The 112,431-nt window shown below is 71.0% G+C and carries 104 protein-coding genes and 1 riboswitch (2 of these 105 running past the window's edge); of the genes, 51 read left to right on the top strand and 53 right to left on the bottom strand.

The genetic code is table 11. From position 1 onward, the window contains the following. The 6 genes in view from folP to ACFQRJ_RS11415 are tightly spaced (at most 41 nt apart) and all read right to left on the bottom strand, a layout consistent with a single transcriptional unit that may run on beyond the window. On the bottom strand, positions 1–759 hold the 5' portion of the coding sequence (folP, locus tag ACFQRJ_RS11440; protein ID WP_377019221.1) for a dihydropteroate synthase. The gene continues 117 nt to the left of window position 1, outside the view; only the first 759 of its 876 coding nucleotides appear in the window; the start codon lies at positions 757–759; its stop codon lies off the left edge, out of view. A gap of 3 nt (positions 760–762) precedes the next feature. Continuing rightward, positions 763–1,329, bottom strand: a complete 567-nt coding sequence (gene folE, locus ACFQRJ_RS11435; protein WP_377019220.1) for a GTP cyclohydrolase I FolE — start codon at positions 1,327–1,329, stop codon at positions 763–765. A gap of 1 nt (position 1,330) precedes the next feature. Then, entirely contained in the window at positions 1,331–3,466 is a 2,136-nt protein-coding gene (ftsH, locus tag ACFQRJ_RS11430) for an ATP-dependent zinc metalloprotease FtsH (protein WP_377019219.1), read from the bottom strand. A 1-nt stretch (position 3,467) separates the two neighbouring features. Further along, complete coding sequence (gene hpt / locus ACFQRJ_RS11425; RefSeq protein WP_377019218.1) at positions 3,468–4,022, bottom strand: hypoxanthine phosphoribosyltransferase; 555 nt, start codon at positions 4,020–4,022, stop codon at positions 3,468–3,470. A gap of 41 nt (positions 4,023–4,063) precedes the next feature. Next, a complete protein-coding gene (gene tilS, locus ACFQRJ_RS11420; RefSeq protein ID WP_377019217.1) occupies positions 4,064–5,158 on the bottom strand; it encodes a tRNA lysidine(34) synthetase TilS in 1,095 nt (364 codons plus the stop codon). Next, positions 5,158–6,567: a D-alanyl-D-alanine carboxypeptidase/D-alanyl-D-alanine-endopeptidase gene (locus tag ACFQRJ_RS11415; protein WP_377019216.1), complete on the bottom strand. Its 1,410-nt coding sequence runs from the start codon at positions 6,565–6,567 to the stop codon at positions 5,158–5,160. Before ACFQRJ_RS11415 ends, tilS begins: the two co-directional genes overlap by 1 nt. A 67-nt stretch (positions 6,568–6,634) precedes the next feature. Between ACFQRJ_RS11415 and ACFQRJ_RS11410 the strand changes: the two genes are divergently transcribed. Further along, on the top strand, positions 6,635–7,147 hold the full coding sequence (locus tag ACFQRJ_RS11410) for an inorganic diphosphatase (RefSeq protein ID WP_377019215.1): 513 nt from the start codon (positions 6,635–6,637) through the stop codon (positions 7,145–7,147). Between the two features lie 54 nt (positions 7,148–7,201). Here the strand turns inward: ACFQRJ_RS11410 and ACFQRJ_RS11405 are convergent, their stop codons facing one another. Continuing rightward, positions 7,202–7,939, bottom strand: coding sequence for a hypothetical protein (locus ACFQRJ_RS11405; RefSeq protein ID WP_377019214.1), 738 nt, complete (start codon positions 7,937–7,939; stop codon positions 7,202–7,204). A 155-nt stretch (positions 7,940–8,094) separates the two neighbouring features. Further along, positions 8,095–8,841, bottom strand: coding sequence for a peptide deformylase (locus ACFQRJ_RS11400; protein WP_377019213.1), 747 nt, complete (start codon positions 8,839–8,841; stop codon positions 8,095–8,097). Between the two features lie 277 nt (positions 8,842–9,118). On the opposite strand from ACFQRJ_RS11400, the gene ACFQRJ_RS11395 reads away from it, so the two are divergent. From ACFQRJ_RS11395 to ACFQRJ_RS11385, 3 genes are all read left to right on the top strand, one after another. After that, positions 9,119–10,204 (top strand): ABC transporter ATP-binding protein, encoded by a 1,086-nt coding sequence (locus ACFQRJ_RS11395; RefSeq protein WP_377019212.1) that lies wholly within the window; start codon positions 9,119–9,121, stop codon positions 10,202–10,204. 218 nt (positions 10,205–10,422) lie between these two features. Further along, the gene (locus ACFQRJ_RS11390; RefSeq protein WP_377019211.1) at positions 10,423–11,664 is read left to right on the top strand and encodes a DUF4032 domain-containing protein; all 1,242 of its coding nucleotides are present in this window, start codon (positions 10,423–10,425) and stop codon (positions 11,662–11,664) included. 16 nt (positions 11,665–11,680) lie between these two features. Next, positions 11,681–12,397 (top strand): YitT family protein, encoded by a 717-nt coding sequence (locus ACFQRJ_RS11385; protein WP_377019210.1) that lies wholly within the window; start codon positions 11,681–11,683, stop codon positions 12,395–12,397. 10 nt (positions 12,398–12,407) lie between these two features. On the opposite strand, the gene rlmB is transcribed toward ACFQRJ_RS11385, so the two are convergent. The 4 genes from rlmB to ACFQRJ_RS11365 all read right to left on the bottom strand — a co-directional run bounded on the left by rlmB (position 12,408) and on the right by ACFQRJ_RS11365 (position 16,697). Continuing rightward, entirely contained in the window at positions 12,408–13,382 is a 975-nt protein-coding gene (rlmB, locus tag ACFQRJ_RS11380; protein WP_377019209.1) for a 23S rRNA (guanosine(2251)-2'-O)-methyltransferase RlmB, read from the bottom strand. Positions 13,383–13,392: 10 nt separating this feature from the next. Continuing rightward, complete coding sequence (gene cysS / locus ACFQRJ_RS11375; RefSeq protein WP_377019208.1) at positions 13,393–14,832, bottom strand: cysteine--tRNA ligase; 1,440 nt, start codon at positions 14,830–14,832, stop codon at positions 13,393–13,395. 128 nt (positions 14,833–14,960) lie between these two features. After that, positions 14,961–15,443, bottom strand: coding sequence for a phage holin family protein (locus ACFQRJ_RS11370; protein ID WP_377019207.1), 483 nt, complete (start codon positions 15,441–15,443; stop codon positions 14,961–14,963). Between the two features lie 63 nt (positions 15,444–15,506). Further along, positions 15,507–16,697: a LacI family DNA-binding transcriptional regulator gene (locus ACFQRJ_RS11365; protein ID WP_377019206.1), complete on the bottom strand. Its 1,191-nt coding sequence runs from the start codon at positions 16,695–16,697 to the stop codon at positions 15,507–15,509. Positions 16,698–16,847: 150 nt separating this feature from the next. Between ACFQRJ_RS11365 and ACFQRJ_RS11360 the strand changes: the two genes are divergently transcribed. From ACFQRJ_RS11360 to ACFQRJ_RS11350, 3 genes are read left to right on the top strand one after another with little or no spacing between them, the layout of a single operon-like run. Continuing rightward, positions 16,848–18,167, top strand: coding sequence for a sensor histidine kinase (locus ACFQRJ_RS11360; protein ID WP_377019205.1), 1,320 nt, complete (start codon positions 16,848–16,850; stop codon positions 18,165–18,167). Continuing rightward, positions 18,164–18,817 (top strand): response regulator, encoded by a 654-nt coding sequence (locus tag ACFQRJ_RS11355; RefSeq protein WP_377019204.1) that lies wholly within the window; start codon positions 18,164–18,166, stop codon positions 18,815–18,817. Before ACFQRJ_RS11360 ends, ACFQRJ_RS11355 begins: the two co-directional genes overlap by 4 nt. Beyond that, entirely contained in the window at positions 18,817–19,803 is a 987-nt protein-coding gene (locus ACFQRJ_RS11350; protein ID WP_377019203.1) for a hypothetical protein, read from the top strand. The genes ACFQRJ_RS11355 and ACFQRJ_RS11350 overlap by 1 nt, the downstream gene beginning before the upstream one ends. Before the next feature lie 86 nt (positions 19,804–19,889). Here ACFQRJ_RS11350 and acs read toward each other — a convergent pair whose 3' ends face one another. The 3 genes from acs to ACFQRJ_RS11335 all read right to left on the bottom strand — a co-directional run bounded on the left by acs (position 19,890) and on the right by ACFQRJ_RS11335 (position 24,906). Next, complete coding sequence (acs, locus tag ACFQRJ_RS11345) at positions 19,890–21,869, bottom strand: acetate--CoA ligase (protein WP_377019202.1); 1,980 nt, start codon at positions 21,867–21,869, stop codon at positions 19,890–19,892. Positions 21,870–21,985: 116 nt separating this feature from the next. Then, the gene (locus ACFQRJ_RS11340) at positions 21,986–23,380 is read right to left on the bottom strand and encodes an L-serine ammonia-lyase (RefSeq protein WP_377019201.1); all 1,395 of its coding nucleotides are present in this window, start codon (positions 23,378–23,380) and stop codon (positions 21,986–21,988) included. Further along, positions 23,377–24,906, bottom strand: coding sequence for a DEAD/DEAH box helicase (locus ACFQRJ_RS11335; protein WP_377019200.1), 1,530 nt, complete (start codon positions 24,904–24,906; stop codon positions 23,377–23,379). The genes ACFQRJ_RS11340 and ACFQRJ_RS11335 overlap by 4 nt, the downstream gene beginning before the upstream one ends. Before the next feature lie 69 nt (positions 24,907–24,975). Here ACFQRJ_RS11335 and panD point away from each other — a divergent pair, with 69 nt between their 5' ends. Both panD and ACFQRJ_RS11325 read left to right on the top strand, forming a co-directional pair. Further along, on the top strand, positions 24,976–25,401 hold the full coding sequence (panD, locus tag ACFQRJ_RS11330; RefSeq protein ID WP_377019199.1) for an aspartate 1-decarboxylase: 426 nt from the start codon (positions 24,976–24,978) through the stop codon (positions 25,399–25,401). A 192-nt stretch (positions 25,402–25,593) separates the two neighbouring features. Further along, positions 25,594–26,520, top strand: coding sequence for an AEC family transporter (locus ACFQRJ_RS11325; protein ID WP_377019198.1), 927 nt, complete (start codon positions 25,594–25,596; stop codon positions 26,518–26,520). Between the two features lie 55 nt (positions 26,521–26,575). Here ACFQRJ_RS11325 and ACFQRJ_RS11320 read toward each other — a convergent pair whose 3' ends face one another. Then, entirely contained in the window at positions 26,576–27,838 is a 1,263-nt protein-coding gene (locus tag ACFQRJ_RS11320) for an ROK family protein (protein WP_377019197.1), read from the bottom strand. Between the two features lie 121 nt (positions 27,839–27,959). On the opposite strand from ACFQRJ_RS11320, the gene ACFQRJ_RS11315 reads away from it, so the two are divergent. The 5 genes from ACFQRJ_RS11315 (at position 27,960) to ACFQRJ_RS11295 (ending at position 36,036) form a co-directional block, all read left to right on the top strand. Beyond that, positions 27,960–29,120 carry a carbohydrate ABC transporter permease gene (locus ACFQRJ_RS11315; RefSeq protein ID WP_377019196.1) on the top strand — a complete coding sequence of 387 codons (1,161 nt, stop codon included), beginning with the start codon at positions 27,960–27,962 and terminating at the stop codon, positions 29,118–29,120. Between the two features lie 16 nt (positions 29,121–29,136). After that, complete coding sequence (locus ACFQRJ_RS11310) at positions 29,137–30,060, top strand: carbohydrate ABC transporter permease (RefSeq protein WP_377019195.1); 924 nt, start codon at positions 29,137–29,139, stop codon at positions 30,058–30,060. Beyond that, positions 30,057–31,460, top strand: a complete 1,404-nt coding sequence (locus ACFQRJ_RS11305) for an extracellular solute-binding protein (protein WP_377019194.1) — start codon at positions 30,057–30,059, stop codon at positions 31,458–31,460. The genes ACFQRJ_RS11310 and ACFQRJ_RS11305 overlap by 4 nt, the downstream gene beginning before the upstream one ends. 252 nt (positions 31,461–31,712) lie before the next feature. Further along, positions 31,713–34,664 (top strand): leucine--tRNA ligase, encoded by a 2,952-nt coding sequence (gene leuS / locus ACFQRJ_RS11300; RefSeq protein WP_377019192.1) that lies wholly within the window; start codon positions 31,713–31,715, stop codon positions 34,662–34,664. Positions 34,665–34,782: 118 nt separating this feature from the next. Next, positions 34,783–36,036: a hypothetical protein gene (locus ACFQRJ_RS11295; protein WP_377019191.1), complete on the top strand. Its 1,254-nt coding sequence runs from the start codon at positions 34,783–34,785 to the stop codon at positions 36,034–36,036. Positions 36,037–36,119: 83 nt separating this feature from the next. On the opposite strand, the gene ACFQRJ_RS11290 is transcribed toward ACFQRJ_RS11295, so the two are convergent. Then, the gene (locus ACFQRJ_RS11290; RefSeq protein ID WP_377019190.1) at positions 36,120–38,777 is read right to left on the bottom strand and encodes an ATP-dependent Clp protease ATP-binding subunit; all 2,658 of its coding nucleotides are present in this window, start codon (positions 38,775–38,777) and stop codon (positions 36,120–36,122) included. A 381-nt stretch (positions 38,778–39,158) separates the two neighbouring features. On the opposite strand from ACFQRJ_RS11290, the gene ACFQRJ_RS11285 reads away from it, so the two are divergent. Continuing rightward, positions 39,159–40,568, top strand: coding sequence for a PrsW family intramembrane metalloprotease (locus tag ACFQRJ_RS11285; RefSeq protein ID WP_377019189.1), 1,410 nt, complete (start codon positions 39,159–39,161; stop codon positions 40,566–40,568). Positions 40,569–40,605: 37 nt separating this feature from the next. Here ACFQRJ_RS11285 and ACFQRJ_RS11280 read toward each other — a convergent pair whose 3' ends face one another. From ACFQRJ_RS11280 to ACFQRJ_RS11265, 4 genes are read right to left on the bottom strand one after another with little or no spacing between them, the layout of a single operon-like run. Further along, positions 40,606–41,010: an RNA-binding S4 domain-containing protein gene (locus tag ACFQRJ_RS11280; protein WP_377019188.1), complete on the bottom strand. Its 405-nt coding sequence runs from the start codon at positions 41,008–41,010 to the stop codon at positions 40,606–40,608. Continuing rightward, a complete protein-coding gene (locus tag ACFQRJ_RS11275) occupies positions 41,007–42,467 on the bottom strand; it encodes an amidase (protein ID WP_377019186.1) in 1,461 nt (486 codons plus the stop codon). The genes ACFQRJ_RS11280 and ACFQRJ_RS11275 overlap by 4 nt, the downstream gene beginning before the upstream one ends. Next, positions 42,464–42,979 carry a low molecular weight protein-tyrosine-phosphatase gene (locus ACFQRJ_RS11270; protein WP_377019184.1) on the bottom strand — a complete coding sequence of 172 codons (516 nt, stop codon included), beginning with the start codon at positions 42,977–42,979 and terminating at the stop codon, positions 42,464–42,466. Before ACFQRJ_RS11270 ends, ACFQRJ_RS11275 begins: the two co-directional genes overlap by 4 nt. Beyond that, positions 42,976–43,386, bottom strand: coding sequence for a GNAT family N-acetyltransferase (locus tag ACFQRJ_RS11265; RefSeq protein WP_377019182.1), 411 nt, complete (start codon positions 43,384–43,386; stop codon positions 42,976–42,978). The genes ACFQRJ_RS11270 and ACFQRJ_RS11265 overlap by 4 nt, the downstream gene beginning before the upstream one ends. A gap of 24 nt (positions 43,387–43,410) precedes the next feature. Between ACFQRJ_RS11265 and ACFQRJ_RS11260 the strand changes: the two genes are divergently transcribed. After that, positions 43,411–43,776 (top strand): DUF952 domain-containing protein, encoded by a 366-nt coding sequence (locus ACFQRJ_RS11260; protein ID WP_377019180.1) that lies wholly within the window; start codon positions 43,411–43,413, stop codon positions 43,774–43,776. A 64-nt stretch (positions 43,777–43,840) separates the two neighbouring features. Further along, positions 43,841–44,476 (top strand): L-threonylcarbamoyladenylate synthase, encoded by a 636-nt coding sequence (locus ACFQRJ_RS11255; RefSeq protein WP_377019179.1) that lies wholly within the window; start codon positions 43,841–43,843, stop codon positions 44,474–44,476. Between the two features lie 50 nt (positions 44,477–44,526). Here ACFQRJ_RS11255 and ACFQRJ_RS11250 read toward each other — a convergent pair whose 3' ends face one another. The 8 genes from ACFQRJ_RS11250 to gcvT all read right to left on the bottom strand — a co-directional run bounded on the left by ACFQRJ_RS11250 (position 44,527) and on the right by gcvT (position 54,566). Continuing rightward, positions 44,527–45,819 carry an MFS transporter gene (locus ACFQRJ_RS11250; RefSeq protein WP_377019178.1) on the bottom strand — a complete coding sequence of 431 codons (1,293 nt, stop codon included), beginning with the start codon at positions 45,817–45,819 and terminating at the stop codon, positions 44,527–44,529. A 205-nt stretch (positions 45,820–46,024) separates the two neighbouring features. Continuing rightward, on the bottom strand, positions 46,025–46,264 hold the full coding sequence (locus ACFQRJ_RS11245; RefSeq protein WP_377019177.1) for a hypothetical protein: 240 nt from the start codon (positions 46,262–46,264) through the stop codon (positions 46,025–46,027). A 68-nt stretch (positions 46,265–46,332) separates the two neighbouring features. Next, positions 46,333–47,082: a gamma-glutamyl-gamma-aminobutyrate hydrolase family protein gene (locus tag ACFQRJ_RS11240; RefSeq protein ID WP_377019176.1), complete on the bottom strand. Its 750-nt coding sequence runs from the start codon at positions 47,080–47,082 to the stop codon at positions 46,333–46,335. A 186-nt stretch (positions 47,083–47,268) separates the two neighbouring features. Further along, on the bottom strand, positions 47,269–48,414 hold the full coding sequence (locus ACFQRJ_RS11235) for a glycosyltransferase family 4 protein (RefSeq protein WP_377019175.1): 1,146 nt from the start codon (positions 48,412–48,414) through the stop codon (positions 47,269–47,271). A gap of 93 nt (positions 48,415–48,507) precedes the next feature. After that, on the bottom strand, positions 48,508–49,725 hold the full coding sequence (locus tag ACFQRJ_RS11230; RefSeq protein WP_377019174.1) for a cobalamin-independent methionine synthase II family protein: 1,218 nt from the start codon (positions 49,723–49,725) through the stop codon (positions 48,508–48,510). Between the two features lie 100 nt (positions 49,726–49,825). Then, positions 49,826–52,897, bottom strand: a complete 3,072-nt coding sequence (gene gcvPB, locus ACFQRJ_RS11225; RefSeq protein WP_377019173.1) for an aminomethyl-transferring glycine dehydrogenase subunit GcvPB — start codon at positions 52,895–52,897, stop codon at positions 49,826–49,828. 98 nt (positions 52,898–52,995) lie between these two features. Further along, the gene (gene gcvH / locus ACFQRJ_RS11220; RefSeq protein WP_377019171.1) at positions 52,996–53,367 is read right to left on the bottom strand and encodes a glycine cleavage system protein GcvH; all 372 of its coding nucleotides are present in this window, start codon (positions 53,365–53,367) and stop codon (positions 52,996–52,998) included. 65 nt (positions 53,368–53,432) lie between these two features. Further along, positions 53,433–54,566, bottom strand: a complete 1,134-nt coding sequence (gene gcvT, locus ACFQRJ_RS11215) for a glycine cleavage system aminomethyltransferase GcvT (RefSeq protein ID WP_377019170.1) — start codon at positions 54,564–54,566, stop codon at positions 53,433–53,435. A 265-nt stretch (positions 54,567–54,831) separates the two neighbouring features. Here gcvT and ACFQRJ_RS11210 point away from each other — a divergent pair, with 265 nt between their 5' ends. Beyond that, on the top strand, positions 54,832–55,404 hold the full coding sequence (locus ACFQRJ_RS11210) for a GNAT family N-acetyltransferase (protein ID WP_377019169.1): 573 nt from the start codon (positions 54,832–54,834) through the stop codon (positions 55,402–55,404). 27 nt (positions 55,405–55,431) lie between these two features. Here the strand turns inward: ACFQRJ_RS11210 and ACFQRJ_RS11205 are convergent, their stop codons facing one another. After that, positions 55,432–56,679: an arginine deiminase gene (locus tag ACFQRJ_RS11205; RefSeq protein WP_377019167.1), complete on the bottom strand. Its 1,248-nt coding sequence runs from the start codon at positions 56,677–56,679 to the stop codon at positions 55,432–55,434. 138 nt (positions 56,680–56,817) lie between these two features. On the opposite strand from ACFQRJ_RS11205, the gene ACFQRJ_RS11200 reads away from it, so the two are divergent. Both ACFQRJ_RS11200 and ACFQRJ_RS11195 read left to right on the top strand, forming a co-directional pair. Further along, entirely contained in the window at positions 56,818–57,657 is an 840-nt protein-coding gene (locus ACFQRJ_RS11200) for an aldo/keto reductase (RefSeq protein WP_377019166.1), read from the top strand. After that, positions 57,654–58,433 (top strand): NAD-dependent deacetylase, encoded by a 780-nt coding sequence (locus ACFQRJ_RS11195; protein ID WP_377019165.1) that lies wholly within the window; start codon positions 57,654–57,656, stop codon positions 58,431–58,433. The genes ACFQRJ_RS11200 and ACFQRJ_RS11195 overlap by 4 nt, the downstream gene beginning before the upstream one ends. A 64-nt stretch (positions 58,434–58,497) precedes the next feature. Here ACFQRJ_RS11195 and epsC read toward each other — a convergent pair whose 3' ends face one another. Together epsC and cysK are read right to left on the bottom strand one after the other, a co-directional pair. After that, positions 58,498–59,058, bottom strand: a complete 561-nt coding sequence (epsC, locus tag ACFQRJ_RS11190) for a serine O-acetyltransferase EpsC (protein ID WP_377019271.1) — start codon at positions 59,056–59,058, stop codon at positions 58,498–58,500. 37 nt (positions 59,059–59,095) lie between these two features. Then, positions 59,096–60,025, bottom strand: coding sequence for a cysteine synthase A (cysK, locus tag ACFQRJ_RS11185; RefSeq protein WP_377019163.1), 930 nt, complete (start codon positions 60,023–60,025; stop codon positions 59,096–59,098). Positions 60,026–60,213: 188 nt separating this feature from the next. Between cysK and ACFQRJ_RS11180 the strand changes: the two genes are divergently transcribed. Continuing rightward, the gene (locus tag ACFQRJ_RS11180) at positions 60,214–60,690 is read left to right on the top strand and encodes an SRPBCC family protein (protein ID WP_377019162.1); all 477 of its coding nucleotides are present in this window, start codon (positions 60,214–60,216) and stop codon (positions 60,688–60,690) included. A gap of 30 nt (positions 60,691–60,720) precedes the next feature. Here ACFQRJ_RS11180 and trpS read toward each other — a convergent pair whose 3' ends face one another. Then, positions 60,721–61,797, bottom strand: coding sequence for a tryptophan--tRNA ligase (trpS, locus tag ACFQRJ_RS11175; protein WP_377019161.1), 1,077 nt, complete (start codon positions 61,795–61,797; stop codon positions 60,721–60,723). 125 nt (positions 61,798–61,922) lie between these two features. Here trpS and ACFQRJ_RS11170 point away from each other — a divergent pair, with 125 nt between their 5' ends. The 6 genes from ACFQRJ_RS11170 (at position 61,923) to ACFQRJ_RS11145 (ending at position 68,626) form a co-directional block, all read left to right on the top strand. After that, positions 61,923–63,179, top strand: coding sequence for a carboxylate--amine ligase (locus ACFQRJ_RS11170; protein WP_377019160.1), 1,257 nt, complete (start codon positions 61,923–61,925; stop codon positions 63,177–63,179). Between the two features lie 22 nt (positions 63,180–63,201). Next, a complete protein-coding gene (locus ACFQRJ_RS11165; RefSeq protein WP_377019159.1) occupies positions 63,202–64,476 on the top strand; it encodes a carboxylate--amine ligase in 1,275 nt (424 codons plus the stop codon). A 118-nt stretch (positions 64,477–64,594) separates the two neighbouring features. Beyond that, the gene (locus ACFQRJ_RS11160; RefSeq protein ID WP_377019158.1) at positions 64,595–65,077 is read left to right on the top strand and encodes a YbhB/YbcL family Raf kinase inhibitor-like protein; all 483 of its coding nucleotides are present in this window, start codon (positions 64,595–64,597) and stop codon (positions 65,075–65,077) included. Positions 65,078–65,269: 192 nt separating this feature from the next. Beyond that, positions 65,270–66,595 (top strand): glycosyltransferase, encoded by a 1,326-nt coding sequence (locus tag ACFQRJ_RS11155; RefSeq protein ID WP_377019156.1) that lies wholly within the window; start codon positions 65,270–65,272, stop codon positions 66,593–66,595. Beyond that, positions 66,592–67,356, top strand: coding sequence for a TVP38/TMEM64 family protein (locus ACFQRJ_RS11150; RefSeq protein ID WP_377019155.1), 765 nt, complete (start codon positions 66,592–66,594; stop codon positions 67,354–67,356). The genes ACFQRJ_RS11155 and ACFQRJ_RS11150 overlap by 4 nt, the downstream gene beginning before the upstream one ends. A 19-nt stretch (positions 67,357–67,375) precedes the next feature. After that, positions 67,376–68,626: a glycosyltransferase gene (locus tag ACFQRJ_RS11145; RefSeq protein WP_377019154.1), complete on the top strand. Its 1,251-nt coding sequence runs from the start codon at positions 67,376–67,378 to the stop codon at positions 68,624–68,626. On the opposite strand, the gene ACFQRJ_RS11140 is transcribed toward ACFQRJ_RS11145, so the two are convergent. The 4 genes from ACFQRJ_RS11140 to dnaK form a co-directional block, all read right to left on the bottom strand. Then, on the bottom strand, positions 68,544–68,981 hold the full coding sequence (locus ACFQRJ_RS11140) for a heat shock protein transcriptional repressor HspR (RefSeq protein WP_377019153.1): 438 nt from the start codon (positions 68,979–68,981) through the stop codon (positions 68,544–68,546). The two genes, ACFQRJ_RS11145 and ACFQRJ_RS11140, sit on opposite strands and share 83 nt — an antisense overlap. A gap of 179 nt (positions 68,982–69,160) precedes the next feature. Next, positions 69,161–70,207: a DnaJ C-terminal domain-containing protein gene (locus ACFQRJ_RS11135; protein ID WP_377019152.1), complete on the bottom strand. Its 1,047-nt coding sequence runs from the start codon at positions 70,205–70,207 to the stop codon at positions 69,161–69,163. A gap of 168 nt (positions 70,208–70,375) precedes the next feature. After that, positions 70,376–71,074 carry a nucleotide exchange factor GrpE gene (locus tag ACFQRJ_RS11130; protein ID WP_377019151.1) on the bottom strand — a complete coding sequence of 233 codons (699 nt, stop codon included), beginning with the start codon at positions 71,072–71,074 and terminating at the stop codon, positions 70,376–70,378. Beyond that, positions 71,074–72,948: a molecular chaperone DnaK gene (dnaK, locus tag ACFQRJ_RS11125; RefSeq protein ID WP_377019150.1), complete on the bottom strand. Its 1,875-nt coding sequence runs from the start codon at positions 72,946–72,948 to the stop codon at positions 71,074–71,076. Before dnaK ends, ACFQRJ_RS11130 begins: the two co-directional genes overlap by 1 nt. A 308-nt stretch (positions 72,949–73,256) precedes the next feature. Here dnaK and ACFQRJ_RS11120 point away from each other — a divergent pair, with 308 nt between their 5' ends. Then, on the top strand, positions 73,257–73,613 hold the full coding sequence (locus ACFQRJ_RS11120) for a VOC family protein (RefSeq protein WP_377019149.1): 357 nt from the start codon (positions 73,257–73,259) through the stop codon (positions 73,611–73,613). Between the two features lie 3 nt (positions 73,614–73,616). On the opposite strand, the gene ACFQRJ_RS11115 is transcribed toward ACFQRJ_RS11120, so the two are convergent. Next, complete coding sequence (locus ACFQRJ_RS11115) at positions 73,617–74,318, bottom strand: DNA alkylation repair protein (protein WP_377019148.1); 702 nt, start codon at positions 74,316–74,318, stop codon at positions 73,617–73,619. A gap of 115 nt (positions 74,319–74,433) precedes the next feature. Between ACFQRJ_RS11115 and ACFQRJ_RS11110 the strand changes: the two genes are divergently transcribed. From ACFQRJ_RS11110 to ACFQRJ_RS11090, 5 genes are all read left to right on the top strand, one after another. After that, positions 74,434–75,249 carry a spermidine synthase gene (locus ACFQRJ_RS11110; protein WP_377019147.1) on the top strand — a complete coding sequence of 272 codons (816 nt, stop codon included), beginning with the start codon at positions 74,434–74,436 and terminating at the stop codon, positions 75,247–75,249. Positions 75,250–75,342: 93 nt separating this feature from the next. Then, complete coding sequence (locus ACFQRJ_RS11105; RefSeq protein ID WP_377019146.1) at positions 75,343–76,038, top strand: DUF6318 family protein; 696 nt, start codon at positions 75,343–75,345, stop codon at positions 76,036–76,038. Next, on the top strand, positions 76,025–77,080 hold the full coding sequence (locus ACFQRJ_RS11100; protein WP_377019145.1) for a PKD domain-containing protein: 1,056 nt from the start codon (positions 76,025–76,027) through the stop codon (positions 77,078–77,080). The genes ACFQRJ_RS11105 and ACFQRJ_RS11100 overlap by 14 nt, the downstream gene beginning before the upstream one ends. Positions 77,081–77,156: 76 nt before the next feature. Continuing rightward, the gene (ilvD, locus tag ACFQRJ_RS11095; RefSeq protein WP_377019144.1) at positions 77,157–78,869 is read left to right on the top strand and encodes a dihydroxy-acid dehydratase; all 1,713 of its coding nucleotides are present in this window, start codon (positions 77,157–77,159) and stop codon (positions 78,867–78,869) included. 6 nt (positions 78,870–78,875) lie between these two features. After that, positions 78,876–79,559: an alpha/beta fold hydrolase gene (locus tag ACFQRJ_RS11090; protein ID WP_377019143.1), complete on the top strand. Its 684-nt coding sequence runs from the start codon at positions 78,876–78,878 to the stop codon at positions 79,557–79,559. Here ACFQRJ_RS11090 and ACFQRJ_RS11085 read toward each other — a convergent pair. From ACFQRJ_RS11085 to ACFQRJ_RS11065, 5 genes are all read right to left on the bottom strand, one after another. Beyond that, on the bottom strand, positions 79,552–80,115 hold the full coding sequence (locus tag ACFQRJ_RS11085; protein ID WP_377019142.1) for an AAA family ATPase: 564 nt from the start codon (positions 80,113–80,115) through the stop codon (positions 79,552–79,554). The two genes, ACFQRJ_RS11090 and ACFQRJ_RS11085, sit on opposite strands and share 8 nt — an antisense overlap. Next, a complete protein-coding gene (locus tag ACFQRJ_RS11080) occupies positions 80,112–80,714 on the bottom strand; it encodes a class I SAM-dependent methyltransferase (protein WP_377019141.1) in 603 nt (200 codons plus the stop codon). The genes ACFQRJ_RS11085 and ACFQRJ_RS11080 overlap by 4 nt, the downstream gene beginning before the upstream one ends. Continuing rightward, positions 80,711–81,238: a hypothetical protein gene (locus ACFQRJ_RS11075; protein WP_377019140.1), complete on the bottom strand. Its 528-nt coding sequence runs from the start codon at positions 81,236–81,238 to the stop codon at positions 80,711–80,713. Before ACFQRJ_RS11075 ends, ACFQRJ_RS11080 begins: the two co-directional genes overlap by 4 nt. Before the next feature lie 55 nt (positions 81,239–81,293). Further along, the gene (gene fmdA / locus ACFQRJ_RS11070; protein WP_377019138.1) at positions 81,294–82,550 is read right to left on the bottom strand and encodes a formamidase; all 1,257 of its coding nucleotides are present in this window, start codon (positions 82,548–82,550) and stop codon (positions 81,294–81,296) included. Between the two features lie 61 nt (positions 82,551–82,611). Further along, on the bottom strand, positions 82,612–82,899 hold the full coding sequence (locus ACFQRJ_RS11065; RefSeq protein WP_377019137.1) for an FmdB family zinc ribbon protein: 288 nt from the start codon (positions 82,897–82,899) through the stop codon (positions 82,612–82,614). A 219-nt stretch (positions 82,900–83,118) separates the two neighbouring features. Between ACFQRJ_RS11065 and ACFQRJ_RS11060 the strand changes: the two genes are divergently transcribed. After that, the gene (locus tag ACFQRJ_RS11060; RefSeq protein WP_377019136.1) at positions 83,119–83,433 is read left to right on the top strand and encodes a hypothetical protein; all 315 of its coding nucleotides are present in this window, start codon (positions 83,119–83,121) and stop codon (positions 83,431–83,433) included. On the opposite strand, the gene ACFQRJ_RS11055 is transcribed toward ACFQRJ_RS11060, so the two are convergent. Beyond that, positions 83,417–84,151: a TetR/AcrR family transcriptional regulator gene (locus tag ACFQRJ_RS11055; protein WP_377019135.1), complete on the bottom strand. Its 735-nt coding sequence runs from the start codon at positions 84,149–84,151 to the stop codon at positions 83,417–83,419. The two genes, ACFQRJ_RS11060 and ACFQRJ_RS11055, sit on opposite strands and share 17 nt — an antisense overlap. A gap of 105 nt (positions 84,152–84,256) precedes the next feature. Between ACFQRJ_RS11055 and ACFQRJ_RS11050 the strand changes: the two genes are divergently transcribed. The 6 genes from ACFQRJ_RS11050 to ACFQRJ_RS11025 all read left to right on the top strand — a co-directional run bounded on the left by ACFQRJ_RS11050 (position 84,257) and on the right by ACFQRJ_RS11025 (position 91,248). After that, complete coding sequence (locus ACFQRJ_RS11050) at positions 84,257–85,324, top strand: NAD-dependent epimerase/dehydratase family protein (protein ID WP_377019134.1); 1,068 nt, start codon at positions 84,257–84,259, stop codon at positions 85,322–85,324. 32 nt (positions 85,325–85,356) lie between these two features. Then, a complete protein-coding gene (locus tag ACFQRJ_RS11045) occupies positions 85,357–85,848 on the top strand; it encodes an SRPBCC family protein (RefSeq protein WP_377019133.1) in 492 nt (163 codons plus the stop codon). 108 nt (positions 85,849–85,956) lie between these two features. Next, complete coding sequence (locus ACFQRJ_RS11040) at positions 85,957–87,324, top strand: sensor histidine kinase (RefSeq protein WP_377019132.1); 1,368 nt, start codon at positions 85,957–85,959, stop codon at positions 87,322–87,324. Next, positions 87,312–87,953: a response regulator gene (locus ACFQRJ_RS11035; RefSeq protein WP_377019131.1), complete on the top strand. Its 642-nt coding sequence runs from the start codon at positions 87,312–87,314 to the stop codon at positions 87,951–87,953. The genes ACFQRJ_RS11040 and ACFQRJ_RS11035 overlap by 13 nt, the downstream gene beginning before the upstream one ends. Before the next feature lie 394 nt (positions 87,954–88,347). Continuing rightward, entirely contained in the window at positions 88,348–90,120 is a 1,773-nt protein-coding gene (locus ACFQRJ_RS11030) for a DUF222 domain-containing protein (RefSeq protein ID WP_377019130.1), read from the top strand. A 33-nt stretch (positions 90,121–90,153) separates the two neighbouring features. Further along, on the top strand, positions 90,154–91,248 hold the full coding sequence (locus tag ACFQRJ_RS11025; protein WP_377019129.1) for an FAD-dependent monooxygenase: 1,095 nt from the start codon (positions 90,154–90,156) through the stop codon (positions 91,246–91,248). A gap of 18 nt (positions 91,249–91,266) precedes the next feature. Here ACFQRJ_RS11025 and ACFQRJ_RS11020 read toward each other — a convergent pair whose 3' ends face one another. Beyond that, on the bottom strand, positions 91,267–91,866 hold the full coding sequence (locus tag ACFQRJ_RS11020) for a class I SAM-dependent methyltransferase (RefSeq protein ID WP_377019128.1): 600 nt from the start codon (positions 91,864–91,866) through the stop codon (positions 91,267–91,269). Between the two features lie 115 nt (positions 91,867–91,981). Here ACFQRJ_RS11020 and ACFQRJ_RS11015 point away from each other — a divergent pair, with 115 nt between their 5' ends. Beyond that, positions 91,982–93,223 (top strand): glycosyltransferase, encoded by a 1,242-nt coding sequence (locus ACFQRJ_RS11015; RefSeq protein WP_377019127.1) that lies wholly within the window; start codon positions 91,982–91,984, stop codon positions 93,221–93,223. Beyond that, positions 93,220–94,026 carry a PIG-L family deacetylase gene (locus ACFQRJ_RS11010; protein WP_377019125.1) on the top strand — a complete coding sequence of 269 codons (807 nt, stop codon included), beginning with the start codon at positions 93,220–93,222 and terminating at the stop codon, positions 94,024–94,026. The genes ACFQRJ_RS11015 and ACFQRJ_RS11010 overlap by 4 nt, the downstream gene beginning before the upstream one ends. Positions 94,027–94,055: 29 nt before the next feature. Here the strand turns inward: ACFQRJ_RS11010 and ACFQRJ_RS11005 are convergent, their stop codons facing one another. Beyond that, the gene (locus ACFQRJ_RS11005) at positions 94,056–94,778 is read right to left on the bottom strand and encodes an endonuclease/exonuclease/phosphatase family protein (protein WP_377019124.1); all 723 of its coding nucleotides are present in this window, start codon (positions 94,776–94,778) and stop codon (positions 94,056–94,058) included. A 2-nt stretch (positions 94,779–94,780) separates the two neighbouring features. Next, complete coding sequence (locus ACFQRJ_RS11000; RefSeq protein WP_377019123.1) at positions 94,781–95,839, bottom strand: ADP-ribosylglycohydrolase family protein; 1,059 nt, start codon at positions 95,837–95,839, stop codon at positions 94,781–94,783. Between the two features lie 73 nt (positions 95,840–95,912). Here ACFQRJ_RS11000 and ACFQRJ_RS10995 point away from each other — a divergent pair, with 73 nt between their 5' ends. The 6 genes from ACFQRJ_RS10995 to ACFQRJ_RS10970 all read left to right on the top strand — a co-directional run bounded on the left by ACFQRJ_RS10995 (position 95,913) and on the right by ACFQRJ_RS10970 (position 102,748). Continuing rightward, entirely contained in the window at positions 95,913–96,728 is an 816-nt protein-coding gene (locus ACFQRJ_RS10995; protein WP_377019122.1) for a hypothetical protein, read from the top strand. Between the two features lie 49 nt (positions 96,729–96,777). Further along, positions 96,778–98,823: a M13 family metallopeptidase gene (locus tag ACFQRJ_RS10990; protein WP_377019121.1), complete on the top strand. Its 2,046-nt coding sequence runs from the start codon at positions 96,778–96,780 to the stop codon at positions 98,821–98,823. A 19-nt stretch (positions 98,824–98,842) separates the two neighbouring features. Further along, positions 98,843–99,409: a glycosyltransferase gene (locus ACFQRJ_RS10985; protein WP_377019120.1), complete on the top strand. Its 567-nt coding sequence runs from the start codon at positions 98,843–98,845 to the stop codon at positions 99,407–99,409. A 34-nt stretch (positions 99,410–99,443) separates the two neighbouring features. Continuing rightward, a riboswitch (TPP riboswitch) is annotated at positions 99,444–99,551 on the top strand. 46 nt (positions 99,552–99,597) lie between these two features. Next, entirely contained in the window at positions 99,598–100,179 is a 582-nt protein-coding gene (locus ACFQRJ_RS10980) for an ECF transporter S component (protein ID WP_377019119.1), read from the top strand. Between the two features lie 10 nt (positions 100,180–100,189). Beyond that, positions 100,190–102,286: an ATP-binding cassette domain-containing protein gene (locus ACFQRJ_RS10975; protein ID WP_377019118.1), complete on the top strand. Its 2,097-nt coding sequence runs from the start codon at positions 100,190–100,192 to the stop codon at positions 102,284–102,286. A 9-nt stretch (positions 102,287–102,295) separates the two neighbouring features. After that, positions 102,296–102,748: an ankyrin repeat domain-containing protein gene (locus tag ACFQRJ_RS10970; RefSeq protein WP_377019117.1), complete on the top strand. Its 453-nt coding sequence runs from the start codon at positions 102,296–102,298 to the stop codon at positions 102,746–102,748. Here ACFQRJ_RS10970 and ACFQRJ_RS10965 read toward each other — a convergent pair whose 3' ends face one another. The 5 genes from ACFQRJ_RS10965 to ACFQRJ_RS10945 are packed head-to-tail and all read right to left on the bottom strand — an operon-like array spanning position 102,749 to position 106,559. Next, on the bottom strand, positions 102,749–103,285 hold the full coding sequence (locus tag ACFQRJ_RS10965; RefSeq protein WP_377019116.1) for a GNAT family N-acetyltransferase: 537 nt from the start codon (positions 103,283–103,285) through the stop codon (positions 102,749–102,751). A 10-nt stretch (positions 103,286–103,295) separates the two neighbouring features. Further along, entirely contained in the window at positions 103,296–104,360 is a 1,065-nt protein-coding gene (locus tag ACFQRJ_RS10960) for an alpha/beta fold hydrolase (RefSeq protein WP_377019115.1), read from the bottom strand. Next, positions 104,357–105,397, bottom strand: coding sequence for an Fpg/Nei family DNA glycosylase (locus tag ACFQRJ_RS10955; protein ID WP_377019114.1), 1,041 nt, complete (start codon positions 105,395–105,397; stop codon positions 104,357–104,359). Before ACFQRJ_RS10955 ends, ACFQRJ_RS10960 begins: the two co-directional genes overlap by 4 nt. Further along, positions 105,397–105,888, bottom strand: a complete 492-nt coding sequence (locus ACFQRJ_RS10950; RefSeq protein ID WP_377019113.1) for a ribose-5-phosphate isomerase — start codon at positions 105,886–105,888, stop codon at positions 105,397–105,399. The genes ACFQRJ_RS10955 and ACFQRJ_RS10950 overlap by 1 nt, the downstream gene beginning before the upstream one ends. A 53-nt stretch (positions 105,889–105,941) precedes the next feature. Continuing rightward, positions 105,942–106,559, bottom strand: coding sequence for a disulfide bond formation protein DsbA (locus ACFQRJ_RS10945; RefSeq protein WP_377019112.1), 618 nt, complete (start codon positions 106,557–106,559; stop codon positions 105,942–105,944). Between the two features lie 124 nt (positions 106,560–106,683). On the opposite strand from ACFQRJ_RS10945, the gene ACFQRJ_RS10940 reads away from it, so the two are divergent. Further along, positions 106,684–108,507, top strand: a complete 1,824-nt coding sequence (locus ACFQRJ_RS10940) for an ABC transporter transmembrane domain-containing protein (protein WP_377019111.1) — start codon at positions 106,684–106,686, stop codon at positions 108,505–108,507. Next, complete coding sequence (locus ACFQRJ_RS10935) at positions 108,504–110,366, top strand: ABC transporter ATP-binding protein (RefSeq protein ID WP_377019110.1); 1,863 nt, start codon at positions 108,504–108,506, stop codon at positions 110,364–110,366. The genes ACFQRJ_RS10940 and ACFQRJ_RS10935 overlap by 4 nt, the downstream gene beginning before the upstream one ends. A gap of 38 nt (positions 110,367–110,404) precedes the next feature. Here ACFQRJ_RS10935 and ACFQRJ_RS10930 read toward each other — a convergent pair whose 3' ends face one another. Continuing rightward, on the bottom strand, positions 110,405–111,718 hold the full coding sequence (locus tag ACFQRJ_RS10930) for a hypothetical protein (RefSeq protein ID WP_377019108.1): 1,314 nt from the start codon (positions 111,716–111,718) through the stop codon (positions 110,405–110,407). Between ACFQRJ_RS10930 and ACFQRJ_RS10925 the strand changes: the two genes are divergently transcribed. Next, positions 111,717–112,431, top strand: partial view of a protein kinase gene (locus ACFQRJ_RS10925; protein ID WP_377019107.1) — the 5' portion only. Its footprint extends 536 nt past the window's final position; 715 of the gene's 1,251 nt are visible here — the first part of the coding sequence; its start codon is at positions 111,717–111,719; its stop codon lies off the right edge, out of view. The genes ACFQRJ_RS10930 and ACFQRJ_RS10925 overlap by 2 nt on opposite strands.

Here is a 112,431-nt window from a genome sequence, read left to right as displayed (position 1 = left end):
GGCGGTGGCGGCGTCACGGTCGACGCCGAGGGAGCTGACGAATCGTTTGCGCGAGGCACCGATGAGCAGCGGCAGCCGGTGGGAGGCGATGTGCTCCCACCTCGCCAGCACCTCCCAGTTCTGCTCGCCCGTCTTGGCGAAGCCGAGGCCGGGATCGGCCACCAGGAACCGGTCCTCGACCCCCGCGGCCCGCAGTGCGTCCAGTCGGTCCTCGAGCTCCGCGGCGCTGTCACGGGCCACATCCTCGTACTCGGTCAGCTCGGTCATCACGTCGCTGTGCCCTCGCCAGTGCATGGCCACGAACACCGGCGGAGTGCCGAGCCGGGTCCGCAGCCGGGCCGCCTCCGCGCCCATGTCGACGTCGGCGCGGCCGGCGGAGACGTCGTTGACGATCAGGGCGCCGGCCTCGATGCTCGCGGCCGCCACGGAGGCGCGCATGGTGTCCACGCTGACGACGATGCCCTCGCGGGCCAGCTCGCTCACCACGGGCAGCACGCGCCGCAGCTCCTCGTCCTCCTCGACCCGGGGCGCCCCCGGGCGGGTGGATTCACCGCCGACGTCGATGATGGAGGCTCCCTGCGCTGCGAGCAGCCGCCCGTGGGCGATCGCGTCGGGAGCGCTGTCGTGCTCGCCCCCGTCGGAGAAGGAGTCCGGAGTGACATTCAGAACGCCCATCACCAGGGTGTCGTCACCCGTGAGGCGCTCAGGAAGGCCGTCGGGCCGCAGTCGGCCGCTGCGCGGTCGGGTCCGGGTGCTCATGAGTCAGCTCCGGTTGATGAGGCTCATGGCCTCGGCGCGGGTGCTGGGGCTGTCACGGAGCATGCCGCGCACGGCGCTGGTCACGGTACGGGCACCCTCGGCGCGCACACCGCGCATGGACATGCACATGTGCTCCGCCTCGATCACCACGATCGCGCCGCCCGCGCCGAGCTCGTCCATCAGCGCGTCGGCGATCTGGAAGGTGAGCCGCTCCTGGACCTGGGGGCGACGGGCATACACGTCCACCAGCCGGGCGAGCTTGCTCAGTCCGGTGACCACGGCCCCGTCCGGGATGTAGCCGACGTGGGCGACGCCGACGAACGGCAGCAGATGGTGCTCGCACATCGAGTGGAAGCCGATGTCGCGCACCAGCACCAGCTCCTGGTGCTGGATGTCGAACGTGGTCGCCAGCGGCTCGTGGGGGTCGCGGTCGAGGCCGTCGAAGACCTCCTCGTACATGCGCGCGACCCGGGCGGGGGTGTCCTGCAGACCGGCCCGGTCGGGATCCTCGCCGATGGCCGCGAGGATCTCGCGGACCGCCGCCTGGAGGCGGGCATGGTCGACCGCCATCTCAGCCCCTCGTCTCGTTCCCGTCACCGTAGCCGTGGCCCTCGCCGTAGCGGTAGCCCTCGCCGGTCCCGCCGGTCCCGCCGGGGGCCTCACGATGCGGTGCGCCGGGGATCTCCGGGCCGTCGCCGCCGGGGTGCGGCAGTTCGGGCGGATTGGGCTGGAGCGGCTCGCCGGCGTCGGAGTCCTCCGCGCCCGTGGCGGTGGTGCTCGCCCCGACCCGGGGCGCCTCGAGGGACGGCCGGTCGTCGCTGGACTGCCAGACCTCGCGCAGCGGCCGCTTCTTGACCTGGGCGAAAATCTCGGCCAGCTCCTGCTCGCCCAGGGTCTCCTTCTCGAGCAGCTCGGCCACCAGCCGGTCGAGGACGTGCCGGTTGTCGACGATCACCGCCCAGGCCTCGTCCAGGGCGTTGTCCAGCAGCGCTCGGACCTCCTGATCGATGAGGCGCGCGGTGTCGGCGCTGAAGCGCGGAGCCTGACCCTGCTGCATGCCGACGAAGACCTCGTCCTGCTCGCCGGCCAGGGCCACCTGCCCCACCGACCGGCTCATGCCGAGCTGCATGACCATGGTCCGCGCGATCTTGGTGGCGTTGTCGAGGTCCGAGCCGGGTCCGGTGGTGACGTCGTGGAAGATGCTCTCCTCGACGGCGTATCCGCCCATCGCATAGGCGAGGCGGTCCAGCAGCTCGTTGCGGGACTGGTAGTTGCGGTCCTGGGTGGGCACGACCATGGTGTAGCCGCCGGCCCGGCCACGCGGCAGGATGGTCACCTTGGTGACCGGCGCCGAGTTGTTCATCGCCGCGGCGACCAGGGCGTGGCCGCCCTCGTGATACGCGGTCATCTGCCGCTCACGGTCGTTCATGACCTTCGAGTAGCGCTGCGGGCCCATCGAGACGCGATCGACCGCCTCGTCCAGGGCTCGGTTGTCGATGATCTGGTTGCCCGACCGGGCAGTCAGCAGCGCGGCCTCGTTGAGCACGTTGGCCAGGTCCGCGCCGGACATGCCGATGGTGCGCTTGGCGATGGCCTCGAGGTCGACGTCGTGCGCCAACGGCTTCCCCTTGGCGTGCACACCGAGGATGTGCAGGCGGCCCTTCATGTCGGGCGCCTCCACAGCGATCTGACGATCGAAGCGGCCCGGACGCAGCAGGGCCGGATCCAGGATGTCCACACGGTTGGTGGCGGCGATGAGAATGACGTTCTGGTTCTCGTCGAACCCGTCCATCTCCACCAGCATCTGGTTCAGGGTCTGCTCGCGCTCGTCGTGGCCGCCGCCCATGCCGGCGCCACGATGGCGCCCCACGGCATCGATCTCGTCGACGAAGATGATCGCGGGGGCGTTCTCCTTCGCCGTCGAGAACAGGTCGCGCACACGGCTGGCGCCGACGCCGACGAACATCTCCACGAAGTCCGAGCCGGAGATCGAGTAGAACGGGACGCTGGCCTCGCCGGCCACGGCCCGGGCCAGCAGGGTCTTGCCGGTGCCGGGCGGGCCGTACAGCAGCACGCCCTTGGGGATCTTGGCTCCCACCGCCTGGTACTTGTCGGGTTCGACGAGGAACTGCTTGATCTCGTCGAGCTCCTCGACCGCCTCCTCGGCGCCGGCGACGTCCGCGAAGGTGACCTTGGGGGATTCCTTCGAGAACAGCTTGGCCTTGGACTTGCCGAACTGCATGGCCCGGCCGCCGCCGCCCTGGGCGTTCATGATCAGGAACCAGAACAGCCCGATGAAGATCAGCAGCGGGAGGAAGGACAGCAGCAGCGTCGACCACCAGGAGCTGCTGGCGATCTCGTCGGTGTAGCCCTGCTCGGGTGCGGCGTCCTCGACCGCCTGCACGACGGCGTCGCCGCGGGCGTCGACGTAGCTGAACCGGACCTGGGTGCCCTTGTTCTCCTCGCCGTCGACGAAGTCCTCGGTCAGCACCAGGTCGACCCGCTGCTGGTTGCCGTCGATGATCTTGGCCTGCTCGACGGTGCCTCCCTCGAGCAGCTCGAGCCCCTGCTCGGTGTCGATCTGCTGATAGCCGTCGCGCCCGAAGAGCGAGAACAGCACCATGCCCAGCAGCAGCGCGACGATGATCCAGATCGCGACCCCGGTGAAGGGCCTGCGCTTCTTGTTCTTGGTGGCCGAATCCGCCATGTCAGTCCTCGTAGACCGAGCGCTTGAGCACGCCCACGTAAGGGAGGTTCCGGTAGACCTCCGCGTAATCGAGTCCGTAGCCGACGACGAACTCGTTGGGGATCTCGAACCCGACGTACCGGACGTCGATCTCCACCCGCGCGGCGTCCGGCTTGCGCAGCAGGGTGCAGATCTCGACGCTCCGGGGGCCGCGCGAACGCAGGTTGGACAGCAGCCACTTCAGCGTCAGGCCCGAATCGATGATGTCCTCGACGATGAGCACGTTGCGACCGGAGATGTCGGCGGAGAGGTCCTTGAGGATCCGCACGACGCCGGAGGACTTGGTGCCCGAGCCGTAGGAGGAGACCGCCATCCAGTCCATCTCCACGGTGAGATCGATCGAGCGCGCGAGATCTGCCATGACCATCACCGCGCCTTTGAGCACGCCCACGAGGATCGGTGGTTCCTCCGCGTAGTCCGCGGCGATCTGCTCTCCGATCTCGGCGAGCCGGTCGCGGATCTGCTGCTCGTCCAGCAGCACCCGGTCGACATCAGGGTGGTGGTGCGTCAAGGGCACGCGGGTCTCCTCCGTGGATGTGGTAGGTCGCCCGTCGGGGCTCACGGATCCGAACGGCGCCACACCAGCAGGCCGTCGCGACGAGCGACTTCGATCCTACCCGGTACGGGTACAGCCGCCTGACCGTGCCATGAGACCACCAGGGCGTCGATGGCGAGCACCTGGCGCCGCAGCAGGGACTTCGTCGGCCCGGGAGCTCCGGGCGGGCGCGCTGCGCTCTGGGCGGAAAGTGACCCATCGCGCAGGACGCGGGTCCGCAGCGGGGCCGCGGTCGCAGCCAGGGCGTGGACGTCGAGCAGGAGCAGGTCACCCTCCTCGCGGGCCGGGGAGCCGTCCCGGCGCAGCGAGTCGAGCAGTTCCGCGGCCTCGGCGTCGAGATGGTCGGCGTCGGGGCGCACGAGGTCGGCGCTGCGGGCGAGGTTCTCGTCGATCTGCTCGCCGAGGATCTCCCGCAGCAGGGGCAGCGCCCGATGGCGGACCCGTGCGCGCAGCATCGACTCGTCCGCATTCATCGGGTCCTGCCACCACTGGAGATCGTGGAGACGGCAGATCTCCTCGGTGTCCGCGCGGCGCAGCGCGGTGGTCTCGTCGCGGCCGGTGCCGAGGAAAGGCCGCAGCAGGCCGTCGCGGGAGCGCGGGATGCCGGCCAGCGCTCTCGGACCGGCGCCGCGCGCCAGGGCCATCAGCACCTGCTCCGCCTGGTCGTCGAGCGTGTGTCCGAGCAGGAGCGCGAGACCTCCGCGATCCTCGAGGAGGGTCTCCAGGGCGGCGCGGCGAGCGTCCCGTGCGGCGTTCTCGAGACCTCCGGCAGCGTCGGTGGGCACCTGGGCCTGGAGCACGTGGGCGGTGGCGCCGAGTCGCTCGGCCTGGGTGCGGGCGCGCTCGGCGACGCGGCCGGATTCCGCCTGGAGGCCGTGGTCGACGATCGCCGCCTCCGTCTCCAGACCCATCCGCGAGCCCACCCACACCGTGGTGGCCAGCAGCGCGAGGGAGTCGGCTCCGCCGCTGAGGCCCACCACCAGACGAGGAGAGAGGCGGCCGGCCGCGGTGTCGTCGGCGAGCTGCTCGAGCCGGGAGGTCAGGGCCGCCCGCACGGCGGTGCGGGCGCGGGCGACGACGGGCGGGGGTCCCGGCATCAGTCGGCCCGAACCATCTCGGCGGCGATGTCGTCGACCGCCGCCCGGGCCGCAGCGGCATCGGCGCCGTCGAAGCCGTGCACGACGATGGAGTAGCCGGCGGCGCGCCCGTCCGGCAGCGCGACCACGCCGGCGAGCGTCGCCGCTCCCCCGAGATAGCCGGTCTTGCCGCGCACGAGGCCGTCGGCGTCGCGTGCCGAGTCCGCGTCGAACCGGTCGGCGAGGGTGCCGCTGAGCCCGGCGATCGGCACGTCGAACAGCAGCTGCTCCAGGGTCGGGACGTCCCCGGAGGCGGTCTCGCCGAGCACCGCCGCGAGCAGGGCGGGCGGGACCCGGTTCTGCCGCGAGAGCCCCGATCCGTCGCGGATGTCCAGCGCATCCAGGTCCTCGTCGGGCACGCCGAGCTCGGCGGCGAGATCACGGATCTCCGCCTCCACGGCGGCGGCGGCGCCCTCGGGGGTGGTCTCCTCGCCGCGCGCGTCCGCGACCAGGTGGGCCAGCAGCTCAGCAGTGGTGTTGTCGGAGATCTGCAGCGTGTGACGGACGATCTGCGACAACGGCTCGGAGTGGACCTCGACCGACGGGGCGTCCGCGGGAGCGTCGGCCGCGGTGATCTCGCCGTCCACCTCGATGCCCTCCTCGCCCAACAGCTCCGAGAACCGCAGCGCGGCGTCGCCCGCCGGGTCGGTGGACTTGGGACCGTACTGCTCCCCGTCGAGCCACCCCTCGTCCAGGGCGAGGGTGGCCGTCGGCGTCACCCAGCCGCCGGAGGGGCCGTTGTTTCCCCAGGCCGGGTTCCGACCGCCGGTGAGGTAGTTGTCGTCGAGGTTCACGGTGACCTGCTCGGTGCCCTGCTCGCGGGCGAGCGCCGCGGCCTGACCGGCCAGGTCGCGCAGGTCCGCGTCCGTGAGAGTCATGTCACCGCCGCCCTGGAGGGTGATCGTCCCCTCGGTCACGACCGCCCGAGTGGTCAGCACCTCGTCGCCGTCATACACGCGCAGCACCGCGGCCGCGGTGAGGAGCTTCAGGGTGGACGCGGGGATCCGGGCCGTGTCGGCGTCGCGCGCGGCGATGGTCTCGCCGGTCTCCGCGTCGGTCACGCTGAAGGCCAGCCCGCCTGCCACGACGGGGTCCTCGGCATGGGCGGACATGCGCTGTTCCAGGTCGGCCGCCGCTTCCGGGTCGGGAGAGGGGGCGACGGCAGGGCTCGGCGCGTCCGCGGAGACGCGCTCCCAGTCCTCCGCCTGCGCGGCAGGCCCGGTCCCGGGGCCCTCCTGCGACGTCTCGAGGGTCAGCACGCCCGGGAAGGCGTCGGTCAGATCACCGAGAAGGTAGAAGCTCCCGGGGACGGCGGCGCACAGCACCATCGCCGTCGCGCGCCAGACTCGCTCCGATACTCTCGCCACCATGGTCACCACGATATGGTGTCCAGGTCAGAACCAGTGCCCCCAGGGCCGGAGCAACGGAGCGGCTGTCGTGGAATTCGACGTGACCATCGAGATCCCTCGCGGGAACCGGAACAAGTACGAAGTGGACCACCACAATGGGCGTATCCGTCTGGATCGGATGCTGTTCACCGCCACCCGGTATCCCGACGATTACGGCTTCATCGAGGGAACCCTCGGTGAGGACGGCGACCCGCTGGACTGTCTGGTCCTGCTCGAGGAGCCGACCTTTCCCGGGTGCCTGATCCGCTGCCGCGCGCTGGGCATGTTCCGCATGCGCGACGAGGCCGGCGGCGATGACAAGATCATCGCGGTGCCCGTCGGCGACCGCCGTCAGGTGCGGCGCCAGGAGCTGACCGACGTCTCGGAGTTCCACCGGCTGGAGATCCAGCACTTCTTCGAGGTCTACAAGGACCTCGAGCCCGGCAAGAGCGTCGAGGGCGCCCACTGGGAGGGGCGCAGCGACGCCGAGGCGGAGATCCGCCAGTCCTACCAGCGGGCCGCCGGCACCGAGCACGCCAACGAGTTCACCCGCGAGGTCTGAGCCCGCGCGGGGCCGCGGCCCCGCCGGAGGCACCCCGCCGAGCGGGGGCTCCGCTCAGCGGTCGAGCTCGGGCCGGTCGCCGGCGAGCTCGCCATCGATGGTGGGTGCCTGGGAGAAGATCTCGAGCATCGCCTCGACGACGGAGCGGGAGACCGCGTTGGCCCCGAAGCCGCCGATGATCGCGCCGACGCCGAACGGGAGCAGACGACCCAGCCACAGGCCGCCGGCCCGGGCCATCACGCGCCGGCGCACGTAGCGGGAGAGCTGGCGGCTGATCAGGCCCGGCAGGAACCCGCCGCCCCCGCCGAGGACCGCATTCCACTGCAGGCCCTGCTTGCCCATGGCCTTCGCGATGATCTCCGTGCCCCGCTCGCCGCTGAGCACGCCCATCAGCACCAGGCGGCGGGTGTGCTTGTCGGACATGTCCACGTCGTAGATGTCGGCGGCGGCCAGGGTCAGGAACGCGCAGCTCTCCGCGAAGGAGACCCCCTCGCCGACGGTCAGCCCGACGGCGGCGGCGGTCCCGAGGCCGGGCAGCGCCGCGATGCCGCCGATGCCGGCACCGGTGGCCGTCGTCAGCCCGGTGAAGCGCCGGGTGACCATCTCCATCAGCTGGCGGCGCGTCGCCTCGGGGTGCTTGGCGCGCAGACGCTCGACGTAGCTGTGGGCGAACGGCGACTGGACCTTCAGGGCGGCATCGATCAGCGAGAGCCAGCGCTCGTCGAGCTGCTCGACGAACTCACCGCTGTCGTCCTGCTCGGGATTCGGGGTGGTCGGGTCGCTGCCGGGCATCATCGGCTCCGTTCCTGGGGGTCCTGGACAGCAATAAGCTACCGTCCTCAGCCGGACGGCGCCCACACCCCGCGCGGGCTCCGAGGCGACCCGGGCTCCGAGTGCGCCGCGCCGCAGCGCCTCGACGACTCGGCGATCAGGCCGGGCCCGGGTCGTCAGGCCCGGTCCGCGATGACCTCGCCCTCGCCGAGCTGAGTGATCTCCCCGCTCAGCCCGAGCCGACGGACAGCGTCGGGCATGTCGGTGTAGTGGGCGGTGTAGCGGGCCGAGATGAACGAGCGCGGGACCATCTTGTCGTGGCACAGAATCCCGGCCAGATGGTCGGTCTCGTGCTGCAGGATCCGGGCGGGCCAGCCCCCGTGCTCCTCGTCGATCTCACGCAGATCTCCTCCGGGCAGCAGCTCGGTGGCTCGTAGTCGGACCCGCCGCGCCCGGGGGACGATCGACTGCCAACCGTCCACCGAGAGGCATCCCTCCCAGGCGTAGACGCGCTGGGTGCCCAGCAGCTCCACCTGGGGGTCCAGCAGCGCGCGCAGCGGGAACGGACGTCGTTCGAGGGGATCCTCCCCGGCGGACGCCTCGCCGGGGGCTGCGTCCTCCGCGTCCGCTCCTGCGTCCACGTCGGCGGCCGTTCCCGCTCCGGCCCCGGCGTACCGGTCCTCGACCACGACGAGCGCCAGAGGCAGTCCGATCTGCGGGGCGGCCAGCCCGACGCCCGGGGCGCGGCGCATCGTGATCGTCATGGCCTCCGCGAGCTCCAGCAGCAGCCCGGCGGGGATCCGGTCGCCGGCGGCGACGGCGCGCCGGCGCAGGGCGGGGTGGCCGGACTGCACGATCCGCAGCGGGTCCTCCTCCGAGGGGCGACGCTCCAGGATCTTCCGGCTCAGCTCAGTGATATCCACGCATCCAGTATCGCCTGACCACAACCGGCCCCTCCCATCCCCGCCCATCCCCGCCGATCTCCGCCCAGCCCCGGCCGCCACTGCTCATCACCGCCTCGCCGCGCGCAGGAGACACCGCGGGAGACACACCGCACAGCTCGATGCACCACGAGGATGAGACGTGGGATACACTCTCGGAGCCGGTGCAAGGGAGCACCTCTCGCGAGAGCGACCAGGACCGGTGACAACACTTCACAACGGACCGTCCGGCACGTACCTGCCGGTGAAGGGATACACCATGGCAACTGTCACATTCGACAATGCGTCGCGCATCTACCCCGGGCAGGAGCGCGCAGCCGTCGACAACCTCGATATCCAGATCGGCGACGGCGAATTCCTCGTCCTCGTCGGCCCCTCGGGCTGCGGCAAGTCGACGTCGCTGCGCATGCTCGCCGGGCTCGAGGAGATCGACGCCGGCCGCATCCTGATCGGTGATCGCGACGTCACCGACGTGCCGCCGAAGGACCGCGACATCGCGATGGTGTTCCAGAACTACGCGCTGTACCCGCACATGTCGGTCGCCGACAACATGGGCTTCGCCCTGAAGATCGCCGGCAAGCCCAAGGCCGAGATCCGCCAGCGTGTGGAGGAGGCGGCCCAGCTCCTGGACCTCTCCGAGTACCTCGATCGCAAGCCGAAGGCGCTCTCCGGTGGTCAGCGTCAGCGTGTGGCCATGGGCCGCGCGATCGTCCGTCAGCCGCAGGTGTTCCTCATGGACGAGCCGCTGTCGAACCTCGACGCCAAGCTGCGCGTCTCCACCCGTACGCAGATCGCCTCGCTGCAGCGCCGCCTGGGCGTCACCACCGTCTACGTGACCCACGACCAGATCGAGGCCATGACGATGGGTGACCGCGTGGCCGTGCTCGACCGCGGCGTGCTCCAGCAGGTCGACTCCCCGCGCCGCATGTACGACCACCCCAACAACGTGTTCGTCGCGGGCTTCATCGGCTCCCCGGCCATGAACCTGATGGACGTCCCGCTCACCGACCAGGGTGTCCAGTTCGGCGGCACGGTGCTGCCGGTGGATCGCCAGACGCTCTCGGACACCGACGAGAAGTCGGTCACCGTCGGCGTCCGTCCCGAGGACGTCGAGCTGGTCCCGACGGACGAGGGCATCGCCATCGAGGTCGACGTGGTCGAGGAGCTCGGCGCCGACGCCTTCATCTACGGGCGCCGCGCCGGCAGCGAGGACACCTCGAAGCCGTTCATCGCACGCGTCGACGGGCGCCGCCCCCCGGCCAAGGGCGAGACGATCTTCTTCCGTCCCAAGCCCGATCACCTGCACCTCTTCGACGTGTCGAACGGTCAGCGACTGGGCGACTGATCCTCGCCAGCACGGCACATCGCGCGACGGGCGTCCGGCATCTGCCGGGCGCCCGTCGCCGTCCTATCGGCCGGGCGGCGCTCGCCGTGCCCGGATCGGTACGATTCCCTTCCGGCCGGGGGCGACCTGCACAGACAGTTCGCCGGCACGGTGCGCGCGAGGTGTGACGAAGTGCGCCCGGCTGGGCAGACGGTCCGCGATCGGGAGAGAATGGAGCCATGGCACCTCTGGAGATCACCGCATCGCGCGCAGATCCGGCCCTGCTGGACCTGCCGTGGGAGCAGCCGCTGGAGGACTGGCCCGAGGACATCCTCGCCGCTCTCCCCCGCGGTCTCTCCCGGCATGTCGTGCGATTCGTCCGGGTCTCCGGGCGGGTCCTCGCGCTCAAGGAGATCACCCACGACCTCGCCTCCCGCGAGTACGACATGCTGCGCGTCCTGGGCCGCATCGGAGTGCCCTCCGTCGTCCCCTTCGCCGTGATCTCGGGGCGCACCACGCCCACCGGGGAGCCGCTGGACGCGGTGCTGATCACCCGCCACCTCCAGTTCTCCCTGCCCTACCGCGCGGTGTTCAGCCAGGTCTCGCGCGAGGACACCACCGATCGGCTGCTCGACGCGCTCGCCGTGCTGCTGGTGCGCCTGCATCTGGAGGGCTTCTACTGGGGCGACGTCTCCTTGTCCAACACGCTGTTCCGCCGCGATGCAGGGGCCTTCGCCGCCTACATCGTCGACGTCGAGACGGGGTCGCTCCACGAGACCCTCTCCGACGGGCAGCGCAGCTACGACCTCGATCTGGCACGCACCAACATCATCGGCGAGCTGATGGACCTCCAGGCGGGCGAGATGTTCGATGCCGAGGCCGATCCGATCGCCATCGGCGATGAGCTCCTGCGGCGATACGACAGCCTGTGGTCGGCGCTGACGGCCCGGGAACGGTTCTCGGCCGACGAACGCTGGCGCGTCTCGGCCCGCATCGAGAAGCTCAACCAGCTGGGTTTCGACGTGGGAGAGCTCGAGATCACCACGGACCTGGACGGGACCACCCTGTCGATCCAGCCGAAGGTCGTCGACGCCGGCCACCACTCGCGCCGGCTGATGCGACTGACCGGCATCGACGCCCAGGAGAACCAGGCCCGGCGCCTGCTCAACGACCTGGACCAGTACCGGGCGGCCACCGAGCAGCAGGCCGAGGAGGAGGAGTTCGTCGCGCACGAGTGGCTGCAGCAGCAGTACGAGCCCGTCGTCCGCGCGATCCCGCGTTCCATGCGCTCCAAGCTCGAGCCCCCGGAGTTCTTCCACGAGGTGCTCGAGCACAAGTGGTTCCTGTCGGAGAAGGCCGGCACGGACGTCAGTCTCGACGAGACCGTGCGGGACTACATCCTCACCGTGCTCATCCACCGTCCCGATGAGAAGTCGCTGGTGACGACCGAGACCTCGGCCCTGCCGATCTTCGACAGCTGAGAGGCCGAGCAGCAGCATGGCAGGCCCTTCCCCGCTGGCGAACCTCTCGCTGCGCGCTCAGCTGCGCGTGGACCGACTTCCGCTCCGCCTCGCCCAGATGATGCTGGGACTGACGGGCTTCGGCCTCTCCCTCGCCATGCTGCTGCGCTCGGGACTCGGCGGGGCGCCATGGGACGTGCTGCACACCGCGCTCGCCGAGCGGGCCGGACTCAGCGTCGGCACGGTGAGCATCACGGTGAGCTTCCTGCTGCTGCTGGCATGGATCCCGCTGCGCGAGCAGCCGGGGATCGGCACCATCGCCAACTCCATCTGGGTGGGCGTGAGCCTCGACCTCGGGATGGCGATCCTGCCCCCGGCCTCCACCCTGCCCATCGCTGTGCTGATGATGGTCGCCGGCGTGGTGATCAACGGCGTCAGCGGCGCCGTCTACATCGGCGCGCAGCTGGGCCCGGGCCCGCGCGACGGAGTGATGACGGGACTGGGCCGGCGTCTGCGCCGCCCCGTCGGCCCCGTCCGGATCGCGCTGGAGGCGTCCGTGCTGGCCGCCGGCTGGGCGCTCGGCGGTCCCGTGGGCGTCGGAACCCTCGCCTACGCGATCGGGCTCGGCCCGGTCATCCAGCTGGTCCTTCCCCGCGTGATCATGCCCGTACGCACCGCGGGACCGGCGTCCCCGTCCGCGGCGCCGGAGACGGGAGAGCCCGTCGGCCCGACGCCGCCGGCCGGCCTTGCCTGACCGTCTCAGCTCACGCGCGGCCCTGTGCCTCCCGGACTCCGGAGATCTCGTACAGCGCGATCGCTGCGGCGACCGACGCGTTCAGCGACTCCGTGCCCCCGCCCATGGGGATCGAGACCACCTGATCGCTGGTCTCCCGGGCGAGACGGGAGAGCCCCTTGCCCTCGGCCCCGACGACCAGCGCCGCCGGCTGCGTGCCGAGCTCGAGCTGCCGCGTGGTGACGTCCCCGCCGGCATCGAGGCCGAGCACGAACACGCCCTGCTCCTTGAGCGAGGAGAGGGTGCGGTTGAGGTTGGTGACCTGGGCGACGCGCACGCGCCCGGCGGCGCCGGCGGCCACCTTCCACACGCTCGCGGTCATGGAGGCGCTGCGCCGCTCGGGCAGGATCACGCCGTGGACGCCGAAGGCATCCGCGGAGCGGAGGATCGCGCCGAGGTTGCGGGGGTCGGTGATGCCGTCCAGCGCCACCAGCAGCGGCGGTTCGAACGCCTCGGCGGCGATCTGCAGCAGCTCCTCCACGTCGGCGTACTCGTACGGCGGGATCGTCAGGGCGACGCCCTGGTGCACGGCGTTGTCACTCATCCGATCCAGATCGGTCCGGGACGCCTCGGCGACCGGAAGGCCCTGGGCCGCGGCCAGGCGCATGATCTCGCGCACCCGCTCATCCGTCTCGAGACGCACCATCACGGTCAGCTGCGTCGCGGGCACGTTCTCCTGCAGCGCCTCCAGCACGGCATTGCGGCCCACCACCTGGTCGCTGCCGGGGCGGTTCTTCGCGCCCTTGCCTCCTGCACCGCCGCGCCGGCTCGAGGATCCCGAGGCGGGCTTGGAGGAGCCGGCGAACGCCTTGTGAGCGGGGCGGTCCTTGGCCTTCGGGGTGGGTCCCTTGCCTTCCAGCGCGCGGCGGCGCACGCCGCCGGAACCGACGGTCGGGCCCTTCTTGCCCTTGCGCACCGCGCCGCGGCGCGAGCTGTTGCCTGCCATGTGTGTCTCCTCAGTCCGTGGTCTCGAGCGTCCAGCGCGCGCCGTCGGGGCCGTCCTCGACGCGGATCCCGGCGGCGCTCAGCGCGTCCCGCAGGGCGTCCGCCCGGGCCCAGTCCTTCTCGGCGCGGGCCGCCTCCCGGGCTGCCAGCTGGGTGGTGATCAAGGCGTCCAGTGCCTCGTGCTCGGCGGTCGAGCCGGCATGGCTGCCGGCCCATTGCGCCGAGAGCGGATCCAGGCCCAGCACATCGAGCATCGCGCGCAGCCGCCCGAGGCCCGCAGCGATCTCTCCCGCCGCACCTCCGCCGGCCAGAAGCGTGTTCAGGGCCGCCTGCTCACGGTGGATGACGGCGAGGGCCTCCGGCACGGCCAGGTCGTCGTCCATCGCCGCGATGAACTCGGCGGGCAGCTCGACGGCAGCGAGATCGGCATCGGCGCCTGCCGGCTCCTCCTGGCCGAGCTGCTCGGCGGCGCGGCGGGCCGTCGCGGAGAAGCGGTCCCAGACCACTTCTGCTTCCTGCATCGCGGTGGCGTTGTACTCGACGGTCGCGCGGTAGTGGCCGCTGACCAGGGCCAGGCGCACAGCAGGAGTGGGGTGGTCCGCCAGGGCACGGGCCGCGGTGACGAAGTTGTCCAGGCTCTTGCCCATCTTCATCCCGTCCACGGTCAGCACCCCGGAATGCATCCAGCGCCGGGCGAAGCCGTAGCCGGCGGCGTGGGACTGCGCCTGCTCGTTCTCGTGGTGCGGGAAACGCAGGTCCAGCCCTCCGGCGTGGATGTCGAACGTCTCGCCGAGGTACTTGCGGCTCATGGCGGAGCACTCGAGGTGCCAGCCGGGGCGGCCGCGGCCGAAAGGTGTGTCCCAGGAGGCGGTGGCCGGTTCCGTCGGCTTCGCCGCCTTCCACAGGGCGAAGTCGCGGGGGTCGCGCTTGCCGGGCTCCATCTCCTCCCCCGCGTCCTGCATGTCCTCGAGGGACTGACGGGTCAGGGAGCCGTAGCCGGCGTGGGAGGCGACATCGAAGTACACCGATCCCTCGCCGTCGGCGTAGGCGTGGCCGCGCTCGATGAGCCGCTGCATCAGCTCGATCATCTCGGGCACGTGGCCGGTGGCGCGCGGCTCATAGGTGGGACGGCGGTTGCCGATGCGCTCGAGGGTGTCCTGGAACTCGCGCTCGAAGCGCAGCGACCATGCCCACCAGGGTGTCTCCGCCTCGGCGGACTTCACCAGGATCTTGTCATCGATGTCGGTGACGTTGCGGATGTGGGTGACGTCGTACCCGCTGCGCTCGAGCCAGCGCACCAGCACGTCGAAGGCGACGAACGTGCGCAGATGGCCCAGATGCGGGGCGCCCTGCGTGGTGGGGCCGCAGACGTACAGCGACACCGTCCCCTCGCGCACCGGGGTCAGCGGCGCGGTCGTGCGGGTGGCGGTGTCGTGCAGGTGGAGAGTCACGTCCTCCAGGGTAATGCCGCCTGCGGGAGCCCGCGGCCCCGCCGCACCGTGGCCGATCCCTCGATCGCGTCGGACCGCTCGACCCGGTGCCCCGGAGACCCCATGGGATCCGACGGATCCGCCGGGGCTCACTCCGTGCGGGAGCTGACCTTCTTGCCGTAGAGCTCCTCGAAGGTGTCGTCGTAGGAGACGGCGTTGTGGCGGCGCTTGCCCTGGACCGCACCGACCGCGCCCTGCGCGGTCTCGATGGTGGTCTCGGGCGCCTTGATCCGCTTGTACACCAGGAACGCGATCAGACCCGCGATGGCGGCGAGCACGATGAACACCACGGCGATGATCAGGAAGGAGAGCCAGTAGGACAGCCCCAGCGCCTCGAGCCCGGTGGCCGCGAAGAACAGCAGCATCACCCAGGCGGAGAGCAGCAGGAACAGCAGCACCGCGGCGCAGGCGGCGATGATGGCCGCCTTGATCAGGATCGCGGTGATCTCTTTCTTGGCGATGTCGATCTCGTGATGGACGACTCCGAGGAGCTCGTCCCGGATGGACTGGACGAGTTCACCGATGGACCGCTGGGTGGGCGGCGTGCTCGGATCGTTCGTGGTGTTGATCATGGTCGGAGCCTATCGCAGGGGTCAGGGGATTCGCAGTCGGCGCGGGGGCGCCGGCGGGTGAGGTCAGTCGACCGAGACCCGCTTGCGCTTGGTGGTCTCCGGGCGGGGACCGGCCGAGGTGGACCGACGCACGACGACGTCCGGGGCGACGGCGACGTCCCGTGGCTCGACGTCGTGACCGGAGACGCGTTCGACGAGGAACTGGGCGGCCAGTGCGCCGAGCCGGTCGGAGTTGGGATCGACGCTGGTCAGCTGCGAGACGCCGGAGGAGGCCAGCGAGGTGTTGCCGTATCCGGCCACGGCGAGGTCCTCGGGCACGGAGAAGCCGTATTCGCGCGCTGCGGAGAGCACGCCGACCGCGGTCACGTCGTTGGCGCAGGTGACGGCCGTGGGTACGCGGCTGCCGCGCAGCAGCATCGACCCGGCCGTCTGCCCGACCTGCTCGGTGAAGTCTCCGGGCTCGACGCGGGCCTCGTCCCCGAGGCCGTGCCGGTCCATGGCCACGCGGAAGGCCTCGGCCCGTTCGCGGGCGACCTCCGGGCCGACGCCGCCGACGTGGGCGATCTCCCGGTGGCCCAGACCCACCAGATGGTCGACCAGCAGGCCCTGGCCCACCTCGTCATCGATCCGGACGGTGTCGATCTGGCCGACGAACTCGCGGGAGCATCCGATGCCGACGAAGGGGCGATCGCCCGTGGCCTTCAGCACGCTCTCCATGTCGGCCAGGTCCGAGATCATGAGGAACCCGTCGACCCCGAGCTCGACCAGGGACTCGATGGCGTCGGTGTCCGCAGCGACCGGGTGCTCGGGCACGCGGCGACGCGTGGGGACGACCACGGCCGAGCGTCCGGTGGCGGTCAGCTCGATGCGGATGGCCCGCACCAGGTCCGAGATCCACGTGTTGCGCATCGTGTTGACCAGCACGGCCACCACGCCGCGGTGGTCGGTCTCCTCGCTGAGCTCCTCGAGGGGGAAGTGGAGCCGTTCGGCGGCCTCGTGGACGCGCCGGATCATCTGGGGCTTGATCTCCTCGGAGCCGCGCAGGGCGCGCAGAGCGACCGCGCTGGAGACGCCGAGCGAATCCGCGACGTCCCGCAGGGTCCCGCGGGACTGTCCGCTCTCCTCCATCTCAGAGGCCGTGTGGTCGATGTGCTCGATCACCTGGCCGGTCTCCCCCGCCTCGGGCGGCGGTGTCCCGGCATCGCTCTCGGGCTGGACGGTCTCATCGGCGGAATCGTTCGCGTCACTGCTCATGACCCCCATTGAACCGCATCTCGGCCCTGGCGACGGGACCGGCCGGTGCGACAGGCAGACGCGAGGACGGGGCCGGCGGGGGTTATCCCCCGCCACAACGGCAGGACGCCCCTGTGGGAACTCGGCGCGGGCCCGAATACTGTCGGTGCCATGGACGAGACCTCGACGACACCTCCGGACGGCCGCTCCCGGCTCAGCCTCGCGGCGCTCGCCTCCGTGATCGTCGGAGGCCTGCTCTTCTGCACCTGGTTCTGGATCAGCCTGACGATGCTGTTCACCGGGCTCGGCTCGCTGCCCGCCATGGGCACCGGCCTGCTGCTGCTGATCCCGTGGCTGCTGCTGATGCAGGCCGCCGTGCGTCTGGAGCGCCGGAGGGCCGTGGCGATCCACCGGATACCCGTGATCCTGCCCGCACGGCGCCGGTCGTGGCGCACGGGGGCGTCCGGGTGGATCCACGACCGCTGGCTCGAGCTGGGCAGCGCGGCCTTCTGGCGCGGGGTCCTCCATCACCATCTGGCGATGCTCGTCACCGGCGCGTTCTTCGTGCTGTTCCTCCTCCTGGTGTGGACCGGATGGACCGCCGGGGACATCGCGCTGCGCCACGGCCCGCTCGAGGTGGGCTCGGTCCGGCTCCCGCGGTGGATCCTGGGGCTCATCTGCGTGGCGACCCTCGTGCTGTCCACGGTGACCCTCGTGCTCGGAGCCCTCGCGGACCGGGGCCTGTCCCGCGCACTGGTGTCCGGTTCCGAGGACGATCTGCGCGAGCAGGTGGCCGAGCTCGCCGAGCGCCGGCAGGGCGCGGTCGATGCCGCCGCCCAGGAGCGGCTGCGCATCGAGCGCGATCTCCACGACGGCGTCCAGCCGCGCCTGGTGGGTCTCGCCATGACGCTGGGCATGGCCAAGAACACGGTCCGTTCCGATCCGGACCGGGCCGAAGCCCTCGTGGGACAGGCCCACTCCGAGGCGAAGGCCGTCATGACGGACCTGCGCCAGCTGGCCCGCGGGATCCACCCCGCGGTGCTGACGGACCGGGGCCTGGACGCCGCCCTGTCCGCCCTCGCCGCCCGCTCACCGGTTCCCGTCGACCTGCAGGTCGACCTCGGCCGCGGGGCCGGCCCCGCCCTGGATCGTGAGCGCGAGGCCGTGGCCTACTTCGTGGTCTCCGAAGCACTGACCAATATCGCCAAGCACTCCGAGGCCGCACATGCCACCGTGTCCGTCACCCGCAGCCAGGACGTGCTGCGGGTGCGGATCGAGGACGACGGCCGCGGCGGGGCCCAGGTGCGCCGCGACGGACTCTCCACCGGCCTCGCGGGCCTGACCGACCGGGTGCGTGCCACCGGCGGCCGGCTCGAGGTCACCAGTCCCGCCGGCGGCGGCACGGTGCTGCTGGCCCTCGTCCCCGTCGGTCCCGGACACCGGATCCCGGCCGCGACCGGCCCGACCACCACCGAGGAGGCCCCGCGATGAGGATCGTGATCGCCGATGATGCCGTTCTGCTGCGCGCAGGGGTCGAGCGCCTGCTCACCGATGCCGGCCACGAGGTGGTCGCGGCGGTCGGCGATGCCACGGCGCTGCTCAGCGCCGTCTCCCACCACAAGCCGGACCTGGCGGTGATCGACGTGCGGATGCCGCCGACCTTCACCGACGAAGGGGTGCGCGCTGCGACCCTGATCCGGCAGCAGGACCAGGCGGTGGCGCTGCTGGTGCTCTCGCAGTACGTCGAGGAGCGCTACGCCTCGGAGCTCATCGCCGATTCGCCCCACGGGCTCGGCTACGTGCTCAAGGACCGCGTCGCCGATGTCGAGGACTTCCTGGCCGTCGTCTCCGATGTCGGGGACGGCGGCACCTGGCTGGACCCCGAGGTCGTCCAGCAGATCTTCGTCCGCTCCCGGCGACGCCGCACGCTCGAGGCCCTCAGCCCCCGCGAGCGCGAGGTGCTCTCGCTGATGGCGCAGGGACGCTCGAACCAGGCGATCGCCGACACCCTGTTCGTCTCCGCCGGCAGCGTCGAGAAGCACATCTCCTCGCTGCTGACCAAGCTCGACCTGCCCCCGGTCGACGGGGAGAACCGCCGGGTCATGGCCGTTCTGCGCTATCTCGAATCAGAGGACAGATGATGACCAGCACTCAGACCCCACAGCCCCCGCAGGCCCCACCGACCGGCCCCGGCCTCGCCGGCGGGTCACCGCACGGCTCCGGCCCCGACGCACCCAGGCCGACCACGTCCGTCGAACCGGCGCGCCGCCTCTCCCCCGCCCCCGAGGACGACCGTCCGTGGCGTCTGCTGATCACACTGCTCGGCGCGGCATTCGTGGCACTGATGGTGCTGGGCCTGGCCGCCATGTCGATCACCCAGTGGACCATCGCTCGCGGCTACGACGACGTGCCCGCCACCACGCACCTCGGAGAACCGAGCTCGCTCTCGCTGAGCTCGCGCATAGCCGACGTCCGCGTCCTGCGGTCGGCGGATGCCGATCAGGTCTCGGTGGCGCTGGTCGAGAACGGAGCCACCGAGCTCCCGCCGGCCGATTCGCTGGTCCGTGCCCGGATCGACCAGCAGGGACCGGCCGACGCCCCCGTCCTCGACGTGCGCCAGCCCGAACAGTTCAGCTCGGTGCCGTGGAAGCACGACGTGCGCGACGTGCTCGTCATCGTGCCCGAGGCGCATCGGCTCGCTGTGGACATCATCTCATCGGTGGGTGACATCCGCGCCGACGGCGACTACTCCGCCATGACCATCTCGTCGCAGGTCGGAGAGGTCCGCCTCTCCCCCGTCAGCGCACCGGGCGGGCTCGACGTCAGCTCCGACGTCGGCGGGATCGACATCGAGCTGGAGGGCACCGCCCCCGAGACGATCGGCCTCTCCAGCTCCGTGGGCGACATCGATCTGCGGCTGCCCTCCGGCGCCGAGAGCGACGTGGACGTCCACACCGATGTCGGCTCCGCAGACGTCGCGGCTCCCGGCACCGGGCGCTGGGCCGTCGACGCCCGGGCGGATACCGGCGACGCCCGGGTGGACCCGAGCCTGACCCGCGCCGACGGTCCGCTGGTCGGCACGCTCACCGTCGTCTCGGACCTCGGCGACGTCACCGTGACGCGGTGAGGGACAGCGACGTCGCCGTGACCCGCTTCGAGGTACACGGCGCCCCGCCGTCACCCGCCGAGAGACGCTGCGACGCAGGCCCGGGATCAGCTCTTGCCGCTCATCCCCTGCTGGATGAGGTCCATGACGGAGGCGTCGGCGAGGGTCTGGGTATCCCCCACGGTGCGGTTCTCGGCCACATCGCGCAGCAGGCGGCGCATGATCTTGCCGGACCGGGTCTTGGGCAGCTCGGTGACCAGGAGGATCTTCTTGGGCTTGGCGATCGGACCGATCTCCTTGCCCACGTGGGCGCGCAGGGTCTCGATGACCTGATCCTTGCCGCCCTCCTCGGCGACCGCGTCGTCATGGCCGGAGCGCAGGATCACGAAGGCGACCACGGCCTGTCCGGTGGTCTCGTCGTCGGCCCCGACCACCGCCGCCTCGGCGACCCAGTCGTGGCTGACCAGCGCGGACTCGATCTCCATGGTGGACAGACGGTGCCCGGAGATGTTCATGACATCGTCCACGCGGCCCAGCAGCCAGATGTCGCCGTCCTCGTCCCGCTTGGCGCCGTCACCGGCGAAGTAGAGCCCCTCGAAGCGGGACCAGTAGGTCTCCTTGAAGCGCTCCGGGTCGCCCCAGATGCCGCGGAGCATCCCCGGCCACGGCTGATCCAGGACCAGATATCCGCCCTTGCCGTTCTCGACGGACTCGCCGGCGTCGTTGACCACGTCGGCGCTGATGCCGGGCAGCGGGGTCTGCGCGGATCCCGGCTTGGTGGCCGTGATGCCCGGCAGCGGGGAGATCATGATGCCGCCGGTCTCCGTCTGCCACCAGGTGTCCACGATCGGGCAGCGGTCCCCGCCGATGACGCGGCGGTACCACATCCAGGCCTCGGGGTTGATGGCCTCGCCGACGCTGCCGAGCACGCGCAGCGAGGAGAGGTCGAACCTGCCGGGGATCTCCTCGCCCCACTTCATGGCGGTGCGGATCGCGGTGGGCGAGGAATAGAACAGGGAGACCTTGTGCTTCTCGACGATCTCCCACCAACGGCCCTGGTGCGGGGTGTCGGGGGTGCCCTCGTAGATCACCTGGGTGGCGCGGTTGGCCATCGGGCCGTAGACCACGTAGGTGTGCCCGGTGACCCAGCCGACGTCGGCCGTGCACCAGTAGACGTCCGAGGACGGCTTGAGGTCGAAGACGTTGCGGTGGGTGTAGGCGGCCTGGGTGAGGTAGCCGCCGGTGCTGTGGACGATGCCCTTGGGCTTCCCGGTGGTGCCGGAGGTGTAGAGGATGAACAGCGGGTGCTCGGCCTCGACCCACACGGGCTCGTGCTCGGTGGAGGCGTTCTCCCGCGCCTCGTGCCACCACACGTCGCGCCCCTCGGTCCACTCGACGTCGCCGCCGGTGCGGCGGACCACCAGGACCTTCTCGACGGACTCGGCGCCACCGGCGAGCGCCTCGTCCACGGCGGGCTTCAGGGGCAGCTGCTTGCCGCGACGGTTCTGCCCGTCGGCGGTGATGACGACCCGTGCCTCGGCGTCCTCGATGCGCGAGCGCAGGGCGTCGGCGCTGAAGCCGCCGAACACGACCGAGTGCGGGGCCCCGATGCGGGCGCAGGCGAGCATGGCGAACGCCGCCTCCGGGACCATCGGGAGGTAGATGGCGACGCGGTCGCCGGTCTTGACACCGAGATCGGTCAGGACGTTCGCCATCCGGGAGATCTCGTCCTTGACCTGGGCGTAGGTGAAGGTGGCGTCCGATCCGTCCTCGTACTCGGCCAGGATCGCGGCCTGATCGCCGTGGCCGGACTCGACGTGGCGGTCCACGCAGTTGTAGGCGGCGTTCAGGGTGCCGTCGGCGAACCACCGGGCGAACGGGGGGTTGGACCAGTCGAGGGTCTCGGTGAAGGGCGTCTTCCAGCTCAGCAGGCCGGCCCGGGTGCGCCAGAAGGCGAGCCGGTCGCGCTCGGCCTCCTGGTAGAGCGAGGGACGGGCCACGGCGTTCTGGACGAACTCGGAGGACGGGGAGAACGTGCGGGTCTCCTGCGAGAGATTCTCGATCCCGGTGACGGCGTCGTCAGACATCAGCGCTCCTGCTACACGGGCCCCGGTTCCGGGGCGGAATGGACGCCCCCACCGTATCGCAGGAGACCCACGTCACGCGCACCGTCCGGGACCCGGAGAGGCGGGCCCGGGGCGCCTCAGCAGTCCGGGACGCTGACCGGGACTGCGGTGACCGCGAGCCCGCCCATCGCGGTCTCCTTGTAGCGCTCGCTCATGTCCTTGCCCGTGCGGCGCATGGTCTCGATGACGGTGTCCAGCGAGACGAAGTGCTCCCCGGTCCCGCGCAGCGCGAATCGCGCTGCGGTGATCGCCTTGACCGCGGCCATCGCATTGCGCTCGATGCAGGGGACCTGCACCAGTCCGCCGACGGGGTCGCAGGTGAGGCCGAGATTGTGCTCCATGGCGATCTCGGCGGCGTTCTCGACCTGGGCGGGCTTGCCGCCCATCGCCTCGCACAGGGCTGCCGCTGCCATCGAGCAGGCCGAGCCGACCTCGCCCTGGCAGCCGACCTCGGCGCCGGAGATCGAGGCGTGCTCCTTGTACAGCGAGCCGATCGCGCCGGCGGTCAGCAGGAACCGCACCGCGACCTCGTCGGGATCGACGCCCTCGATGTAGGTGGTGGCGAAGAACAGCACGGCCGGGATGATGCCGGCGGCGCCGTTGGTCGGGGCGGTGACCACACGGCCGCCCGCGGCGTTCTCCTCGTTCACGGCGAGCGCGGCCAGGGAGACCCACTCGAAGGCATTCATCGGCAGCCGCGTGGGGTCCTCGGCGCTGAGGGAGTCGTACCAGGAGGCCGCGCGGCGCTTGACGTCGAGCCCGCCGGGCAGGGTGCCGCCGGTGCGTGTCCCCCGTTGGATGCTCTCCTCCATGGCGTGCCAGATCGCCAGGATGCCGGCGCGGATCTCCTCGTCGCCGCGCCACTGCCGCTCCCGCAGCAGCATCGCCTCGGAGACGGAGATGCCGCGGTCCTCGCACACGCGCAGCAACTCGTCGCCGGTGGTGAAGACCGCCGTGCCCTCGCCCTCGGCGGCGACCTCGGCGATGGACTGCTCCATATCGGCCTCCTCGACGACGAACCCGCCGCCGACGGAGAACATCGGCCGGCGCACCAGCTCCTCGCCGAGCGCGTCCAGGGCGATGAAGACCATGCCGTTGGAGTGCTGCGGAAGCACAGTGAGCGGATGCAGCTGGATCGAGGAGGGACGCAGGCTGACCGGCAACGTCCCATCCAGCAGCAAGCCGTCGCCCGCCTCGATGTGGGCCACCCGTTCGCGCCCGGCGATCGGGTCCACCGTCTCGGGATCTGCGCCCTCGAGGCCCATCACCACGGCGTCCAGGGTGCCGTGGCCGACGCCGGTGGCGGCGAGGGAGCCGTAGAGGTGGACCGCGACGTCCGCGACATGGGGCGCGATCACCGGATCCTGGAGGGTCTCGCGGGCGAACTGCGCCGCCGCGCGCATCGGGCCGACGGTGTGGGAGCTCGAAGGCCCGATCCCGATCTTGAACAGGTCGAACGTGCTGATGCTCATGGCTTGCCGCGCTTGCGGGGACTGCGGGACGGCGCACCGGAACGGCCGCGAGCGCCGCCCTTACCGGTGCTGGCCCGGCCGCCGGCACTCTTGCCGCCGCTCCGGCCTCGAGCACCCTGGCTCCGGGAACCCTGGCCACGGGCACCCTGGCCCTGCCGGCCGCGGCCCTTGCCACCGCGAGGAGGCTCCTCGTCCTCCTCCCAGGAGGCACGCCGTTCCTCATTGGCCCGGCGCTCCTCGGCGCGGCGGGCGTCGGCCCCGCTGGTGCGCTTGATGTCGAGCTTGCGCGGCGCGCCCTTGTACTTCACCTGCGCGGGGTCCTCGGCGGGCTCACCGCTGGGAGCACGCGCCCCGAGCTGCTCCAGGGCCGGATCCTCGGCCTCGGCGACCTCGGCCCAGGTGGCCTCGACCTCCGCCTCCTCGACGATCCGCCGGGTCGAGCGGGTCTGGTGCGGCAGGGCGAGGGTGACGACGGTTCCCGCGGCGCCGGCACGGGCGGTGCGGCCCGAACGGTGCACGTACTCCTTGACGTCGGCGGAGGGATCGACGTGGACGACCATGCTCACGTCATCGATGTGCAGACCCCGGGCGGCGACGTCTGTCGCCACCAGCACGGGATAGGCACCCTGACGGAACCCGGCCAGGACGTTGGTGCGCAGCCCCTGCTGCTTGTTGCCGTGCAGAGCCGCGGCGCGGACGCCGACCTCGACCAGCTCCTGTGCCACGCGCTCCGCGCCGAGCTGGGTGCGGGTGAACATCAGCGTGCGCCCTTCGCGGGCGCCGAGCCATGCGGTGACCGCACGCTTGGCGGAAGGTTCGATGGCCAGCACGTGGTGGTCCATGGTGGTCACTGCCGCGGCGACCGGGACGGTCTCGTGGCTGACGGGATCGACCAGGAACGTATCGACGAGATCCTCCACCTGCCCGTCCAGGGTGGCGGAGAAGAGCATCTTCTGGGTCCCCATGGGGATGGCCGCGAGGATGTCGGCGACATCGGGCAGGAAGCCCAGATCGGCCATGTGGTCGGCCTCGTCGATGACAGTGGACTCCACCAGGTCCAGCTGCAGGGCCCCGCGCTCGGCGAGATCGATCAGCCGACCCGGGGTGGCGACGATGATCTCCACGCCGCGGGCCACCGCGTCGGCCTGCTTCTCGATGTTCATGCCGCCCGCGACCAGCTGCGCCTTGATCCCGACCGCACGAGCGTAGGGATGGATGGTGTCGACGACCTGGACGGCGAGCTCGCGCGTGGGCACCAGCACGACCCCGAGGGGACGCTTGCGGTGCACCTTGCGGCCGCGGAACCGGGAGGTCATGGCGAGGGTGAAGGCCAGCGTCTTGCCCGAACCGGTCTCCGCGCGGGCCAGGACGTCCCGCCCGGCGAGCGCATCGGGCAGGATGGCGGACTGGATCTCGAAGGCGCGCTGAAGGCCCTGATCAGCGAGCACACCGATCAGCTCCTCGGGCAGGGCCATGTCCTCGAAACGCTCCGAGCTGTGGGTGGAGCGGCGACGGGCCTTGGGCATGGTGATCCTCCTGACGAAACGGACCCCACCATCATCGCGCACGGGCGGTCCGTGGAAGACTTATAGGCGATGTACCGCACTCTGTTGACCTCGAAGATCCACCGGGCCACCGTCACGCAGGCAGACCTGCACTACGTGGGCTCGGTGACAATCGACCCCGATCTCGTCGAGGCCGCCGGTCTCGTCGAGCACGAACAGGTCACCATCGCTGATATCACCAATGGTCAGCGCCTGACCACCTATGTCATCGAGGGCGAGCGCGGCAGCGGCGTGATCGGCATCAACGGCGCCGCGGCCCATCTGGTCTCTCCCGGCGACCTGGTGATCATCATGGCCTACGGGCAGTTCGAGGCGGCCGAGGTCTCCGCCCACCATCCGCACGTGGTGCACGTGGACGAGAGCAACCGCATCGTCGCCACCGGGGACGACGCCGCCCAGCCCGTCCCGGGGATGCCCGACCAGATCTCCGGCCGCGAATCCAGCGGCATCCGCTGACCCTGCCGAGCCGTCCGCCTGCCGTCACCGGCTGCCCGTCCGGCCGGTGGCAGTGTCCGGCTGCTGGCGACCGGCTGTCAGCGACCCGCCGCGCCGACATCCGTCCCGCCCGCCCTGCGGACGCGGCGAGCCCCGGCCGTCCCGGCGCTCTAGGATCGGCCAGATGACGACGCCACTGCCCCGCACCGAGCCGTGAGCGGGGTCCTGGCCGGATTCTTCATCGTCTGGTCCCTCATCGGCGTGGGCTGGGTGACCGGGCGGACCGGTGTGCTGGGCCCGCACGGTCGCTATGTGCTCAACCGAGCCACGTTCTTCCTCGCCTCCCCCGCCCTGGTCCTCGTCGGCCTCCTGGAGTCCGACGTGCGCGACATCCTCTCGATCCCCATGGCAGTCGCCGGGATAGCGGGCCTCAGCACCGGCGCGCTGCTGCTGCTGGCGGTGCGGCTGCTGACGAAGCGGCGCGGGGCAGAGCTCGTGGTCACCGCGATCAGCGGGTCCGTGGTCAACGGCGCGAACATGGGCTTCCCGATCGCCGCCTACGTGCTCGGAGACATCTCCCACGCGCTGCCGGTGATCCTCTTCCAGCAGGCGGTCTACAACCCGCTGTACCTCTTCGTCCTCCACCAGGTCACGCAGAAGACGTCGCTCGGACCCGCCGGCGTGGCGCGCACCATCGGCGCCAATCCCGTCATCGTCGCCGGCGCCCTCGGCATGGTGCTCGCCCTTGCCGGGGTGGACGTCCCCGCGGTGGTGCTCGAGCCCGTCCAGTCGCTGGCCGACATGGCGATCCCCGCGATGCTGCTGGCCTACGGCCTGTCCCTGCACGGCTCGACGCCGCTGGCCAAGGACGACGGCTACCGCGGGCTGATCGCCGTCGCCTCGAGCGCCAAGCTGCTGGTGATGCCCGTGATCGCGCTCGGGGTGGGTCTGCTGTTCGGGCTCAGCGGGCATTCGCTGTACGAGGTCGTAGTCATGGCCGCTCTGCCGACGGCGCAGAACGTGTTCGTCGCCGCCGCGCGCTACCGGGCGGCGGAGAACCTCGCCCGGGACACGGTGCTGATCACCACCATCGGCACCGTGCTGGTGCTGCTGCTGATCTCCGGACTGCTCGGGGTCTGAGTCCGGGCCGGTCGTACTCCGTGGCCTGGCCCGCCCTCGAGGGGGCGTCTCTGCCTCACCGCGCCGCCGCGACGGCGAGCCCGGATCCGCCTCCGACCTGCCCCGAGGCCGAGGCTCCGGTCCCGGGCGCGAGCTCCCGCTCCAGGAACAGGCTCGCCGCACCGATGGCGCCGACGTCGTCGCTGAGGTGCGAGCACTCGAGCACGGCTCGGCCGTCGGCCACCCATTCCCCGAGGGCCTCGCGGAGGGACGGCTCGGCGACGGACCGCAGCGCGGGCCAGGTGGGCCCGCCGATGATGATCCGCTGCGGGTCGTGGATCCCCGCGAGAACGGTCAGCGCCTCCCCCAGAGCCGTGCCATGGAGGGAGATGATCTCCCTCGCTGCGCTCCGCCCCTCGTCCGCGGCGGCGGCGAGGGCATCGATCATGGCAGTGGTGCCCGCCCCGTCGGGCAGCTCGATCCCGGCGTCCCGGGCACGGCTGAGCAGCCGGTCGGCGTCGGTGTACACGCTCAGGCAGCCGTGGCGTCCACAGGAGCACACCTCGTCGGCGCGACCGGTGGGCAGATGCCCGATCTCGCCGGCCTGTGTGCTTCCGCCGCGGTGGACCTGGCCGTTCGCACTGACCGCGGAACCCACGCCGTGGCCGACGTACACGTAGACCACCGTCTCGGAGCCGCCGAGGTGACGCGACCAGATCTCCCCCGTCAGGGCGGCATTGGTGTCCTTGTCCAGGAGCGCCGGCAGGCCGGTCACGGCGCTGAGGGCGTCGACCACGGGGACGTCGCGCCAACCCGGCATCCAGGGCGGGTTGCGCAGGATCCCGGCGGCGGCGTCGAGTCCGGCGGGGGCGGCGATCCCGATGCCCAGCAGACGGCGGCGGATCGGCTGGTCCGGCAACTCCTCGCCCAGCTGCGGCGAGGACGCACCGAGCTCACGGCACAGCTCGGCGATCGCGGCCGCGATGCGATCGATATCGGCCTCCGGCTCCTCGGTCGGCGGGGCGAGGGTGGCCCGGGCCACCGGCCGGGCGGCGAGGTCGCAGACGACGACGCTGATGTGAGCGGGGTCGAGGTGCACCCCGACGGCCAGGCGGGCGTCGGCGACCACGCGCAGCAGGGTATGCGGCTTGCCGGGCCCGGAGATCCGACGACCTGCCTGTTCGATCATCCCCTCGGCCACCAGGCGGCGGGTGATCAGCGAGACGGCCTGGCGGGAGAGCCGGCTGCGCCGCACCACCTCCGCCTGCCCCACACCGTCCGGAGCGCTGCGGATGGTCTGCAGCACCAGCCTCTCGTTGAACTCTCCGATATCGGACATCGACGACCCGCGCATGATGCTCCTCCCCGGCATCTCTCACGCTCCCACGCGGATGCCGTTGCATTAGTCCATCGGTGTGAGTAACCTACCTCACAGGAACGACGTGGTCCCTCCTCCCAGTGTGACCGCGAAGGCACCGATGCCTGCCGTTCCCCGGTCGCCGCGCCGACGACGGCGCGGCGAATATCGCCGCATCGCTGCAGGTGCGGTGCGTATCACCGCACCGATGGAGGTGCGGCGAATATCCGAAGGGAGAGCGATGAGCGCGAGCAATGCCGTCGCAGCAGGGGCCCCCGGCACCGGTGCCGCAGGGGCGGGCCCCTCTGCCGACCTCACCCCGCACGGCGGGCTGCCGACCCCATCAGGGCCCGGTAGTAAACCAGCCAAGCGGAAGCTCACACACCGGGACAAACGCAACCTCCGTATGGGGCTGCTATTCATCTCCCCCTGGATCATCGGAGTCAGCGTCTTCGTGATCTATCCGCTGGTCTACTCGTTCGCGATCAGCCTGACACAGTACTCGGGCATGAAAGCCCCAACTTTCATCGGATTGCAAAATTACGTCTCGGCCTTCGCCGATCCGCTCGTGCACACAGCGGTCGGCAACACGGTCTATTTCATGTTGATAGCCGTGCCACTCGGACTCGTGGTCGCCCTGCTCCTGGCGCTGGCAATGAACCGGAACGTGCGCGAGGTCGCGGTATATCGCACACTGCTGTACCTGCCTTCACTGATCCCAATGTTCGCGATGTCGTTCATCTTTATCGTGTTCGTGAATCCGCAGTACGGCGTAGTCAACCGGATACTGTCCCTGTTCGGAATGCCCGACACGAACCTGCTCGGCGAGCCGAGCACCGCAAAGCTCGTCATCATCCTCATGGCGCAGTTCGGCGCCGGGAACGCGGCTCTGATCTATCTCGCGGGCCTGCGGAACATTCCCGCGACCCTGTACGAGGCCGCCCGCATCGATGGAGCCTCACGGTTCCGCCAATTCCTGTGGATTACAGTGCCGCTGTTGACTCCGACTATTCTGTTCAATCTGATCACGGGGGTTTCGGGAGCAATGATGGTGTTCACCGAGGCGTACATCATGACCGATGGTGGGCCAGACAACTCGACCCTGTTCTACATGCTGTATCTGTACCGTAACGCATTCGGCTACGGGCAGCTCGGGTTCGCGTCGGCGCTGGCCGTCCTGCTTTTCCTGTTCGGAATGCTCTTGGCGGGACTCATCTACTGGCTCTCCCGCCGGTTCGTGAACTACGACGTCTCGGCCGGTTGAGGAACAGGAGAACCCCATGGCTATCGACACTGTGAACACGAGCAGCCGCAACCTCGGCAACGCTCCCAAACTCCGGACCCGTTCGAACTTCGGACGCAATCCCGACGGCTCACGCCAGAGCCCGGCCAGCGCGTGGATATCCCGCCTGGTTATTGTGGCGGTCCTTGCCCTCTTCTCACTCCCGCTGTACTGGATGGTCATCTCGGCTCTGAAGTCGCCGGAGGAACTTGCTCAGTTCCCGCCCACCCTCTTCCCGCGCGAGATCCACTGGGAGAACTTCGCAGACGCCGTCACGGTGATGCCTTTCTGGTTGTTCTTCCGCAACTCCGCGATCATCACGATCAGCGTCGTGGTCTTCAGCGTGGTATCGAACTTCATCGTCGCCTACGGCTTCGCCTGCATCGACTGGCCGGGCCGTAACCGCGTCTTCTTCATCGTGCTGGCCACGCTGTTCTTGCCCTTCCCGGTGACGCTGATCCCGATGTTCGACATGTGGGCCGCGCTGGGCGCCGTGAATACCTTCACGCCATTGATCGCGCCAGCCTTGTTCGCTGGTGGCTTCTTCACCTTCCTGCTTCGGCAGTTCCTGCTCCAGACCCCACGCGACATGCTCGACGCCGCCCGGGTGGACGGGGCGAGCGAATGGTCGATTGCCTGGAGGATCGTTTTCCCCACGGCACGTCCCGCGGTGACCGTGATCGCGATCTTCGCGGCCGTGGGCACCTGGAACGACTTCATGGGCCCGCTCATCTACCTGCAGGACGAAGAGAAGCAGACGCTCTCCATCGGTATGGAAGTTTTCCGTTCCGTCAATGCTCAGGATATCCAGTTCAACCTGCTGATGGCGGCATCCTTCCTGGTGTTGCTGCCACTGGTAATCCTGTTCTTCATATTCCAGCGCTACTTCATCAGCGGCATCACCCTCGGAGGTTTCAAGTGATCAATCGCAGAACTCTGCTGCGCGCTCTCGGCGCAGGCGCGAGCGTCTCCATCGCCGGCGGCTCGATCGTGAGCTGCTCGAGTCGTCCCGTCGGTGAGGATCGTGATCCGAACACGGTGCGGCTCTGGGGCATCTGGGCCTCCGATGCCGAGAAGGAGGCGCAGGTCATCGAGGCATTCAGTGAACAGAACCCGGACGTGACGATCGAGGTCTCGCAGGTCCCATCAAATGGGCAAGGTGACGCCTCAAGCGTGATCACGGCCGTACGCGGACGCACTGGGCCGGACCTGTACTTCATGGACCGCTTCAACGGCGCACAGTTCGCGTCCCTCGGTCTGCTCGAGCCTATTGACGCCCTCATCGAGGAGCACGAAGGAGTCAGCGCCGAGGAGTTCATGTCCGGCTGGGTCAAGTTCGCCACCGACGAGCTGTTCTACGACGGCCAGTACTTCGGACTACCGATGGACACGGACACCCGTGCCATGTATGTGAACACAGACCTGGCCGACGAAGCCGGGGTCGACCGGGCCCTGCTGGACCCGGCGAACGGTCCGATAAGTTTCGAGCAGCTGTGGGAGATCAACGACAAGGTCAATGTCCAGGACGAGCGCGGCACGTATGAGCGAGTGACGTGGATTCCCTGGGATGATCAGGCTTCGCTGCTGATGTGGGCGATGGCCCACGGCGTCTCGTTCTTCGACAACGCGAACTGCAAGATGCTCTTGGACTCCCCCGAGATGCTCGAAGTCGCGAAGATGTACGCGGGTTGGATCGACCGGCTGGACTTCCCGAGGATGGACGCCTTCAAGGCCACTTATCAGCCACCCAACGCCCCGCCCACGCAGACGTCGTTCTTCTCGGGCCGGCAGTTGTTCCAGATAACCGGACCCTGGGGCATCCAGGGCCAGGCCGACTACAAGCCTGACATGAACTACGCGGTCACCCACCTGCCGGTGCCGAACGAGGGCGACGATCCCTTCACCTGGGCGGGCGGTTTCGCCCTGGCGATGCCCAAGGGTTCGAGCATGTCGAAGCCCGCCTGGGATTTCATGAAGTTCTACGCAGGCTACGAAGGCCAGCGGATCTTGATGCCGCAGATCAGTCGCATCCCTACGAACATCGAGACGATTCGGGATCCCGAGGGGTGGAACCAGGACATCTCCTTCTTCGTCGAGCTCGCGGCAGTAGCCCTGTCGCGGCCACCGCTACCGGTCGGGACGAAGCTGTGGGACGCCATGATGACCATGCAGGGCAGTCTCAACCAGCAGTCGGAGACCCCGGAGAACCTCGTGTCCGAGGCGCAGCGCTACGTGGACCCGACGTTGCAGCAGTTCTGCCCGATCTCTCTTCCCAAGGGCTTCGGCGAGCCCGATCCCAACTTCTCCTCGGCGGACGTCTGAGAGATCGAATCGGATCTGCGCCCCGGGACGGGCTGACTTGTTTCGTCCCGGGGCGCGTTACCATGGCCACGTGGCTCAACGTCTGCTGCTTAGATAGCCGCGTCGGAGAACGCCTGCCCAGGCCACCGCCCGCGCGGCGGATCGGTCCCGCGGCGCGGGCACCGACGCGGCAACCCTCGCCTGCGCGGGGGTTTTTTCATGTCACGAGACGCCCGGCGGCATCGGCCGCTTCGATTCCGAAGGAAGTTCCCCATGAGCGAGGCCCCGTACCGTTACACCGCCGCGGTGGCGGACGAGATCGAGGAGCGCTGGCAGCAGCGCTGGGACGAGGACGGCACGTTCCATGCCGACAATCCCGTCGGCGCGCTGCGCGGCGAGGCCGCCTCGCTCGACCAGGCCGCCTCCGCGGGGTCGGCGGAGAAGCTCTACATCATGGACATGTTCCCCTACCCCTCGGGGTCGGGGCTGCACGTGGGGCACCCGCTGGGGTACATCGCGACCGACGTGACCGCGCGGCATCAGCGCATGCTCGGCAAGAACGTGCTGTACACGATGGGGTATGACGCGTTCGGCCTGCCCGCCGAGCAGTACGCGGTCCAGACCGGCACGCACCCGCGCACCACCACCGAGGCGAACGTGGCGAACATGCGTCGTCAACTGCACCGGCTGGGGCTGTCCCACGACCCGCGGCGCTCGCTGGCCACCACCGACCCCGAGTTCGTGAAGTGGACGCAGTGGATCTTCCTGCGCATCTTCGACTCCTGGTACGACCCCGAGTCCCCGAACGTGGACGGCATCACCGGGAAGGCGCGCCCGATCGCGGAGCTGCGCGACGAGCTGCGAGCCGGCACCGTGGACCCGTTCGCCCTCGCCGAGCGTCAGGACATCGAACTGCCCGCCGCCTGGATCGGTCGCAGCACTGCCGACGTCACCGCCGCGAGCGACGCGGAGATCGACGAGCTGGCCCACGCCTTCCGGCTGGCCTACATCTCCGAGACGCCGGTGAACTGGTGCCCCGGCCTGGGCACCGTGCTGGCCAATGAGGAGGTCACCGCCGAGGGCCGCTCGGAGCGGGGCAACTTCCCGGTGTTCCGTCGCCGCCTGCGCCAGTGGAACATGCGCATCACCGCCTACGCCGACCGCCTGCTGGACGACCTGGAGCGGGTCGACTGGCCCGAGTCGATCCGTACCATGCAGCGCAACTGGATCGGTCGCAGCCAGGGCGCGCAGATCACGTTCCCGGTGGCAGGGCTGACAGGCCACGAGGACCCGACGTTCGACGTCTTCACCACGCGGGCCGACACCCTCTTCGGCGCCACCTTCTGCGTCCTCTCCCCCGAGCATTCGCTGCTGGAGGATTCCTCGGCCCTCCCGGCGCAGTGGCCCGAGGGCATCCCCGAGGCCTGGAAGGGCGAGGCCGCGACGCCGCGCGAGGCCGTCGAGTCGTACCGCGCACGAGCCGCTGCCCTCGGCGAGGAGGAGCGCACCGCCGAGAACCGCGAGAAGACGGGCGTGTTCACGGGCCTGACCGCCACCAACCCGCTGGACGGGCGCGAACTGCCGGTGTTCACTGCCGACTACGTGCTGACCGGATACGGGACCGGTGCCATCATGGCCGTTCCCGCCGAGGACGAGCGCGACTTCGATTTCGCGGCCACGTTCGAGCTGCCCGTCATCCGTACCGTGCGGCCGCCCGCCGATTTCGAGGGCGGGGCCTGGACCGGGGACGGCGAGAAGATCAACTCCGCCAGTGCGGAGCTGGACCTCAACGGCCTCTCCCCCGCCGAGGCCGCCGAACGCGCCACCGCGTTCGCCGCCGAGAAGGGCTTCGGCACCGCGCGTACCACCTACCGTCTGCGGGACTGGCTGTTCTCGCGCCAGCGCTACTGGGGCGAGCCGTTCCCGGTGGTCTACGACCCGGACCATCCGGACGTGCCGATCCCGCTGCCGGATTCCATGCTGCCCGTGGACCTGCCCGAGGTCGCGGACTTCTCCCCCAAGACCTTCGATCCCCACGACGGCGACACCGAGCCGCAGACCCCGCTGTCCCGCGCCAGGGACTGGGCCGAGGTCGAGCTGGACCTCGGCGAGGGCCCCAAGCGCTACCTGCGCGAGACCAACACGATGCCGCAGTGGGCCGGCTCGTCCTGGTATCACCTGCGCTACATCGACCCCACCGAGGACGAGTCCCTGGTGCGCCGCGAGAACGAGGAGTACTGGCTGGGCCCCCGCGCGGAGGGCGAGGTCGGCGGCGTGGACCTCTACGTCGGCGGGCAGGAGCACGCGGTGCTCCACCTGCTCTACGCGCGCTTCTGGCACAAGGTGCTGTTCGACCGCGGCGTCGTCTCCAGCCAGGAGCCCTACCACCGGCTGTTCAACCAGGGCTACATCCAGGCCTACGCCTACACCGATTCCCGAGGCGTGTACGTCCCGGCCGAGGAGGTCGTCGCCGAGGAGGACGGCACCTTCACCTATCAGGGCGAGCCCGTCACCCAGGAGTACGGGAAGATGGGCAAGTCGCTGAAGAACGCGGTGGCGCCGGACGACATGTATCGCGACTACGGCGCCGACACGCTGCGGGTGTACGAGATGTCGATGGGCCCGCTGGACCTCTCTCGGCCGTGGGAGACGCGCGCGGTGGTCGGCTCGCACCGATTCCTGCAGCGCCTGTGGCGGCTCATGGTCGACGAGGAGACCGGAGCACTGACCGTCTCCGTGGAGCCGGCCGACCTGCCCACCCGCAAGGCCGTCCACCGCACCATCGACGGGGTCAGTCGCGACATGGCCCAGATGCACTTCAATACCGCGGTCGCGAAGCTGATCGAGCTGGTCAACCACCTCACGAAGGGCCTGACCGGGACGGGGGCCACACCCCGAGAGGCCGTCGAACCGCTGGTGCTGATGGTCGCCCCCTTGGCCCCCCACCTGGCCGAGGAGCTGTGGGCTCGCCTCGGCCACGAGGGCACCATCTCGCGGGCACCGTACCCGGTGGCAGACCCGGAGCTGGTCAAGGCCGACGCGATCACGTGCGTGGTCCAGGTCGGCGGCAAGGTGCGCCACAAGCTCGAGGTGGACCCGGAGATCTCCGAGTCCGACCTCGAGGCGCTGGTCATGGCCGGGGACCGGGTCCAGGAGGTCATCGCCGGCCGGCCGATCCGCAAGGTCATCGTGCGGGCGCCGAAGATCGTGAACATCGTGGTCTGAGAAGGTCGTCCCGGCCGGGCTGATCACTCGGCCGGGATCGTTCCTCCCCAACGCGGCTGCGTCCACAATGGAGACCGCGCGGCGGTCGACGAGTCGTTCGGCTGCCTACGGTCGGTCCATGAACATCTTCTGCGGATGCGACCCCGAGACCTTGGACGAGCTGGCCGAGAAGCTCGTCGAGAGCGCCAAGAGAATCATCGAGCTCATCGAACTCCTGCGCACGACCTCCGTCACGGTCGCGTGGGCCGGGCCGGACGCCGACTCCCATCGGGGCCAGGTCGATGCGGTCGCAGTCACTGCCGGCGACGTCTGCGCAGCGATCCGCGACCGGGCCGAGATGCTGCGGGAGGAGTCGGCGCAGCAGGTGAGCGCGTCGGAGGCCCGGTCCGATCGCAGCGACCCGCTGCGCTGGGCGCGCGCGGAGATGCCCGCCGGCCCCGGAGGAGGCAGCGGGGGCAGCGGTGGCAACGGGGGCAGCGGTCGCGGACTGCCCTTCCCCGAGCTGTTCCCGCGTCTGTCGCCACCACCGTGGTACGAGGGCCTCGGGCCGACCATCGGCGGTCCGTTCCAGGCGGAGGACCCGTTCGAGCTCGTTCCGGTGCTCGGCGCGCCCCTCCCGCCCGTCGTCACCGGAGGTCCGGGCAGCTGGTCCCCGATCGGAGGGCCCATGGCTCGGGAGCCGGAACAGCTCCGCCCGAGCCGCGACTCCTTGCCCGAGGGTGAGGAGTTCGACCTGGCTCCGGAACGGCTCGAGCGGGCCGAGGAGGTGCGCCGCGGAGCCTTCAAGATGACCAAGTGGAGCGCCGGGGCCCAGGCTCTCATGGACCTCCACAGCACCGTCGGGGACGGGCTCGATCTCGCCGAGAGCACGCTCGAGGACAACGGGCTCGGTGCCTTCACTCCGGCTGTCTCCCTCGCCCGGATCCCGCACGAGATCTCAGGCGTCGCCGTGGGCGAGAACTCCGTGATGGGCCAGGTGACCGGCGGCGTGGAGCACCTCGTGGCGAATGCGGACCAGACCACTCGCGAAGTCGTCGACGCCATCGGCGACGGTGATCCCGCCGCCGCGGCCCGAGCCGGCGAGCGCGGTATGTATCGCCACTTCGCGGGCGTGGCCGGCATCGTCACGGCCACCCCGGTGCCGGCGCTGACCGATGCGGTGGACAGCAGCATCGGTCACGCTGCGGACATCATCGAGCCGGTCAGCCCGGAGGCGGCCTCGCGAATTCGGGAGGGCCAGGACGCCGGGCGGGAGACCCTGGAGCCCGCTTCGCAGGCATGGGACGAGGCCACCGATGCCGAGACCTGGTACGACCTCCGCCGCGCGGTAGCGCCCCTGCCGTGGGATCCGCAGCCCCAGCCGGCGGGCTGAGGCGTGAGCCGCGCGTCTCTCGACCGGCCGGCCGCGCGCGAGGGGCGCATCCCGGCACCTCGGAATGCGCCCCGCTCCAGCGATCAGCTCACCGCGGCCGCGGCCTCGTCCCGCTCGCTGCCGTCGGCCTCGTCCGGGGCGATGACGGTCAGCTCCAGGGAGTGCCCCTCCTCGCTGACGCCGACGCCGACGTGGTCGCCGTCGCGGACCTCGCCCCTGAGGATGAGACGCGCCAGGGCGTCACCGATCTCCTTCTGGACCAGCCGCTTCAGCGGGCGCGCCCCGTACATTGGGTCGAAGCCCGTCTCGGCCAGCCACTGCGTGGCCGGTTCGTCCACCTCCAGGCCGATCCGGCGATCCTCGAGCCGTGCCGCGACCTCCCGGACCTGGAGGTCCACGATCCGCGAGAGCTGCTCGCGGGAGAGCGCATCGAAGATCACGACGTCGTCGAGGCGGTTGAGGAACTCGGGCTTGAACGATCCCCTGACCACCTGCATCACCTGTTCGTGCTTCTCGCGCTCGCTCAGCACGGGATCCTGCAGGAAGTGGGCGCCCAGGTTCGAGGTGAGGATCAGGATCGTGGAGCGGAAGTCCACGGTCCTGCCCTGCCCGTCGGTCAGACGACCGTCATCGAGCACCTGCAGCAGGATGTCGAACACATCGGAGTGCGCCTTCTCGATCTCATCGAGCAGCACCACCGAGTAGGGGCGGCGCCGCACGGCCTCGGTGAGCTGACCGCCCTCGTCGTAGCCGACGTACCCGGGAGGGGCACCGACCAGGCGCGAGACCGTGTGCTTCTCCCCGTACTCCGACATGTCCAGGCGGATCATCGCCCGCTCGTCGTCGAAGAGGAAGTCGGCCAGGGACTTGGCCAGCTCGGTCTTGCCCACGCCCGTCGGCCCCAGGAACAGGAACGAGCCGGTGGGACGGTTCGGATCAGCGATCCCGGCACGGGCCCGGCGCACGGCGTCGGAGACCTCGGCGACGGCGCGGTGCTGGCCGATCAGGCGCTGACCGATCAGCTCCTCCATCTCCAGCAGCTTCTGGCTCTCCGCCTCCAGCAGGCGCCCCGCGGGGATCCCGGTCCAGCTGCCCACGACATCGGCGATGTCATCGGGACCGACGTGGTCGGCGACCAGGGGGCGATCGTCCTCACCGACGCCTTCGGCCTCCTTCTCCTCAGCCTCGACCAGCTGCGACTTCACCTCCGGGATGTCGCCGTAGAGGATCTTGGAGGCGGCGGTCAGGTCGCCCTCGCGCTGGGCACGATCGGCCTGCATCCGCAGCTGCTCCAGTCGCGCCTTGAGGTCACCGACCAGGTTCAGCCCGGCCTTCTCCCGGTCCCAGCGCGCCGACAGCGCCGTCATCTGCTCGGTGCGGTCGGCCAGCTGCGCGCGGACCGACTCGAGCTGGGCGATGCTGCCGGGATCATCGCTGCCATCCAGTGCGAGCTCCTCCATCTTCAACCGGTCCACCTGCCGGCGCAGGATGTCCAGCTCCTCCGGCGAGGAGTCCAGTTCCATGCGCTGGCGGGACGCGGCTTCGTCGACCAGATCGATCGCCTTGTCCGGCAGCTGCCGGCCCGAGATGTAGCGGTCCGAGAGCGTCGCCGCGGCCACCAGGGCCGCATCGGTGATCGAGACCTTGTGGTGGGCCTCGTACTTGTCCTTGAGCCCGCGCAGGATGGTGATGGTGTCCTCGACGCTGGGCTCGCCGACGATGACCTGCTGGAAGCGCCGCTCGAGGGCCGGGTCCTTCTCGATGTTCTCGCGATACTCGTCCAGGGTGGTGGCGCCGACCATGCGCAGTTCACCGCGGGCCAGCATGGGCTTGAGCATGTTGCCGGCGTCCATCGAGCCGTCGCCCGTGCCGCCCGCACCCACCACGGTGTGCAGCTCGTCGATGAAGGTGATGATCTGGCCGTTGCTGGTGCGGATCTCATCGAGCACGGCCTTCATGCGCTCCTCGAACTCGCCGCGGTACTTCGACCCGGCGACCATCGAGGACAGGTCCAGGGCGACGAGCTTCTTGTCCCGCAGCGAATCCGGGACGTCACCGGCGACGATGCGCTGAGCGAGTCCCTCGACCACGGCCGTCTTGCCGACGCCCGGTTCGCCGATCAGCACGGGGTTGTTCTTGGTGCGCCGCGAGAGCACCTGGACCACGCGGCGGATCTCGGCGTCACGGCCGATCACCGGGTCCAGCCGGCCCTCGCGGGCCTGCTCGGTGAGGTCGATGCCGAACTTCTCGAGACTCTGGAAGGTGCCCTCGGGGTTCTGGGTGTCCATCTGTGTCATGCGCTCATCTCCTGGTGAGAGTCGGGTCACGGCATCGCGAAGGGCCGCCGGCGTCGCGCCGGCGGCGGCCAGCAGGCGAGCGGCCTCGTCCGAGCCGAGCGCGATGCCGATCATCAGGTGCTCGGTGGACAGATAGGTCCGCTGCTGGGCATCGGCCTCGTGCCGCGCCGCCTCCAGGGCGTCGAAGCCGTCGCCGACGAAGGTCGGATGCGCGCCGCTGCCGCTGACCCGTGGCAGTGCACCGATGGCCTCCTCGGCACGCCGAGCCACGTCGCGGGGATCCGCGCCGGCTTCCGTGAGGGCCGCCGCGCCGATGCCATCGCTCTGGAGTGCCAGCGCCCACAAGAGGTGCAGAGAGCTGATCTGGGGGTTGCCGAGCTCGACTGCCTTCTCCGCGGCCGCGGTGACGGCCTCCTGCGAACGAGTGGTGAACTGGAACTCCACGGCGCTTCCTCTCCTGCCTGGACCGTGCGGTCGGTGTGATCGCGCGGTCCGTGTGGTTGCTCGATCTCTGTGCGGCGTGCCCGCAGGATCGCTGTGGTTCCGCGATCGCTGCGCGCGGCCCGCGGCGGTCTGTCAGCGGCCCCGCGGGCGGTCCTGCGACCAGTGCAACGACGCCAAGGTTGAGTCTATTCCGCTCAAGGTTGGGTTCTGTCCACAATCGGCTCCGCTCGGGTCTCGTCATCGGCGAGGATGGGGATCGGCACCTGTAGCATCGCAGGCAGCCGATCGCCCTGTCGTGTGGGGGACCAGACACCGACGACGTCCCGGGGCGCTCGACCGTCCCTGCGCTCCCGTCCCTCTGCCGACGAAACCGAGGCCATCATGTCCCACCCGCCGCAGCAGCCGCCCAGTGGCCAGTACATGCCCAACGGGCGCCCGCGCCCCGGCGCGGGGTCCGCAGGCGGCTCCCCGTCGGGCCCGCCCCAGCCCCGCTACGTCGACTACGGCAATCCTCGCGCCTACGACACCTCGGTGCGACCGGCGTCCGGGCTGACAGCCGCGCGGTACGCCCCGGCCCGGATCCGGCAGCCGGATCAGGAACAGCCGCCCTCGGCGTGGACTACCACCCAGGCCCGACGTGCGCAGGAGGTCTCCCAGAGCGCGAACAAGGTGCCGGTGACGACGGTCGTGTCCTGGATCGTCGCGGCGATGCTGGGCATCCTGCTGATCGTCATCCTGGGTCTGTTCTTCCTCGGATTCGTCATCAGCTCGAGTTCGAGTCCGATCTGGTGGCCGGTGACGGCGTTCCTCGCGCTGATCTCGCTGATCGTGATCATCGGGATCATGATCCTGGCCGACCGCTGGGATCCGCAGCCGATCCCTCTGCTGATCGTCGCCGTGCTCTGGGGCGCGGCGGTCGGGGCCGGCCTCAGCTATCTGCTCAACACCGCCAACTCGATGCTGACCTTCTGGGTCACCGGCAGCGAGGCCGCCGCGAACTTCGTGGGCCCAGTCATCAGCGCCCCTCTGGTGGAGGAGACCACCAAGGGGCTCGGCCTCCTGCTGCTGATGCTCCTGGGCCGGCGGTACTTCAACGGCCCCCTGGACGGGCTCATCTACGGCACGCTCATCGGCGGCGGCTTCGCCTTCACCGAGAACATCCTCTACTACACCCGGGCTCTCGAAGGCGCGGGCGAGGTGGGCCTGCTGATCAATGTGGTCATGCGCGGCGTGCTGAACATCTTCGGGCATGCCATCTACACCTCGCTCACCGGCATCACCGTGGGCTTCGTGGTGAGGAAGTGGGGGACGGTGATGGGCCTGCTGGCGTTCATCCCCGCCCTCATCCCCGGCATGCTCCTGCACGCTCTGTGGAACCTCGGGGCCACCCTCTTCTCCGGCATCATCGCCCTGCTGGTGATGTACGCCCTGGAGGCTCTCATCTCCCTGGCATGGCTGATCCTCATCGCGATTCTCGTCTGGGACGAATCACGATTGACGCGGGTGCGCCTGGGGGACTACGCCAATCACGGATGGCTCACGCATGAGGAGGTGGACATGCTAGGCACGTGGAAAGGCCGCCGCGAGGGCAAGCGGTGGGCGAACCAGTTGGGCGCGAAGCCGCTGATGAAGAAGTTCATCCGGGAGAGCGCGGACCTGGCTTCGGTGCGCCAGCGTCTGCTGGCCGACGGCGCGAACCCGAAGGTGGTCGCCCTCGAGTCCGACCTGCTGCGCAGGCTCACCACCAATCGCCAGGCCCTGCTCGCGAGGGCCGGTCACACCGGCTCCTAGCCGACCGGGGTCCCCGACTCGACCGCGGCTGCTGTGCTCAGCGGCGCGAGTCCTCGTCGCGGCCGCGCAGGCGCTCGAACTGGCGACGCTCACGCTTGGTCGGACGGCCGGTCCCGCGCTCGCGTCGCGGCGGCGCGGCGGCCAGCTGCGGCGGTGGCTCGGGGCTGTGGTCCTCATAGGCCTCCCGCGCGACCGGGGCGCCGACGCGCTTGGTGAGGATCGTCGTGACGACCACGATGCGTTCGCGCCCGGGTGAGCGGACACGCAGCTCGTCCCCCACGGTGATGCGCTGCGAGGCCTTCGCCGGCTCCCCGTTGCGGCGCACGTGCCCTGCCCGGCACGCGGTGGTGGCGGCCGAGCGGGTCGGCATCAGCCGAGCGCTCCACAGCCATACGTCCAGCCGCACCGACTGCGGACCGGTGCCGGTTCCGGGCGTGCTCACGGGCTGACCGGTTCCCGCACCAGGGGCCACGGATCGTGCGCCTCCAGCTGCGCGGCCAGCGAGAGGAGCAGGGCGTCATCCCCGGGCCGGGTCGCCCCGAGGTGGACGCCGAAGGGCAGCTCCACCCCGTCGACGTGCTCCCGGTGCAGCGGCACCGACATCGCGGCGCGGCCGAGCATGTTCCAGGTGCTCGTCCACGGCGTGAACTCGCACTGCGCCTGGAAATCCGCGGCGCCATCGGGCAGCTGCAGCTCGTCCGGGAAGGCGGGCGGTCCCGCCAGGGTCGGTGTGAGGACGACGTCGTAGGGCGCGAAGGCCTCCCCGGTGCGCCGGGCGAGAGTCTGCATGGCGCTGATGGCTCTGACCACGTCGATGCCGCTGTAGGTGCGGCCCCGCTCCCGCAGCCACCGGGTCAGCTCCAGCAGCTTGCCCTCCTGCACCGCGTCGAGCTCGATGGCGGCGGCGCCGACGGTCCACAGCGGCATGAAGGCAGCCCATTCGGTGGCCGTGAACGGCGCCGGGATGCTCGTCGTCTCGTGGCCGAGCCCGCGCAGCAGCTCGGTGGCGCGTTCGAGGCCGCGCAGGGCGGCCGGGTGCACGTCGGTCTCGGCGGCGAGGGGCTCGGTGAGGACCGCGATGCGCAGCGGGCCCGCCTGCTCGCCGACCGCGTCGAGGTAGGGGCGCTCGCGGCGGGCCAGCGGGGTGGAGTCCCCGGGGCGGTCGCCGGCGATCGTGTCCAGGCCCGCCGCGAGGTCCCGCACGGTGCGGGCCAGCACGCCGTCGGTGACCAGGCCCACGCCCTCGGCGCCGTACGGACCGGGCGAGACGAGCCCGCGCGAGGGCTTGATGCCCACGATGCCGCAGCAGGCCGCAGGGATCCGGACGGACCCGCCTCCGTCCGAGCCGTGCGCCAGCGGCACCACTCCCGCGGCCACCGCGGCGGCGGCCCCGCCGCTGGAGCCGCCGGCGGTGCGGCGCAGATCCCACGGGGTGCGCGCCGGCGCTCCGGTGGCGGGCTCGGTGTAGGCAGGCATCCCGAACTCGGGAGTGGTGGTCTTGCCGATCGTCACGGTACCGGCGTCCATGACTCGCTGCGCGACGCCGTCGGTGACCGGGGCGATGGTGCCGCGCAGCGCGGTGCTGCCTGCTTCGAAGGGCTCTCCGGCGATCTGGGTGAGGTCCTTGATGGGCATCGGGACTCCGAGCAGCGGGAGGTCACGTGCGAGTCCCGCGAGATCTCCGGTGCGTCGCGCGTCCGCGAGGCGCTCGGCGGCGGCCCGGGCCTGCCGGCGCGAGAGGTCCTCGAGGACGTGGGCGAACGCACCCACCCGGGCTCCCGTGCCACGAGCGGCGTCGAGGGCGCGCTCGGTGTGCTCGCGCATGTCGATCTCGCCCGCCCGGATCGCGGCGGCCGTCTCGAGCGCTCCGAGCACCTCCTCCCCGTTCGCTGCGGTCATCGACGGCTGTCGCTGGAGCGGGAGGCGTCCTGCGAGGCAAGCTCGGAGCGGACGTGATCGATGATCCCGTCAGCGGCGTCCATGATCTGCTCCCATGCGATCTCGAAGCCGCTCTCGTCCCCGTACCAGGGGTCGCGGATGCCGGTGTCCTGCACGGGCTCCGACGCGAAGTCGCGCAGCATGTAGAGGCGGCCGCGGGCCCGGTCGCCCATGGCGCGACGGATCGGTTCGACGTGGTCGTGGTCCAGGGCGAGCACGAGGTCCGCCTCCCGCAGCAGCGCCGCGGTCATCTGCCGGGCCCGGTGGGCGGAGGCGTCCAGGCCGTGGCGCTGGAGCAGCGCTCCGGCCCGTGCGTCGACGGGGTTGCCGACCTCCCAGCCGGAGGTGCCGACGGAGGCGACCTCGACGTGGTCATCGAGACCGGCCTGCTCGAGCGCCTCGCGGAGCGCGTACTCGGCCATCGGGGAGCGGCAGATGTTGCCGGTGCACACGGTGAGGATGCGGTAGCTCATCGACCCTCCGTTCCGCTGCCGGCGCTGGGCTCCTCGAGCAGATCGGCGTACTCGGGGTGCCGCTCGATCCAGCCGCGCACGAACCAGCACGTGGCGCGCACCCGCAGGCTGTGCTCGCGAGCGTCGTCGAGGGCGAAGCGGACCAGCGCGGAGCCCACTCCCCGGCCGTTGTGCTCGGGGGCGACCACGGTCGAGCGCAGATCGCGCACCGTGGCCGGCCCGGGGCCGGCGGCGGCCCCCGCGCTCTGGCCCTCGGCCGTCCCGGCGCTCTCGCTCGCGTCGGCGGCGGGCTCATCGCCGTAGTACAGGACGGCGAGCAGCTCGGAACCGTCCAGCGCTTCGTAGCGGTCTCTGTCGTCGTCATGGACCAGGCGCACCGCGCCCGGTCCGGCGGAGGTCTCATCCATGCCGGTCACGGTACACTGCCGGGCATGCCCGCGCCCCTGATCTGGCACATCACCGAGCTGCCCGCCTGGGAGGCGGCAGCCCGGCAGGGCTCGTACACCCAAGCCACCCGGGGCCGCGACCTCTCCGAGGTCGGCTATATCCACGCGTCCTGGCCCGAGCAGGTCTCCATGGTCGCCAAGCGCGTCTACCCCGATCGCCCCTCGGATCTCGTGATCCTCGAGATCGACGTGGCGCGCGTGGAGGCGGCCGGCGTCGCGGTGGACATCGAGGCCGACGACGACGGGGGCGGCCGCGGCTATCCGCACATCAAGGGGCCGCTGCCGGTCGGGGCCGTGCTCCGTCTGCGTCGCACGAAGTGGATCGGCCGGGAGTTCGTCGTCGTCGCCTGAGCTGCGCGAGGCACACCTCCGCAGCCCCATAGCGGCCTGCGGCGCCGCCGTCGTAGCATCGAGCATGGCCAGATCATCACGCTCTGCCCGCTATCTCGACATCCACCCCGTCGACCCGCAGCCACGGCTCATCGACCAGGCCGTCAACGTGCTGAAGGCCGGTGGGCTGATCGCCTATCCGACGGATTCCTCCTACGCCCTGGGCTGCTCGCTGGGAGCGCACGAGGGGCTCGAGCGGATCCGCCGCATCCGCCAGGTCGGCAAGAATCACCACTTCACGCTGGTGTGCGCGGACTTCGCCCAGCTGGGCCAGTTCGTCATCGTCTCGAACCCGACGTTCCGGCTGGTCAAGAACGCGACCCCGGGCCCGTACACGTTCATCCTGCCGGCCACCAAGGAGGTGCCGCGGCGGATGGCGCACCCCAAGAAGCTCACCGTGGGGGTGCGCATCCCCGATCACCGCGTCGCCCATGCGCTGGTCCGTGCGCTCGGCGAGCCGATCGTCTCCTCGACGCTGCTGCTGCCCGGTCACGAGCAATCCCCCTCGGAGGGCTGGGTCGTGCAGGACCTGCTGGGCGATCAGCTCGACGTGATCATCGATTCCGGGGAGGTGGGCACCGAGCCCACCACGGTCGTCGACCTCTCCGGCGGCGACGTCGAGATCGCTCGGGAGGGCGCCGGGGACATCAGCCGCTTCTGACCTGGGCCGGTGGATGCACCCGCGGGTGCCCTCGGGTGCCAGGACCGGTATCAGCCACGACCGGCGGTCGCATCGGCCGACGGGCGGTTGCTGAGGACCCCCGAGAAGAGCAGGATGCCCAGCGCGTACACCGGCATCATCCACAGGGCGTAGCGCAGGGTGAGGGCGTCGGCGAGCGCCCCGACCAGCGGCGGCGTGACGAAGAAGCCCAACCGCGCGAACCACCCCACCACGGTGATGCCCACCCCGTGGGGCACGCCCGGCATGTCGTCGGCGGCCCGGTAGGCGGCGGGGAACAAGGTGGCGACGCCCCACCCGGCGGCGGCGAAACCGACCACCGCGGTGGCCGGGGTGGGCATCAGCAGAGCGACGCTCATGCCGCAGATCGAGACCAGGGCACCCAGCCGGGCGGCGAGCCGGTCCCCCAGCCGGTCGACGACGAAGTCGCCGGTGAAGCGGCCCACGGTCTGGGCTCCCTGCAGGGCGACGAAGGCCAGTCCGGCCACGAACGGGGTCGCCTCGAAGGTGGAGGTCATGAACAGCGCGCCCCACGTGTTGCCGGCGTCCTCGGTCGACCCCGCGAAGACCAGGATCATGCCCAGCGCCGCGACCAGACCCAGTGCGCGCAGGCTCATCCCCGCCAGGCGGAAGCCGGCCGGGACCGGTTCGGCGGGCACCTCCGCGGCGGAGCCGGCCGACGGCCCGGCCGCCGGACCCCCGCTCGGGGTGCGCTCGGTGGCGTCGTGCCCGGGCAGCATGAAGCGCAGCGACGCGGCGCCCAGGGCCCCGAACACGACGAGCCCGAGCACTCCCTGGAGCCACAGCGCGAGACCGATCTGGGCGCTGCCCGCACCGAGGAGTCCTCCCGTGACGGCACCCAGGGACCACCAGCCGTGGTAGCTGTTCATGATCGAGCGGCGGTAGCGGCGCTCGACGCGCATGCCGTGGGCGTTCATGGAGATGTCGGTGACGGCGTCGGCCGCCATCGCCAGGCCCAGCGACGCCGCCAGCCAGAGCCACGAGCCGGACACGTATACCGCCAGATGGGTGGTCGAGGCGATGACCTGGGCGACGACGCTGACCCGCGCGGAGCCGTAGCGGGACATCAGGCCGGCCACCGTCAGCCCCGCGATCAGGCCGCCGACGGGCCCGATGCCGACGGCGAGCCCGAAGGCGGTGTGGGACAGGCCGATGCTCTCGACCAGCTCGGGGTAGCGCGGCAGGATCGCGCAGAAGGACGCGCCGTTGAGGAAGAAGAGCAGGGAGACGGCCCATCGGGCACGCCGCACGGCGTCCGGCGGGGCGTCGGCGGCCGCGGTACGGGCCGGGGAGGGAACGTTCACGAGGACTCATTGTCCGGGAACCGACGCGCGAAATCCATGCGAGTGCTCTCTGCGGACGCGGCCGGCGGACACTCCCGGTGGCCTGGGCTTCGTCGCGGATGCAGCTGCACGCCCTCGCGGATGCAGTCGTGCCCGGCCGCCGTGAGGCGCCGGGCACGAGGAACGTGGGGACTGGCCGGTTGCTGCGGCGAGCGCAGGAGCCCGCTCAGGTCAGGAAGCGGGGAACCAGTTCGAGGGAGGCGAACAGCGCGACCAGGCACATTCCGAGCCCGCCGAGGAACGTCCACATCGTGAACAGGCTCATGACGTAGAGACCGGCGGCGAAGAGGCCGAACAGGACCAGGAACAGGACCACGCTGAGGACGAGGCTGTTGCCGCTCGAGGCGACCTTCCCCTCCTGCTGATCGGCGGGGTCGGTGCCGATCGCGACCCGTTGGTTGCTCATGGTGCCTCTTCCTCCGCTTTCGCCTGGGTCCTCCGGCGGCCCGAAGGCCCGCACGGTCAGGGTCCATCCTAGACCAGCGAGCGCTGCGGTGCTGCCGCCTCCCGGTGCTCGATGGCGGTGAGCAGGCTCTCGAACACGGCGCTGCCGTCGGCCCCGTCGATCTCGGGATGCCACTGCACCGCGAGCACGGTCGACCCGGAGGCGGCCTCGACGGCCATCGGCAGAGCGCTGGCATGGCGAGCGACGACCCGGAGGTCACCGCGGACGTCCCGAACGCCCTGATGGTGGTACGCGGTGACACCGGCACGGGTGCCCAGCGCGAGGGCGAGGTCGCTGGCCGCCTCGAGGGCGACCTCGACGCGGGTGGGGCTCACGCCCGTCGCCGGGTGCGCCGGGACGTCCTCGGGCAGGTGACGGTGCAGGGTGCCGCCCTCGGCGACGACGATGATCTGCAGTCCGCGGCAGATGCCGAGCACGGGGACGTCGGCCCGGCGGGCGGCGCGGTACAGAGCCGTCTCGAAGGCGTCGCGCTCCGGGTCCGGGGTCATGTCCGTGGGCAGTGCGTCCTCGCCCCAGGCGGCGGGATCGAGGTCGGTGCCGCCGGTGAGGACGAGACCGTCGAGCTCGCCGACCTCCTCGTCGCTCCACTGGTCCTGCGGGGCGATGATGACGGGGCGGGCTCCGGCCTCGCGGAGGGCGCGCACGTAGTGCTCGGTGATCACCACGGCGTCATGGCCCGCCCAGGCGCCGGTCATCATGGCGCGGGTCCCTGCGGTCACGCCGATGAGCGGGCGACGGGTGGAGGTGCGCTGCGCCATGAGTTGTCCTTCCGCGGAGATCCGAGCCGCCCGTATCGGCGACGTCCACAGTTCACTCCCCGCGCGACGTGCGGGGCGAGCTGTGTGGCGGAATATGACGCACCGGGATCGAGCAGGCAGTCGCCCGGGGCGATGACACGGCTGTCCCGGGGCGTTCACTCAGGGGGACGACCTCAGTGGGACGACTCAGTGAGAGGAGTGCACTCTCTCGTGCTGCTCGATCGCAGTGCGGTAGAAGCCGCGCAGCTGCTCGGACAGCACCGGCCAGGTGCGCTTGTGCACCGCCTCCAGCGCCGCCTGCCCGAAGGCGAGCCGTTTCGTGTCGTCGAACAGCAGGTCGCCGGCATGCTGACGCATCTCGTCGTGCATGCCCGGCGTGTACAGCCAGCCGGTGCGGCTGGGAGCGACCAGATCGACCGGGCCGCCGCGCCGCGGGGCGATCACGGGCAGGCCCGAGGCCATGGCCTCCTGGATGGTCTGCCCGAAGGTCTCGAGCTCGCCGGGGTGGATGAACAGATCGGCGCTGGCCAGGTGGGTGGCGAGGTCCGTGCCGGAGCGGAAGCCGGCGAAGCGCGCGCGCGGCATGGCACGGCGCAGCGCGTCCTTGTCCGGGCCGTCGCCCACGATCAGCAGTCGCACCCCGGGCATGTCATGGATGACCTTGAAGTCACCGACCTGCTTCTCCGGGGCGAGCCGGCCGACGTAGACCACGAGCTTCTCGCCCAGATCCGCGTACTTCGCGCGCAGCTTCTCGCTGCGCAGCGAGGGCGAGAACAGCGAGGTGTCCACGCCCCGCCCCCACAGCTGGACGCGCTTGATGCCGTGCTCGACGAGCTGATCGCGGGTCGCCGTCGAGGGCGCGAGGTTCAGCGTGGCGCGGTTGTGCACGTCCTTGAGCAGCTGCCAGGTCGCGTTCTCGAGGAACGGCATCCCGTAGCGGGCCGTGTAGCCGGGGATGTCGGTCTGGTAGACCGCGACGGTCGGCACCCCTGCCTTGTGGGCCGCGATCACGGCGCGGCCGCCCAGGATCGTCGGCGAGGCGAGGTGGATGACGTCGGGCTGGAAATCATCGATGCGGCGTCGGATCGTGGCGGCGCTGGTGGTGGCCACGCGCACGTCGGCGTACCCCGGCAGCGGGGCCGACGCGATGCGTCGCACCCGGATCTTGCGCCCGCAGGCGGTGCGCAGGAACTTGTCGGCACGGGGCCACTGCGGGGCGATGATGGAGAGATCATCACCGGCGGCGGCGAAGTGGTCGACGACGCGGAGCACCGAATTGGTGACCCCGTTCATGTGCGGCAGGAAGGACTCGGCGACGAAGAGGATCCTCACACCGGAGATGATCCTCTTCGCCGCCGGATTCGGGCTCACGCCCGCGTGACGTGTCGTCGACGCCCAGGTGAACTTTTTCGTCGCCGGGAGCGATCAGGCGCGCTGCGAGGCGATCCGTGCTCCCTCGGCCAGCGACTCGAGCTTGGCCCACGCGATGTCGGGGTGGATGCGCCCGCCCAGGCCGCAGTCGGTCGAGGCGATGACGCGCTCGGGGCCGACGCGCTTCGCGTAGCGCTGGATGCGCTGGGCGACCAGCTCGGGATGCTCGACCACGTTGGTGGAGTGGGTGACCACTCCGGGCACGATGATCTTGTCCTCCGGCAGCGTCACGTCGTCCCAGACCACGTACTCGTGCTCGTGGCGGGCGTTGGCGCCCTCGAACGAGTAGTACGTGACGTCGATGTCCAGCATGAGCTTGACCAGATGCTTGAACTCGATGTCCGTGGTGTGGGGGCCGTGCCAGGAGCCCCAGCACAGATGGAAGCGCAGCTGCTCCGTGGGCAGCCCCTCGAGGGCGTGGTTGAGCGCCTCGACGCGCTTGCCGGTGAAGCGCAGGTAGTCCTCGATGCTCGGCTCGGGGTCGATCTGATCGAAGTTCTCGGCGATGGAGGGGTCGTCCACCTGCACGATCAGCCCGGCGTCGGTGATGGCCTTGTACTCCTCGTGCAGGGCGTCGGCCCATGCCTCGAGGAAGGCGTCCTCGGACCCGTAGTGGCGATCCTGGATGCGGGCGCCGGAGCCCGGGGAGAGCGAGGTCAGAAAGCCCCGCTCGATGCCCTGGGCCTTCAGCGCGCGGGAGAAGTTGGAGACGTCGGAGGCGATCTGCTCGTGGCCGGTGTAGGCCAGCTCGCCGGAGGCGACGGGGAAGGTCAGCGCGCCCTCCTTGGGGGTCGCCTTGTTCACCTCGGCGTCGCTCGCGTACACGTCCGGGAAGCGCTGGCGGTCCCGGCGGTTGCCGAACGAGGTCAGCGTGAGACCGTCGGCGTTCTCCGCGGTCGGCGGCTGGGAGACGAACGTGTCCTCCTCGACGATCTCCAGGCCGGCGGTGCGGTGGAAGATGTAGCTCCACCACGCGCCGTAGTTGAAGGTCGTGGTCATCGCCTTGCCGTACTCGCCGTCACCGGGAAGGGTGATCCCGATCTCCTGCTGGCGGGTGACGACGGAGTCGACGGCGGCCGCGAGCGCGGCATCGAACTCCGCCGAGGGCAGGGGCGTCAGACCGTCGGCGTCGAAGCGTCGGGCGGCGTTGGCCGCGAGCAGTTCCGGAGTGCGTGGCAGTGAACCGGCGGTGGTGGTGAGGATCTCTGTCATGGCATCGAGGTTATGGGCCCTCGATCGCGGCAGGAAACCGGGCCGTCACAGCGGTTCATATCGACGCGCTCCGAGGCCGACGGTCCGTCGCGCGGCCAGGTCAGTCGCGGGGCCAGGTCGGGACCAGGTTGCGATCCCCGTGGGCCTGGTCGATGCGTCGCACCGGCGGCCAGTACTTCGACTGGATCCGCATCTGGGCGCTGTCGTGGACCGAGAGATCCTCCGGAGCGGACCGGCTGCCGGGGTAGACGGCCACCTCCCGCGAGTACGGGTGGCTCCACTCCCCCGTCGCGATGGAGGCCGCCGTGTGCGGGGCGCCCACCAGCGGGTTGTCATCCGCCGGCCAGCTGCCGGAGGCGACCTCGTCGGCCTCCTCGGCGATCATCAGCATCGCGTCGACGAAGCGATCGATCTCCGCGAGATCCTCGGATTCGGTGGGCTCGATCATGAACGTGCCGGCGACGGGGAACGACATGGTCGGGGCATGGAACCCGTAGTCGATGAGCCGCTTGGCGACGTCGTCGACGGTGATCCCGGTGCGCGCGGTCAGGGGCCGCAGGTCGACGATGCACTCGTGGGCGACCAGGCCGTTCTCCCCGGTGTAGAGGATCTCGTAGGCCTCCGAGAGGCGACGGGCCATGTAGTTGGCCGCCAGCACGGCCGCGGCAGTCGCGTGGCGCAGCCCCTCGGGACCCATGAGACGGATGTAGGTCCATGAGATCGGCAGGATCGAGGGGGAGCCGTAGGGCGCCTGGGAGACCGGGGGCCCCGCGTGGACCTGCGCGTCCCGCCCGGCGACCGGGTGCTTCTCCTCCTGGATGGCGGGGTGGCCGGGCAGGAACGGAGCCAGGTGCGACTTCGCCGCCAGCGGGCCCACTCCCGGGCCGCCGCCGCCATGGGGGATGCAGAACGTCTTGTGCAGGTTCAGATGGGAGACGTCGCCGCCGAACTCCCCGGGCCTGGCGACCTGCAGCAGGGCATTGAGGTTGGCACCGTCGACGTAGACCTGTCCCCCGGCGTCGTGGACGAGCTGGCAGACGGTGCGCACCTCCTCCTCGTACACGCCGTGCGTGGAGGGGTAGGTGATCATGATGGCCGCGAGTTCGTCCCCGTGGTCCTTGAGCTTCTGCTTCAGGTCCTCGAGGTCGATGTTGCCGCGATCGTCGGAGCCGACCACGACCACCCGCAGTCCGGCATTGACCGCGGAGGCCGCGTTGGTGCCGTGCGCGGAGCTGGGGACCAGGCACACCTCGCGGCCGCTCTCCCCCCGGGAGGCGTGGTACGCGCGGATGGCCAGGAGTCCGGCAAACTCGCCCTGGGACCCGGCGTTGGGCTGGAGGGAGACGGTGTCGTACCCGGTCAGATCCGCCAGCCAGGTCTCCAGCTGCTCGATCAGGTCGAGGTAGCCCTCGACGTCCTCGCGGGGCGCGAAGGGGTGGAGGGCGTTGAACCGGGCCCAGGTGACCCCGGCCATCTCGGTGGCGGCGTTGAGCTTCATGGTGCACGAGCCCAGCGGGATCATGCCCCGGTCCAGCGCGAAGTCCTTGTCCGCGAGGCGGCGGAGGTAGCGCATCATCGCGGTCTCGGAGTGGAACGAGGAGAAGACGGGGTGCTGCAGGAATCGGTCCTGGCGGGCCAGGGCGCCCCACCGCTGCCGTGCGCCGGGGCCGGCACCGGTCGCAGCCTCGCTGCCCGCGTCGGCGTCGGCGTCGGCGTCCGCGTCGGCGTCGGCGTCGGCGTCGGCGTCGGCGTCGAGCTCATCGTCGTCCCTCCCGAGCGCCGTGACGTCGCGCAGCTCCTGCCCCGGGGTCGGGGCATAGGGCGCGAAGGCGGCGGCGATCGCCTCCAGGTCGGCCGGCGTGACGGTCTCGTCCAGGGACAGGTGGACGACGTCGTCGCCGAGGGGGCGGAGCAGGAACCCGGCCTCGGCCATCGAGGCGGCGATGTCGTGGGCGAGGCCCGTGGCGCGCACCTCGAGGGTGTCGAAGAACGAGTCGTTCTCGAGCTCGAAACCGCTGCGCACGAGGTGGTCGGCCAGCGCTGCGGTGCGCGCCGCGACGCGGCGACCGATGCGGGCGAGGCCGTCGGGCCCGTGGTACACGGCGTACATAGCGGCCATCACGGCCAGCAGCACCTGGGCGGTGGTGATCGAGCTGGTCGCCTTCTCGCGCCGGATGTGCTGTTCACGGGTCTGCAGGGAGAGCCGATAGGCGGGGTTGCCCTCGGCGTCGACGGAGACGCCCACCAGCCGGCCGGGCAGCTGGCGCTCGAGTCCCTTGCGCACGGCGACGAACCCGGCGTGGGGCCCGCCGAAGCCGAGCGGGATGCCGAAGCGCTGGGTGGTGCCGATGGTGACGTCCGCGCCCAGGGTGCCCGGGGAGGCCAGCTGGGTCAGCGCCAGCAGATCGGCCGCGACGACGGCGACGGCCTTGGTCTCCTTGATCGCGGCGATCGTCTCGCGCGGATCCCACACCCGGCCGGAGGCGCCCGGGTACTGGATGAGCGCCCCGAAGTACTCGCCGTCGGCCGGCTCGCCGTCGGGCATGTCGCCGGCGGCGAAGTCGACCTCGCGCAGCTCGATGCCGAGCCCGTCGGCGCGCCCGCGCAGCACCTCCTTCGTGGCGGGAAGGGTGTCGGCGTCGACGAGGAACACGTTGCCGTTGCGCTTGGCGGTGCGGCGGGCCAGCATCAGCGCCTCGGCGGCGGAGGTGGCTTCGTCCAGCGTGGAGGCGTTGGAGACCTCCATCCCGGTGAGATCGCAGATCATGGTCTGGAACGTCAGCAGCGCCTCGAGCCGTCCCTGCGAGATCTCCGGCTGGTACGGCGTGTAGGCGGTGTACCAGGCCGGGTTCTCCAGCACGTTGCGCTGGATGACGGCCGGGGTGTGGGTGCCGTGGTACCCAAGGCCGATCAACGAGCGGCGCACGGTGTTGCGATCGGCGAGTGCGCGCAGCTCGGCCAGCGCCGCCGTCTCGCTGATGCCCTCGGGCACCGCCGATCCGGTCTCCGCACCGTCTCCGGCCAGAAGGATGGTCCCGGGCACCGCAGCGGTGAGCATCTCGTCCAGGCTCTCGTAGCCCAGGGTCTCGAGCATGTGGCGCTGGGCCGCGGGGTCGGTGCCGACGTGACGGCGGACGAAGGACTCGTGGTCGTGGACGGGCGAAGCGGTCATGAGGTGGGTGCCCCTGGGGTGTCGCGTCGTGGGAGTGGTGCGTCGTCAGGCGATGTGCGCGGGACCGGCCGGGCTCGGAGCGGGGCCGCCGCGCCTTATCAGGACTGTGTGAAGGCCTTGTAGTCCTCCGCGCTGAGCAGATCCTCCGGCAGCGACTCGAAGCGCGCGCGCAGCAGCCATCCCTGGTCGAACGGAGAGGAGTTGACCAGCTCCGGGGAGTCGACGACGTCCTGGTTGATCTCGGTGACGGTGCCGTCGAGCGGGGAGAGCAGGTCCGAGACGGACTTCGTGGACTCGATCTCGCCCATCTCGGATCCGGCGGAGAGTTCGGTGCCCGCTTCGGGCAGGTCGACGTAGACGACGTCGCCCAGCTGCTCGGCGGCGTAGTCCGTCACGCCGATGACGGCGATGCCGTCGGACTCGACGCGGACCCATTCGTGGTCCTTGCTGTAGCGGATCTCCTCGGTCATGGCGATGGTCCTTCCTGGGGCGGGGCTCGGGCGGATGGGGGTGCTGGGGTCAGCGGTGGGGCGGATCAGCGGCGGGAGTAGAAGGGCAGCTCGACGACGCGGACCGGGAGGGGCTTGCCGCGGACGTCGACGACGAGCTCGGTGCCGGCCTCGGTGAGGTCCGGCCGTACGAGCGCCATGGCGATCGGGTGGCCGAGAGTCGGCGAGAGGGCTCCGGAGGTCACGGAACCGACCTCGACTCCGTCGGCGGTGCGGACGCTGGAGCCGGCGCGGGCGGCGCGGCGACCCTCGGCGACCAGCCCCACCAGGACAGGACGGGACGAGACGTCGGTGTTCTCCACGCCCGCCCGGCCGACGAAGTCGTCCTTGGTCGACAGCGCGACCACGCGGCCCATGCCGGACTGGGCGGGATGCAGGTCGCGGCCCAGCTCGTGGCCGTACAGCGGCATCCCGGCCTCGAGACGCAGGGTGTCGCGGCAGGCGAGTCCGCACGGCGTGAGATCCTCGCCTCCGGCGACGGTGAGCTGCTCCCACAGTGGGGCGGCGAGATCGGCCGGGACGTACAGCTCGAAGCCGTCCTCCCCGGTGTATCCCGTGCGGGCCACCAGCAGCTGCCGGCCGCGGTAGGTGCCCTGGGCGACGCGGTAGTACTTCATCTCCGTGAGGTCTTCGGCGGCGATGCCCTCGATGCCCGTCTCGGCGCCGGCGAGGACGCGCAGCAGGATCTCCTGGCTGCGGGGGCCCTGGACCGCGATCAGGGCGGTGCGGTCCGAGGCGTCCTCGACGCGGGCGTCGAATCCCTCGGCGCGGGCGGTGATCTCCTGGGCGTCGATCTCCGCGTTGGCCGCGTTGGCGACGACGAGGTAGTGCTCCTCGGCGAGGCGATAGGTGATGACGTCGTCGATGACGCCGCCCTCCTCGGTCAGCAGCAGCGAGTACTTCGCTCGTCCCACGGAGATGGCGGACAGCTTGCCTGCCAGGGCGTTGTCGAGGGCCTGCCCGGCCTGGGGGCCCTGGACGTGGATCTCGCCCATGTGGCTGAGGTCGAACAGTCCGGCACGCTCGCGGACTGCGGCGTGCTCGGCCAGGTCGGAGCCGTAGCGCACGGGCATCCGCCAGCCGGCGAAGTCCGTGAAGGTCGCGCCGAGGGACTCGTGGATCGCCTCCAGCGCGGTGCTGCGCAGGGCCTGCTCAACCATGGTGCTCCTTCTCGTTCTGTGCTCGCCACGGAGCGAGCGCCGCCCGTCCATCTCGCGGCACGGACCGGGCGCGCCGGCGGCCTGCCCCGGTGCGATGATCCGGCCGCCGCAGGCCTCACCCTACCGCCCGGCAGGGCGCGACGCGGCCGCTCGGTCCGGCGTCATGCGGCTGTGACCACGCAGTCCGCACCGTCGGCCGGTCACCGCGAGGCCGAGCGACCCGAAGGTGCCGAGCGCCCGGGGACCAGCTTGTACCGTGGAGGCCGTGACAAAGGAAGGCACGACCGAGTGGCCGATACGGATCCGCAGCCAGCGTCTGGTGATCCGGCCGCCCGGTGATGGCGACCGCGACGCCATGATCCGCCTGATGACCGATCCCGTCACCCGGGAATACCTGGGCGGAGCCCTGGACTACGCCTCCCGGCAGGCGCTCGAGCTCTCCCCGCTGGGGCTGACCTGGGGACGCTGGGTGCTGGCCCGGGCGGAGGACGACACCATGATCGGGTCCATCACGCTGGACTACGACCGGGGCGAGCTGGAGCTCTCCTACGCGCTGCTGCCCGAGTGGACGGGACGGGGCTATGCCGCGGAATCCTGCGTGGCGCTGCTGGCCTGGGCCCGCGACGAGCTCGAGGACGACCACGTCATCGCCGTCAGCCAGACCCGCAACAAGCGCAGCGTGGCCCTGCTGCGCAAGCTCGGCTTCACCGTCCGCAAGGGGCTCGAGGAGTTCGGCACCCAGCAGCTGCTGCTCGAACGCTCGCTGGAGGATCCGCTGCCGGAGCAGACGCTGATGATCCAGTCGGAGTCCGATCCTCCGCCGCCCACACGGCGCTGAGCGGTTCTCGGTGGCGCCCGGGGGAGGTCAACCGCGGGCGACCGGGCAGCTCATGCACCGCGGACCGCCGCGACCGCGACCCAGCTCGTCGCCGGCGAACTCGAGCACTTCGATGCCCTGGGCGCGGAGGTAGTCGTTGGTCGCCGCCGCTCTCTCGTAGGCCACCACTCGCCCCGGGGCGAGGGCGAGCACGTTGCACCCGTCGTCCCACTGCTCGCGTGCAGCGGTGTACGGGTCCAGCGGCGCGCTGAGCACTCGCAGTGCGTCCACGCCGAGCCCGCGGGCGAGCACGGAATCCATCTCGTCGGCGGCACGCGAGCGCGAGATCAGACGGTCACCGGGCCGCTCGATCTCGAACGTCTCCAGCGGCCCCAGCGGCCCGTGGCGCAGCATCGAGTCGTGGTCGACAACGGTGGTGACCGTGTCCAGGTGCATCATCGAGCGCCGGTGCGGCAGGGCGATGGCGATCACGCGGTCCACGGTGCCGTCCTCGAGCAGGTCGCCCGCGAGCCGTTCGACGCCGACGGCGCTGGTGCGCTCCGAGAGTCCGAGCGCGACCACCCGCGGGGACAGCATCATCACGTCCCCGCCCTCGACGGTGGCTGCACCTGCGCCGCCGCTGCCGACGACGCGTCGCGGGCCGGATGCCCCGGCGAAGCGCGGATGGTGCCGATAGATCGCCTCCAGGTGCAGGCTCTCGCGGCGCCGTGCCGACCTCCGCATCGGGCTGACCGCGGCCACGTCCCCGATCCACGCCGAGGAGTCGCGCGTGAACAGATGGTTGGGCAGCGGATCGAGCACCAGGTGCTCCTCCCCCATCCGTTGCAGGGCGATGGACCGGGGAGTGACACCGAGTCCGCGCAGCTCGGCGACGGTGATCCCGGCGATCAGCACCTCCCCCAGAGCGGCCGACGGCATCTCGCCGAGCGCCTCGGTCAGGTCCTGGACGGCGATGTCTCCCAGCACCGTCGGATCCAGCGCCCGGTGCAGCAGGTCGCTGCGGACCTCAGGCACCTCGAGCAGGTCCGTCAGCAGTTCGCTCAGCTCGAGGACCTCGACGCCCTCGCGGCGCAGCAGGGCGGAGAACTCACGGTGCTGGCTGCGGGCGCGATCGCGCCACAGCACCTCGTCGAACAGGAACCGCTCGCGAGTGTCCGGGGTCAGCCGTTCGAGCTCGGCGCCGGGCTCGTGCAGGATCACCCGCCGCAGCGGCGAGATCTCGTCGTGCACTCCGGCCTGGTCGTGCTCTCGGGTCTGTCGGGACGCAGCGTCCATGGGTTCTCCTGAGGGCGAGGGCAGGGACGGGGACGGGGACGGGGACGGGGACGGGGACGCCAGTAAACACCCCGAGACGTGCCGGGCGCGGATCGATACGCTGGCGGTGTCCGCACGTCGTTCCCGCAGGAGGCCCCCATGACCACGCTGTCCATCCCGACCACGACCCTCGCCGACGGCTCGCCCTTCCCGCTGGTCGGCTTCGGTACCGCCGGCCTGCGGGGCGCCGACGGCTGCGAGTCCATCGCCGCGGCGATCCGCGCCGGGTACCGGCTGCTGGACACCGCCGCCCAGTACGGCAACGAGGCCGCGGTGGGCGAAGCCGTGCGGCGCAGCGGCGTCGATGCCGACGAGGTGCTGGTGACGACGAAGATCGCCGGCGGCGACCAGGGGCGCGAGGCGGCCCGCACCGGGTATCTGGAGTCGCTGCGGCGCCTGGGGCTCGAGCGCGCCGCCCTGGTGCTGATCCACTGGCCGAACCCCTCCCGCGGGCTCGCCCTGGAGACCTGGCGCACGCTGATCGATCTCAAGGAGGAGGGCAGGGCGCTGCACATCGGCGTCTCGAACTTCCGCCCCGAGCAGCTGCAGGAGCTGGTCGACGCCACCGGCGTATGGCCCGAGGTCAACCAGATCCAGCTCTCCCCCGCGCTCCAGCGCCGCGAGGCGGTCGCCTTCCATCGCGAGCACGGCATCGTCACCGAGGCCTGGGGACCGCTGGGCGGCCGCGACGGGCTGGGCGCGCAGTTCGCCCTGCGCAAGGTGGCCGACAAGCACGGCGTGACCACCTCCCAGGTCTCGCTGCGCTGGGCCGTGGACCAGGACATCGTGGTGATCCCGAAGTCCAGCGACCCGCAGCGCCAGCTCACCAACGCCACCCTCGACCAGATCACCCTCGACGACGAGGATCGCGAGCTCCTGGCGACGTTGGACCTGGGCGAGGAGGAAGCCTGGGACTCCCGCGAGCACGAGGAGTGGTGAGCCGGGAGGACCGGTTCTCACCCGGCGGTGAGCACCGCGAGATCGTCTTCCTGACCGGGTCGGGCCTCAGCGCCCGCACCGGCCTGGGCACGTTCCGCGGACCGGACGGCCTGTGGGCGCTGGAGCCGGAGACGGAGCAGGCGATGCACGCCGACCAGCTGCCCCGGTCGCTGCCGCTGCTGTGGAAGGTCTGGGGCAGGATGGGCCGGATCGCGCTCGAGCACGGGCCCACGCCCGGGCACCGCGCGATCGCACGTCTCGGTGCTCCCGTGATCACGCAGAACATCGACGGGCTGCACCAGGCCGCCGGCAGCGAGGTCGTCGCCGAGCTGCACGGCAGCGCGCTGCATGCCACCTGCATGGGGTCGGGATGCCCGTGGCGCGGCCGGGTCGAACCCGGCGACGGCGAGCGCCCCGAGGACCACGGGGTCCCCGCCCGCTGCCCCCTGTGCGGGTCGCCGACGCGGCCGGACGTGGTGCTGTTCGACGAGATGCTGCCGCAGGGCCCCCTCGACCTCGCGACGCGGCTTGCCCAGCGGGCGGACCTCTTCGTCGCCGTCGGCACCAGCGGTGTCGTGTTCCCGGCGGCGCAGCTGGCACCCACCGCCCGGTCGCACGGGGCCACGACGGTGCTGATCGACGTCGATCCGCCGCAGGACCCTGCGCTGAGGGCCGCCTTCGATCATGTCATCGCCGAGGACGCCCACGAGGTGCTGCCCGAGTGGGAGCGCGAGGTCAACGGCGTCGGCGGGACCTCGTTCCTCCGCCCCTTCTGAGGCGGGCCCGCCGGGCGATGAACGGCCGAGCGCCGGGAGCGTGTCGGTGTCTCGTCGGGTCGACTCAGATCCAGATCGCCGGGTCGACCTGCTCCTGGGGGTGGGCGGCACCGGTGCGCACCTGCGCGGGCACACCCACCGCGGTGGCCAGCGCCGGCACGTCCTTGACCACCACGGCGTTGGCACCGATCTGGGATCCCTGTCCGAGCACGACAGGGCCGATCACCCGCGCCCCGGCGCCGATGGTGACTCCGTCCTCGACGGTGGGGTGGCGTTTGACGGGTTCCATGGAACGGCCGCCGAGGGTGACGCCGTGGTACAGCATGACGTCGTCCCCGACCTCGGCGGTCTCGCCGATCACGACACCCATGCCGTGATCGATGAAGAAGCGCCGGCCGATGGTGGCACCCGGGTGGATCTCCACGCCGGTGATCGACCGGGCGCCCTGGGCGATGATCCGCGCCGACAGCGTCGCCCCGCGCTCCCACATCTGATGGGCGAGGCGGTAGGTCCAGATCGCATGCAGTCCCGGCGACGTCAGCAGCAGGGAGAGGTCATCGGTGGCGGCGGGATCGCGCCGGCGTGCCGCCGCGAGGTCCTCGCGGACCGTCGCGACGGCACCCATGGCGCGACCGACCAGGCCGCGGACGAGAGCCAAGGGATCAGTCCGCGTACTGGGAGAACAGCGGCGTGGAGAGGTACCGCTCGCCGAAGGAGGGCACGATCACGACGATGGTCTTGCCGGCGTACTCGTCGCGGGAGCCGACGCGCACGGCCGCCTCGATCGCGGCGCCGGAGGAGATCCCGACCAGCAGGCCTTCCGAACGGGCGGTGGCGCGGGCGCGCTCCATCGCGGTCTCCGCGTCGATGTCGAGCACCTCGTCGTAGATCTCGCGGTCCAGGATGCTGGGCACGAAGTTCGCGCCGATGCCCTGGATCTTGTGCGGGCCGGGCTGGCCGCCGTTGAGGATTGCGGACTCCTCGGGCTCGACCGCGATCATCGTGACCTCGCTCTTGCGCTCCTTGAGCACCTGACCGACGCCGCTGATCGTGCCGCCGGTGCCGATGCCGGCGACGACCGCGTCCACCGAGCCCTCGGTGTCGTCCCAGATCTCCTCGGCCGTGGTGCGGCGGTGGATCTCGACGTTGGCCGGGTTGTCGAACTGCTTGACCTGGACGGCACCGGTCTCCTCGGCGACCTGCTCGGCCTTCTCGACCGCGCCCTTCATGCCCTTGGCGGCCTCGGTGAGGATCAGCTCGGCGCCGTAGGCGCGCAGCAGCATGCGGCGCTCGTTGGACATCGACTCCGGCATCGTGAGGATGACCTTGTAGCCGCGCGAGCTGCCGATCATGGCCAGGGCGATGCCCGTGTTGCCGCTGGTGGCCTCGACGATGGTGCCGCCGGGCTGCAGTTGGCCGGACTCCTCGGCGGCATCGATCATGGCGACGCCGATGCGGTCCTTGACGGAGTTGGCGGGGTTGTAGAACTCGAGCTTGGCGAGCACGGTGGCCTTGACGTCGTCGCCGAGGCGATTGAGCTTGACCAGCGGGGTACGGCCGACGAGTTCGGAGACGTTCTCGTAGACGGGCATGCTTCCTCCTGTGGACTGGATCTCCCGGAGCCCCAAAGGGGCACTTTCCCCGAGCATAACGGGAACTCGGAACGGCCGTGGCCGGATCCGTCCTTCGGCAGCACCCGCGGAGTCCCGGGTTCGGGTCACCCCCTCGAGCGGGTCCACAGGCTGCACAGCTCCCGCGGCTGAGCGCATAGGCTCGCGCCATGACGTACGAGCTCGACGCTTCCCTCTGCGTGCCCGCCACCCCGGAGGAGGTCTACGCACTGCTCAGCGACATCACGCGCACCGGCGAATGGAGCGTCCAGACCGAGAAGGCCGAATGGAACTCCGAGGCCCGGGGCGTGGGCGCGACGTTCACCGGTCATAACCGCACGCCGGAGCGGACATGGCAGACCGTCTCCACGGTCGTCATCGACGAACCCGGCCGGGAGTTCGCGTGGTCCGTGGGCCCGGCGGAGGTGATCTGGGGCTACCGCATGCAGCCACAGGACGGCGGCACCGAGCTGATCCAGTACACCCGGTTCGGCGAGCGCGCCGAGAAGGTCTTCGCCGAGCGGCACGGCGAGGATGCCGCGAGGCAGATCGAGATCCGCCGGAAGGCAGCCCGTGCCGGCATGCCCGCCACCCTCGAGCGCATCGCCGCGATCCTGCGAGGCCAGTCGCCGGCCACGGAGCGCTGAGACGCGGCGGCGCGCCCGGCGAGGAACCGGTCAGTACACCATGCCCATGACCTCGCGCACGCGCGCCAGGGTCTGCTCGGCGACCTCGTTCGCGCGTTCGTCGCCGGCGCGCAGCACCCCGAACAGGTACTCCGGGTCCTGTTCGATCTCGGCCCGGCGTGCGCGGATCGGGGCGAGGTGCTCGTTCAGCGCCTCGGCGGCCAGCATCTTCAGGGTGCCGGAGCCGGCGTCGCCGACCTCGGAGGCGATCTCCTCGGGCGTGCGCCCGGTGGCCTCCGAGGCGATCGTGAGCAGGTTGGCGACCTCGGGGCGCCCCTCGGGGTCATAGGTGATCCGTCGCTCGGAGTCCGTCTTGGCCTTCTTGATCTTCTTCAGGGTCTCGTCCGGGCTCATCCGCAGCATCACGGTGTTGCCCAGCGACTTGCTCATCTTGGCCGCACCGTCGAGGCCCAGGATGGTGGGGGCGTCCGACAGCAGCGCGTCGGGCTCGGTGAAGACCTGCTCTCCGTCCGCGTAGCGCTCGTTGAAGCGCCGGGCGATGACACGGGTCTGCTCGATGTGGGGCAGCTGATCCTTGCCCACCGGGACCACGTTGCCGTGGCAGAAGAGGATGTCCGCGGCCTGATGGACCGGGTAGGTCAGCAGCAGCCCGCCCATCGCGGACTTCCCGGCCGCGGCGAGCTCGGCCTTGACGGTGGGATTGCGCTCCAGCTCCGGCTGGGTGACCAGCGAGAGGAACGGCAGCATCAGCTGGTTCAGCGCCGGCACGGCCGAGTGCGCGAAGAAGGTGGACTTCTCGGGGTCCAGGCCGACGGCGAGGTAGTCGGTCAGCAGCTCGCGCACCGAGCCGCGGATGTCACCGACGACATCGCGGTCGGTGATCACCTGGTAGTCGGCGACCAGCACCCAGGTCTCGATCCCGGCCTCCTGCAGGCGCACCCGGTTACGCAGCGACCCGAAGTAGTGGCCGATGTGCAGGGCGCCGGTGGGGCGGTCCCCCGTCAGCATGCGCAGCCCCGAGGGGTCGCTCTCGATCTGCTTCCAGATCTCGTCACTGCGCTGGCGGGAGGAGTCGTAGCTGGTGCGGGAGGAGGTCGGTGCGGTCACCGCTCCATGCTAGCGGCCCCGTTCGGATCCGCCGTGGCCCCGCGGGTTGCCGCTGCGCCGCGCCCCGCCGCTCTGCAGGAGCTTGCGCATTCTTGCACGTGCCGCTCGCGGATAAGATCTTCCGCATGCCCGCCACTGCCCCGGCCGATCCCGGGTTCGACGTCGTCGTCCTCGGGGCCGGTCTGAACTCCTTGAACCTGACCATCGCCTTCCATCAGCAGTACGGGATGCGCTGCACCACCGTGGTGCGCATCCCGGTGGCGATGAACGAGCACACCGTGACCACCGACCTCGAGGTGCTCGGAGCCGAGGCGAGCGATGAGGACATGCGCGATGCTCTGCTCGAGCTCGCCTCCCGGCGCGCTCCGGGGCGCCCGGCGCTGCTGCTGACCAACGCGGACTCCCTGATCGACTTCATCGACCGCTTCCGCGCCGACCTCGAGGAGCACTACCTCCTGGCGCAGGTCGACGCCGATCTGCTCGCGCGTCTGGCCGACAAGGCGGAGTTCGCCGAGATCTGTGAGCGGCTCGGCATCGGCACTGTGCCCACGGTGATCGTCGATTTCGCGCGGGCAGGCGAGAGCGACTGGAACGGCACCGATGAGCTGCCGTGGGCCTACCCGGTGGTCGGCAAGGCCGCCAATACTGCCGAGTACCACCACGTGCAGTTCCCCGGGAAGCGGAAGGTCTTCTTCCTCGAATCCGCCGAGCAGCAGCAGGATCTCGTGCGGCGGCTGCGCGAGTCGGGCTTCACCGGGAGATTCCTGTTCCAGGAGCTCATCGAGGGCGATGACACCGCCCAGCGCTCGATCACCGCCTACCGCTCCAGCCGCGGCAAGGTCACCCTGCTCTGCGCCGCCCAGGTGCTGCTGGGCGAGCACACCCCCGATGCCCTGGGCCGGCCCGCCGCCATGGTCACCGGCGACTTCCCGTCCCTGACCGCCGCCGCGGAGAGGTTCCTCGACGCGGTGGACTACGTCGGCTTCGCGAACTTCGATGTGAAGGTCGACCCGCGCACCGGCCGCGAGTGCTTCTTCGAGATCAACCCGCGCATCGGCCGCAACAACTACTACGTCACCGCAGCCGGGGAATCCGTGGCCCGGCACGTCGTCGAGGATCGCGTCCACGGCCGGGACCTCGAGCAGGTCGTGGTCACCGACACCGTTGTGTACTCGATCCTGCCGGTGCGCCTGGTGCTGCGCTACCTGCGCGATCCCGCGCTGCGGGACCGGATCCGCCGCGTGGCGCGCACCTCCCTGCGCAACCCCTTCCGGTACGGTCCTGAAGGTCTGTGGATGCGCGCCTACTCCGTGCTCTCGGGCCTGAACTTCGTGCGCAAGTTCCGCGCCGTGTACCCGCGGCCCACCGACACCGGATTCTGATCCTGGGAAGGACCCCGCCCCGATGCCCGACACCCCCGCCCGCCCCTTCGCCGTCGATCCCTCGCCCGGGATCGACCTGGTGCTGCTGGGCGGTGACATCGGCATCTACGCGCTGGCCCGCGCCTTCCACGAGGAGTACGGGATCCGGGCCACCGTGGTGACCCGCAGGGTCGTGGGCCCCGTCGCGGATTCCTCCATCCTGGAGACCGTCGAGGTCGGGATGTCCGCGAGCGAGGACGAGCTGATCCGGGCCCTGCTCGAGGTCGGGTCCGGCAAGGCCTCCGGGCCGGCCGGGCACCGCCCGATCCTGCTGGCCAATGCCGACTTCCTGGTCTCGCTGCTGGCCGCCCACCGCGACCGCCTGAGCCAGTACTTCCATCTCCCCCTGCTCGCTGACGACGTGCTGGCCACGGTGGCCGACAAGGCGGCATTCAGCGAGGTCTGCGAGCAGATCGGGGTGCCCACGCCGCGCACCGTCGTGCTCGATTTCGCCGGCGGCTCCACCCCGGAGGTGCCCGAGCTCGATCTCGGCTGGCCCGTGGTCGCCAAGGCCTCCCGCTCCTCGGCGTACAACGCGGTCTCCTTCCCGGGCAAGCGCAAGGTCTTCGAGTTCCACGACCGCGCCCAGCTGCTCGACCTGGTCGGCCGGCTCAGCGCCGCCGGGTACACCGACCGCTTCGTGGTCCAGGAGATGATCCCGGGCGATGACACGTCCATGCTGTCGGTGACCGCGTACGTCGACACCCGCGGGAAGGTGACGCTGCTGGGCGGGGCGCAGGTGCTGCTGGAGGAGCACACACCCATCGCCCAGGGGAACCCGGCGGCGATGTACACCACCGACCTGCCCGACGTGCTCGAGCAGTCCGTGCGCTTCCTCGAGCACACCGGCTACCGCGGCTATGCGAACTTCGATGTCAAGATCGATCCGCGCGATGGCATCGCCAAGTTCTTCGAGGTCAATCCCCGCATCGGTCGCAACAACTACTACATGACCGCGGCCGGCGCGAATGTCGCCGTGCCCGTCGTCGCCGATCTGGTCGAGGACCGCGAGGCGGAGCGGATGGTCCCGCAGCAGGAGATCCTCTACTCGATCGTGCCCTGGATGCTGCTGCGCCGGTACATCATCGATCCGGACCTGCGCGCGCGGGTGCGGGAGATCGGTCGGCGCTGCACCGTCCACCCGCTGTCCTACGGCCCGGAGGGACCGCGGCGCCGCGCCTACGTCCTCGCCGCCCAGGCGAACCAGGTCAAGAAGTTCCTCCAGCACTACCCGCGACCGTCGGCCGACGGATTCTGAGCCGGACGCCCCCACCGACGGCGGCGCGGGCAGAGCGGTCGCCTGAGCGGTCGGCCGAGCGGTAGGCCGGGCCGCCGGCCGGTCGACAGCGCGCCCGCACCTGCTTACGCTGGCAGGCATGAGCGAGAACACCTTCACCGTGACCTCGAACGCGACCCCGGACGGCACCGAGGTGGCTCCCCAGCAGCTGGTGGAGAACCTCGGCGGGCAGAACCTCTCTCCGGACCTGACTTGGTCGGGCGCCCCTGAGGGCACCCGCTCGTTCGCGGTGACGCTGTTCGACCCGGACGCCCCCACCGGTTCCGGCTTCTGGCACTGGATCGCGTGGGACATCCCTGCCACCACGACCTCGCTGCCCCTCGGCGTCCCCCGCGAGGAGCCCTCCCTGCAGCAGGGCGTCAACGACTTCGGCAACCGCGGGTACGACGGCCCCGAGCCGCCGGCCGGACCGCCGCACCGCTACACCTTCACGGTCCACGCCCTGCCGGTCGAGACGCTGGGTGCGGACCCCGACGGCCCGCACATCGGGGCCCGGTTCGCGATCTTCAGCCAGCAGCTGGCCTCCACCTCGCTCACCGCGCATTACCAGGTTACGAACTGACGCACCAGGGGGAAACACTCCGCGACGGCTCGGGCGTGCCCCGTCGTGGTCGAAGATCGCCGCCCGTAGGCTCGAACCATGAGGTCGAGGACATCCCACGGTGAGTGGACGAGGCAGATATCAGACCGGAGTCTGACCCCGTTCATCCGCTCGACGGACGACGGAGACGCCTCCGAGTGCGAAGGTCGAGGGGTGAACGTGATCCAGATGCGCCCCGCCGACCGGGCGGCCACCGCCCGGACCGCCGCCGAGCGGACCGGGGGCGAGCGCCGCGGCGGGGAGCGTGCCGGCGGTGAACGCACCGGCGGCGAGCAGCGACCGCTGCGGGTGCTGCTGACCACCGACTGGTGGGAGCCGGTCGTCAACGGCGTCGTCGCCTCCGTCGCCACTCTGCGCCGGGAACTGATCGCGCTGGGCTGCGACGTCCGCGTCCTCACCCTCTCCCAGGGGATCCGCACCCGCAGCGAACCCGGCGTCTACCGCATCGGCTCGGTCTCCGCGGCCATGTTCTACGACCGGGCGCGGATCGGCATGCCGGCCAGCCGTCGAGTTCTGCGGGACATCCTGCGCTGGCGGCCGGATGTGATCCATTCCCACTGCGAGTTCTCCACCCATGTGTGGGCCCGCCGGATCGCCCGCACCCTCTCGGTGCCGCTGATCCACACGTACCACACCATCTACGAGGACTACACGCACTATTACTCCCCCAGCCGCACCGTCGGCCGCAAGGTGGTCGCGACCTTCTCGCGGCGCGTGCTCTCGGGCACCGACGCCGTCGTCGTCCCCACCGCCAAGGTCGCCGCGCTGCTGAGCGGGTACGGGGTGCGCCGGCCGGTCCACGTCGTCCCCACGGGGCTGGATCTGGAGCGTTTCCGGCCGGCCGCCTCCGAGGCCGAGCGGGCCGACACCGCCGCCCTGCGCTCGCGGCTGGGCATCGGCGCGGACCACAAGGTGCTGGTCTCGGTGTGCCGCCTGGCCAAGGAGAAGAACCTCGACGAGGTCCTGGACATGGTCGCGGCCGCCGATCGCAGCGACGTGGTCCTGGTGCTGGTGGGCGAGGGCCCCTATCGCGAGGAGCTCGAGGAGCGCGCGCGGCAGCTGGGCATCGCCGATCGCGTCGTGTTCACGGGCGTGGTCGAGCCCGCCGAGGTCCAGCGCTGGTACCGCGTCGGCGACGTGTTCGTCAGCGCCTCCCTGAGCGAGACCCAGGGCCTGACCTTCATCGAAGCCCTCGCCAGCGGCCTGCCGCTCCTGTGCCACCGGGACCCGTCGCTGGCCAGCGTGGTCCTCGACGGCCGCACCGGCCACCAGTACGAGACCGCGGCGGAGTTCACCCAGCACCTCTCGGCACTGCTGGATGACCCGCGCACGCGCCGCGAGATGGCTGCGGCCGCGGTCGAGCACGCCGCGGCCACCTTCGGGGCCCGCCGGTTCGGCCGCTCCGTGCTCGAGGTGTACCAGCAGACGCTGCTGCGTCACTCCCCGCGCGTCATCACCCGGATGGCGGCCGTGGCATGAGCACCGCGATCCAGTCCGCACCGACCGCCGTGGCCGTCCCCGGCGGGATCTCGCGCGCCGAGCGCTCGACGCTGGAGCTCGCCGGGGAGCCCGGGACCGTCGCGCCACCGCGCATCGGGGACCACGGGGAGCTCGGAGCGCTCGGAGGGTTCGGAACCGGCCCCGCCGCCCCGGCCCGTCGGGACCCCGTGCGGATCGCCGCCCGCCTCTCCCCGCTGCTGGGACTCGGGCTCAGCATCGGCTTGATCTGGTGGGGCCTGCAGACGGGCGTGCTGCAGTCACTGGCGAACCTCCAGAGCTTCATCGACTCCCTCGGAGCCTGGGGACCGGTCGCCTTCCTGATCGTCTCCGCCGCCTCGGTGGTGTTCCCGATCGTGCCCGGTGGCCTCCTGGTCATCGCCGGCCCGGTCCTGTTCGGTCCCGTCGAAGGCACCCTGCTGAACTACATCGCCGTGTGCACCGGGTCGCTCCTGAACTTCCTGATCGCCCGGCACGTCGGCCTCGCGCTCATCGAACGGATCTTCCGCCCGCGGACGGTCGAGAAATTCCTGGGCTGGACGCGCAACGCCCACTTCACCCGCGCCTTCGGCCTCGCGATCGCGCTGCCGATCGCGCCGGACGATCTGCTGTGCTACATCGCCGGGACCACCCGGATGCGGTGGCGCACCTACGCGGCGATCATCCTGCTGTGCAAGCCGTGGGCCCTGATCGCGTACGGGCTCGGCGCCAGCGCCATCCTGCTCCGCGTCCTGCCCTGGTGAACGGAGGAGAGTCATGCTCATGAGGACCCGCGCCGTCAGGCGCCCCCGCCGGCCCTGGGACCCGGCCGTGCACTGGCTGGACCATGTCGTCCACACTCTCCTGCCCGGGCGGCACCCGCGCCGCAACGTGCGCACCCATGAGCCGCTGCGCGTGCTCATGCCGCACGGCATGGCCGGGCTCGCCCGCGAATCCGGGATCGGAGCGGCGATCCGGCATCAGGAGTCCGTGGTGCGCGCGCTCGGGCACAAGGTGGTCACCAATCCGCTGCTCCCCTTCGATGTCGTCCACCTCAACACCCCCTTCCCGGACACCCCGCTCCTCGCGCGCTGGGCCCGTCTATGGCGCCGGCCCGTGCTGGTGTGGGCGCACTCGACGGAGAACGACTTCCGCGATTCCTTCCCCGGCTCCAACCAGCTCGCGCCGCTGTTCCGGCGGTGGATCTCGCACCTGTACCGCCTCGGGGATGCCGTGGTCACGCCCAGCGAGTACTCCCGGGAGCTGGTCTCGGACCCGAAGTACGGCATCACCAGCAGCATCCATGTGCTCTCCAACGGCGTGGACACCACGTTCTTCCGTCCGGATCCCGAGGCGCGGCCGCGGCTGCGCGAGTCCCTCGGCATCGCCCCGGATGCGAAGGTGGTCATCAGCGTCGGCATGCAGCTGGTGCGCAAGGGGATCCTCGACTGGGTCGAGGTGGCCCGACGGATGCCCGAGGTCACCTTCGTCTGGTACGGCCGCACGGACGAGCGCCTGCTGACGGCCGACGTCGAGCGCGCTCTGGCCACTGCGCCCTCGAACGCCCTGTTCCCCGGCTACCTCCGCCCCGACAAGCTGCGTGAGGCCTACTGCGGCGCGGACGTGTTCTGCTTCCTGACCAAGGAGGAGACCGAGGGGATCGTGCTGTGGGAGGCACTGGCCTGCGGAGTTCCCGCCCTGGTGCGGGCCATCCCGCTGTACCGGGACCGGATGCCCGACGGGGTGCTGACCCACCAGGTCGCCGGCGACGGCCCCGAGTTCCCGGCCGAGGTCGCGCGCAAGCTCACCGATCTGCTGGAGGGGCGGCTCGAGGACCTCACCGAGGCCGGGCGGCTCGCCGCCGAGGACGTCGATCTGCGCTCGGTGGCCCGCCGGCTCGAGGAGATCTACCGGCTGACGGGCGTGCAGCCCCATCGCCGCTCGCGCGGTCTCACTGCCGACGCGAGGGACGCCACAGTACGAGCGCGCCTCCGCCGCGCCGCTGGGGCCTCTCGCCCCGGCGCAGCGCGCTGATCTCCCCGTCGCGGTCGGCCGAGAACACCCGCCGCTGCGCGGGGGTCATCGCGTCGAGAGTCTCCTGGACGCTCTCGAGCTGGTCGGCGAGGTCGTTGACCTCGTCCTGCAGCTCCATGATCCGTTTGATCCCGGCGAGGTTGATGCCCTGGTCCTGGGAGAGTCGCTGGATCTCGCGCAGCTTCGCGACGTCGCGCGCACTGTAGCGCCGGCCCCGCCCGCGGGTGCGCTGCGGGGAGACCAGGCCCAGCCGGTCGTACTGGCGCAGCGTCTGCGGGTGCATCCCGGACAGCTCCGCGGCCACGGAGATCACGAACACGGGTGCGCGCTCGTCGATGCGGTGCGGGCCGGCCATCGGGGATGCTCCTTCCTGCGCCAGTTCTACGCGGGATACCTACGTCGGGCGAGGTCTGCTCTCTGCTCCGTCCTACTCTGCCAGGCCGGGGCCTGCCGCCGGCGGCAGCCGGCGCACGAGGACTCGGTGGCGAGAGGCCGCGCCGGCGGAGCGGCGAGGCCGCCCCGCCGGAGCGGGTGTCAGCGGGCGGCGGCCTCCGCCAGTCCTGCCCGCGGGTCCTCGTCGGCCAGCGCCTCGCGCAGATCCTCGACGGCCCGCTTGGCCTTGCCCTCGACGTGGGTGGGCACCGCGACCTGCACGGTGACCAGCAGATCACCCGTGGTCTTCTTCGTGGTGATGCCCTTGCCGCGCACCCGCAGGGTGCGGCCCGACGGGGTGCCCGGTGGCACCTTGACGCTCACGGAGCCGCCGTCGAGCAGCGGCACCGACAGCGTGGTGCCCAGGACCGCCTCGTCGAAGGAGATCGGGACGGTCAGGCGCAGGTTCGCGCCGTCACTGCTCCAGACGGGATGCTCCTCGACGTCGAGGGTCAGCAGCAGGTCGCCCGCCGGGGCCGAGCCGGGACCGGGGCGTCCCTTGCCGCGCAGCCGGATCTTCTGGCCGTCATGCACGCCGGCCGGGATGCGCGCCGTCACGGTGCGTCCCTCGACGTTCAGGCGGATCTCGGTGCCCAGCGCGGCGTCGCGGAAGCCGATGCGGGTGCGGGCGGAGATGTCGGCCCCCTTCGGCGGGGCGCCGCCTGGTCCACCGGCGCCGCCGAAGCCGCCCGTGGCGCCGAATCCGGCCGGACCGCTGCTGTAGCCACCGCCGGCCTGCCCGCCGAACATGCGCAGGATGTCCTCGAGATCCGGCTCTGCCGCGCCGCCCCGGGCGCCGCGTGCCCCGGCGCCGGAGAAGCCGCCGCCCTGGCCGCCGAACATGGAGGAGAAGACGTCCTCGAAGCCTGCACCGCCGGGGCCGCCCTGGCCCGCGGAGAAGCGCGCGCCGCCGGAACCCATGGCATGGATCGCGTCGTACTGCTGACGCTGCTCGGGATCGTTGAGCACCGAGTAGGCCTCACCGACCTCCTTGAACTTCTCCTCGGCCGTGGGGTCGTCGGGATGACGGTCGGGGTGGAACTTCTTGGCCTTGGCCCGATAGGCCTTCTTGATCTCCTGCGCGCTCGCGTCCTTCGAGACGCCGAGGACCGCGTAGAAGTCCTTGTCGAGCCAGTCCTGTCCGGACATGTGCGTCTCCTTTCGGGAGCGTCAGGGGCTTCCTGGGGTCGGTGGGCGGTGAGTCGGTGGGTGAGAGATATGGGGCCGACGGGACACGCCCGCCGGGGCGGGGAGGGCGGGGCCCTGCCGGCCGGGTGATGGCCGGCAGGGCCCCGCGCCGCCCCTAGGTGCGACCGGTCAGGCCGGGCCGCGGGTGCTCACCCGCGCCGGTCGCAGCACGCGCTCGCCCAGGGCGTAGCCGGGCTGCATGACCTGCGCGATCGTGGTGGTCTCGGCGTCGTCGGCCTGCTCGTGCATCAGCGCCTCGTGGAGGTTCGGATCGAACTCCTCCCCGACGGCGCCGTAGCGCCTCAGACCGTGCGACCCGAGGGTGTCCTCGAGCTTCTGGGCGATCGAGTGGAAGGGGGTGCCCTCGGCGATGTCGCCGTGCTGACGCCCCAGCTCCACATCGTCCAGGACGCCGATCAGCGAGGTCAGGACACGGCCCACGGCCGCCTCCTTGCCCGCCTCGGCGGCGCCCTCGATGCGCCGGCGCGAGTTGACGTACTCCGCCTGTTCGCGCCTGAGCTGCTCGGTCAGCTCGGTGACCTGGCCCTCGAGCTCGGCCACCCGGCCGGCATCTGCCGGGACCCCGCTGCCGGAGTCATCGCCCTCGGCCGCCTGCTCGTAGAGCTTCGCGGCCTCGGCCTCGATCGGGTCGACGGGCTCGGCGCCCTCCGCCGGGTCCTGCTCGTTCCCGGCGGAGGCGGTCTCCGAGGCGCCGGAGTCACGGACGCTGCCGTCCTCCGGGTTCACCTTCCGCTTGTCGTTGAAGGAGAACCGGGGCTCACCCTCGGGGCGCTGCGCGTCGTCGGGAGTGCTCTGGTCCTCGCTCATCACTTCTTCTCCTCGTCCTCGTCCACGACCTCGGCGTCGACCACGTCGTCATCGTCCGACGAGGTCGAACCGCTCTCGGCACCCTCGGCCCCGGCGGCGCCCTCGGCACCCTCCTGCTCGGCCTGGGAGTAGATCGCGGTGCCCACAGCCTGCAGGGCCTCGTTCAGCGCGTCGCGCTTGGACTCGAGGTCCTCGGTGGAGGTGTCCTCGCTGGCGAGGGACTCCTTGGCCTCCTTGATGGCTTCCTCGGCCTTGGTGCGATCTGCATCCGGCACCTTGCCCTCGTTGTCCTTGAGGACCTTGTCGCCCTGGTAGACGAGCTGCTCGAGGGTGTTGCGGGCGTCGGCGTTCTTGCGGCGCTCCTCGTCCTCGGCGGCGTGGGCCTCGGCGTCCTTCACCATGCGGTCGATGTCCTCGTCGGACAGGGCGGAGCCGCCGGTGATCTGGATGGACTGCTCGTTGCCGGTGCCGCGGTCCTTCGCGGTCACGTGCACGATGCCGTTGGAGTCGATGTCGAAGGTGACCTCGATCTGCGGGATGCCGCGGGGAGCCGGGGCGATGCCGGTCAGCTCGAAGGTGCCCAGCATCTTGTTGTCCCGGGTGAACTGACGCTCGCCCTGGAACACCTGGATCGCCACGGAGGGCTGGTTGTCCTCCGCGGTGGAGAACACCTCGGACGTCTTGGTCGGGATGGCCGCGTTGCGCTCGATGAGCTTGGTCATCACGCCGCCCTTGGTCTCGATGCCGAGGCTGAGCGGGGTGACGTCCATGAGCAGGACGTCCTTGCGCTCACCCTTGATGACCGCGGCCTGCAGGGCCGCGCCCACGGCGACGACCTCATCGGGGTTGACGCCCTTGTTGGGCTCCTTGCCACCGGTCAGGGACTTCACGACGTCGGTCACAGCCGGCATACGGGTGGAGCCGCCGACCAGGATCACGTGGTCGATCTCGGAGACCGAGATGCCCGCGTCCTTGATGACCTGGTGGAACGGCGCCTTGGTGCGCTCGAGCAGGTCGGAGGTCATGTCCTCGAACTGAGCCCGGGTGAGCTTCTCGTCGAGGTGCAGCGGCCCGTTCTCGGTCATCGAGAGGTACTGCAGCGAGATGTTCGTGGAGGTCGAGGAGGACAGCTCCTTCTTCGCCTGCTCGGCGGCCTCCTTGAGGCGCTGCAGAGCGATGCGGTCCTTGGAGAGGTCCACGCCCTCCTTGTTCTTGACCTGGGAGATCAGCCAGTCGACGATCTTCTGGTCCCAGTCGTCGCCGCCGAGGCGGTTGTCGCCCGCGGTGGCCTGGACCTGGATGGTCGAGCCCTCCTCGTCCTTGCTCACGCCGAGCAGGGAGACGTCGAAGGTGCCGCCGCCGAGGTCGAAGACGAGGATCTGCTCGTCGTCGTTGCCCTTCTCGAGGCCGTAGGCCAGGGCCGCGGCGGTGGGCTCGTTGACGATGCGCAGCACGTTGAGGCCGGCGATGGTGCCGGCGTCCTTCGTGGCCTGGCGCTCGGCGTCGCTGAAGTACGCGGGGACCGTGACGACCGCGTCGGTGACGTCCTCGCCCAGGTAGGACTCGGCGTCGCGCTTGAGCTTGCCGAGGATGCGCGCGGAGATCTCCTGCGCGGTGTACTTCTTGTCGTCGATCTCGGTGCTCCAGTCGGTGCCCATGTGGCGCTTGACCGAGGAGATGGTGCGGTCGACGTTGGTCACGGCCTGGCGCTTGGCGACCTCACCGACCAGGACCTCGCCCTGCTTGGAGAAGGCGACGACCGACGGGGTGGTGCGAGCGCCCTCGGCGTTCGCGATCACGGTGGGCTGGCCGCCCTCGAGGACGGAGACGACGGAGTTGGTGGTACCGAGGTCGATTCCGACGACACGGGACATGAGTGCCTGCCTTTCTGCGACGGGAACGCCGCAAACGGGTTCGTGCGATGCCGGCCGCCGTGGGCCGGCGGCAAGCCTTGAGCTGTACGCACTCAAGTAGAGGACCCGTCGCGATCGTTGTCAATCCGGGACGCATCGAACTTGAGTACACCCGACTCAACTACGGGGATGCGCCGCACATTCCCGATCCGGAACGGCGTGACGGAGACCACGTCTTTGGCGTAGGTTCGCGGTACGAGACGATCCGTCGGACGATCCGGCGGGAGCCGATCCGTCGGACGATCCGGCGGGAGCCGAAGGAGGCATAGATGCCCGCGATCCGAGCCCTCACGGCGCTGCTGCCGGACCCTTCCCGGGCAGCACGGTCGCTCAGCACCGTATTCGGCTGGAGCGTGGAGAGCGACTTCGGGACGTTCGCAGCGCTACAGCTCCCGGGAGACGTCCCTCTGTGGATCAACGCCCCGGCGGACGGCGAGCCCGCAACCGGCAATCTCGTACTGCACCTGACAGCCGACGACGTCGACGAGTCGTTCCGCGAGGCCGTCGCGTGCGGCGCCCGCGCCGTCCGGCAGCCACAGGACATGGACTACGGCGAGCGCTCGGCCTCCGTCACCGTCGACGACGCTCCTGGTCTCGTCTTCGACTTCTCGCGCCCGCTCACGTAGATCTCAGGAGATCGCCTCCCGGCGTCGCACCATCTCGTCGATCCAGGCCGGGGCATAGGGCGATGTGCAGTTCGGGGGCGTGGGGTAGTCCTTGAGCACCTCGAGCCGCTCCCCGATCCGCCGCGCCCGCTCACGCAGCTCCGGCGTGTGGATGCCGATCTGCGCTAGGCAGTGGTTCATGGACCATTGCAGACGATCGGGGGCGTCCTTCATCTCGGCCTCGATGATGTCCAGGAGCCGGGACTGGTCGATTCCGTGCGGGTTATTCACCACCCGGTCGCTGGTCAGCGCCCAGCCGGCGCTGGCGACGACCGGATCCGGGCCCGCCGACCACGCCTGGCGGAGCTCCTCGCGGTGTGGGCTCTTCTTGACGATGTAGTTCACGAGCCAGTCGTGGACCTTGGGAGCGCGAGCCTCACGCAGCATGGCGTCGAGTTCATCGCGGCCGAACTCCTTGGGCCGCGAGATGAGCACGGCGAGCAGTTCGGCAGAGGTCTCGCCGGTCGACCACAGCTCACGGGCAAGATCGGGCTGCGTCTTGAGTCGCTTGGCAAGGGCGCGAAGCGCGGACAGATTCACGCCATGGTCGTCGCCGCGCTTCTCGTTGACGGCCCGAACTCGCGGGTCCTCGAGCGAGGCCAGCTCCTCCAGCACCTCGGCCGCCACCGCGGTCAGGTCGTCGGCATCCTGCTCGCGATCGGCCAAGTGCTCGTCCTTCGGTCTCGGAGTTACGCGCAGGATACGTGCAGCCACCGCGAGCGGCGTCGCAGGCGACGCCCTCAATCCGCTGACCTCCTCCCGTGTCCGCGACAATGTCGCCATGTCTGCATCCGACCTGCCTCCCTCCGCGCGCCGCACCGTGCAACTGAGCACCTCCGACCAGCCAGCGTGGATCGTGAAGGACGAGGTCGACGGCGGCTGGGTCCTGCAGATCGGCGGGGTGGAGCAGTCCCATGTCGACCTCGAGGATCCGACGCACCTCGTGCACGAGTACCTGCGGCGGATGGCGAACGTGCTGGACGAGGCATGGCCGCGTCGCCAGCCGATCCGGATCGCACACCTGGGGGCGGGCGCCCTGACCCTGGCGCGGTACGTCCAGGCCACCCGGCCGGGTTCCGCGCAGGTGGTCGTCGAGATAGAGCGCGAGCTGCCGACGCTGGTGACCTCCGCGCTGCCCCTGCCCACCGGGACGGATCTGGACGTGGTGATCGGGGATGCCCGCGCCGAGCTCGCGGCCATGGGAGTCCGACGATTCGAGGCGATCGTGCTCGATGTGTTCTCCGGCGAGTCCTCCCCCGCCCATCTGGCCACGCAGGATTTCTATGTGGAGGCGCTCGAGCACCTGACGGACGACGGCGTATTGCTGGTCAACGTCGGCGACGACGCCGGCCAGCAATTCCTCGCACGTCAGGTGCGCGAGCTCGAGGAGGCGGCGGCCGCGCGCGGCCTCTCCGGGGTCTGGACGCTGACTCACGCAACGCTGTTGTCGCATCCGGCCGACGGGAACATGGTGCTTCTCGCCGGCGGGGCACTGTCGTCACCCGAGGTCGAGACGTGGCGGGCGGCGTGGAAGAAGGCCGGCCCGCACCCGGCCGCGGTGCTCGACCCCGCCGAGACGGTCGAGGCCTTCGGCTGAGCCGGTTATCCACAATCTCTGCGACTGGAGGACGCGGGAGACGCGGGCCAGATAGCGTGCAGGTGACCTGACGCACTCCCGGAAGGCATCTCCATGCCCCGTCGCCTGTTCTCCGCCGCGGCCGCCGCCGCTCTGACCCTCGGCCTCGCGGCATGCGGCGACGGTAGTGACGGCCCCGTCACCAGCCCGCCCCCTGACGTTACCGTCACCGGCGGTGGCAGCGACGGCGGAGGTGCCAGCGACGGAGGAGGCTCCGATGGCGAGGGCGCGCCCAGCGACGGCGGAAACTCCAGCGATGGCGGCGGCAACGGCGAAGCGGACCCGAGCGCAGCCGCCCCCGATATCCCCCCTCCCGATCCTGCGGAGTATGCAGGCATGGACGAGCACACGCCGGAGGGCGCGGAGCAGGCGTTCCGGTATTACATCGCCGTCTCCATGTGGGCGCACCAGACGGGGAGCGACGAACTACTCAAGACGCTGCAATCCGATGCGTGCGAAGGCTGCGCATACTTGAACGAAGACCTAAAGCAAATTGCAGACGGCGGACATTATTGGAGCGAGGTCGAAGTGACTGACATCGCCACAGCAATCCATGAATCACCCAACTTTGAACACGAGATCGGATACGAATTCGAGCTTGGCCCACACTCCCGCCCGAGCCCCGACTTCTCTGGTCGACAGAATGTCACCCATCTCGAGTACACAGCTATCGGCGGGATGAGCTGGACGTCTGGAGAGTGGACTGTCAGCGAAATGAGCATTGAGTGGAGCGAGAATGCTCACAGCTAATCGACACATCCACCGAAAACACAATCTAGTCACGATCTTTCTCGCCGCCATCATTCTATTTTCCGCCCCACTCAGTGCCGAAGCAGACGACCCGCCAGTAGAAGGAAAATTAACGCCAGAAGAAATTGCAGCGTCTCTGGAAGATGCCACGACAGACTCGGGCGAGTCTACCGACTCCTCATCGACGACAAACGATTCATCGGATGGAAACGCACCAAAATACAGCTATGTCTGGGAAGCCGTTTCCGCATTCGACGATTGCGAGATGTCCGCCGACGCCGCGTGGCAGTGCGACCCGGACGCTGCATCCTGCGAATCAGACAGCGCGCCCATGCGCGGCAATGGCGACGTCATGTACAACTCCAGCGGTGGCGGCGGCGGAGGCGACACCGACAGTGAGGGAGTCACGCAGCGCGGCACGCGTATCGACAACGAGACTGGAGAAGAAACCGACATGGGGTTCCGGTGCGCCATGCCCGGGTCTCCTGAGATGGCCGAGGCCGAACCGATCGTCATCACTGTCACCCAGAGCGATTTCGCGCAGATGCCCGTCGATCCGCTCAAGCCTCATGCCGGACCGGTCGATGGCTGGCTCCCGGTGAACATGGTCAACGTGCTCTACGCCGAGGCCGAGTCCCAGGAACTCGAAGTCACGCTCCTCGATACCCCCGTCGCCGTCCGAGCGACGCCCGTCTCGTACCACTGGGACCTCGGCGACGGGAACACGATCACCACGGACAACCCCGGCGAGCCATACCCCTCCGAGGCCGTCTCCAGCACGTACACGCAGGAGGGCTGGTACGACATCACCCTCACCACGACATTCACCGGGCAGTTCTCCGTGAACGGCGGGGAATGGCAGGACATCGAGGGCTCGATCGAGATCGAATCGGAGTCCGTGCCCGTCTACTCCAAGTCCTTGGAATCCAGGCTCGTCAACGGCAACGTCCCGGTCGACGAGGAGGAAGACCCCTGGATACCCGGGCGCACGACAGACACCGAAGGCCCCAAAGACCCCAGCGCCACGCACCGCACGATCTGAGGCACCATCCGGCCGTACGCCCGACACGCTGGAGACGGCGTATACATCCCGTCAGCTGGGTCATAGGCTCGCCACCATGACCGCCAACGACGACGCCTCACCGGACATCAAGCCCCGTAGCCGCCAGGTCACCGACGGCCTCGCCGCCACCGCGTCCCGCGGCATGCTGCGCGCCGTGGGAATGGGCGATGACGACTGGGACAAGCCGCAGATCGGGATCGCGAGCTCCTGGAACGAGATCACGCCGTGCAACCTGTCCCTGGACCGTCTCGCCCGCTCCGCGAAGGAAGGCGTCCACGCAGGGGGCGGATACCCGCTGCAGTTCGGCACCATCTCCGTCTCCGACGGCATCTCGATGGGCCACGACGGGATGCACTATTCCCTCGTCTCCCGCGACCTCATCGCCGACTCGGTCGAGACCGTCATGCAGGCCGAGCGCCTCGACGGCTCCGTGCTGCTGGCGGGCTGCGACAAGTCGCTGCCGGGCATGCTCATGGCCGCGGCCCGCTTGGACCTGGCCAGCGTGTTCGTCTACGCCGGCACGATCATGCCGGGCCGCGTCACCCTCACCGACGGCACGGAGAAGGACGTCACCCTCATCGACGGCTTCGAGGCCGTCGGGGCCTGTCGGCGAGGGCTGATGAGCCGCGAGGACGTCGGCCGCATCGAACGCTCCATCTGCCCCGGCGAGGGCGCCTGCGGCGGCTATTACACCGCCAACACGATGTCGACCGTGGCCGAGGCGATCGGCATGTCGATCCCGGGATCCGCCACTCCCCCGTCGGCCGACCGTCGCCGCGATGCCGACGCCCGCCGGGCCGGCGAGGCCGTCGTCGGCATGCTGCGCCGGGGCATCACGTCGGGCGACATCATGACCAAGCCGGCGTTCGAGAACGCCATCGCGGTGGTCCAGGCGTTCGGCGGCTCCACCAACGCCGTTCTGCACCTGCTGGCCATCGCCCACGAGGCCGGGGTCGACCTCACCCTGGACGACTTCGCCCGCATCGGCGCGAAGGTCCCCCACCTCGCCGATCTCAAGCCCTACGGCCGCTACGTCATGAACGACGTCGACCACGTCGGCGGCATCCAGGTGGTCATGAAGACCTTGCTGGACGAGGGACTACTCGATGGCGACTGCCTCACCGTCACCGGCCGCCCGATCGCCGAGAACCTCGAGGTCCTCGCACCGCGCCCTGCTGACGGAACAGTGCTGCGCCCCGCCTCGGCGCCGATCGCCCCGACCGGCGGCATCACGATCCTGCGCGGCTCGCTGGCCCCCGAGGGCGCCGTGGTGAAATCCGCCGGGTTCGAGGCCGATGTCTTCGAGGGCGCTGCCAGGGTCTTCGACCGCGAGCAGCAGGCGATGGATGCCCTGAACGACGGCACCATCACCCACGGCGACGTGGTCGTGATCCGCTACGAGGGCCCCAAGGGCGGCCCCGGCATGCGAGAGATGCTCTCGATCACCGGCGCGATCAAGGGCGCCGGGCTCGGCAAGGACGTGCTGCTGATGACCGACGGGCGCTTCTCCGGCGGCACCACCGGACTGTGCGTCGGCCACATCGCGCCGGAAGCCGTCGACGGCGGCCCGATCGCGTTCGTCCAGGACGGGGACCGCATCCGGCTCGACGTCGCCAGCGGCGCCCTGGACCTCCTGGTCGACGAGGTCGAGCTGGCGCGCCGGCTGGAGGGCTGGACTCCCCTGCCCCCGAAGTTCACCAAGGGGGTGCTCGGCAAGTACGTCACGCTCGTGAAGTCCGCGTCCAAGGGCGCGATCCTCGGGGACTGAGCGGTCATGGCCACGTTCGTCCTCCTCCACGGCGCCGGCGATGTCGGATGGTCCTGGCACCTCGTCGAGGCCGAGCTGAGGGCGCGCGGGCACGACGTCGTGGCGCCCGACCTTCCCTGCGAGGACGAGGCCACAGGCCACCGGGAGACCGCAGACGCGGTCATCGGCGCCGTCGGCGATCGGCAGGACGTCGTGGTCGTCGGTCATTCCTTCGGGGGTTTCACGGCCCCGCTCGTCGCGAGCTGGATGCCGGCGCGAGTGCGAGGACTCGTCTACCTCGCCGCCATGATTCCCGCTCCCGGCGAGCGCGCCGGCGATTGGTGGTCGAACACCGGCTACTCGCAGGCCGTCGAGAACCAGGCCGCGCGTGACGGCGGCGTGACCGGCCACGAGGATCCCTTCGTCAGCTTCTTCCACGGGGTCCCGGACGAGTTGGCGGAGGAGGCGATGCGCCGCTCGCGCGGTCAGTCCAGACGGTCCTTCGAGGATCCGTGGCCGCTCGAGGAGCATCCGCAGGTCCCGACGCGGTTCCTCCTGTGCCGCGAGGATCGCTTCTTCCCTGCGGACTTCCTGCGCCGCCTCGCCCGCGCGCGACTCGGAGTCGAGGCGGAAGAGGTTCCCGGGGGCCACTGCGTCGCCCTCAGCCACCCCCGGGAGCTGGCCGACGCCTTGGAGACCTCGCTCAGCTGACTCCGGTGAGCAGTCGTCGAAGAACTGCCGCGGTCTCCTCCGGGCTTCCGCACGCGTCGACGCGATGGGCGCCCGGGCGCAGCGCGAGGACCTGATCGATCGAACGCACCAGGTCGCCCGCGTCGGCCGGGCCGACGAAACGGTCGTTGACGGTGTGCTCCGGCCGGTCCGGCCGTTCGCGCCGGCCTGCCAGTCGCCGTGCCAGGGTCGATTCGTCGAGAACCAGCACGGCCTCGATGAACCGGGCCCTGCGCGCGGCGGCGAGACTCTCGAGCTCCTCGAGGAACGCCGTGCGCGCCAGATACTGCCCGAGGACGACGTCGTAGCCGTCGGTCAGGTGCCGATCGATCATCGCCACTGCGAGTCGGCGGGCCTGCAGCCCTGCGGCCGTGGGATCGCGTTCCCAGGTCCCGAGGGAGTGCTTGATGGTGTCGATGTCCAGCGCGAGCGCCAGGGGGCGCTCGGCCGCGAGCGTCGAGGCGAGAGTAGATTTCCCGCTGCCAGGTGCACCGCCGATGAGCATCAGCGTGGGCGTGGCGGAGATGTGTTCCTTCATGCCTGACTCCCGGGGCGCCGAGCTGTGATCGCGGCGTGGGGCCGCACGCCCGGATCTTGGCGCTGCTCCACCTCGAGCACGTCGAATCCGGCGCATCCCAGCAGCTCGGCCATATGAGCGGCAGGCCAGTACTGGGCGGTGGCCACGGCGTGGTCGAACGCCTCCTGGCACGGCCCGTCGAAGAAACCGAGCAGGAGCGTCCCGCCGGGGCGCAGCGCGTCGTGCAGGATCGACAAGGTCTCGGGCACCTGGACCGGATCGAGATGGATCAGCGAATACCATGCCAGGACCCCGCCGTACCTGCCCGGCTCGTGGACCAGATCTCCGAAGGATCCGGCTCGATAGGCGACTTCGGGGTGGGCCCGGCGGGCGATGTCCAGGAATTCGGGCACCGGGTCGAGGCCTTCGACGTCGTGACCGAGCGAGGCCAGGTGCGCGGTCCAGTGCCCGGGCCCGCACCCGGCGTCGAGGATCGGCCCGTGCACCTCGGCCGCCCACGTCTCGATACGGTGGCGGTCCGTCGGAGCCATGGCATCGATGCTGCCAAGGAGGTCGGAGTACTCCTGGGCACGCCTCGAGTAGGCATCGACGGCGCTCATGAGGCGCGCCAAACTTTCTGCGCGGCGGACCAGAGCTCGCGGGCGCACTCAGCGGGGGCGGCGTCTGAGGTGGTCCGCACGAGTCGCTCGGACGGAAGAATCTGCCGCAGCATCGCGGCATCCTGGCGTGCGTCATCGGTCAGGAGTTCGCTCTCCGAGCGCGCCCGAAGGCGTGCTGTTCGCACGTCGTCGTCCACCTCCCAGCCGAGCAGTCGCAGATCCGCCGGGTCCTGTTCTGGCCCTGGGACCTGGGTGAACAGCAGCATCGGGAACCCCGCGCGGGTGACGATGTCACTGATCCGGTTCCACAGACGATCGTAAGCGGGCCAGATCGGTGCCGCTGTCGGGTCCGCGATCCTGACCCCGAGCAGTTTCCCGTCCTGCAGGATCTCGTCGATGTCAGCGACGGCGGCTCGACCGTGCGCAAGCTCCACGAGGTGGGGCAGCACGGTCGTCTTCCCGGTTCCCGGTGGCGCCGCGATGCGTACGAGCTCGTCAGAGCACGTCGGGCTCGTCCTCGTCACTCCGGCCCTCTCCACGTCAGTTTCACCGAGCATCCGCGCAGCGGGGCCAGCCCCGTCACCCGATGCTTGCGTGCGGCGCGCCGATACCCGGATCGATCTTCGGCGCCTCCCCCGAACCGGGTCGGATGTCGATGTCGAAGATGTCCAGCGGCAGGTACACCGTTGCACAGGCATTGGGGATGTCCACGACGCCGGAGAAGCGGCCTTCGATCGGGGCGGCACCGAGCAGTAGATACGCCTGCTCCTTCGACCACCCGAAGGTCGAGAGGTAGTCGATGGCATGCAGGCACGCGCGCTGGTAGGCGAGATGGGAATCGAGGTATCGCTGCTCGCCGTCCAGCGTCACGGAGGTGCCGGAGAAGGAGAGCCACTGACTGTGCTGGGGCGCCGTGGTGCCCGGCATGAAGATGGCGTTCTCGGTGACGCCGTACTTGTCCATACCGCCCTCGATGACATCGACGTGGACGTCGATGAACCCTCCCATCTCGATGCCGCCGCAGAAGGTGATCTCACCATCTCCCTGCGAGAAGTGCAGGTCGCCCACGGAGAAGTTCGCGCCGTCGACGAAGACGGGATAGAAGATGCGGGTCCCCTTTGTGAGGTTCTTGATGTCCTGGTTGCCGCCGTTCTCCCGCGGTGGTGCCGTGCGGGCGGCCTCTCCCGCGACACGATTGCTCTCGCCCTCGGGCACATCGCCGAGAACCGCCCCGTCGGGCTCCGGAGGTAGCGCCAGCGGCGGAACCCGGTCGGGGTCGGTGGCGATCAGTGCGGCCTCGCGGTCGTTCCATGTCGTCAGCAGCTCGGGCGAGGGCGCGGTGCCCATGAGTCCGGGGTGGATCATGCCGGTGAATTCGACGCCCGGCACGTGCCGGGACGTGGCCCGATCGCCCTGGAAATCCCAGACGGCCTTGTAGGCATCGGGGAACTCGTCGGTCAGGAAGCTGCCGCCGTTGCGCTTGGCGAAGATGCCCGTGTAGCCCCACCCCTGCCCGGCCAGGGGCCCCTCATCCTCCTGCGGGATCGGGCCGACGTCGAGGATGTCCACGATCAGGAGATCGCCGGGCCGTGCACCCTCGATCCGGATCGGCCCGGACAGGGCATGGACGGTGTTCAGCGGAGCCGACGCGATGTCCTCGGCGGAATCATCGTTCTTGATGTATCCGTCGAACCACTCGCGGCAGTCGACGCGGAAGGTGTCGCCGGGCCTGACACTGACCGTCGGCGGGATCTCGGGATGCCAGCGGTTGTGGCCACGCTTCTGCTGATCGGTGAAGGCCTTCGTCGAGTCCAGCGGGAAGACGTTCTGGGGCATGATCTCTCCTTCCACGGCGGCGGAGCCGATGCCCGGTCCCACCGGATTGGGGTGATGCGGTTCAGGGGCGAGGCAGGCGCGCGTGGCGAGGGTCCGTCGTCGTGGGGGCGGAGTTCCCGGACCCCGTGCCGGGGATCCGGTCCACGACCCCCGGAGCATCCGCACTGGCCTGGGTGCGTTCGATGAGCTGCGCGCGGTCGAACCCCAGCCGGCCGAGCCGGGCCGAGCTGATCAGCCGGACCGAGGCGCCCCCGCACGCAGGGCACGTCGCCTCGCGCGCCTCGGCGTTGATCGGGAGCATCACTTCGTGCACGTGCGAGCTCTCGCACCGGAATTCGTACAGCGGCACCTCGACCTCCGAGCCTCGCCGTGCGCGCGGCCGCCACGCGGACCGATCACGTGACGTGCGTCATAACCATTGCCACTCTAGCCTGCTCGCCGACCAGCCGTACAGGAACACTGGAGCCGTGATGGCGACGTGATCCGGCGGCCCGCACGGCGGACGCGCGGCGCAGCCGTGCTCCCGGCCCGCCGCCCATCTGTCGGAGCCCGTCCGTAGCGTCCAGGCATGGCTCAGAGGATCGCGAACATCGCAGACCCGCCGAGCACTGCGCTGCGCGAGCGGGAGCAGATCCGGGACCTGCTGGTCGGGGAACGCCCCGATCTCGCGCAGCGGATGCAGGTGGGCCCCAGCGGCGCGCTGGTGATCCCGCTGCCGACGGGCGGCAGCATCGAGATCGGTCGGATGCGCCGGCGCGGCGCCGCACGCTGGGTGGTGGTCTCCCCGGAGGCCGACCGCGCCCGCCTGCGGGAGCCCGCGAGCGTCGGGGCGGTCGCCCGCACGGCGCTGGCAGCGCTGGATCGAGTCAGCGAGGCGCGATGAGGTCGGCCAGCATCGGGATCTGGACGTCCAGGATCTTCTCGCCGACGGCGACGGCATCGGGTCCGAGCTGAGCGAACACGTGGGCGCTGATGATGCCGATCAGCCCGCTCCAGGCGGTGACGGCTCGGGCCGCCGTGGCGGCATCGGCTCCCACGCCGAACTCCTCGAGGCTCTCTGCCAGCAGTGACTCGACCTCGGGCGGCATATCGGGCCGGGCACCCGGAGGTACGGCGCCGTCGTAGGAGCCCGCCGTCGAGGCGTCGGCCGCGATCGCCAGCACGGTGCCGATGGTGCGCGTACCAGCGGCATTGGTGGTCTCGGCCGGAGCGGCGTAGTCGCGCACCGGTGTGCCGTAGAGCAGCGTCCACCGCTCCGGTTGGGCGATGGCCCACGCCGCCATGGCCTCGCCCAGCGCGATGAACCGCGCGCGCGGATCGTCCCCGGCGCCGGCGACCGCCTCGTCGGCCGCGTCAGCCAGATCGCTGTAGGCCTCCACGATCAGCAGGGTCAGCAGCTCGTCACGGCTGCTCACGTAGCGGTAGATGGCGGAGGAGACCATGCCCAGGCCGCGCGCGATCTCGCGCACGCTGAGCGCCGCCGGGCCGGATGCGGCGAGCTGCGCGTTCCCGAGCTCGACGATCCGTCGCATGGTGCGTTCGCGCGCCTCGGCGCGCGCGGTGCGGGGCGGCCGGGCATTCGCGGTCTCGCTGGCGGGCATACGGCCATCCTGCCACAGACAGAGAGCACCGCTCTTGACTTCAACCCGAGAGCAGTGTTCACTGATTCCACAACAGAGAGCAGCGCTCACACTTTGGAGGCCGTCATGCATCACCTGGTTATCGGAGAAGGACAGATCGGGCGCGCGATCATCGAGCGCGCCCTCGCCGACGGGGACGAGGTCACCGTCCTGCGCCGCACCCCCGTCCCGCCGTCCGCCGGCATCGGCCGGGTCACGGGCGACGTGCTCGACGAGGCGGCGCTGGCCGAGGCCATCTCGGAGGCCGACGCCGTCCATGCCACGTTCCACGCCGTCTACGACGCACGGGTCTGGGAGCGCGACCTCCCACCGCGCGAGCGCGCCGTGCTCGATGCGGCGGCCGCGCGAGGGATCCCCGTCATCTTCCCGGAGTCGATGTACGGCTTCGTGGGAGAGGCCGGCGATCTCGTCGAAGGTGCCGCCCCGACGCCCCGCGACGCCAAGGGCCGGGTGCGCATCCAGCTGCTCGAGCAGCGCCGGCAGCATCCGGCGCGCACTGTCAGCATCATCGCCTCGGACCTCATCGGGCCGACGGCACTGGGCACCGGAGCCGCCGTGGTCACCACGATGCTCATCGAACGGATCGCCGCCGGCTCCCGGCCGCTCCTCTTCGGGTCCGCGAGCGCCCCGCATACATTGACCTACATCCCTGACCTCGCGGTCGCGATGCTCCACGCCGCCCGGAACGCCGAGCGCCTGGCAGGCGGGGCCTCTGCGCCTGATGGCGCCGGTGGTGATGCCGTCGTGCACGCTCCGTCGGCCCCTGCCCGTTCGCAGTCCGAACTGATCGCAGCCGCGTCCGAGCTGCTCGATCAGCCGGTGCGTCGGCCCGTGCCGATCCCGCGCGTCGCGCTGCGGATGCTGGCAGCGCTGAACAGCTTCGCGCGCGAGCTGCACGGGATCTCCGGGCTCTGGTACGCGCCGGCGGTCCTGCGTCCCGGTGTCCTGACCAGCCAGGAGGACCTGGCGCCGACGTCGTGGACCGACGCGCTGCGGGACACCGCGCAGGCGGCACGGGCGTCACAGCTGGCGGGGTCGGCGGGGACGGCAGGGGCGACGGACCCGCGCAGCACCGTCTCGGAGAGCACTGCGTCGCAGGGCGCGCCTGATACGGAGCATCCGGTCGGCGCGTGAAGACGCAGGAGCCGGCTGCTAGCGTCGGCGGCATGAGCGCCACGCCGGAGAACGCAGGGAAACCAGAGAACTCAGAGAACGCGCAGCGGCCGACGAGGACGGAGCCCTCCACCGCCGCGGGCTCCGCCAGCGCGTCCGTCCACCTCGACGTCGTCATCGAGCGGCCATGGCGCGAGGTGTACGACTACGTCAGCGATCCGCGCAACCTCCCCCGCTGGGCGGCGGGACTGGCCGGCGGCGATGTCCAGCGCGAGGTCTCGCAGTGGTCGATGAACTCTCCGATGGGCCGCGTGCTGGTCAGCTTCGTCCCGGAGAATGCCTACGGAGTGCTCGACCACACGGTGACGCTGCCCGACGGCGAGTCGACGCTGAATCCGATGCGGGTGCTGCCGCTGGACGAGCAGCGCAGCGAGGTGCTGTTCACGCTGCGCCGCGGCAGCATGTCGGATCAGGAGCTGGAGGAGGACGCCTCGGCCGTCTCGGCAGATCTGGCCGAGCTGAAACGCGTGCTCGAGAACAGCTGAGGCGACGTCCCCTGCTGTGGGGCGGAGCCGCCGCTGTCGGGCATGCCCGACAACCACCGGCCTGGTGACAGGATGGGGCCGGCGAACATCCGGCGGCAGAGTTGAGGCATGAACACGATGACCATGCCCCGCAGCGTCGAAGCCCCAGGCGCCGACGCGTCCGGCCCCGACGTGCCCCGCAGCACCGAGACCCACGCCCCGCAACGCTGGTCCCTCGGCCGCTGGGCCTCACGGATCGGCCGCTTCCTGGCCTACAGCTTCATCGCCCTGCTTCTCGGCACCGTGGGGTTCTCCCTGGTGATCTCCTTGCTGGCGGCGGGCGCGGGCACCGCCATCATCTGGATCGGCCTCGCGATCCTCGTGCTCGGGGTTGTCGCCGCTCGCGGGTTCACCATGGCCGAGCGTGCGATCCAATCCGGCCTTCTCGGCACGGAGCTGCCCACGCCGGCGGCGAAGCCGGCTCCGGCCGGGGCCGGCCGGATGCGACGCCTCCTCACCCCGCTCACCGATCCGCAGTCGTGGCTGGATGCGCTGTGGATCCTCGTGAACTTCCTGCTCGCGCTGGTCACCTTCCCGCTCGCGCTGGCGTGGACGCTCGGCGCGATCGCCACCGTCGGCGGCCCCATCTCGACCCTGATCCTCGAGCAGGTCCTCCCCGACTCCACCGGCAACGGGCTCGCCGAGCTGCTGGGCTTCACCGGACGAAACGCGCTGACGGTCGATATCGGGCTGCAGATGCTGTGCGGGCTGTTCTTCCTGCTCACCGTCGGCCCGCTCGTACGCGGCTTCACCGCTGCCCACCAGGCAGTGGCCCGCGGGCTGCTCAGCTCGCGCTACGAGGAGCAGCAGCAGCTGCTGCGCACCCAGGAGTCCCGCGCCGCCGGGCGCACCGCGGAATCCACCGCCCTGCGCCGCCTGGAGCGCGACCTGCACGATGGCCCACAGCAGCGCCTGGTGCGAGCCTCGATGGACCTGGCACGGGTCGAAGCTCTGTCGGTCAACGACCCCGAGCGGGCGCAGGCGGTGCTGCGAGAGACCCGCGAGCAGCTCGGCCTCACGCTCGATGATCTGCGCCGCCTCTCCCGCGGCATCGCCCCGCCCGTGCTCGTGGACCGGGGCCTGGCAGCCGCCCTCACCGAGCTCGCGGCCATCTCCCCCCTCCCCACCAGCATCGAATGCCCACAGCTGGATCTGCCCGATCATGTCGACATCGGCATCTACTACGTGGTCTCCGAGGCGCTGACGAACGCGGCCAAGCACTCCGAGGCCGACTCCGTGCACGTGGAGATCACCCGGATCGGCGATGATGCACGGGTGAGGATCGAGGACGACGGGCGAGGAGGCGCCGAGATGCGCACCGGCGGCGGACTCGCCGGGCTGGCCGGCCGGGTCGCGTCCCTCGAGGGGCGACTGACCGTGCATTCACCGGAGGGAGCCGGCACCCGGATCGAGGCGGTGATCCCGTGCGGGTCCTGATCGCCGACGACTCGGCCCTGCTGCGTGAGGGGCTGCGGCTCCTGCTCGAGGACGCCGGGCACACCGTGGCCGGCACCGCGGCGACCGGCACCGAACTGGTGGTGCGCGCCCTGGAGCTGCGGCCCGACCTGATCATCTCCGACATCCGCATGCCGCCCAGCCACACCGACGAGGGTCTGCGCGCCGCGCAGGAGATTCGCAGGGCCTGGCCGGAGGCGCCGATCATCCTGCTCAGCCAGTACGTCGTGATCGGCTACGCGACCGAGCTGATCGAGAGCGGCGAACGGGCCACGGGGTACCTGCTGAAGGACCGCGTGTTCGACATCCGCTCCTTCCTGGACTCCGTCGAGCGTGTCGCCGACGGCGGAGTCGCCATCGATCCGGACGTGGTGGGCCAGGTGATCGCCTCGCGTCGCCGGACGCCGCTGGATGATCTGACCCAGCGGGAGCGGGAGGTGCTCGAACTGATGGGCGAGGGCCTGACCAATGCGGGCATCTCGCAGCGGCTCTACATCAGCGGCGGCGCGGTCGAGAAGCACACCCAGCGACTGTTCGCCAAGCTGGGATTGAGCGAGGATTCGAGCGTGCATCGCCGCGTGACGGCGGTCCTGACCCTGCTGGGCCGCTGAACCCACCCTGCAGTTCTCGTTCCCGATCCGGTTGCGGTACCTGTTCCCGTCGGCACGGCCGGCCCCACCGGGACCATTCCTCCCCAGTACACGGTTTTCCCCAGAGAAATAACGGACTGGACGAATGGACTTTCGTGTGGTCGCGATGCCGTAGCCGCGGTGCGACTACGGTGCGTGGCACCGCCCAGGCCTCTTCGTCCCGCCGCCTGCCAGCGGAACCCCTGGCCACCTGCGCGTGGTGCAGCGGAGCTCAGGGCCAGGGCGTCGCGTCACGGAGGCTCGGATCATTCCTCCCCAGCGACCACTTCTCCACCATTTCGTCCACATAGGAAAAGTTGTCCACACATTTGACCGCGGCCTATTGGCGGGTTTCGAATGTGCGTACGCTCGAGGCATGGAGCACACGAGTTCGAGCAGCAGCGGGGAGGCCGACGGGCACGACGCCCGGCCGGGTGAGACCCCGCCGGGCGGACGTGCGCAGGCCGGACCGGAAAGGGGCGCACAGCTCCGCGACGTCGCGCGCCGACTCGCCCGGTTCGAGGGACACGACGAAGCCGGCTCTCTGGTCGCCGAGGTCGTCGACGCCGCGCTGCAGGCCTTCACCCGGACCACGTCGGTGCGCGATCCGCTCCCCTCCACGGTGCCCGGCACGCCGCAGGAAGCACTGGCCGTGCTCGCCGGCCTCGATCAACTGCGTTCCGCACTCTCGGCGATCGACGCCCGCTGGCAGGTCGAGGCCGAAGCCCGGATCCGCGCGGCGGACAGGGACGCTGACGTGGACGAGGACCAGCAAGGGCGGAGCGCGGCGCACGAGATCGGCCTGGCGCGTCGCGTCTCCCCCTCGTCCGCCTCCCTCTCCCTGGGTTCGTCCCGTCGGCTGGTCGAGCAGCTGCCGGGGGTAGCTTCCGCGCTCCGGGACGGGGACGTCACGCAGCAGCAGGTCGCCGCCCTCTCCGGTGCGCTCGACGGAGCCGAACCTGCCACGTGCGCGCGGATCGACGAGATCGTGAGCGAGGACCCGCAGTCGCTCCAGGGCATGGGGCCGCGACGGGTACGCCGCGGCGTCCAGGAGATCATCCAGCGGATGGAGCCGCACAACTCCCGTGCGCGGGCGGAGCGCGCGGCGCGAGCGCGGCACGTGAGGATGACTCCGCTCAGCGACGGCATGGCGCGGGTGACCGGCATCCTGCGCGGCGTCGACGCGAGCGGGATGATGCAGACCCTGAACCGCGGCGCACAGTCGCTGAAGGCCGGCGGCGCCAGGGAATCCGTCTCCGCGCTCGAAGCCGATCTGCTGGTAGCGGCCGTCCAAGACGGACCAGGATCGGACCGAGCCGAACCGGGCGTCACCCAAGAGGGCGACGCGCCCTTCCGCAAACCCAGTCGTCCCGCGCAGGGACTCGATGTCGGAGTCATCATCACCGACACCGCCCTGCTCGGGCGGGACGACGAGGCGCAATGCGCGCAGCTCGAGGGTTACGGCGCGATCCCCGCGCACATCATCACCGACACCCTCCGCGGCACTCCCCCGGGTTACCTGCGGGGCAGCGAGGACAAGCACCCCGACGAGGACGTCACCGCCTTCTACCGGCGTCTCTACACCAACCCCACCACCGGCGAGCTGACGGGAATGGAGTCTCGCGCCCGCGTGTTCCCCGCCGGCCTGGCGCGCATGATCCGATGGCGTGATGTCACCTGCCGCACTCCGTGGTGCAATGCGATCATCCGGCAGATCGACCATGCGCGGCCGCATCACCAGGGCGGGCCGACCAGCTATGCCAATGGTCAGGGGCTCTGCGTGCGCTGCAACCTGCTCAAGGAGCACGGACGGTGGGTGCTCACCCCGCTGACGTCAACCGACCCCGCTGCGACAGGCCGCGCTCCCACGACCGCCGACCCGACGGATCCGACAGCGCCCGCTGCGACGGACCCGCGTGGCTGGGCTTGGCAGAGTCCTCATGGTGCCCACGCCACCTCCCGGACACCCCGTCTGCTTGATCCGCCGGCCCCGCGTGAGGCCGGCGCGGCCCGGGACGAGCCGTTCCCCTCCGAATCAGCGCCGTTCCCCTTCGACTCCGCGGTCCCCGACGCGCATCAGGCTCGCCCGCTCGGTGCAGAGCCTCCGGACGACCCGGTTCCCCCACCTCGCCGCCGGCCCGGCCGATAGAGTCGCGCCCATCAGGTGGATGGAGGACGAGACATGCACTCCCCGCTCACGGTGCGGATCCTCGGCGCCGGCGTGGCCGGGCTGGCAGCGTCGATCGCACTCGCCGAGGACGGACACCACGTCGAACTCATCGACGAACGATTCGACGCTCCGCCGATCGGCACTGCGCTCGGTCTGTTCGGCTCGGCGCAGCGCGTGCTGGCACGCATCGGAGTGCTCGAGGCCGTCCAGGCCGGCTCCACCGCGCCGCTCGCCGGCACCATCCGTGGCGTCGACGGTCGTGCAGTGGCCTCGCTCCCTGCCGGCGAGGCACTCCTGGTCTCCCGCTCCCACCTGGTGCGGACTCTCCAGCACGCCGTCCCGGACACGGTCCGGTTGGTCCGGCGGCGGATCGAGGACGTGCGTCCGCTGCGCGAAGGCGCCGATCTGCTCGTCGGCGCCGACGGCGTCCACTCCCTGGTGCGGCGATCGGGGTGGCGCGGCCGCACCGCCGCCCGCAGCCACCACATGACCGTACTGCGCGGCATCGCGGATATCTCTCCCCCGGAGATCTCCGAGACCTGGGGCGGCGGGTGGCTGTTCGGCATCACGCCGATCGCCGGTCACCGCACGAACTGGTTCGCTTGTCTTCCCGAGCATCGCACCGCGTCGGTCAGCGAGGATCTGGAGCACCTGGCCGCGACCGTCGGCGGGCATCGCGACCCGATCGACGCCGTCCTGGCGGCCGCGCGCCCTGGCCAGACCCTGGTCCATGGAATCCACACAGCGCCGCACGTCCATCCGGTGCGGGAGAACGTGGTGCTCATCGGCGACGCGGCTCACGCGATGGCGCCGAACCTCGGCCACGGCGCACATACCGCCCTGCGGGACGCGGAGGCTCTTGCCGCGTCGATTCGCGACCGGCCGACCACACTCAGTTCGACAGCATCCGGTGCAACAGCGTCCCCGCCGCCGCGGGAGCTTTCGCAGGCACTGCGCACTTACGCGCTGCGCCGTGCTCTCGCCGGCCATTGCTGGCGGCTGGCTTCCGGGGCCATGATGCGGCTGGCGATGATGGACGAACGAGCAGGTCTGCGCGATCGCCTGCTGAGGTCAGCTGCAGAAGTCAGGACGGTCCGGGCGCCCTAGGGACGCCCCGGAACCAGCTCAGCCCAGTTTCCGAGCCAGCGTCGTGATGACGTGCCAGTGCTTCTTGTCGGCCAGGAAGCGGCCGTCCTCGTCGCGAACCGTGCGGTCGATGATCTGGAAGCCGCGGAACATCGCATCGATCTCCTCGAGCGGGAGAGTCGCGATATCGGAGCGCTCGGCCCACGTGTCATTGGTGCCGAACATGTCGACCGCCATCACGCCCCCGCGCGGAAGGGCGTCGACGAGCTTCGCCCAGGTCGTGGGCAGGGCCGTCGGCCCGAGTAGACCCAGCGTGTAGGTCGAGTAGACGATCTGGGCGCGAGGGAACTCCTCGACCGCCGCGATGTCGGTGTGGTGAAAGTGCACCGAGCCGGGCATGCGTTCGTTCTCCACGAGACGACCGGCCAGGGTGTCATCGGTGTCGTAGGCATGCACCGTCCACCCACGGCGCGCGAACTGCAGCGAGTCGGCCCCGGCGCCTGCGCCGAGATCCAGGACGACCCCACGGTGCCGATCACCGCCGGCCGCCGCGATCGCGTTCGCCACGAGCCGGCGGGCAGGACGGCCCGCCGCATGGGCATTGAGTGCCGCCCAATCAACCTTCTCCGCCGTATCCATGGCCCTCAGGCTCTATGATGCTGATCGCCGTTTCAACTTCCCGTGACCCAGGACGCCCTTTGTTTCGTCATGGGCGAACAACGGCCTATTCTTTCCGCCGCTTAGGATGGCTGGCATGCCTGTCGCTCCGCTGCGCGTCGCCGCGATCTCTCTGCACACCTCGCCTCTGGAGGATCCCGGTGGTGCCGATGCCGGGGGGATGAACGTCGTCGTCCTCGAACAGGCGCTGGCGCTCGCGCGCCTCGGCCACCAGGTCGACCTCTTCACCCGCCGCAGCGACCCGGAGGCCCCGGCCGTGATCGAGGTCGCCGAGGGCGTCCGGCTGCACCATCTCGACGCCGGCCCGGCCGCTCCCCTCGCCAAGAGCGACATGGAGCAGGCGATCGGCCCCTTCCGGGACGCCCTGCACCGGAGCCTCGCCACCGGGACCTGGGACCTCGTCCACTCCCATCACTGGTTCAGCGGGGTCGCCGCCCTGCCCGTCGCGCGCGAGCTGGGCGTGCCGCACCTGCAGTCCTTCCACTCCGTGGCGGCCCCCGAGGACGCCGAGAGCCTCGACGCCGGGGAGCCCGCGGAATCCGCAGGCCGCATCCCGGGTGAGCGCTTCGTCGCCGACGGCTCGGACCTCGTCGTCTCCGTCTCCGAAGCGGAAGCACGCACCATCGGCGAGCGCTACGGCGTCACCGGGGACCGGCTCGCCGTGATCCGGCCGGGCGTGGACGTGGATCGTTTCCGTCCGTGCTCCTCGCTGGAGGAGCGGCGCCACCGTCCGACGCTGCTGTTCACCGGACGCCTGCAGCCGCTCAAGGCACCCGATCACGCCCTCGAGGTGCTCGCTCACCTCGACCCCGCGCTCGATGCGCGCCTCGTCCTTGCCGGGGGTGCCTCCCAGGACTTCGAGGAGTACCTCAGCGAGCTCGAGAACCGGGCGGAGGAGCTCGGTGTCGCCGACCGCGTGGAGTTCGCCGGGTCGATGGGTCGCGACGAGCTGGCCGAGGCGATGCGCTGTGCCGGCGCGCTGCTGCTGACGAGCTGGTCCGAGACCTTCGGGCTGGTCGCCCTCGAGGCGCAGGCCAGCGGGACCCCGGTCGTCGCCTGGCGCTGTGCAGGCGGGGTCCAGGAAGCCGTCGGCCCCGGCGGCGTGGTGCTGAGCAGCCGGGATCCCGATGTCTGGGCGGAGGCCGTGCAGTCACTGCTCGGCGACGCCGACGGATATGCGAACGCCGTGCGGTCCGCTCGCGACTTCGCGGCCACCCGGACCTGGGAGAGCGGGGCCCAGGCCCTGGCGGCGCTGTACGCGCGCATCGTCGGCCGCGACGGCGCGGATCATCATCCCTCCGGCGGGGAGTCGGCATGACGCGGGATCCGTGGCAGCTCCTCGACGACGCCGGGACGGTGCTCGCCGTCCACGCCCACCCGGACGACGAGTCCCTCTCGACCGGCGCCCTGATCGCCTCCCTCGCCGCCGCCGGCACCCGGGTGGTGCTGGTGACCGCGACCCGCGGCGAGGAGGGCGAGATCGTGCCGGGCTCCGTCGCCGCGGACGATCCCCGTTCCCTCGAAGAGATCCGTCAGACGGAGATCGACGCCGCCACGAACGCGCTCGGCGTCGCCGAACGGCACATGCTCGGCACGGCTCCGGCCCTCGCCCCCGGTGCCGCACCACGCAGGTATCGCGACTCGGGGATGCAGTGGGTGCGTGACGGGCTCGCCGGCCCGTCCGACACGGCGGGGCCGACGAGCTTCACGCATCGCCCGCTCGAGGACGCGGTGACCGATCTGGTGGCCCTCCTCGAGCACGTCCGTCCCGATGTGGTGATCGGGTACGACGACGACGGCTCGTACGGGCACCCCGACCACGTCCACGCCCACCACGTGACGCTCGAGGCCTGCCGGCGCACGGGGATCCCGTTCGTGGAGGTCGCCAGCGGTGAGCGGCCCGCCGGTGAGGAGTCCGCTGGTGAGGAGACCGATGGTGAGAAGACCGGGATCTCCTGGCGGGAGCATCCCGGGACGGGCGCTGCCGTGCATCGCGCGATCGACGCCTACCGCACCCAGCTCACCGTGGTCGGCCGGGACGAGAACGGCGTGGCGATCCGTCATGTCGGCGGCCAGGACGACCTCATCGCGCTGCGGACGGGTCTGCACCCGGTGCGGTGATCGGGATCGGCGCAGCGACCCCCGGCCGCTCAGCCCCGGACCGTCACGTCCAGCAGCGTCGGCAGATGGTCAGAGGCGCCGGCCAGACGCTCCGCGGGGACCCGCTGCGTCGAGGTGACCGCCCCGGCTCGGCGCACCTGCACCGCGGGCGTGGTCATCACCGCGTCGATCCGTCGGAGAGGACGGGCCGCCGGGAAGGTGAGCTCCGAGGGCTCCGCAGGGTCCTCCAGCACCGGCGCGAGGAGGCGGCGGGCCGCACCGTCGGCCGTCTCGTTCAGATCCCCGCCGACGATCACCGGCGCGCCCGCCCCGCGCACCAGCGCGCTGAGGTGCTCGGCGTGGGCGATGCGGTTCTCCTCCTGCAGCGCGAGATGCGTGGAGGAGACGACGACCGCGCCGCCACCGGGCACCGAGAGCCGCACGGCGGCCACCCCACGCGGGTAGGTCGAGTTCAGGTCGCTCAGCCGCTGGGCGACGGGATGGGCGCCGCGCCGGATCACCTGCCGGGCGATCTCGTCGCTCGCCAGGATCGCCAGCCCCCGGCCGCCCGCGCCGCCGACCAGGACGCGCAGTCCGGTCTGCCCGGCGAACCAGGCCAGCCGCGCCGTCGGCAGCACGAACCGCGGCGCTTCCTGCATCAGCAGCACGTCGGGCTCGAGGTCGACGATCGTCTCGATCGCGGCCCGCAGGTCGCCCCGGAGCTCCCACAGGTTCCAGCTGAGGATGCGCAGATCCCAGCCTCGCTCCGACACGATCAGTTCTCCTCGCCGGCAGGGGCGAGCATCGGCTCGAGCACCTGGTCGACCAGGCCGATCAGTTCGTCGACCTCGTAGCCGGGCCAGCCGAAGAGCATGCGCCGCCATTCCGGCGGCACCGACTTCGGCCCCAGCGCGGCCCCGAGCAGGGCGCCGGTGATGCAGGCGACGGTGTCCGTGTCGTACCCGGCGCGGGCCGCCGCATCCAGGGCGGCGACCATGGCGTCGCGCTGGTCGAACTTGCCCTGCGGGATCGGGCTGACCACGGTGATCGCGGACCACGCCGCCTGGAACGCGCCGACGACCCAACCGTTGCGCCGGAACGAGACGGGGGTCCCGGCCTCGGCCTCCTCGATGCGGTCGATCCACAGCGCCCGGCGCTCGTCGTCCAGCCGGGACAGGCCGCGGCGCACGTCGAGCTCCCCGGTGAGGATCGCGTGGCGCACCGCGAAGCCCCACAGCATGCAGGCCTCGGTGGCATCGGGATGGACGTGTGTGAGCCGGCACACCACGTCGATCGCGTCGGCCACGTCGTCGTCGGACGAGAGCAGGTAGGGCAGGACCGCGACGTGGGTGCGCATCAGCGACCCGTTGCCGGCATTGGCCGGAAGCTCCTCGTGCGCACCGGCCGCCGCGGCGCGGAAGTCCGCCGCCCTGGGCGCGTAGTGACCGTCCGCCCACGCCAGGTCCGCGGCGCGACGCACCACCGTCGAGGTGAGCGTGCCGATATCCGGTGTGCCCAGCGACCAGGAGTACCACTCGCGGGCGATGTGATCTTGAGCGGATTCGATGCGCAGATCGTGCCCGTCCGGCGCGGAGATCGCGGCCTCCAGCACCACGATCGCCATGGACGTGTCGTCGGTCCACTCCCCCGGTTGCCAGCCCAGCACTCCGCCACCGATCATGCCGATGTCCTCGGAGGCCACCACCGGAGCGTGGAACTCGTACGGGGCGCCGAGAGCGTCTCCCGTGGCCGCCGCCACCACGGAACCGATGGCGCGCTGGCGCTGCACCGGGGTCAGCCCTGGTCCCCTGGTCTCAGCAGCGTCGGTCCTCACGCTCACATCGTTCCACACCGACCGGAATGGTTCCTGAGCCCCGCTACCCTGAGAGGGACTTCGAAGGAGTTCCATGACCGACACCTCCGGCCGCCCCGGCACCACGGGCCAGCCCGCGGAGCAGGCCTGCGCCGACCCGCACGACCACACCGGCCACGACCACCCGCCCACAGGCGCCGACCTGGTGCGCGGCCTGGTCCAGGGCTACTCGATCCTCGCCCTGATCATCCCCGTGCTCGGGGTGGTCCTGCTGCTGGCGATCCTGCCGCTGGCCCCCACCAGCCCCGTGGTGCTCCTGCTGGGCGTCGCCCTGGGCGCCTCGCACCTGCTCGCCCTGGTCGCGACCAGCCTGTTCGTCGCGCGCACCCGCCGGCAGCTGGCCGTGAACCCAGGGCTGCTCGCGGTGCGCAGCACGATCGAGGAGGTGCTGCGCGTGGCCGCGGTGCTGCTGGCGATGCTGCTGTGGCCGGCGGACATCCGCGCCGAGCTCGGCGTGTGGGTCGGCGCGGGCGCGGCCATCGTGTGGCTGGCCCTGGCCACGGTGCAGACGGTCGCGACCCGTCGCCGCATCGCGCGCCCCTCGCAATGGTCCGAGGACGCCGTCTCGACGCTGCTCGCAGGACGCGTCGGCGCCCGCTCCACCGTGATCATGCGGCTGCTGGACGTGATCGGCACCGTGGCCTTCCAGGTGGGAGCGACCGCCCTGGTGATCATGTCCCCGGTCCTCGCCATCGGCACCGCGGTCCTCTCCGTCGGCTCGGGCCTGTCCACCCTGGTCATCCAGCGCCGGCCGCCGGCGCAGCGCTCCCGGTCCCCCTGGGCGTACGCCCCGCTCGTGATCGGCCTGCTGACCCTCGCCCTCGCCTCGCTGGGTCTGGCGACCCCCTGACGGCGCACCCCCACACCTGTCCCCTCCGTCCGATCCCGCAGGAGCGATGATGACCACTGCCCCCTCGTCCGAGACCACCGTGAACTCCGGCCTCGTCCTCGACCAGGTCGATCCGGGCATCCGCCTCCAGGACGACCTCTTCGGCCACGTCAACGGGCGATGGCTGCGCGAGCACCGGATCCCGGCGGACCGCTCCAGCGACGGAGCCTTCCATCAGCTGCGCGACCTCTCCGAGGAGCGGGTGCGGGAGATCGTCGAGCAGGCGGCGGCAGAGGTCGAGCAGGCGGCGGGGACCGGGGACGGGGCCGCCGAGGGAGCACCCGTCACCGACCGCGGCCGCGTCGGCGCGCTGTACCGCATGTTCATGGACACCGAGGCGATCGAGGCGGCCGGTACCGCGCCCCTCGAGGACATGCTGAGCGCCATCACCGCGGCCGACGACCTCGAGGCCATCACCCGCACCATGGCCGCCCCGGATTCGGGCGCGAGCGCCCTGCTGGCCTACGTGTGGACCGACGACCACGATTCCTCCAGCTACCAGGTCAAACTGCATCAGGGCGGGCTCGGCCTGCCCGATGAGTCCTACTACCGCGAGGAGCACTACGGGCAGATCCGCGAGGCCTACACCGAGCACCTGGCCGCTCTCGCCCGCCTGACCGGCCTGCCCGGCCGCGAGGGCCTGGTCGAGGGCGATGCGGACGCACAGGCCACCGCGGTGATGGACTTCGAGACCCGCCTGGCCGGATGCCACGTCGACGTCGTGCGCCTGCGCGACCGCGAGAAGTCCTACAACCCGATGGACGAGGCGCAGCGCCGCGAGCTGGCCCCTGCCTTCCCCTGGACCGCCTACATCGAGGGCACCGGAGCCCCGGAATCGGTCTTCGACGTGGTCTCGGTCGGCCAGCCCGAGTTCGTCTCCGCCGCTGCCGAGCTGCTGGCCGGCGAGGACCTCGCCGTGCTGCGCACCTGGCTGGCCCTCCACGCCGTCTCCTCGTACGCCCCCTACCTGCCCGCGGCCATCGTCGAGGAGGACTTCGCCTTCTTCGGGAAGGTGCTCTCCGGCGCCGAGGAGCTGCGCGAGCGCTGGAAGCGCGGCGTCGCTTTCGTCGAGGGCGCCGTGGGCTTCGCCGTCGGCCGCGAGTACGTCGACCGCCACTTCCCGCCGGCCCACAAGGAGCGCATGACCGCACTGGTCGATGCTCTGCTGGAGGCCTACCGCAGCTCGATCGGGACCCTGGAGTGGATGACGCCGGCCACCCGGGAGAAGGCGCTGGCCAAGCTCGAGAAGTTCACCCCCAAGATCGGCTACCCCGAGCGCTGGCGCGAGTACGACGGGCTCGAGGTGGTCCCCGGCGACCTGGTCGCCACCGCGCGCGCCGCACGCCGCTTCGACGCCGACTACGAGTACGCCAAGGTCGGCGGCCCCATCGACGAGACCGAGTGGCACATGACGCCGCAGACGGTCAACGCCTACTACAACCCCGGGCGCAACGAGATCGTCTTCCCCGCCGCCATCCTGCAGCCGCCGTTCTTCGACGGCGAGGCGGAGGACGCCGTGAACTTCGGCGGCATCGGCGCGGTCATCGGCCACGAGGTCGGCCACGGCTTCGACGACCAGGGCTCGAAGTACGACGGGGACGGCAACCTGGTCACCTGGTGGACGGCCGAGGACCGTCAGGCCTTCGACGACCGCGCCGCCGCCCTCATCGCCCAGTATTCCGAGCTCTCCCCGCGCGACCTCGACGACTCCCACCGCGTCAACGGCGCCCTCACCATCGGCGAGAACATCGGCGACCTCGGCGGTCTCTCCATCGCCGTGAAGGCGTACCTGGCCAGCCGGTCCGCCGAGGAGGCCGCGGCCGAACTGGACGGGTACACCGGTCTGCAGCGCATCTTCCTGTCCTGGGCGACGGTGTGGCGGGGCAAGAACCGCACGCAGGAGGCGATCCGCCGGCTCGCGGTGGACCCGCACGCGCCGATGGAGTTCCGCTGCAACACGGTCGCCGGCCATCTCGACGAGTTCCACAGCGCCTTCGGCGTGCGCGAGGGCGACGGGATGTACCGCGCCCCCGAGGAGCGGGTGTCGATCTGGTGAGCACGACGGTGAGGATCCCGTGAGGCCCGAGGCGCCATTCTACGTCGGCACCACCAGGCCCTCCTGGGTCGGGTGGACCCGCATCGCCCTGACCCTGCTGTTCGGTGCGGTCCTGGCGCTGGTGCTGGCCCAGCGCGGCCTCGTGGCCGCCGTGCCGCCGGCCGCCGGGGTGTTCGCCCTGCTGGCGCTGTGGACCTGGATGGGCCAGCACACGCGCTTCATCGTCGACGACCGCGGCCTCACGGTGAGCCTCGGCGGGTTCCTCCCGCGCCCGACGTGGCCGCTGGCCGGCTTCCGCACCGTCCAGTACCGCATCGTGCCGCAGCCGGCCGTCGGGGCGAGCCTCGGCGGCTACGGATGGCGCCGCGGCATGGTGATCCCCGCCCGGCCCGAGGAGCTGCGGCCCGTCGGCGACCGGAAGCTGCTGACCGGCGGTGAGGCGCGGCAGTCCTACCGCATGGTCGTCACCCGGCCGGGGACCATGGTCGAGATCGTCGGCCGCGAGGGCACCGGGTATCTGCTGACGCCCGAGGACCCCGAGGCGACGGCCGCGGCCATCGACCAGGCGATCCGGGCGCGGCGCTGACGCCACCGCCGAGGGAGTATCCTGAGTGCCGGTCATCCACTGACAGGGGAGCACCAACGGGGTGCTGAGAGTGCGCGAACCTGCGCAGACCCTCGAACCTGATCCGGTTCACACCGGCGTAGGGAGTCGGGATATCCGTGCGGCATCGATGATGCCGTGCGCCCCTTCCGTGAGAGGAAGGAGAAGTGATGACACGCTTTCGCACCATTGATCTGCTGGTCACCGTCATGATCGGGGCAGCCTTCGGCGTCGCGTTCCTGGGGTACGGCCAGCTCTACACCCTGATCAGCCCGCTGACGATGGCGTTCCGCCCCGCCGAGGGTCTGCTGGTGGGCATCTGGTTCCTGCCCGCCGTCCTCGCCGCCCTGATCGTCCGCAAGCCCGGCGCGGCGCTGCTGGCCGAGATGATCGCGGCATGCCTCGAGATGCTGCTGGGCGGCCAGTGGGGCTGGGGCACCGTGGTCTCCGGGCTGCTGCAGGGCGGTGGCGTCGAGCTCGCCGTCGCGCTGACCGCGTACCGCCGCTTCACGCTCCCGGTGGCCGTCCTCGGCGGAGTCCTCGCCGGCGGCCTGGAATGGATCTGGGAGCGCTTCGCCTACTACCCCGAGATGAGCTGGCCCTTCGCCCTGATCCTGCTCGGGTTCTTCCTCGTCTCCGGCGCCGCGCTGGGCGGCGGCCTGGGCTGGGCCGCGACCCGTGCCCTGGTGGCCACCGGCGCGGTGGATTCGCTCGCCGCGGGACGGGAGCACGCCCGCGCCGCCGCGGCGTGAGGACTGCGGCGTGAGAACCAGGGAGTCCGCCGCCGGGGCCGCGCTTGCGCTGTCCCGGGTCAGCTGGCGCCCGAACTCGCGGCGGGAGCCGACGGTCGCCGACCTCGACCTGAGCATCCCCGCCGGTCAGCGCGTGCTGCTCGCCGGCGCGAGCGGCAGCGGGAAATCGACGGTGCTGCGCGCCCTCGCCGGTCTTCTCGATGAGGAGGCCGGCGAGCTCTCGGGGCACATGGCGGTCTCGTCCCGGCCCGGTGAGCGCGGCCTGCTGCTGCAGAATCCCGCGCACGCGCTGGTGGCCGCGACCGTGGGCCGCGATGTCGCCTTCGGGCCCGAGAACGCGGCCCTGCCCCGGCCGGAGGTCCACCGGCGGGCCGCGGCGGCGCTGGATGCCGCGCAGGTGGACCTGGAGCCGTCGCGCGGCCCGCTGGAGGCCTCCGGCGGGCAGCAGCAGCGCGTCGCCCTGGCCGGCGCCCTCGCGCTCGGCCCGGACATGCTGCTGCTGGACGAACCCACGAGCATGCTCGACGCCGAGACCGCCCAGCAGGTGCGCTCGGCGATCCTGGCCAGCGCCGAGGGCCGCACCCTGGTCGTCGCGGAGCACCGGATCGAGCCCTGGCTGGATCACGTGGACCGCCTGGTGGTCCTCGGCGAGCAGGCCCGGATCCTCGCCGACGGGGACCCGCGGACGGTGCTGGCCGCCCAGAGCGACCTGCTCGAGGAGGCCGGAGTGCTGGCGGGGCGGGAGGCGCCGCCGGATGCCGGCCCGTCTCCGCGGCGTCCGAGCGGGAGCGATCCCGGGACGGTGGTCGCCTCCCTCGAGGAGGTCACCGTGCCGCGCCGGGGCGTCACGATCCCCGTCGGCCTGGAGGCGCGGGCCGGGCAGCTGACGGTGCTGACCGGGCCCAGCGGCGCCGGCAAGACGACCGTCGTCCGCGCCCTGCTGGGGGCGATGCGCCCCGCGACCGGCACCGTCCGGCGCCCGGATCGCGAGCGCATCGCCGTCGTCCCCCAGGATCCGGAGCACTCGTTCGTCGCCGCCACCGTGCGCGAGGAGCTGCTGGCCTCTCCGTGGGCCGACGACGAGCACCTCGCGGACGAGCTCCTGGAGCGCGCCGGCCTCGCCCATCTCGCCGGGGCCAACCCCTATCGGCTCGCCGGCGGGGAGCAGCGCCGCACCGCACTCGCGGCCGCCCTCGCCCAGCAGCCCGACCTGCTGGTCCTCGACGAGCCGACGGTCGGGCTGGACGCGCGCCGCCGCGGCGCCGTGCTGGACCTGCTCGAGGAGGCCGCCGCGCGCGGCTGCGCGGTGCTGGCCGCGACCCACGACCCCGAGCTCATCGCCCGGGCCGATCACCGGATCGAGCTGCCGGGTTCAGAGCACGGGGTTCCTCCCCCGCCGCGCCGCCGGATCCCGGCTGACGCCCTGAACCCGCTGACCCTCTGCCTGATCGGGATCCTCGCCGCCATCGGCTCGTTCGCGGTCCAGACCTGGCAGGGCGGTCTGCTCGCGCTGCTGCCGCTGGTGCTGCTGGGCCCACTGGCGGTGCGCACGCTGCGCGGCGCGGCGCTGCGGCTGACCCCGATCCTGCTCTCGGCCGCCGGGCTGGCCTGGACCACCGCCCTGCTCGGGGACGCGCCGGCGCTGTCCGGGGACGCCTGGCTGCTGGGGCTGAAGGAGGCGGCCCGGATCATGATGTTCGTCGCGCCGGGGGTGCTGGCCCTGGGCAGCGTGGAGGTGACCGCCCTCGGCGACGCCCTCGGAGGCCGGCTGAGACTGCCCGCCAGGCCGGTCGCGGCCTCCGTGGTCGCGCTGGTGCGAGTCGGGCACCTCGGGCGGCAGTGGGAGATCATCCTGCGCACCCGGATCCAGCGCGGGCTGGGCACGGCCGCCTCGCCGCGGCTGCTGGCCGGGGCGACGCTCGCCCTGCTGGTCGACACCCTGCGCAGCGCCGAGCAGCAGGCGCTGGCGATGGATGCCCGCGGCTTCGCGACCGCGACGCGGCGCACCTGGGCCGAACCCAGCCGGTTCGGGCCGGCCGACGTGCTCGGCGCGGCGATCGCGGTGGCGCTGCTGATCTGGCCCGCGATCGCGGAGCTGCTGGTCTAGCCTGGCAGCGTGAACGACGACATCCAGCCCCAGCCCTCCACCCGGCCCGACGTGCCCGCCTCCGAGGACGAGGAGGTGATCGCCCTGGCCAACTCGATGCTCGACGCCGCTCGGCGCGGGGACGGTGACGGCCTGCTGCCGCTGATCGACCGGGGCGCCCCCGCCAACCTGCGCGACGCCTCCGGCAACAGCGCCCTCATGCTCGCCGCCTACCACGGCCACGCCGAGCTGGTGCGTGAGCTCGCCGCCCGCGGGGCCGACGTCGACCTGCTGAACGACCGCCGTCAGTCCCCGCTGGCCGGGGCCGCGTTCAAGGGCTACACGGACGTCGCCGTGGCACTGCTGGAGGCCGGGGCGGACCCGGGCCTGGGCTCCCCGGACGCGCTGGAGACGGCCCGGTTCTTCGAGCGCGGCGAGATGATCACGCTGATCGAGGAGCACGCGGCCCGACGCGAGGACTGATCAGTCCGCCGGATGGCGGTAGACCATCGGCACGTGCTCGATGCCTGCCTCCATGAACAGGCCGCCGACGGTCTCGTAGCCCATCGACTGGTACCACGTCTCGAGGTAGGCCTGGGCGTCGATGTGCACCTCGGCCTGCGGCGCCTGCTCGCGGGCCACGTCCAGCGCCGCGCGCATGATGCGGCGCCCGAAGCCGTCGCGACGGTTCGCGGCCCGCACGGCGAGCCGGCCGATGCGCAGCACGCCGCCGGGTTCGTGGAGGACGCGGATGTGCGCGGCGGGTTCGCGCTCCAGCCCGGCGGCCTCGGCCTCCGGCCCGGGCACCTCGATCCACAGAAGGGTGGTCGTGGCCTCGAGGTCGCGACCGTCGAGGTCCGGGTCGGTGGCCTTCTGCTCCATGGTGAAGACGTCCTGGCGGAGCTTCGCGAGCAGGTAGAGCGTGCGGGGGTCGATGTCGGGCACGACGGAGCGTCGCAGCACGGCGCCGGTCTCCGGGTCCGGAGCCGACGCCGCTGGATGGATCACGGGTTCAGGCATGGTCACCACATTACTGCTCGGGAGCTTGCGGCATTCCCGCCGTCGCCGCCAGTCGCGCGACGGCGGCCCGCCACTGCTCGACCATCCGCGGCCCACCGTGGCCCTCGTCCTCGATGATCACCAGTTCGCTGCCCGGCCAGGCACGATGCAGCTCCCAGGCGGTCACGGCGGGGCCGGAGACGTCGCGTCGGCCGTGGATCAGCACGCCCGGGACGCCGGCCAAGCGGCCCATACCGCCCAGCAGGCCGGCACCCGGCACGCCGCCCCAGCGCGCGGCCCAGTCGGCGACGAACCCGTCGTGGGCCCAGTAGTGGGTGACGAGGCGGGCGAAGGTACGGCGCTCACGTCGCTGCTCGTCGGTGAGATCCGCGGGCGGAGTCGCGATCTCGGTGGAGCCGGTGCCGATGCGGATGTGCTCGTCCTCCCAGGTCATCCAGGCCTCGGCCGCGGCGTCGACGAGATCGGGTTCGTCGCCCTCGAGCAGACGACGGTAGGCCTCGACCAGTCGCACTCGCGCCGGTGAGGTGCTGCGTCGATCGAAGTCGCCGTGCGTCTCGGCGAAGCCGGCGAACCGATCCCAGGCCTCGGGGAACACGGATCCGATCCCTTCGGTGATCCAGTCGACCTCGCGCCGCGAGGTGCTGGTGACGGCGAAGAGGACCACTCCGAGCACCCGGTCCGGATGCGCCTGGGCGTAGGCGAGGGCGAGCGTGCTGCCCCACGAGACGCCCTCGACGATCCAGGCGTCGATGCCGAGGTGCTCGCGGAGTGCCTCGATGTCGGCGACCAGGTGCGCGGTGGTGTTCGCACCGAGGTCGACGGGACCGGGGGCTCCGGCCGACGGGGTCGAGGCCCCGGCGCCCCGCTGGGAGAGGCCGACGATCCGGCAGCGATCAGAGGGAGCGCTGCGGCGGTACCCGGGGCTCAGTCCGCTCCCCGGGCCGCCGTGGAGGTAGAGCACGGGCACGCCGTCGGGTGTGCCGCTCTCCTCCCACCAGATCTCGTGCCCGTCGCCCACGGGCAGGTGGCCGGAGGCGTTCAGAGGCAGGGGCGGGGGTGCGGACGCAGAGCTCACAGCGCCCATTCTGCCGCGGGGTGCTCGCGCGTCCAGGCCGCCCGGCGGCTGCGCACGCTCTGGCACCTCGGGCACCAGAACACGGTGCGGGCGGCGAGGTCGCGCGAGCGGATGGTGGTCCCGCACAGCCGGCAGGGCAGGCTCTGGCGGTGATAGACGTAGAAGGACTTCTCGCGCGGCACCACGGAGGGGTCCTCGTCGCCGTTCTGGCGGGTGCCGCGGGAGCGTTCGACGATGCGGGCCTCGAGGTCGCGGTGCTCGGGCTGGGTGGTGACGATCCGGCCGGTGCGCGCCCCGTAGGCCATCAGCGCGGCCAGGTCGGTCCACATCTGATCGAGCATGCCGGCGCTGAGATCCCGGCCGGGCACGAACGGGTCCAGGCGCGCCCGGAACAGCAGCTCGGCGCGGTAGATGTTGCCGATGCCCGCCACGACCTTCTGGTCCATCAGCTGCGTTCCGATGGCCGTGCGGGAGCGGCGCACGGCCTCCACGAACCGGCGCCGGTCGCCGCCGCCGCTGCCGTTCGCGTCCGGTCGCAGCGGGTCCGGGCCGAGCCGGTCCAGGACGGCCTGCCGGCCGGGCCCGTCGAGCACCTCGCAGGCGGTGGGACCGGTCAGCTCGGCGAGCCCGCGAGCGCCGACCAGGCGCAGCCGCACCGTCGGCCGCGGGACCAGGCGCCGCCAGTCCAGCACGCCGTCGTCCCCCAGCTCCTCCTCCTGCTCGCCCAGGCGCACGCGCGGTGCGCCGATCGCGTGGGCGTCGGCGAAGCCGGGATCGCCGGCGAAGGTCCAGGAGCCGTACAGGCCGAGGTGGACGTGGATGTGCCGGACCACCGGCGAGCCCGGGTCCACGTCCGCCGAGGGCGCCAGTGCCAGGAACAGGTGCTTGCCGGCCGCTTCTGCGGCCAGCAGCACCATGCCGTCGACCTGCGCCGCCTCCGCGAAGCGGCCCTGCGGGCTCGAGATGCGCACCCTCTCGCCCCCGAAGCCGCGGCTCAGCGCCGCGGCGAGCCGGTGGACGGTGTGCCCCTCCGGCACTACGGCGCCGAGGGGGCGGCGACGCCGGCGGGATCGCCGTAGCCGCCGGTCTCCTCGTAGCGGGCGACCAGGTCGATACGGCGCTGGTGACGCTCCTCGCCGGAGAACGGCTCGGCCAGGAACAGGTCGATCAGCGCCTCCAGCTCGGGCTCGGTGTGCTGGCGAGCGCCGACGGAGATCACGTTGGCGTCGTTGTGCTGGCGGGCGAGGCGCGCGGTGTCCTCGTTCCAGACCAGGGCGGCACGCACCCCGGTGACCTTGTTCGCGGCGATCTGCTCACCGTTGCCGGAACCGCCGATGACGATCCCGAGGGAGCCGGGATCGGCGACCACGGCCTCGCCGACGTCGGTGCAGAACGGCGGGTAGTCATCCAGGGCGTCGTACTGGTGGGCACCGTGGTCGGTGACCTCGTGGCCCTTGTCCTGCAACGCCGCGATCAGGCGGTTCTTCAGCTCGAAGCCGGCGTGGTCGGTGCCGATGTGCACGCGCATGGGGGTGGATGTGCCTCTCTGGGTCAGGCCGGTCCGGTTCGGTCCGGTTCGGTTCAGCTGAAGTCGACGCCGCCGCTGCGGGTGCGCTTGAGCTCGTAGAAGCCCTCGAGCGTGGCCATGGTCGCCATCGCGTCCAGCAGACGGCCGGCATCCTCGCCCTTCGGGGCCGGGGAGACGACGGGGCCGAAGTACGCGGTGCCCTCGCCGAAGGAGATCACCGGGGTGCCGACGTCCTGGCCGACCATGGAGATGGCCCGCTCGTGGGAGGCGCGCAGCTCGGTGTCGGTCTCGTCGTCGGCAACCGGGTCGAACACGTCCATCAGCGAGGCCGGCAACTCCGCGGCCTCCAGCGCCTGCTCGGCCACCGCCCGACGGTCCTTGTCGCCGCCGACGTGGAACCGCTCGCCCCAGGCGGTGTACCAGCGGGCGAAGGCCTCGTCCCCGTGCATGCGGGAGATCTCGATGGCCAGGCGCGCGGGAGCCCAGTTCTGATCCGTGCTGCGGCGGTAGTCGGGATCGAGGTCGCGGCCCTCGTTGAGCACGTAGAGAGACATCACCGAGAACTTCGGGGTGACCTCGCGGACCTCGGCGGCACCCAGCAGCCAGCGGCTGGTCATCCAGGCGTAGGGGCAGGCAGGGTCGACGAACAGCTCGACGGTGCGGGCAGACATGACAGCTCCTCGTGCTCGGGGGTGATGCCGCTCATTCTGTCACTGCGGGCCGTCGCCGCGGAAAGTCGCTGCGGAAAAGACGTTGCACCTGCGGCGTCGCCGGGGTTGGATCTATCAGGTGTCCGTGACCTCGTCGACGGCGGAGACCTCCGCCGCAGCTCCCCCTGCCCGCAGCCCTGCCGCCCCGGCCGCACGACGCCCCGGGGTGATGGCCTCGATCCTGCGCAACCATCGCCGGATGCTTGCGAAGGTGCTGCCGCTGGCGACGATCTCCGAGGGCGCCGAGATGCTGCTGCCGATCCTGCTCGGCGTGGTCATCGACCGCGGCATCGTCGGCGGGAACCTGGCCTTCACCCTGCTCGGTGCGCTCGGGATCATCGCGGTGCGCCTGGGCGGGATGCTGCTGTGGATCTACACCTTCCTGGCGAGCCAGAAGGCCTGCATGTACGAGCGCCACCGTCTGCGCGTGGGCCTGACCGGCGCGGTGCTGGACCCGGCCTCCCGGCGGATCCGGCGTCCGGCCGGCGAGGTGCTCTCGATCGCGACGTCCGACGCCGACAAGGCCTCCGACGTGCTCGACCTGCTGCCGTGGGGATTCCCCGCCGGCATGGTGATCCTCGGGGCCACCGTGTGGATGGGATTCCAGGACGTGTGGCTGGGAGCGGCCATGCTGATCGGGATCGTGGTGATGGTGGTCGTGATCCGCGTGATCACCCCGACGCTCTCCCAGCGCTACGACGCCCAGCAGACCCAGGCCGCCGAGGCCGCCGCGACCGCCACCGACCTGGTGCACGGACTGCGGGTGCTGCAGGGCCTGGGCGTGCAGTCCCGGGCCCGCGCCCACTACCGCCGCCGCTCCCGCGTGGCGCTGGAGGCGGCGCTGGTCAACGCCCGCTACTCGGGTCTCTCCTCGGGCCTGACCACGCTGGTCACCGGGGCGATGCTGGCCGCCGTCGTCGTCATCGCCACCGTCCGCGGGCTGCAGGGTGACCTGGGCATCGGCGCCCTGATCGCCGTGGTCGGCGTCGCGCGCCAGGTCATGGGGTCGCTGCAGGGGCTCTCCGGGATGCCGGTGTGGTGGGCGAGCATGTCGACATCCGCCCGTCGTGTCCGTGACCTGTTCGCCGACCTCGGCCGCGAGGTCGACGATCCCGCTCTGACGCTCAGAGCTCTCTCCGTCGGGCGCGATGACCGCGGCGAGGGCACCGCCGCCCGCCGGGAACGGCGCGGCGCGGCCGGCGGTCTGCACATCCGCAACCGGGGCCATGGCCGCAGCCTCGACATCTCCGTGCCCGACGGCACGTTCGTCGCGGTCGCCTGTGCCGACGTGGCCGATGCCGACGCCATCATCGACGCCGTCAGCGGACCGGACGACGGGGACGGCCTCCAGGCGTCCCTGGGCGAGCGGCCGATCGTCCCGGAGCAGCGCGCGAGCCTGCGAGCGGACCTGCTGGTGGAGCCGCACGTGGTGGATCTGTTCGACGGAACGCTGCGCGAGCAGCTGGCCACCCGCGCCCCGGAGACCGCCGCGACCGACGGCAGCGACGACTCCTGGGCGGATGCCGCCCTGCATGCCGCCGGCGCCGAGGACCTGCTGCGGATCCTGCCCGACGGGTACGAGTCGCGCATCCTCGATCGTGGCTCCAACCTCTCCGGCGGCCAGCGCCAGCGCATCGCCCTCGCGCGCGCCGTCGCGGCCGATACCCCCGTCCTCGTGCTGCAGGACCCCACCACCGCGGTCGACGCCGTCACCGAGCAGCACATCGCCGAGGCCCTGGTCGACGCCCGCCGCCGCAGCGACCGGGCGACGCTGGTGCTCGCCCGCTCCCCCGCTCTGCTGCGGGAGGCGGACCGCGTGGTGTACGTGCGCGCCGGGGAGGTGGTCGCCGAGGGCGAGCACCTCGAGCTCATGGACCGTGACGACTACCGGGAGATGGTGCAGCGATGAGCGCGACCACGAGGCGCGGCACGCCGACGCACGACCTCGACTGGACGCGCCCGGTGGACGAGGTGCTGGGCGATGACGCCACTGCCCAGCACCAGCTTGCCGAGCACGCCCAGCTGCTGCCGATCGCGGGCGCCGGCCAGGCGACGCGGTTCATGCTCGGCAGGCTCCGCGAGCACCGCCTGGCCGCGCTGGCCACCGCGGCGGTGACGATCGGCGGCGCCATCGCGGCGGCGATCCTGCCGCGGCTGATCGGCGCGGCGGTCGACGTCGTCGCGGGCGGCGGGGACCCCGCCGCGGCATGGTGGCTCGGCGCGCAGGTCCTCGGCGTCGGCATCATCCAGGCGGTGCTGGCCGCCGCCGGCTGGTCGATGGTCTCGGCGCTCGGACAGCGGATCCTGGCCGGGATGCGCGAGGACGTCATCGACCGCGCTCTGGACCTGCCCGCGCACACCATGGAGCGCTCCGGCATCGGCGACGCCCTCTCCCGGGTCGCCGACGACGTCGACGTGGCCGCGCGTGCCGTGAACAACCTGGTGCCCTCACTGATCCAGATGGGCTTCTACGTGATGGTGACCATGGTCGGCATGGCCACCCTGTCCCCGTGGCTGCTGATCCTGGTGGTGCTGGTGGTGCCGATGTACGCGCTGGCGGCGCTGTGGTATCTGCGGCGCACCGCACCCCTGTACCGCCGCGAGCGGATCGCGATGGGCGCCCGCGCCCAGGGGCTGCTCTCCGCGATCCACGGCATCCCCACGGTGCACGCCTACGTCATCGAGCGCCGCGAGACCCGGCACGTCGCGGTGCTCTCGGAGACCGCCTCGGTGCTGAACATGCGGGTGATGTTCCTGGTCAGCCGCCTGGTGGCCTTCATCGCCATCCCGGAGAACCTGGCCCTGCTGCTGGTGCTCGGGCTCGGATTCGTGATGGTGCACGTGGCCGGAGCGCCGATCGGCGTGGTCACCGCCGCCGGCATCTACCTGGTCAGCCTGTTCTGGCCGATGATGGCGGTCATCTTCAACCTCGACGAAGTGCAGTCCGCCGTCGCGAGCCTGTCGCGCATGGTCGGGGTGATCTCCTCGATCGACCCCGCCGCCTCCCCGGGCGAGGAACGCCCCCAGGACGCCTCGATCCGCCTCGAGCAGGTCTCCCACGCCTACGGCACCGACGACGAGGGCCGGGAGCGGACCGTGCTGCATCCGATCGATCTCGACATCGCCCCGGGTGAGGTGGTCTCCCTGGTGGGAGCCTCCGGGGCGGGCAAGTCGACGCTCGCGGCGATCCTCGCCGGCACCCTGGTCCCCCGCCACGGCACGGTGCTGCACGGCGGCGCCGACCTCGCCCGGGCCGACATCGACGCGGTGCGCAGCCACGCCTCGATCGTCAGCCAGGACGTGCACGTCTTCCGCGGCACGCTCCGGGAGGACCTGCGACTGGCGCGGCCCGGGGCGAGCGACGAGGAGCTGTGGGCGGCGCTGCACCGGGTGGACGCCTGGATCTGGGCGCAGCGCCTTCCCCACGGCCTGGACACCGAGGTCGGGGAGAAGGGTGAGCGCCTCACCGCGGAGCAGGCCCAGCAGCTGGCCCTGGCCCGCATCTCGCTGCAGGACCCCGCCGTGCTGGTGCTCGACGAGGCCACGGCCGACGAAGGCTCCTCGGGCGCCCGGGTGCTGGAACGGGCGGCGCTCGAGGTGGCCCGGGGCCGCACCACGATCATCGTGGCCCACCGCCTGTCCCAGGCGATGGTCGCCGACCGGATCCTGATGATGGCCGACGGCCGGGTGGTAGAGCAGGGCAGCCACGAGGAGCTGGTGGCGCGGGGCGGCGAGTACGCCCGGCTGTGGAGGGCCTGGGCGGGCTGAACGGGGTCGGCGACTGGGTGGTTCGGCGACTGCGCGGTTCAGCGGCGTCGCAGACGCAGCACCAGGATGCCGGCCACGCCGGTCACCAGTGCCGTCACCGTCAGCAGGCCGGCGCCCACGAACATGGCGACGCGTCCGAGGCCGCCGGAGGACCCGAGCAGTCCGTCGCGCTGCGAGGTGGTCTCGCCCAGTTCGAGCACGGTGCCCTCGACGGCGTCGGGCGCGACCTCTCCCTCGACCTCGAGGGTGAGGATCAGCCTCAGCGGCTCCTCCGCGCCGGGTTCCGCGTCGGCCGGAAGCTGCAGCCGCTGGAGCTGGATCGTGTGGGTCCCCGGCAGCCAGGCGGATTGCACCGCGCGCAGCTCCGAGCTGCGATTGCCCAGATCCACCGGGGCGGCCATGCCGCCCCCGGCGATCGGGTCGCCGTCGTAGGCCGCCCAGGAGCCGCCGCCCACCGTCACCTGTTCACGCGCGGCGTTGAAGGCCCGCAGCGCGAGGACGTCCTTGCCGCCGTCGGGCTGTGCGGTGACCTCCGTGCGCCAGCGCAGACGCTGACCCTCGCGGACCTGTGTCGAGACCATTCCGGTCTCCCCGGGAACGAGCTCGACCACGTGGGAGCCGGGCTCGAGCGGGGTGGCAGCGGCGAAGGCCCGCCCCAGCTCGATCGGCTGGTCGTCGACGGGAGAGGCGGGGGACGCGCCGTCGTCCTCGACCTCCTCGTCCACCGCGGGTGCGCCGCCGCCGATCCCGGGCGGCTGGATCGCGACCTGGATCTCCACGGGAAGCGGCTCGTCGGCCGCCCGTGATCCCTGCCGGGCGACCCGCAGGAAGAGCTCCTCGCCGGAGCAGCCGTCGGGACCGACCGCCTCGGAGACGGCCCAGGCCGTCACCGGTCCGTCTCCGGTCATGTCCTCCCCGGCGAAGTCGTCGTCGCTGGTACAGGTATCGCCTCCCGCGGTGCGGAAGCCGATGGCCAGGCCCAGTCCCTCGTCGTCCTCGGGCCGGCCATCCGGGTAGGGCGGCGCCGCGATGGTCGCGGCCGCATGCACGCGCTCGCCGTCCTCGACGGCCACCCGGTAGTACTTCTCGGTGCCCTCCTCGGAGGTGCTCTCGGCGCCGCGCTCGAAGGAATCGCGATGGATCCCGGGAGCCACCGTCGTGGCCTGGGCGAGGGAGGCCCCTCCCTGGACGTCCTGCCCGTCGGCCGTATAGGCGTGCTCCGGCGGGGTCGGCTCGTCCGAGGGATCGGCGAGCGCGGCCGGCGCCGCACCGAGCAGCACGAGCGCCATGGCCAGTGCCACGATCAGCGCCGCCGGGGCCGGGGCGGACGCTCGCGGGGAGTGCTCTAGCATGACCACCATCATGTCCGATGTCATCGCAGGCCGCATCGAGCTGCTCGATCCTCTCGCCCGCGGCGCCTCCGGGTCGCTGTGGCGCGCCATCGACCGCCGCTACGGGGCGATCTGCGCAGCGAAGGTCATGCGCCAGCGGGACGGCGCCGAGGTGCTGCGCTTCGTGCGCGAGCAGACCGTCGGCACCGCCCAGGGCCTCGGCAAGCATCCCCACCTGCTCCCGCCCTACACGTGGGTCGCCGAGGACGACACCGTCGTGCTGGTGATGCCCCTGGTCCACGGCGGCACCCTCGCCGGGGCGCTGGCCGACCACGGCGCTCTGGCCCCTTCGCTGGTCGCGCACCTGATGCGGCAGCTGCTCGACGCCCTCGCGGCGATGCACGACTCCTCATGGGTCCATCGGGACGTGAAACCCGCGAACCTGCTGCTGGACCGCACGGGGGATGCGGCACCGCACCTTCTCCTGGCCGACTTCGGTATCGCGCTGCACGAGTCGGACGTGCGGCTGACGGAGACGGGACTCGTGCACGGCACCCCGGGATTCATGGCACCCGAAGTGCTCACGGGCGAGGCGAGCTCAGCGGCGCAGGACGTCTGGGCGGCAGCGGCCTGCGCCCTGGAGGCCCTCGACCCGTTGCCGCCCCGGCAGCGGGTCGACGTGGCATCCCTTCCGGACCGAGCCGCCCGCGCCCTCGCCGGCAGCGCCGATCCTG

This window comes from Brachybacterium sp. GCM10030252, assembly GCF_042666535.1.
GTDB lineage: Bacteria > Actinomycetota > Actinomycetes > Actinomycetales > Dermabacteraceae > Brachybacterium.
Note: the sequence above shows the minus strand (reverse complement) of the source record. Positions and strands in the feature narration are given on the sequence as shown.

Bases quoted from the DNA above. Each gene is read 5' to 3' on its own strand.
- folE (WP_377019220.1), bottom strand. From the start codon at position 1,329: ATGGCGGTCGACCATGCCCGCCTCCAGGCGGCGGTCCGCGAGATCCTC.
- ftsH (WP_377019219.1), bottom strand. From the start codon at position 3,466: ATGGCGGATTCGGCCACCAAGAACAAGAAGCGCAGGCCCTTCACCGGG.
- tilS (WP_377019217.1), bottom strand. From the start codon at position 5,158: ATGCCGGGACCCCCGCCCGTCGTCGCCCGCGCCCGCACCGCCGTGCGG.
- ACFQRJ_RS11415 (WP_377019216.1), bottom strand. From the start codon at position 6,567: ATGGTGGCGAGAGTATCGGAGCGAGTCTGGCGCGCGACGGCGATGGTG.
- ACFQRJ_RS11405 (WP_377019214.1), bottom strand. From the start codon at position 7,939: ATGCCCGGCAGCGACCCGACCACCCCGAATCCCGAGCAGGACGACAGC.
- ACFQRJ_RS11395 (WP_377019212.1), top strand. From the start codon at position 9,119: ATGGCAACTGTCACATTCGACAATGCGTCGCGCATCTACCCCGGGCAG.
- ACFQRJ_RS11390 (WP_377019211.1), top strand. From the start codon at position 10,423: ATGGCACCTCTGGAGATCACCGCATCGCGCGCAGATCCGGCCCTGCTG.
- ACFQRJ_RS11385 (WP_377019210.1), top strand. From the start codon at position 11,681: ATGGCAGGCCCTTCCCCGCTGGCGAACCTCTCGCTGCGCGCTCAGCTG.
- rlmB (WP_377019209.1), bottom strand. From the start codon at position 13,382: ATGGCAGGCAACAGCTCGCGCCGCGGCGCGGTGCGCAAGGGCAAGAAG.
- ACFQRJ_RS11370 (WP_377019207.1), bottom strand. From the start codon at position 15,443: ATGATCAACACCACGAACGATCCGAGCACGCCGCCCACCCAGCGGTCC.
- ACFQRJ_RS11365 (WP_377019206.1), bottom strand. From the start codon at position 16,697: ATGAGCAGTGACGCGAACGATTCCGCCGATGAGACCGTCCAGCCCGAG.
- ACFQRJ_RS11360 (WP_377019205.1), top strand. From the start codon at position 16,848: ATGGACGAGACCTCGACGACACCTCCGGACGGCCGCTCCCGGCTCAGC.
- ACFQRJ_RS11355 (WP_377019204.1), top strand. From the start codon at position 18,164: ATGAGGATCGTGATCGCCGATGATGCCGTTCTGCTGCGCGCAGGGGTC.
- ACFQRJ_RS11350 (WP_377019203.1), top strand. From the start codon at position 18,817: ATGACCAGCACTCAGACCCCACAGCCCCCGCAGGCCCCACCGACCGGC.
- acs (WP_377019202.1), bottom strand. From the start codon at position 21,869: ATGTCTGACGACGCCGTCACCGGGATCGAGAATCTCTCGCAGGAGACC.
- ACFQRJ_RS11340 (WP_377019201.1), bottom strand. From the start codon at position 23,380: ATGAGCATCAGCACGTTCGACCTGTTCAAGATCGGGATCGGGCCTTCG.
- ACFQRJ_RS11335 (WP_377019200.1), bottom strand. From the start codon at position 24,906: ATGCCCAAGGCCCGTCGCCGCTCCACCCACAGCTCGGAGCGTTTCGAG.
- panD (WP_377019199.1), top strand. From the start codon at position 24,976: ATGTACCGCACTCTGTTGACCTCGAAGATCCACCGGGCCACCGTCACG.
- ACFQRJ_RS11320 (WP_377019197.1), bottom strand. From the start codon at position 27,838: ATGTCCGATATCGGAGAGTTCAACGAGAGGCTGGTGCTGCAGACCATC.
- ACFQRJ_RS11310 (WP_377019195.1), top strand. From the start codon at position 29,137: ATGGCTATCGACACTGTGAACACGAGCAGCCGCAACCTCGGCAACGCT.
- leuS (WP_377019192.1), top strand. From the start codon at position 31,713: ATGAGCGAGGCCCCGTACCGTTACACCGCCGCGGTGGCGGACGAGATC.
- ACFQRJ_RS11295 (WP_377019191.1), top strand. From the start codon at position 34,783: ATGAACATCTTCTGCGGATGCGACCCCGAGACCTTGGACGAGCTGGCC.
- ACFQRJ_RS11285 (WP_377019189.1), top strand. From the start codon at position 39,159: ATGTCCCACCCGCCGCAGCAGCCGCCCAGTGGCCAGTACATGCCCAAC.
- ACFQRJ_RS11275 (WP_377019186.1), bottom strand. From the start codon at position 42,467: ATGACCGCAGCGAACGGGGAGGAGGTGCTCGGAGCGCTCGAGACGGCC.
- ACFQRJ_RS11270 (WP_377019184.1), bottom strand. From the start codon at position 42,979: ATGAGCTACCGCATCCTCACCGTGTGCACCGGCAACATCTGCCGCTCC.
- ACFQRJ_RS11265 (WP_377019182.1), bottom strand. From the start codon at position 43,386: ATGGATGAGACCTCCGCCGGACCGGGCGCGGTGCGCCTGGTCCATGAC.
- ACFQRJ_RS11260 (WP_377019180.1), top strand. From the start codon at position 43,411: ATGCCCGCGCCCCTGATCTGGCACATCACCGAGCTGCCCGCCTGGGAG.
- ACFQRJ_RS11255 (WP_377019179.1), top strand. From the start codon at position 43,841: ATGGCCAGATCATCACGCTCTGCCCGCTATCTCGACATCCACCCCGTC.
- ACFQRJ_RS11245 (WP_377019177.1), bottom strand. From the start codon at position 46,264: ATGAGCAACCAACGGGTCGCGATCGGCACCGACCCCGCCGATCAGCAG.
- ACFQRJ_RS11240 (WP_377019176.1), bottom strand. From the start codon at position 47,082: ATGGCGCAGCGCACCTCCACCCGTCGCCCGCTCATCGGCGTGACCGCA.
- ACFQRJ_RS11230 (WP_377019174.1), bottom strand. From the start codon at position 49,725: ATGACAGAGATCCTCACCACCACCGCCGGTTCACTGCCACGCACTCCG.
- gcvPB (WP_377019173.1), bottom strand. From the start codon at position 52,897: ATGACCGCTTCGCCCGTCCACGACCACGAGTCCTTCGTCCGCCGTCAC.
- gcvH (WP_377019171.1), bottom strand. From the start codon at position 53,367: ATGACCGAGGAGATCCGCTACAGCAAGGACCACGAATGGGTCCGCGTC.
- gcvT (WP_377019170.1), bottom strand. From the start codon at position 54,566: ATGGTTGAGCAGGCCCTGCGCAGCACCGCGCTGGAGGCGATCCACGAG.
- ACFQRJ_RS11205 (WP_377019167.1), bottom strand. From the start codon at position 56,679: ATGGACGCTGCGTCCCGACAGACCCGAGAGCACGACCAGGCCGGAGTG.
- ACFQRJ_RS11200 (WP_377019166.1), top strand. From the start codon at position 56,818: ATGACCACGCTGTCCATCCCGACCACGACCCTCGCCGACGGCTCGCCC.
- epsC (WP_377019271.1), bottom strand. From the start codon at position 59,058: ATGGGTGCCGTCGCGACGGTCCGCGAGGACCTCGCGGCGGCACGCCGG.
- cysK (WP_377019163.1), bottom strand. From the start codon at position 60,025: ATGCCCGTCTACGAGAACGTCTCCGAACTCGTCGGCCGTACCCCGCTG.
- ACFQRJ_RS11180 (WP_377019162.1), top strand. From the start codon at position 60,214: ATGACGTACGAGCTCGACGCTTCCCTCTGCGTGCCCGCCACCCCGGAG.
- ACFQRJ_RS11170 (WP_377019160.1), top strand. From the start codon at position 61,923: ATGCCCGCCACTGCCCCGGCCGATCCCGGGTTCGACGTCGTCGTCCTC.
- ACFQRJ_RS11165 (WP_377019159.1), top strand. From the start codon at position 63,202: ATGCCCGACACCCCCGCCCGCCCCTTCGCCGTCGATCCCTCGCCCGGG.
- ACFQRJ_RS11160 (WP_377019158.1), top strand. From the start codon at position 64,595: ATGAGCGAGAACACCTTCACCGTGACCTCGAACGCGACCCCGGACGGC.
- ACFQRJ_RS11150 (WP_377019155.1), top strand. From the start codon at position 66,592: ATGAGCACCGCGATCCAGTCCGCACCGACCGCCGTGGCCGTCCCCGGC.
- ACFQRJ_RS11145 (WP_377019154.1), top strand. From the start codon at position 67,376: ATGAGGACCCGCGCCGTCAGGCGCCCCCGCCGGCCCTGGGACCCGGCC.
- ACFQRJ_RS11140 (WP_377019153.1), bottom strand. From the start codon at position 68,981: ATGGCCGGCCCGCACCGCATCGACGAGCGCGCACCCGTGTTCGTGATC.
- ACFQRJ_RS11135 (WP_377019152.1), bottom strand. From the start codon at position 70,207: ATGTCCGGACAGGACTGGCTCGACAAGGACTTCTACGCGGTCCTCGGC.
- ACFQRJ_RS11130 (WP_377019151.1), bottom strand. From the start codon at position 71,074: ATGAGCGAGGACCAGAGCACTCCCGACGACGCGCAGCGCCCCGAGGGT.
- dnaK (WP_377019150.1), bottom strand. From the start codon at position 72,948: ATGTCCCGTGTCGTCGGAATCGACCTCGGTACCACCAACTCCGTCGTC.
- ACFQRJ_RS11120 (WP_377019149.1), top strand. From the start codon at position 73,257: ATGCCCGCGATCCGAGCCCTCACGGCGCTGCTGCCGGACCCTTCCCGG.
- ACFQRJ_RS11110 (WP_377019147.1), top strand. From the start codon at position 74,434: ATGTCTGCATCCGACCTGCCTCCCTCCGCGCGCCGCACCGTGCAACTG.
- ACFQRJ_RS11105 (WP_377019146.1), top strand. From the start codon at position 75,343: ATGCCCCGTCGCCTGTTCTCCGCCGCGGCCGCCGCCGCTCTGACCCTC.
- ACFQRJ_RS11100 (WP_377019145.1), top strand. From the start codon at position 76,025: ATGCTCACAGCTAATCGACACATCCACCGAAAACACAATCTAGTCACG.
- ilvD (WP_377019144.1), top strand. From the start codon at position 77,157: ATGACCGCCAACGACGACGCCTCACCGGACATCAAGCCCCGTAGCCGC.
- ACFQRJ_RS11090 (WP_377019143.1), top strand. From the start codon at position 78,876: ATGGCCACGTTCGTCCTCCTCCACGGCGCCGGCGATGTCGGATGGTCC.
- ACFQRJ_RS11085 (WP_377019142.1), bottom strand. From the start codon at position 80,115: ATGAAGGAACACATCTCCGCCACGCCCACGCTGATGCTCATCGGCGGT.
- ACFQRJ_RS11080 (WP_377019141.1), bottom strand. From the start codon at position 80,714: ATGAGCGCCGTCGATGCCTACTCGAGGCGTGCCCAGGAGTACTCCGAC.
- fmdA (WP_377019138.1), bottom strand. From the start codon at position 82,550: ATGCCCCAGAACGTCTTCCCGCTGGACTCGACGAAGGCCTTCACCGAT.
- ACFQRJ_RS11060 (WP_377019136.1), top strand. From the start codon at position 83,119: ATGGCTCAGAGGATCGCGAACATCGCAGACCCGCCGAGCACTGCGCTG.
- ACFQRJ_RS11055 (WP_377019135.1), bottom strand. From the start codon at position 84,151: ATGCCCGCCAGCGAGACCGCGAATGCCCGGCCGCCCCGCACCGCGCGC.
- ACFQRJ_RS11050 (WP_377019134.1), top strand. From the start codon at position 84,257: ATGCATCACCTGGTTATCGGAGAAGGACAGATCGGGCGCGCGATCATC.
- ACFQRJ_RS11045 (WP_377019133.1), top strand. From the start codon at position 85,357: ATGAGCGCCACGCCGGAGAACGCAGGGAAACCAGAGAACTCAGAGAAC.
- ACFQRJ_RS11040 (WP_377019132.1), top strand. From the start codon at position 85,957: ATGAACACGATGACCATGCCCCGCAGCGTCGAAGCCCCAGGCGCCGAC.
- ACFQRJ_RS11030 (WP_377019130.1), top strand. From the start codon at position 88,348: ATGGAGCACACGAGTTCGAGCAGCAGCGGGGAGGCCGACGGGCACGAC.
- ACFQRJ_RS11025 (WP_377019129.1), top strand. From the start codon at position 90,154: ATGCACTCCCCGCTCACGGTGCGGATCCTCGGCGCCGGCGTGGCCGGG.
- ACFQRJ_RS11020 (WP_377019128.1), bottom strand. From the start codon at position 91,866: ATGGATACGGCGGAGAAGGTTGATTGGGCGGCACTCAATGCCCATGCG.
- ACFQRJ_RS11015 (WP_377019127.1), top strand. From the start codon at position 91,982: ATGCCTGTCGCTCCGCTGCGCGTCGCCGCGATCTCTCTGCACACCTCG.
- ACFQRJ_RS11010 (WP_377019125.1), top strand. From the start codon at position 93,220: ATGACGCGGGATCCGTGGCAGCTCCTCGACGACGCCGGGACGGTGCTC.
- ACFQRJ_RS10995 (WP_377019122.1), top strand. From the start codon at position 95,913: ATGACCGACACCTCCGGCCGCCCCGGCACCACGGGCCAGCCCGCGGAG.
- ACFQRJ_RS10990 (WP_377019121.1), top strand. From the start codon at position 96,778: ATGACCACTGCCCCCTCGTCCGAGACCACCGTGAACTCCGGCCTCGTC.
- ACFQRJ_RS10980 (WP_377019119.1), top strand. From the start codon at position 99,598: ATGACACGCTTTCGCACCATTGATCTGCTGGTCACCGTCATGATCGGG.
- ACFQRJ_RS10965 (WP_377019116.1), bottom strand. From the start codon at position 103,285: ATGCCTGAACCCGTGATCCATCCAGCGGCGTCGGCTCCGGACCCGGAG.
- ACFQRJ_RS10950 (WP_377019113.1), bottom strand. From the start codon at position 105,888: ATGCGCGTGCACATCGGCACCGACCACGCCGGCTTCGAGCTGAAGAAC.
- ACFQRJ_RS10945 (WP_377019112.1), bottom strand. From the start codon at position 106,559: ATGTCTGCCCGCACCGTCGAGCTGTTCGTCGACCCTGCCTGCCCCTAC.
- ACFQRJ_RS10935 (WP_377019110.1), top strand. From the start codon at position 108,504: ATGAGCGCGACCACGAGGCGCGGCACGCCGACGCACGACCTCGACTGG.
- ACFQRJ_RS10930 (WP_377019108.1), bottom strand. From the start codon at position 111,718: ATGCTAGAGCACTCCCCGCGAGCGTCCGCCCCGGCCCCGGCGGCGCTG.